The organism is Bacillus zhangzhouensis (assembly GCF_000715205.1).
Classification (GTDB): Bacteria; Bacillota; Bacilli; order Bacillales; family Bacillaceae; genus Bacillus; species Bacillus zhangzhouensis.
This window is the reverse complement of the sequence record NZ_JOTP01000001.1, coordinates 1-115,343: the sequence shown is the minus strand read 5'-3', so window position 1 is coordinate 115,343 and position 115,343 is coordinate 1. Positions and strand designations below refer to the sequence as shown.

At 42.5% G+C, this 115,343-nt stretch carries 120 protein-coding genes, 1 tRNA gene and 1 other RNA gene (1 of these 122 running past the window's edge); 24 read left to right on the top strand and 98 right to left on the bottom strand.

Going from position 1 to position 115,343, the window contains the following annotated elements; translation table 11 throughout:
* Together BA70_RS00605 and BA70_RS00600 are read left to right on the top strand one after the other, a co-directional pair.
* A protein-coding gene (locus tag BA70_RS00605) for a metal ABC transporter permease (RefSeq protein ID WP_034316802.1) crosses the window boundary here: on the top strand, positions 1-105 show its 3' portion. 768 nt of this gene lie to the left of the window's left edge; only the last 105 of its 873 coding nucleotides appear in the window; its start codon lies off the left edge, out of view; its stop codon occupies positions 103-105.
* A gap of 13 nt (positions 106-118) precedes the next feature.
* Positions 119-1,057 carry a metal ABC transporter substrate-binding protein gene (locus tag BA70_RS00600; protein WP_034316800.1) on the top strand — a complete coding sequence of 313 codons (939 nt, stop codon included), beginning with the start codon at positions 119-121 and terminating at the stop codon, positions 1,055-1,057.
* Between the two features lie 36 nt (positions 1,058-1,093).
* On the opposite strand, the gene BA70_RS00595 is transcribed toward BA70_RS00600, so the two are convergent.
* On the bottom strand, positions 1,094-1,642 hold the full coding sequence (locus BA70_RS00595; RefSeq protein ID WP_034316797.1) for a hypothetical protein: 549 nt from the start codon (positions 1,640-1,642) through the stop codon (positions 1,094-1,096).
* 88 nt (positions 1,643-1,730) lie between these two features.
* Here BA70_RS00595 and BA70_RS00590 point away from each other — a divergent pair, with 88 nt between their 5' ends.
* Positions 1,731-2,339 carry a TetR/AcrR family transcriptional regulator gene (locus BA70_RS00590; RefSeq protein ID WP_034316794.1) on the top strand — a complete coding sequence of 203 codons (609 nt, stop codon included), beginning with the start codon at positions 1,731-1,733 and terminating at the stop codon, positions 2,337-2,339.
* Positions 2,340-2,354: 15 nt separating this feature from the next.
* On the opposite strand, the gene BA70_RS00585 is transcribed toward BA70_RS00590, so the two are convergent.
* The 10 genes from BA70_RS00585 to BA70_RS00545 all read right to left on the bottom strand — a co-directional run bounded on the left by BA70_RS00585 (position 2,355) and on the right by BA70_RS00545 (position 13,505).
* Positions 2,355-3,287, bottom strand: a complete 933-nt coding sequence (locus BA70_RS00585) for a response regulator (RefSeq protein WP_034316791.1) — start codon at positions 3,285-3,287, stop codon at positions 2,355-2,357.
* Positions 3,284-4,600: a sensor histidine kinase gene (locus BA70_RS00580; protein WP_034316788.1), complete on the bottom strand. Its 1,317-nt coding sequence runs from the start codon at positions 4,598-4,600 to the stop codon at positions 3,284-3,286. The genes BA70_RS00585 and BA70_RS00580 overlap by 4 nt, the downstream gene beginning before the upstream one ends.
* A gap of 117 nt (positions 4,601-4,717) precedes the next feature.
* Positions 4,718-6,163, bottom strand: coding sequence for an aspartate ammonia-lyase (gene aspA, locus BA70_RS00575; protein WP_034316785.1), 1,446 nt, complete (start codon positions 6,161-6,163; stop codon positions 4,718-4,720).
* Between the two features lie 18 nt (positions 6,164-6,181).
* Positions 6,182-7,459 carry a cation:dicarboxylate symporter family transporter gene (locus tag BA70_RS00570; protein WP_003213370.1) on the bottom strand — a complete coding sequence of 426 codons (1,278 nt, stop codon included), beginning with the start codon at positions 7,457-7,459 and terminating at the stop codon, positions 6,182-6,184.
* A gap of 372 nt (positions 7,460-7,831) precedes the next feature.
* The gene (locus BA70_RS20770) at positions 7,832-7,966 is read right to left on the bottom strand and encodes a hypothetical protein (RefSeq protein ID WP_275574569.1); all 135 of its coding nucleotides are present in this window, start codon (positions 7,964-7,966) and stop codon (positions 7,832-7,834) included.
* Positions 7,963-10,398, bottom strand: coding sequence for a heavy metal translocating P-type ATPase (locus tag BA70_RS00565; RefSeq protein WP_034316782.1), 2,436 nt, complete (start codon positions 10,396-10,398; stop codon positions 7,963-7,965). The genes BA70_RS20770 and BA70_RS00565 overlap by 4 nt, the downstream gene beginning before the upstream one ends.
* An 81-nt stretch (positions 10,399-10,479) precedes the next feature.
* Entirely contained in the window at positions 10,480-10,686 is a 207-nt protein-coding gene (copZ, locus tag BA70_RS00560; protein WP_024423475.1) for a copper chaperone CopZ, read from the bottom strand.
* 84 nt (positions 10,687-10,770) lie between these two features.
* Positions 10,771-11,076: a metal-sensing transcriptional repressor gene (locus tag BA70_RS00555; RefSeq protein ID WP_034316779.1), complete on the bottom strand. Its 306-nt coding sequence runs from the start codon at positions 11,074-11,076 to the stop codon at positions 10,771-10,773.
* 106 nt (positions 11,077-11,182) lie between these two features.
* Positions 11,183-11,638 carry a DUF6376 family protein gene (locus tag BA70_RS00550; RefSeq protein ID WP_034316776.1) on the bottom strand — a complete coding sequence of 152 codons (456 nt, stop codon included), beginning with the start codon at positions 11,636-11,638 and terminating at the stop codon, positions 11,183-11,185.
* A gap of 256 nt (positions 11,639-11,894) precedes the next feature.
* Positions 11,895-13,505, bottom strand: coding sequence for a histidine kinase N-terminal 7TM domain-containing diguanylate cyclase (locus tag BA70_RS00545; RefSeq protein ID WP_034316773.1), 1,611 nt, complete (start codon positions 13,503-13,505; stop codon positions 11,895-11,897).
* Positions 13,506-13,745: 240 nt separating this feature from the next.
* Here BA70_RS00545 and BA70_RS00540 point away from each other — a divergent pair, with 240 nt between their 5' ends.
* Positions 13,746-13,985: a hypothetical protein gene (locus BA70_RS00540; RefSeq protein WP_034316770.1), complete on the top strand. Its 240-nt coding sequence runs from the start codon at positions 13,746-13,748 to the stop codon at positions 13,983-13,985.
* Positions 13,986-14,746: 761 nt separating this feature from the next.
* Here the strand turns inward: BA70_RS00540 and ssrA are convergent.
* From ssrA to BA70_RS00510, 7 genes are all read right to left on the bottom strand, one after another.
* Positions 14,747-15,109: a transfer-messenger RNA gene (ssrA, locus tag BA70_RS19205) on the bottom strand.
* Between the two features lie 179 nt (positions 15,110-15,288).
* Positions 15,289-15,759: an SsrA-binding protein SmpB gene (gene smpB, locus BA70_RS00535; RefSeq protein WP_034316768.1), complete on the bottom strand. Its 471-nt coding sequence runs from the start codon at positions 15,757-15,759 to the stop codon at positions 15,289-15,291.
* Between the two features lie 140 nt (positions 15,760-15,899).
* Complete coding sequence (rnr, locus tag BA70_RS00530) at positions 15,900-18,239, bottom strand: ribonuclease R (RefSeq protein WP_034316765.1); 2,340 nt, start codon at positions 18,237-18,239, stop codon at positions 15,900-15,902.
* A gap of 19 nt (positions 18,240-18,258) precedes the next feature.
* The gene (locus BA70_RS00525; protein ID WP_034316762.1) at positions 18,259-19,005 is read right to left on the bottom strand and encodes an alpha/beta hydrolase; all 747 of its coding nucleotides are present in this window, start codon (positions 19,003-19,005) and stop codon (positions 18,259-18,261) included.
* A 124-nt stretch (positions 19,006-19,129) separates the two neighbouring features.
* Positions 19,130-19,363, bottom strand: a complete 234-nt coding sequence (secG, locus tag BA70_RS00520) for a preprotein translocase subunit SecG (RefSeq protein ID WP_003212746.1) — start codon at positions 19,361-19,363, stop codon at positions 19,130-19,132.
* A gap of 185 nt (positions 19,364-19,548) precedes the next feature.
* Positions 19,549-19,839, bottom strand: a complete 291-nt coding sequence (locus BA70_RS00515; protein WP_003213714.1) for an AbrB/MazE/SpoVT family DNA-binding domain-containing protein — start codon at positions 19,837-19,839, stop codon at positions 19,549-19,551.
* Positions 19,840-19,876: 37 nt separating this feature from the next.
* Entirely contained in the window at positions 19,877-20,110 is a 234-nt protein-coding gene (locus tag BA70_RS00510; RefSeq protein WP_149865333.1) for a helix-turn-helix domain-containing protein, read from the bottom strand.
* 154 nt (positions 20,111-20,264) lie between these two features.
* Between BA70_RS00510 and BA70_RS00505 the strand changes: the two genes are divergently transcribed.
* The 3 genes from BA70_RS00505 (at position 20,265) to BA70_RS00495 (ending at position 21,603) form a co-directional block, all read left to right on the top strand.
* Positions 20,265-20,669 carry a helix-turn-helix domain-containing protein gene (locus BA70_RS00505; protein ID WP_034316758.1) on the top strand — a complete coding sequence of 135 codons (405 nt, stop codon included), beginning with the start codon at positions 20,265-20,267 and terminating at the stop codon, positions 20,667-20,669.
* 130 nt (positions 20,670-20,799) lie between these two features.
* Positions 20,800-21,201 carry a helix-turn-helix domain-containing protein gene (locus BA70_RS00500; RefSeq protein WP_034316756.1) on the top strand — a complete coding sequence of 134 codons (402 nt, stop codon included), beginning with the start codon at positions 20,800-20,802 and terminating at the stop codon, positions 21,199-21,201.
* Between the two features lie 81 nt (positions 21,202-21,282).
* The gene (locus tag BA70_RS00495) at positions 21,283-21,603 is read left to right on the top strand and encodes a winged helix-turn-helix transcriptional regulator (protein ID WP_034316754.1); all 321 of its coding nucleotides are present in this window, start codon (positions 21,283-21,285) and stop codon (positions 21,601-21,603) included.
* An 80-nt stretch (positions 21,604-21,683) separates the two neighbouring features.
* On the opposite strand, the gene BA70_RS00490 is transcribed toward BA70_RS00495, so the two are convergent.
* The 4 genes from BA70_RS00490 to BA70_RS00475 are packed head-to-tail and all read right to left on the bottom strand — an operon-like array spanning position 21,684 to position 25,140.
* Positions 21,684-22,373 (bottom strand): ABC transporter permease, encoded by a 690-nt coding sequence (locus BA70_RS00490; protein WP_034280931.1) that lies wholly within the window; start codon positions 22,371-22,373, stop codon positions 21,684-21,686.
* 21 nt (positions 22,374-22,394) lie between these two features.
* Positions 22,395-23,315: an osmoprotectant ABC transporter substrate-binding protein gene (locus BA70_RS00485; RefSeq protein ID WP_034316751.1), complete on the bottom strand. Its 921-nt coding sequence runs from the start codon at positions 23,313-23,315 to the stop codon at positions 22,395-22,397.
* A gap of 13 nt (positions 23,316-23,328) precedes the next feature.
* Positions 23,329-23,982, bottom strand: coding sequence for an ABC transporter permease (locus tag BA70_RS00480; protein ID WP_034316749.1), 654 nt, complete (start codon positions 23,980-23,982; stop codon positions 23,329-23,331).
* Between the two features lie 12 nt (positions 23,983-23,994).
* Positions 23,995-25,140 (bottom strand): betaine/proline/choline family ABC transporter ATP-binding protein, encoded by a 1,146-nt coding sequence (locus BA70_RS00475; RefSeq protein ID WP_034316747.1) that lies wholly within the window; start codon positions 25,138-25,140, stop codon positions 23,995-23,997.
* 269 nt (positions 25,141-25,409) lie between these two features.
* Here BA70_RS00475 and BA70_RS00470 point away from each other — a divergent pair, with 269 nt between their 5' ends.
* Positions 25,410-25,946 (top strand): GbsR/MarR family transcriptional regulator, encoded by a 537-nt coding sequence (locus BA70_RS00470; protein ID WP_034317436.1) that lies wholly within the window; start codon positions 25,410-25,412, stop codon positions 25,944-25,946.
* Between the two features lie 55 nt (positions 25,947-26,001).
* On the opposite strand, the gene BA70_RS00465 is transcribed toward BA70_RS00470, so the two are convergent.
* Positions 26,002-26,634 (bottom strand): MarC family protein, encoded by a 633-nt coding sequence (locus BA70_RS00465; protein ID WP_034316744.1) that lies wholly within the window; start codon positions 26,632-26,634, stop codon positions 26,002-26,004.
* Positions 26,635-26,753: 119 nt separating this feature from the next.
* Between BA70_RS00465 and BA70_RS00460 the strand changes: the two genes are divergently transcribed.
* Positions 26,754-27,221 (top strand): hypothetical protein, encoded by a 468-nt coding sequence (locus BA70_RS00460; RefSeq protein ID WP_034316741.1) that lies wholly within the window; start codon positions 26,754-26,756, stop codon positions 27,219-27,221.
* A gap of 15 nt (positions 27,222-27,236) precedes the next feature.
* The gene (locus BA70_RS00455) at positions 27,237-27,701 is read left to right on the top strand and encodes a GNAT family N-acetyltransferase (protein ID WP_034316739.1); all 465 of its coding nucleotides are present in this window, start codon (positions 27,237-27,239) and stop codon (positions 27,699-27,701) included.
* Positions 27,702-27,709: 8 nt separating this feature from the next.
* Here BA70_RS00455 and BA70_RS00450 read toward each other — a convergent pair whose 3' ends face one another.
* From BA70_RS00450 to BA70_RS00390, 13 genes are all read right to left on the bottom strand, one after another.
* The gene (locus BA70_RS00450) at positions 27,710-28,003 is read right to left on the bottom strand and encodes a hypothetical protein (RefSeq protein WP_034316736.1); all 294 of its coding nucleotides are present in this window, start codon (positions 28,001-28,003) and stop codon (positions 27,710-27,712) included.
* Positions 28,004-28,369 carry a zinc metalloprotease gene (locus BA70_RS00445; protein ID WP_034316734.1) on the bottom strand — a complete coding sequence of 122 codons (366 nt, stop codon included), beginning with the start codon at positions 28,367-28,369 and terminating at the stop codon, positions 28,004-28,006.
* On the bottom strand, positions 28,366-29,763 hold the full coding sequence (locus BA70_RS00440) for a hypothetical protein (protein WP_034316731.1): 1,398 nt from the start codon (positions 29,761-29,763) through the stop codon (positions 28,366-28,368). The genes BA70_RS00445 and BA70_RS00440 overlap by 4 nt, the downstream gene beginning before the upstream one ends.
* Positions 29,735-30,502, bottom strand: a complete 768-nt coding sequence (locus BA70_RS00435; RefSeq protein ID WP_034316728.1) for an ATP-binding cassette domain-containing protein — start codon at positions 30,500-30,502, stop codon at positions 29,735-29,737. The genes BA70_RS00440 and BA70_RS00435 overlap by 29 nt, the downstream gene beginning before the upstream one ends.
* Positions 30,503-30,561: 59 nt before the next feature.
* Positions 30,562-30,831: a hypothetical protein gene (locus BA70_RS00430; RefSeq protein ID WP_034316726.1), complete on the bottom strand. Its 270-nt coding sequence runs from the start codon at positions 30,829-30,831 to the stop codon at positions 30,562-30,564.
* A gap of 276 nt (positions 30,832-31,107) precedes the next feature.
* On the bottom strand, positions 31,108-32,400 hold the full coding sequence (eno, locus tag BA70_RS00425; RefSeq protein WP_003212752.1) for a phosphopyruvate hydratase: 1,293 nt from the start codon (positions 32,398-32,400) through the stop codon (positions 31,108-31,110).
* A gap of 30 nt (positions 32,401-32,430) precedes the next feature.
* Positions 32,431-33,966: a 2,3-bisphosphoglycerate-independent phosphoglycerate mutase gene (gpmI, locus tag BA70_RS00420; RefSeq protein ID WP_034316723.1), complete on the bottom strand. Its 1,536-nt coding sequence runs from the start codon at positions 33,964-33,966 to the stop codon at positions 32,431-32,433.
* Positions 33,959-34,720: a triose-phosphate isomerase gene (tpiA, locus tag BA70_RS00415; RefSeq protein ID WP_034316720.1), complete on the bottom strand. Its 762-nt coding sequence runs from the start codon at positions 34,718-34,720 to the stop codon at positions 33,959-33,961. The genes gpmI and tpiA overlap by 8 nt, the downstream gene beginning before the upstream one ends.
* A gap of 29 nt (positions 34,721-34,749) precedes the next feature.
* Positions 34,750-35,934 carry a phosphoglycerate kinase gene (locus BA70_RS00410; RefSeq protein ID WP_034316718.1) on the bottom strand — a complete coding sequence of 395 codons (1,185 nt, stop codon included), beginning with the start codon at positions 35,932-35,934 and terminating at the stop codon, positions 34,750-34,752.
* 213 nt (positions 35,935-36,147) lie between these two features.
* A complete protein-coding gene (gene gap / locus BA70_RS00405) occupies positions 36,148-37,155 on the bottom strand; it encodes a type I glyceraldehyde-3-phosphate dehydrogenase (RefSeq protein ID WP_034316716.1) in 1,008 nt (335 codons plus the stop codon).
* A 33-nt stretch (positions 37,156-37,188) separates the two neighbouring features.
* Positions 37,189-38,226, bottom strand: coding sequence for a sugar-binding transcriptional regulator (locus BA70_RS00400; RefSeq protein ID WP_034316713.1), 1,038 nt, complete (start codon positions 38,224-38,226; stop codon positions 37,189-37,191).
* A gap of 277 nt (positions 38,227-38,503) precedes the next feature.
* Positions 38,504-39,889: an amino acid permease gene (locus BA70_RS00395; protein ID WP_051691104.1), complete on the bottom strand. Its 1,386-nt coding sequence runs from the start codon at positions 39,887-39,889 to the stop codon at positions 38,504-38,506.
* Between the two features lie 137 nt (positions 39,890-40,026).
* The gene (locus BA70_RS00390) at positions 40,027-41,220 is read right to left on the bottom strand and encodes an ornithine--oxo-acid transaminase (RefSeq protein WP_034316706.1); all 1,194 of its coding nucleotides are present in this window, start codon (positions 41,218-41,220) and stop codon (positions 40,027-40,029) included.
* 209 nt (positions 41,221-41,429) lie between these two features.
* On the opposite strand from BA70_RS00390, the gene BA70_RS00385 reads away from it, so the two are divergent.
* On the top strand, positions 41,430-42,872 hold the full coding sequence (locus tag BA70_RS00385; RefSeq protein WP_078061610.1) for a sigma-54 interaction domain-containing protein: 1,443 nt from the start codon (positions 41,430-41,432) through the stop codon (positions 42,870-42,872).
* 27 nt (positions 42,873-42,899) lie between these two features.
* On the opposite strand, the gene BA70_RS00380 is transcribed toward BA70_RS00385, so the two are convergent.
* Positions 42,900-43,637: a FadR/GntR family transcriptional regulator gene (locus tag BA70_RS00380; protein ID WP_034316703.1), complete on the bottom strand. Its 738-nt coding sequence runs from the start codon at positions 43,635-43,637 to the stop codon at positions 42,900-42,902.
* A gap of 171 nt (positions 43,638-43,808) precedes the next feature.
* Entirely contained in the window at positions 43,809-45,107 is a 1,299-nt protein-coding gene (gene rpoN, locus BA70_RS00375; protein ID WP_034316700.1) for an RNA polymerase factor sigma-54, read from the bottom strand.
* 70 nt (positions 45,108-45,177) lie between these two features.
* On the opposite strand from rpoN, the gene yvfG reads away from it, so the two are divergent.
* Entirely contained in the window at positions 45,178-45,393 is a 216-nt protein-coding gene (yvfG, locus tag BA70_RS00370; protein ID WP_034316698.1) for a protein YvfG, read from the top strand.
* 24 nt (positions 45,394-45,417) lie between these two features.
* Here yvfG and BA70_RS00365 read toward each other — a convergent pair whose 3' ends face one another.
* From BA70_RS00365 to BA70_RS00275, 19 genes are all read right to left on the bottom strand, one after another.
* Positions 45,418-46,743: an MATE family efflux transporter gene (locus BA70_RS00365; RefSeq protein WP_034316695.1), complete on the bottom strand. Its 1,326-nt coding sequence runs from the start codon at positions 46,741-46,743 to the stop codon at positions 45,418-45,420.
* Positions 46,744-46,997: 254 nt separating this feature from the next.
* Positions 46,998-47,819 (bottom strand): ABC transporter ATP-binding protein, encoded by an 822-nt coding sequence (locus BA70_RS00360; RefSeq protein WP_034316692.1) that lies wholly within the window; start codon positions 47,817-47,819, stop codon positions 46,998-47,000.
* A gap of 13 nt (positions 47,820-47,832) precedes the next feature.
* Positions 47,833-48,648, bottom strand: coding sequence for an ABC transporter ATP-binding protein (locus BA70_RS00355; protein ID WP_193352336.1), 816 nt, complete (start codon positions 48,646-48,648; stop codon positions 47,833-47,835).
* 4 nt (positions 48,649-48,652) lie between these two features.
* Positions 48,653-49,486: a nickel ABC transporter permease subunit NikC gene (gene nikC, locus BA70_RS00350; RefSeq protein ID WP_034316689.1), complete on the bottom strand. Its 834-nt coding sequence runs from the start codon at positions 49,484-49,486 to the stop codon at positions 48,653-48,655.
* Positions 49,483-50,427, bottom strand: a complete 945-nt coding sequence (gene nikB / locus BA70_RS00345; protein WP_034316686.1) for a nickel ABC transporter permease subunit NikB — start codon at positions 50,425-50,427, stop codon at positions 49,483-49,485. Before nikB ends, nikC begins: the two co-directional genes overlap by 4 nt.
* An 18-nt stretch (positions 50,428-50,445) precedes the next feature.
* Positions 50,446-52,065 (bottom strand): nickel ABC transporter substrate-binding protein, encoded by a 1,620-nt coding sequence (gene nikA, locus BA70_RS00340; RefSeq protein WP_034316683.1) that lies wholly within the window; start codon positions 52,063-52,065, stop codon positions 50,446-50,448.
* A gap of 149 nt (positions 52,066-52,214) precedes the next feature.
* Complete coding sequence (locus tag BA70_RS00335; protein ID WP_034316680.1) at positions 52,215-53,393, bottom strand: DegT/DnrJ/EryC1/StrS family aminotransferase; 1,179 nt, start codon at positions 53,391-53,393, stop codon at positions 52,215-52,217.
* Positions 53,390-54,079 carry an acetyltransferase gene (locus BA70_RS00330; RefSeq protein WP_051691098.1) on the bottom strand — a complete coding sequence of 230 codons (690 nt, stop codon included), beginning with the start codon at positions 54,077-54,079 and terminating at the stop codon, positions 53,390-53,392. The genes BA70_RS00335 and BA70_RS00330 overlap by 4 nt, the downstream gene beginning before the upstream one ends.
* Positions 54,042-54,635, bottom strand: coding sequence for a sugar transferase (locus tag BA70_RS00325; RefSeq protein ID WP_078061608.1), 594 nt, complete (start codon positions 54,633-54,635; stop codon positions 54,042-54,044). The genes BA70_RS00330 and BA70_RS00325 overlap by 38 nt, the downstream gene beginning before the upstream one ends.
* A 20-nt stretch (positions 54,636-54,655) precedes the next feature.
* Positions 54,656-56,185, bottom strand: coding sequence for an MATE family efflux transporter (locus BA70_RS00320; protein WP_034316674.1), 1,530 nt, complete (start codon positions 56,183-56,185; stop codon positions 54,656-54,658).
* A 28-nt stretch (positions 56,186-56,213) separates the two neighbouring features.
* Positions 56,214-57,245 carry a polysaccharide pyruvyl transferase family protein gene (locus BA70_RS00315; RefSeq protein ID WP_420834664.1) on the bottom strand — a complete coding sequence of 344 codons (1,032 nt, stop codon included), beginning with the start codon at positions 57,243-57,245 and terminating at the stop codon, positions 56,214-56,216.
* Between the two features lie 2 nt (positions 57,246-57,247).
* A complete protein-coding gene (locus tag BA70_RS00310) occupies positions 57,248-58,270 on the bottom strand; it encodes a glycosyltransferase family 2 protein (RefSeq protein ID WP_034316668.1) in 1,023 nt (340 codons plus the stop codon).
* A 27-nt stretch (positions 58,271-58,297) separates the two neighbouring features.
* A complete protein-coding gene (locus BA70_RS00305) occupies positions 58,298-59,401 on the bottom strand; it encodes an EpsG family protein (RefSeq protein ID WP_034316665.1) in 1,104 nt (367 codons plus the stop codon).
* Between the two features lie 14 nt (positions 59,402-59,415).
* Positions 59,416-60,546, bottom strand: coding sequence for a glycosyltransferase family 1 protein (locus BA70_RS00300; RefSeq protein WP_034316662.1), 1,131 nt, complete (start codon positions 60,544-60,546; stop codon positions 59,416-59,418).
* On the bottom strand, positions 60,539-61,378 hold the full coding sequence (locus tag BA70_RS00295) for a glycosyltransferase EpsE (RefSeq protein ID WP_034316659.1): 840 nt from the start codon (positions 61,376-61,378) through the stop codon (positions 60,539-60,541). The genes BA70_RS00300 and BA70_RS00295 overlap by 8 nt, the downstream gene beginning before the upstream one ends.
* Positions 61,371-62,519 (bottom strand): glycosyltransferase family 4 protein, encoded by a 1,149-nt coding sequence (locus tag BA70_RS00290; RefSeq protein WP_034316656.1) that lies wholly within the window; start codon positions 62,517-62,519, stop codon positions 61,371-61,373. Before BA70_RS00290 ends, BA70_RS00295 begins: the two co-directional genes overlap by 8 nt.
* Positions 62,485-64,359, bottom strand: coding sequence for a polysaccharide biosynthesis protein (locus BA70_RS00285; protein WP_034317426.1), 1,875 nt, complete (start codon positions 64,357-64,359; stop codon positions 62,485-62,487). The genes BA70_RS00290 and BA70_RS00285 overlap by 35 nt, the downstream gene beginning before the upstream one ends.
* A 164-nt stretch (positions 64,360-64,523) precedes the next feature.
* Positions 64,524-65,207 (bottom strand): CpsD/CapB family tyrosine-protein kinase, encoded by a 684-nt coding sequence (locus BA70_RS00280; RefSeq protein WP_034316653.1) that lies wholly within the window; start codon positions 65,205-65,207, stop codon positions 64,524-64,526.
* Entirely contained in the window at positions 65,197-65,928 is a 732-nt protein-coding gene (locus BA70_RS00275) for a YveK family protein (protein WP_034316650.1), read from the bottom strand. The genes BA70_RS00280 and BA70_RS00275 overlap by 11 nt, the downstream gene beginning before the upstream one ends.
* 257 nt (positions 65,929-66,185) lie before the next feature.
* Between BA70_RS00275 and slrR the strand changes: the two genes are divergently transcribed.
* The gene (gene slrR, locus BA70_RS00270) at positions 66,186-66,656 is read left to right on the top strand and encodes an HTH-type transcriptional regulator SlrR (RefSeq protein WP_034316647.1); all 471 of its coding nucleotides are present in this window, start codon (positions 66,186-66,188) and stop codon (positions 66,654-66,656) included.
* A gap of 88 nt (positions 66,657-66,744) precedes the next feature.
* Here slrR and BA70_RS00265 read toward each other — a convergent pair whose 3' ends face one another.
* From BA70_RS00265 to BA70_RS00250, 4 genes are all read right to left on the bottom strand, one after another.
* The gene (locus BA70_RS00265) at positions 66,745-66,969 is read right to left on the bottom strand and encodes a phage holin (RefSeq protein WP_024423530.1); all 225 of its coding nucleotides are present in this window, start codon (positions 66,967-66,969) and stop codon (positions 66,745-66,747) included.
* A 144-nt stretch (positions 66,970-67,113) separates the two neighbouring features.
* On the bottom strand, positions 67,114-68,013 hold the full coding sequence (locus tag BA70_RS00260; protein WP_034317423.1) for an iron-hydroxamate ABC transporter substrate-binding protein: 900 nt from the start codon (positions 68,011-68,013) through the stop codon (positions 67,114-67,116).
* A gap of 18 nt (positions 68,014-68,031) precedes the next feature.
* Complete coding sequence (locus tag BA70_RS00255) at positions 68,032-69,033, bottom strand: FecCD family ABC transporter permease (protein ID WP_034316645.1); 1,002 nt, start codon at positions 69,031-69,033, stop codon at positions 68,032-68,034.
* Positions 69,030-70,058, bottom strand: coding sequence for a FecCD family ABC transporter permease (locus tag BA70_RS00250; RefSeq protein WP_189318058.1), 1,029 nt, complete (start codon positions 70,056-70,058; stop codon positions 69,030-69,032). Before BA70_RS00250 ends, BA70_RS00255 begins: the two co-directional genes overlap by 4 nt.
* Positions 70,059-70,395: 337 nt before the next feature.
* Here BA70_RS00250 and BA70_RS00245 point away from each other — a divergent pair, with 337 nt between their 5' ends.
* Complete coding sequence (locus BA70_RS00245) at positions 70,396-71,805, top strand: polysaccharide deacetylase family protein (protein ID WP_034316640.1); 1,410 nt, start codon at positions 70,396-70,398, stop codon at positions 71,803-71,805.
* Between the two features lie 16 nt (positions 71,806-71,821).
* Here BA70_RS00245 and abc-f read toward each other — a convergent pair whose 3' ends face one another.
* From abc-f to BA70_RS00225, 4 genes are all read right to left on the bottom strand, one after another.
* Positions 71,822-73,381: a ribosomal protection-like ABC-F family protein gene (abc-f, locus tag BA70_RS00240; protein WP_193352335.1), complete on the bottom strand. Its 1,560-nt coding sequence runs from the start codon at positions 73,379-73,381 to the stop codon at positions 71,822-71,824.
* Between the two features lie 394 nt (positions 73,382-73,775).
* Positions 73,776-74,942, bottom strand: a complete 1,167-nt coding sequence (locus tag BA70_RS00235) for a macrolide family glycosyltransferase (RefSeq protein ID WP_034316634.1) — start codon at positions 74,940-74,942, stop codon at positions 73,776-73,778.
* A 166-nt stretch (positions 74,943-75,108) separates the two neighbouring features.
* Positions 75,109-75,999, bottom strand: coding sequence for an ABC transporter substrate-binding protein (locus BA70_RS00230; protein ID WP_034317420.1), 891 nt, complete (start codon positions 75,997-75,999; stop codon positions 75,109-75,111).
* 658 nt (positions 76,000-76,657) lie between these two features.
* Positions 76,658-77,080 (bottom strand): STAS/SEC14 domain-containing protein, encoded by a 423-nt coding sequence (locus BA70_RS00225; protein WP_078061605.1) that lies wholly within the window; start codon positions 77,078-77,080, stop codon positions 76,658-76,660.
* A gap of 89 nt (positions 77,081-77,169) precedes the next feature.
* On the opposite strand from BA70_RS00225, the gene BA70_RS00220 reads away from it, so the two are divergent.
* Positions 77,170-77,448: a tyrosine-type recombinase/integrase gene (locus BA70_RS00220; protein ID WP_078061624.1), complete on the top strand. Its 279-nt coding sequence runs from the start codon at positions 77,170-77,172 to the stop codon at positions 77,446-77,448.
* Positions 77,449-77,559: 111 nt separating this feature from the next.
* Here the strand turns inward: BA70_RS00220 and BA70_RS00215 are convergent.
* Positions 77,560-77,635, bottom strand: a tRNA-Arg gene (locus BA70_RS00215).
* A 253-nt stretch (positions 77,636-77,888) separates the two neighbouring features.
* Here BA70_RS00215 and clpP point away from each other — a divergent pair.
* Entirely contained in the window at positions 77,889-78,485 is a 597-nt protein-coding gene (gene clpP / locus BA70_RS00210; RefSeq protein ID WP_003212962.1) for an ATP-dependent Clp endopeptidase proteolytic subunit ClpP, read from the top strand.
* A gap of 46 nt (positions 78,486-78,531) precedes the next feature.
* On the opposite strand, the gene BA70_RS00205 is transcribed toward clpP, so the two are convergent.
* Complete coding sequence (locus BA70_RS00205; RefSeq protein WP_034316626.1) at positions 78,532-79,110, bottom strand: LOG family protein; 579 nt, start codon at positions 79,108-79,110, stop codon at positions 78,532-78,534.
* Between the two features lie 136 nt (positions 79,111-79,246).
* Between BA70_RS00205 and BA70_RS00200 the strand changes: the two genes are divergently transcribed.
* Positions 79,247-79,588 (top strand): MazG nucleotide pyrophosphohydrolase domain-containing protein, encoded by a 342-nt coding sequence (locus BA70_RS00200; protein ID WP_034316625.1) that lies wholly within the window; start codon positions 79,247-79,249, stop codon positions 79,586-79,588.
* Between the two features lie 29 nt (positions 79,589-79,617).
* Here the strand turns inward: BA70_RS00200 and BA70_RS00195 are convergent, their stop codons facing one another.
* Complete coding sequence (locus BA70_RS00195; protein ID WP_034316624.1) at positions 79,618-81,240, bottom strand: SulP family inorganic anion transporter; 1,623 nt, start codon at positions 81,238-81,240, stop codon at positions 79,618-79,620.
* A 37-nt stretch (positions 81,241-81,277) separates the two neighbouring features.
* Positions 81,278-81,859 (bottom strand): beta-class carbonic anhydrase, encoded by a 582-nt coding sequence (locus tag BA70_RS00190; RefSeq protein ID WP_034317417.1) that lies wholly within the window; start codon positions 81,857-81,859, stop codon positions 81,278-81,280.
* A 562-nt stretch (positions 81,860-82,421) separates the two neighbouring features.
* Between BA70_RS00190 and BA70_RS00180 the strand changes: the two genes are divergently transcribed.
* Both BA70_RS00180 and BA70_RS00175 read left to right on the top strand, forming a co-directional pair.
* Complete coding sequence (locus tag BA70_RS00180; protein ID WP_149865332.1) at positions 82,422-83,402, top strand: 2-hydroxyacid dehydrogenase; 981 nt, start codon at positions 82,422-82,424, stop codon at positions 83,400-83,402.
* 185 nt (positions 83,403-83,587) lie between these two features.
* Complete coding sequence (locus BA70_RS00175) at positions 83,588-84,076, top strand: ribonuclease (RefSeq protein WP_034317411.1); 489 nt, start codon at positions 83,588-83,590, stop codon at positions 84,074-84,076.
* A gap of 49 nt (positions 84,077-84,125) precedes the next feature.
* Here BA70_RS00175 and BA70_RS00170 read toward each other — a convergent pair whose 3' ends face one another.
* From BA70_RS00170 to BA70_RS00090, 17 genes are all read right to left on the bottom strand, one after another.
* Positions 84,126-84,869 (bottom strand): arylamine N-acetyltransferase family protein, encoded by a 744-nt coding sequence (locus BA70_RS00170; protein WP_034316622.1) that lies wholly within the window; start codon positions 84,867-84,869, stop codon positions 84,126-84,128.
* Between the two features lie 39 nt (positions 84,870-84,908).
* Positions 84,909-85,166, bottom strand: coding sequence for an HPr family phosphocarrier protein (locus tag BA70_RS00165; protein ID WP_008348124.1), 258 nt, complete (start codon positions 85,164-85,166; stop codon positions 84,909-84,911).
* Between the two features lie 26 nt (positions 85,167-85,192).
* Positions 85,193-86,143, bottom strand: a complete 951-nt coding sequence (gene whiA, locus BA70_RS00160; RefSeq protein ID WP_034316620.1) for a DNA-binding protein WhiA — start codon at positions 86,141-86,143, stop codon at positions 85,193-85,195.
* 17 nt (positions 86,144-86,160) lie between these two features.
* Positions 86,161-87,120, bottom strand: coding sequence for a gluconeogenesis factor YvcK family protein (locus BA70_RS00155; RefSeq protein ID WP_034316618.1), 960 nt, complete (start codon positions 87,118-87,120; stop codon positions 86,161-86,163).
* Positions 87,121-88,008 (bottom strand): RNase adapter RapZ, encoded by an 888-nt coding sequence (gene rapZ, locus BA70_RS00150; protein WP_034317408.1) that lies wholly within the window; start codon positions 88,006-88,008, stop codon positions 87,121-87,123.
* Positions 88,009-88,047: 39 nt separating this feature from the next.
* The gene (locus tag BA70_RS00145; RefSeq protein ID WP_034316616.1) at positions 88,048-88,512 is read right to left on the bottom strand and encodes an 8-oxo-dGTP diphosphatase; all 465 of its coding nucleotides are present in this window, start codon (positions 88,510-88,512) and stop codon (positions 88,048-88,050) included.
* Between the two features lie 357 nt (positions 88,513-88,869).
* Positions 88,870-89,820 carry a thioredoxin-disulfide reductase gene (trxB, locus tag BA70_RS00140; RefSeq protein WP_034317405.1) on the bottom strand — a complete coding sequence of 317 codons (951 nt, stop codon included), beginning with the start codon at positions 89,818-89,820 and terminating at the stop codon, positions 88,870-88,872.
* Positions 89,821-90,054: 234 nt separating this feature from the next.
* The gene (locus BA70_RS00135) at positions 90,055-91,431 is read right to left on the bottom strand and encodes a C40 family peptidase (RefSeq protein ID WP_034316614.1); all 1,377 of its coding nucleotides are present in this window, start codon (positions 91,429-91,431) and stop codon (positions 90,055-90,057) included.
* Between the two features lie 362 nt (positions 91,432-91,793).
* On the bottom strand, positions 91,794-93,254 hold the full coding sequence (locus tag BA70_RS00130) for a tetratricopeptide repeat protein (protein ID WP_034316612.1): 1,461 nt from the start codon (positions 93,252-93,254) through the stop codon (positions 91,794-91,796).
* 130 nt (positions 93,255-93,384) lie between these two features.
* The gene (gene hisIE / locus BA70_RS00125; RefSeq protein ID WP_034316609.1) at positions 93,385-94,014 is read right to left on the bottom strand and encodes a bifunctional phosphoribosyl-AMP cyclohydrolase/phosphoribosyl-ATP diphosphatase HisIE; all 630 of its coding nucleotides are present in this window, start codon (positions 94,012-94,014) and stop codon (positions 93,385-93,387) included.
* A complete protein-coding gene (gene hisF / locus BA70_RS00120) occupies positions 94,011-94,769 on the bottom strand; it encodes an imidazole glycerol phosphate synthase subunit HisF (protein WP_034316606.1) in 759 nt (252 codons plus the stop codon). The genes hisIE and hisF overlap by 4 nt, the downstream gene beginning before the upstream one ends.
* The gene (gene hisA, locus BA70_RS00115) at positions 94,766-95,503 is read right to left on the bottom strand and encodes a 1-(5-phosphoribosyl)-5-[(5-phosphoribosylamino)methylideneamino]imidazole-4-carboxamide isomerase (RefSeq protein ID WP_034316604.1); all 738 of its coding nucleotides are present in this window, start codon (positions 95,501-95,503) and stop codon (positions 94,766-94,768) included. Before hisA ends, hisF begins: the two co-directional genes overlap by 4 nt.
* Positions 95,500-96,138, bottom strand: coding sequence for an imidazole glycerol phosphate synthase subunit HisH (gene hisH / locus BA70_RS00110; RefSeq protein ID WP_034316601.1), 639 nt, complete (start codon positions 96,136-96,138; stop codon positions 95,500-95,502). Before hisH ends, hisA begins: the two co-directional genes overlap by 4 nt.
* Entirely contained in the window at positions 96,138-96,722 is a 585-nt protein-coding gene (hisB, locus tag BA70_RS00105) for an imidazoleglycerol-phosphate dehydratase HisB (protein ID WP_034316598.1), read from the bottom strand. The genes hisH and hisB overlap by 1 nt, the downstream gene beginning before the upstream one ends.
* Positions 96,719-98,008, bottom strand: a complete 1,290-nt coding sequence (hisD, locus tag BA70_RS00100; protein WP_034316595.1) for a histidinol dehydrogenase — start codon at positions 98,006-98,008, stop codon at positions 96,719-96,721. The genes hisB and hisD overlap by 4 nt, the downstream gene beginning before the upstream one ends.
* Positions 98,005-98,652, bottom strand: a complete 648-nt coding sequence (gene hisG, locus BA70_RS00095; RefSeq protein ID WP_034316592.1) for an ATP phosphoribosyltransferase — start codon at positions 98,650-98,652, stop codon at positions 98,005-98,007. The genes hisD and hisG overlap by 4 nt, the downstream gene beginning before the upstream one ends.
* Positions 98,645-99,820 (bottom strand): ATP phosphoribosyltransferase regulatory subunit, encoded by a 1,176-nt coding sequence (locus BA70_RS00090; RefSeq protein WP_034316589.1) that lies wholly within the window; start codon positions 99,818-99,820, stop codon positions 98,645-98,647. Before BA70_RS00090 ends, hisG begins: the two co-directional genes overlap by 8 nt.
* A 233-nt stretch (positions 99,821-100,053) precedes the next feature.
* On the opposite strand from BA70_RS00090, the gene BA70_RS00085 reads away from it, so the two are divergent.
* Positions 100,054-100,848, top strand: coding sequence for a C39 family peptidase (locus tag BA70_RS00085; RefSeq protein ID WP_034316586.1), 795 nt, complete (start codon positions 100,054-100,056; stop codon positions 100,846-100,848).
* Between the two features lie 30 nt (positions 100,849-100,878).
* Here BA70_RS00085 and BA70_RS00080 read toward each other — a convergent pair whose 3' ends face one another.
* The 7 genes from BA70_RS00080 to hprK form a co-directional block, all read right to left on the bottom strand.
* Positions 100,879-101,520, bottom strand: a complete 642-nt coding sequence (locus tag BA70_RS00080) for an NAD(P)-dependent oxidoreductase (protein ID WP_034316583.1) — start codon at positions 101,518-101,520, stop codon at positions 100,879-100,881.
* 90 nt (positions 101,521-101,610) lie between these two features.
* Complete coding sequence (locus tag BA70_RS00075) at positions 101,611-102,039, bottom strand: Rrf2 family transcriptional regulator (protein ID WP_003213266.1); 429 nt, start codon at positions 102,037-102,039, stop codon at positions 101,611-101,613.
* 69 nt (positions 102,040-102,108) lie between these two features.
* A complete protein-coding gene (locus tag BA70_RS00070; protein ID WP_034316580.1) occupies positions 102,109-102,627 on the bottom strand; it encodes an acyltransferase in 519 nt (172 codons plus the stop codon).
* Position 102,628: 1 nt separating this feature from the next.
* Positions 102,629-103,279, bottom strand: coding sequence for a pyrophosphatase PpaX (gene ppaX, locus BA70_RS00065; RefSeq protein WP_034316577.1), 651 nt, complete (start codon positions 103,277-103,279; stop codon positions 102,629-102,631).
* Positions 103,276-104,220, bottom strand: coding sequence for a nucleoside recognition domain-containing protein (locus BA70_RS00060; RefSeq protein WP_034316574.1), 945 nt, complete (start codon positions 104,218-104,220; stop codon positions 103,276-103,278). Before BA70_RS00060 ends, ppaX begins: the two co-directional genes overlap by 4 nt.
* A gap of 19 nt (positions 104,221-104,239) precedes the next feature.
* Complete coding sequence (gene lgt, locus BA70_RS00055; protein WP_034316571.1) at positions 104,240-105,064, bottom strand: prolipoprotein diacylglyceryl transferase; 825 nt, start codon at positions 105,062-105,064, stop codon at positions 104,240-104,242.
* Between the two features lie 11 nt (positions 105,065-105,075).
* On the bottom strand, positions 105,076-106,008 hold the full coding sequence (gene hprK, locus BA70_RS00050) for an HPr(Ser) kinase/phosphatase (protein WP_003212943.1): 933 nt from the start codon (positions 106,006-106,008) through the stop codon (positions 105,076-105,078).
* Between the two features lie 177 nt (positions 106,009-106,185).
* Here hprK and nagA point away from each other — a divergent pair, with 177 nt between their 5' ends.
* From nagA to BA70_RS00035, 3 genes are read left to right on the top strand one after another with little or no spacing between them, the layout of a single operon-like run.
* Positions 106,186-107,376, top strand: a complete 1,191-nt coding sequence (gene nagA / locus BA70_RS00045; RefSeq protein ID WP_034316568.1) for an N-acetylglucosamine-6-phosphate deacetylase — start codon at positions 106,186-106,188, stop codon at positions 107,374-107,376.
* A complete protein-coding gene (gene nagB, locus BA70_RS00040; RefSeq protein ID WP_034316565.1) occupies positions 107,376-108,107 on the top strand; it encodes a glucosamine-6-phosphate deaminase in 732 nt (243 codons plus the stop codon). The genes nagA and nagB overlap by 1 nt, the downstream gene beginning before the upstream one ends.
* Positions 108,108-108,125: 18 nt before the next feature.
* Positions 108,126-108,851: a GntR family transcriptional regulator gene (locus tag BA70_RS00035; RefSeq protein ID WP_034316562.1), complete on the top strand. Its 726-nt coding sequence runs from the start codon at positions 108,126-108,128 to the stop codon at positions 108,849-108,851.
* A 30-nt stretch (positions 108,852-108,881) separates the two neighbouring features.
* Here the strand turns inward: BA70_RS00035 and BA70_RS00030 are convergent, their stop codons facing one another.
* The 5 genes from BA70_RS00030 to BA70_RS00010 form a co-directional block, all read right to left on the bottom strand.
* Positions 108,882-112,736 (bottom strand): lamin tail domain-containing metallophosphoesterase family protein, encoded by a 3,855-nt coding sequence (locus BA70_RS00030; RefSeq protein WP_034316553.1) that lies wholly within the window; start codon positions 112,734-112,736, stop codon positions 108,882-108,884.
* A 94-nt stretch (positions 112,737-112,830) separates the two neighbouring features.
* Positions 112,831-113,217, bottom strand: a complete 387-nt coding sequence (locus tag BA70_RS00025; protein ID WP_034316550.1) for a phage holin family protein — start codon at positions 113,215-113,217, stop codon at positions 112,831-112,833.
* Complete coding sequence (locus BA70_RS00020; protein ID WP_034316547.1) at positions 113,218-113,412, bottom strand: PspC domain-containing protein; 195 nt, start codon at positions 113,410-113,412, stop codon at positions 113,218-113,220.
* A gap of 6 nt (positions 113,413-113,418) precedes the next feature.
* Positions 113,419-114,510 carry a DUF4097 family beta strand repeat-containing protein gene (locus BA70_RS00015; protein WP_034316545.1) on the bottom strand — a complete coding sequence of 364 codons (1,092 nt, stop codon included), beginning with the start codon at positions 114,508-114,510 and terminating at the stop codon, positions 113,419-113,421.
* A gap of 11 nt (positions 114,511-114,521) precedes the next feature.
* Positions 114,522-114,857 (bottom strand): membrane protein, encoded by a 336-nt coding sequence (locus BA70_RS00010; protein ID WP_034316543.1) that lies wholly within the window; start codon positions 114,855-114,857, stop codon positions 114,522-114,524.
* A 197-nt stretch (positions 114,858-115,054) separates the two neighbouring features.
* Here BA70_RS00010 and BA70_RS00005 point away from each other — a divergent pair, with 197 nt between their 5' ends.
* Positions 115,055-115,285, top strand: coding sequence for a hypothetical protein (locus tag BA70_RS00005; protein WP_034316541.1), 231 nt, complete (start codon positions 115,055-115,057; stop codon positions 115,283-115,285).
* The last annotated feature ends 58 nt before the right edge of the window (positions 115,286-115,343 follow it).

Here is a 115,343-nt window from a genome sequence, read left to right as displayed (position 1 = left end):
TTATTCGGCAGTGCCTTTATCTTTTCACCAAAGCAAGGAATTTTATGGAGATCATTAAAATCAAAACAAAAACGAGCGCAGTTAAAAAAGGAAGCGTCTATGTAAAAGGAGGACCTATATGAAGAAGGTATTTGTAATCCGTTTGACCGCAGTATTCATTGCCCTTATGGTCATCGCAGGTTGTTCTACTCAACAAAATAATTCCGGCAAAGATGATGGCAAATTAAAAGTTGTCACGACCTACTCTATTCTTTATGACATCGTGAAGGAAGTAGGCGGCCAGCATGTCTCTATTCACAGCATTGTTCCCATCGGTACAGACCCACATGAATTTGACCCACTGCCAAAGGATGTTCAGCATACGACGGATGCAGACCTTATTCTCTATAATGGCTTAAACCTTGAAACAGGAAACGGCTGGTTTCAAAAGCTGCTTGAATCGAGCGGCAAGAACGGGAATGATGCACCTGTAGCCGAATTGAGTAAGGGCGTCAAAGTAAAGCATTTATCTTCAAAAGGGCTGGAAAGTCAGCAGGACCCCCACGCCTGGCTGAATGTTGAGAATGGCATTATTTATGCCCAAAACGCCCGGGATGCGCTCATTCAAGCGGACCCCGAACATAAAGAAGATTACGAAAAAAATGCAGACGCCTACATCAAGAAGCTTCAAGCTCTTCATCATGAAGCAAAAGACAAGTTTAATCAGCTGCCAAAAAACAAAAAGCTCCTTGTCACAAGTGAGGGGGCATTCAAGTATTTTGCAGATGCGTATGGACTGAAAGCGGGCTATATTTGGGAGATCAATACAGAAAACGAAGGAACACCTGGTCAAATGAAACGCATCATTCATTTTGTCAAAGATCATCAAGTTCCTGCTCTCTTTCTTGAAACAAGTGTAGATAAACGCAGCCTTGAAAGTCTTTCTGAAGAAACTGGGGTTCCGATTAAAGGAAAAGTATTCACGGACTCCATTGGAAAGAAAGGTGAAGATGGAGACAGCTACTATAAGATGATGAAATGGAATATTGACACCATTTACAAAGGGTTGTCATCATAAGAAAAGACAGGTGGAGTGAGTCCGCCTGTCTTTTTGTTAGCCTGCCATATTTTGTGGATGTTTTTTCGGCCAAATCACATAACTGATGCTAATGAGGAAATCAATGGCTAAAACCATCCCCCACACATTAGCGAGCTGCATCAGTGATTCTGTTCGTTCTGGTGCTTGGATGAGATAGGTGAGCCCAAATAGTAAACCGGCTCCGATGACCCAAGCAGCTAAATGCCTCGCCCAGCCAACCATTTCATACACAGACCTCTCCTTACCGTACTTTGGTTTTCCCTTTGGCTTCGGGCCTCCTGCAAATCGATAAGCAAACCGGGCATCTGCCCATTTCACCATTTGATGCCCAAAGGCCAGACTCACGCCAATATAAACAGCCGCAAGTCCGTGGATGACACTCGCCATCGCCCCTTGCCTCAAATCCATATAAGTAGCCGCAAGAAGGACCAGATCCAAAATCGGCGTACAGATCAGGAAAAAAGCTCCCCACTTTTTCTGTCTAAACACATAACGTAGCGTTAAACCCATTAGAATAAACAACCAAAAGCCAATCTCACATGCCACAATCAATAACCCAATCAAGATTCCCACACCCTTTTTAACACAATTGTATTAAATAAAATTTAACACAGTCGTATTAAAAAAACAATAGCTGTGCTAAAATCAATGTATGCCAAAAATCGTCGATCACCAAAAACAAAAACAAAAGGTCGCTCAAGCTGCGATGAGAGTAATTAAACAGGAGGGATTAGAGAACGCTTCTGTACGGAAAATAGCTGTTGAAGCTGGGATTTCTGCCGGCTCTATGCGGCATTATTTTGCCACACAGCAGGAGTTATTTCTATTCTCTATGAATCTGATTCAGGAAAGAGTCAAGGAGCGAATGGCAGGGCTTCCATTAAACGGTTCAACTAAAGAAAATGTCCTCACTTTATTGGAGCAAGTCCTTCCACTTGATGAAGAACGAAGATTTGAAATGGAGGTGTGGCAGGCTTTTACCATTAAATCATTCACTGAACCAGATTTACAGCCGCTCAACGCAGAAATGTATGACGAGCTTTTCCAAACGGTTCAATTTTGTTTAATGAAATTGAAAGAGGATAGGCTTCTGCTAGATCATATCGATCTTTTACTAGAAACTGAGCGGCTTTATGCGGTCGTCAATGGGCTTGCTTTGAATGGAATCTTGCAGCCTCACCGTCTACCGCCTCAGCTCATGCGCTCCGTGTTGCAGATGCACCTGCAATCCATCACAAAAAAAGACATGCCTCCGCAATAGGAGAGCGTGTCTTTTTTAATCTTCCATAAAAATACGCTTTGCTTCGTAGTAGAGCACCTGCACAAATTTCTTCACATTGATGCGGGTATGTTCTTCTCTCCCACTTGTCTCTTTTGTCAATTCACTCATTTTCTTTCGCACAATGGTGAAATCGAAAAATTTAGATGCATAGTTTTCAAACGTTGGATGGGAATAATCCGTTAACCCGAGTGATGCAATGTGTTTCAATGATTGGTTGATCGCACGCCTTACCCTTTGTTCCGCTGCCTTCGCTTCTCTTGCGATGTCTGCTGATGTGTAAGGCTCATTTAATTTATCCTCCGTGATCCCGGTGAAAATGACCTTCAAAGAAGGAAAGGAATCGTGCTGATCGACATGCAGCGCTAGATACTGATCAGTAAAGAGAATCATATCTAATAAATCTTTAGACCCCTTCTCGCCGACAATCCCAAGCTCCGCCAGTAAGAACTGACCTGCCTCTGCAAGACTTTTCCCCCGCTGCTTCGTCTTCGTTTGGCCTCGCTGCTGGAACTGCATCACCGATTTGAGTGAGTGCTGAATATTTTCAATCGAGTGCTCTAAATGAAGACGTTCAATCATGAGGTGGAGCACACTTAAGACTTCTACACGATTGATCGGCTTTGTCACATAATACTCGACACCAAGCGTATAGGCCTGTCCAATTAATTCCTTTGTTTCTACCTGTGAAAGCATTAAGTATTTCCCATGAAACTCATCCTTGATTGCTCGAATCGTTTCAAGCCCGTCCCTTTCCGGCATCAGAAGATCAATACATAAGATATCAATGTGCAAATCATTTAAGTAGCTGGCTGTTAATTCTGCGCCATCTTCTGCTTCTCCAGCCACAATGCCAAGTTCTTCATCTTCAATGAGCTGAGCCAGTGAAGAACGAACGGCTTCATCATCATCGACAATAAAAAATCTCATCTCCCAATCCCCTCTTTTCTACTGACTTGATCAACTGGTATCGTTAAAGTGAAAATCGTTTGTTTATTTGGGATACTCTTCATCTCAACACTTCCGCCAAGCTTCTCTGCTGTATACTTCACATAGGAAAGACCGATGCCGCTTGATGGATTCCCAGCCTGGTCGTATTTTAAAGTGAAGCCCGGTTTAAAAATAACATGATGGTTACGCTCTTTAATGCCAGGCCCGTTGTCGCTGATTTGAAAGATCACATCTTTCTCTACCCGTGAAATGGATAGTGACACCTCTCCATCGACTGGAATGGCTTCAACGGCATTGGATACTATGTTATTTAACAAAGATAGAATGGTATACACATGATAGGCGGGATGCTGCCCTTCTTCATCATAATGAAAGACGATGTTTTTTTTAAGTGATTCTGCGTAATTTTCATGGATACGAATCACAAGACCTGCAATATGGGCGGGACTTGCATACTCCTGAAATTTCTCCTCATGAATCAGCTTTGATAAAGCAGAAAAAATCCGCTGATTATCCTTTTTAATTTCATGCACCTCTCCTGCAATTTGCAGGGCTGTTTTTCCAAGCTTTTTCAAATCTAATGATTCCGCATCTTTTGCGTGGTGAAGGGATTGATACAATTGATAGGAAGTAGCTGTAATGTGCTCAGCGTGTGCAAGTGTCTTATGAAAGTATGTAGATTCCGTGTAAAGGTTCGAAAGCAGCATGAGCAGATGTTCCTTTTCTTTTTTCATTTGACGCTCTCTCGCCTGTTCTTCGTATAACCGAATCATTGTATAACAAGCCAACACGAAAAAGCTTCTAAAAATCGCTAAAACAAATAGTTGAAATAGCGTCCGCACCGTTAAAATTTCATCAATGGCTCCCCGAAGCGCAACCATCTCAACAACGCTCGCGCACAGTTCCATGATGATGCCTGTCGCCCCAATCAGCCAAGGTTTGTCACGGAAACGTCTGACCCGCAATAAATAAAAAAGCGTGCCATAGACCACATAGTAAAGCATGGAAGGAAACCTTAATGAAACCGCCTCTTCAAGCGGCAGGTGACCTGACACGGCTGTATCAAGCAGCACCCGAAATGCAAATACAGATCCCCCCGCGATGATTCCGCTTGCCCATGCCGGGAATTTTTTCATTTGAAGCAGGATAAAGAAAAAGACAACGGTTCCAAAGCTGACCCGAAAGCTGTCCTCAAACGGATAAAATTTTAACTCTCCACCAATCGGTGTAAGTACAATGAGCATGACAATTAAATAAGGCTCTGTATTCAGCCATTTTTTCAGTAGATTCAAATGCAGTCACATCCCTAATAATTGACGATAGTATACTATGTGAGCTTGAGAAAAACAAACAGCCCATGAAAAAGCGCACACCGGAACTTTGTCGGTGTGCGCTTATCATAATGCAGCTTAATCTTCTAAACGATCCTTTTCTAAAAGTGATGCGCCAGCAATACCTGGTTTTGTCATTTCAAAAGGATTTAAGATGACATCAAGCTCTTCCTCTGATAAAACATCATTTTGTAGACAAAGCTCACGTACAGATACGCCTGTAAGAATCGCTTCTCTGGCAATTCGTGCAGCAGCTTCATAACCAATGTGCGGATTGACCGCCGTCATGACACCAGCACTTTTTTCTACATATTCTTTTAATCTAGCTTCATCTGCTTTTAGGTCACGCAAGCAGTTGTCTACGAAGGACTCAAATACATTTTTCATGATGCTGAGAGATTGAAGCAAGTTGAACACAAGGACTGGTTCCATCACGTTCAGCTCAAGCTGACCAGCCTCTGATGCAAGACAGATTGTATGATCATTTCCGATGACTTGGAATGCCACTTGGTTCATGACCTCTGGCATCACTGGGTTGACTTTCCCTGGCATGATGGATGAACCTGGCTGTCTTGGCGGCAAATGAAGCTCACCAAAGCCTGCTCTTGGACCTGAAGCCATCAAACGAATATCATTAGCCATTTTGGACATATTCATCATACATACTTTTAACGCAGCAGATACTTCTGTATAAGCATCCGTATTTTGCGTTGCATCGACTAAGTCTTCAGCTCCAACTAATGGTAATCCACTGATATCAGATAGATAGCCGACAACTTGACGAATGTATTTAGGATCTGCATTCAGTCCAGTTCCGACTGCTGTTGCACCCATATTGACTTCATATAAATGCTGTCTAGACTGCTTGATACGTTTAATATCACGAGCGAGAACCTTTGCATAGGCACTAAACTCTTGCCCAAGTCTGATTGGAACAGCGTCCTGAAGATGCGTACGTCCCATTTTGATGACATGATCAAATTCCTGCGCTTTTTCAGTCATGACTTGATGCATGTTTTCCATCGTATAAAGTAACTTTTCAATCATATTCAATGTTGAAATATGAATCGCTGTTGGGAAAACGTCGTTTGTTGACTGCGACATGTTCACATGCGTGTTTGGACTTAGCTCAGTATAAGCGCCTTTTTCCTTTCCTAGTAGTTCAAGCGCTCTGTTTGCAATGACTTCATTGGCATTCATATTCATTGAAGTGCCAGCCCCGCCTTGAATTGGATCGACAATAAATTGGTTGTTCCATTTTCCTTCGATGACCTCATCTGCTGCTTGAACAATTTTTTCTCCAAGACCAGCATATAGTCGCTGTGTATCCATATTTGCAAGTGCGGCTGCCTTTTTGACAATCCCTAATGCTTTGATGAGTTCCTCATGAATACGGTAGCCTGTAATTGGAAAGTTCTCCACTGCACGTAATGTTTGAATTCCGTAATATGCTTGAGTGTCTACTTCCTTTTCACCTAGAAAGTCTCGTTCGATTCGAACTTGCTTATCCTGTAGCTTCGTCATTTGAAAAGATCTCCTTTTTTACGCTGCTTTTGTTTGTTGCTTTAATTCCTCAATATACTTTTTCGATTTCTCTTGATCAAATACTTTCTCCCACTTAGACATAACAATCGCTGCAAGTGAGTTACCAAATACGTTAACTGTTGTACGAACCATGTCAAGAATACGGTCGATCCCAACGATGAAGGCAAGTCCTTCAAGCGGAAGTCCCATTGCACCAAGTGTCGTGATGACAACAACGATAGATGCACCTGGTACACCAGCCATTCCTTTAGATGTCAGCATCAAGATTAATAGTAACGTAATTTGCTCATAGATGGAAAGTGGCATGCCGTACATTTGTGCAACAAATATGGCGGCAATGGATTGATAGATGGCACTTCCATCTAAGTTAAAGGTGTAGCCTGTTGGGATAACGAACGACGTGATCGCTTTCGGGCAGCCGAACTTCTCCATTTTATCCATTAGTCTAGGCAGTACAGCTTCTGAGCTTGCTGTTGAGAATGCAAGAATGATTTCTTCTTTTAGCACTCTAAATAGTGTAAAGACGCTTGTTCCAGCTAATTTAGCGATAATGCCAAGTACGACAATCACGAAGAATGCCATTGTGCCGTAAACGACAAGTACCAGTTTACCTAGCGGGAGAAGCGCTCCGACCCCGAATTTGATCACCGTCACACTGATGAGCGCGAATACACCAAATGGTGCAAACTTCATCACTTTATTGGTCACCCAGAACATGGCTTCGAGTATACCCTCAAAGAATCCTAACACTGGTTTTCCTTTGTCTCCTACTGCGGCAATTCCTAATCCGAATAAGACTGTAAAGAAGATCGTTGGTAATAGATCACCTTCTGCAATGGATTGGAACACGTTTGTTGGCACTAGATGCACAATCGTTTCAGAGAAACTTGCTTTTTCGGAAGAAGCTTTCGATGTCTCTTCATATTTAGAGATATCGCCTTTTTCCATGTTGCTCATGTCAATTCCTGTACCAGGATGGAAGACGTTTGCTGCAAGCAGTCCTACTGCTAATGCAATCGTTGTCACAATTTCGAAGTAAAGAATCGTTTTCCCACCGAGTCTTCCGATGGTTTTCATATCCCCCACACCAGCTACTGCTACAATCAACGCAGCAATAACAATTGGAAGAACGATCATTTTAATTAAATGGATGAATATATCGCCAATCGGCGTTAACACATTAATAACGGTTTCATTTTGATAAAACAGTGCTCCCACGATAACACCCAGAACAAGCGCAATGAGTATTTGAGAAGCTAACCCTAACTTTTTCATACGTGAACCCCCTTTTTTTGATAACGCTTTCTTTGTTGCTTAATCGCATCTTAACGATGAACCTACAAAAAACGACAAAAAGGAACAAAAAGAAGTGAATTTTTTATGAAAAATCTTTTAAAAGGTGGGTTTTTCCACAAAATTGTTAAAAAAAGACTTCGCTTTTGGGCGAAGTCTTAGACTATTGACAAAATGCTAAAATGATCTTTATTTTAGCATTTTGTCTTCTTTTCAGAGTGATGGAAAACCCTTGAAGTCTAGAAAGGGCGAGCACCAGCGCGGAGCGAATTGACATTCGTGAGCACTGGCGCGCAGACCTGACAAAGAATGCGAGGGTTTGTCTACACGCTGAAACTTCGCTTTTGTCGAAGTCTAATGATTTTGCATCTGTTCACTTGGCGTATCTTGATTTGCATAAAATTCATCATATATGGCATATCCAATGAGTACGAAAGTAACATAGATTAATGCACTCAATGTCCAAATCCATTTGACATTCAGCTTCATTCTGCCCCTCCCTCTCTTACAGGTTTCAACCGCTGCAATCTGAGCGCATTCAGCACAACCGACACGGAGCTAAAGGCCATTGCCGCTCCTGCAAGCCATGGGGCAAGGAATCCAAATGCGGCTACTGGTATCCCAATACAATTATAGGCAAGCGCCCAAAATAGATTTTGCTTAATATTTCTCATCGTTTTTTTGCTAAACGCAAGCGCATCTGCAATGGCATGGAGGTCTCCTGTCATGAGCGTGATATCTGCCGCTTCCATGGCAACGTCTGTACCTGTTCCAACCGCCATCCCAATATTCGCTGTCGCAAGGGCCGGGGCATCATTAATACCATCTCCGACCATGGCGACTTTCTTTCCTTGTTCTTGAAGCGCCGCGATGTGAGCAGCCTTCTCCTCAGGCAGAACTTCAGCGATGACATGATCAATGCCCGCCTGTTTCGCAATCGCCTCTGCTGTCATCTTGTTATCACCTGTCATCATGACAACGTGAATCCCTTGCTCTTTCAACCGGGCGATGGCTTGAAGAGAGGATGATTTGATCGTATCTGCCACCGCTACAATGCCGGCGACTTCGCCGTCAATAGCGACAAGCATAGCCGTTTTCCCTTGCTCCTCCAGCATTGTGACGGATGCTTCGACTTGATCATATGGGATATCATGTTTCTGTAATAGCTTCCGTGTCCCAATCAAAAGCCTGCGCCCTGCGGCCGTTGCTTCAATTCCATGACCTGGATCAGCTTGGAAGGCTTCAATCTCGACCGCTTCAAGACCTTGTTCCTTCATTCCGTCTGTGATGGCTCTAGCCAGCGGATGTTCCGACTGCTGTTCTGCCGACCCTACTAGCTGTAGCAGCGCATCTTCTGTCCAATTGGCATATGCCACCACATCTGTCAGACTCGGCTCCCCTTTTGTCACAGTTCCTGTTTTATCTAGAACCACCGTGTCCAGTGATTGGGTCACTTCTAAATGCTCTCCGCCTTTAAACAGAATGCCTGATTCAGCCGCACGGCCGCTACCCGCCATAATAGAGGTTGGTGTAGCAAGACCGAGTGCACAAGGACACGCAATGACGATGACCGCTATAAAGGTTTCAAGTGCTGAAGTCACATTCCCTGGATCAACAAAGAAAAACCATATAAGGAAGGTAAGCACAGCAATTCCTACAACAATGGGAACAAATATCCCTGATATTTGATCTGCCATTCTTTGAATCGGTGCTTTTGAACCCTGCGCTTGTTCTACGACTCGAATAATCTGTGACAGAGCCGTCTCTTTCCCGACTTTTGTCGCTTTCACTTTGATAAACCCATTTTTATTGATGGTTGCCCCAATGACCGCATCTCCTGCGGTTTTATCAACAGGCAGACTTTCTCCTGTAATCATGGATTCGTCTATTGCGGTTGTCCCCTCCATGATCTCTCCATCTACCGGCACTTTCTCACCCGGTTTGACAAACACAAGATCATCCACTTTCACATCAGAAATAGGAACAGTCATTTGTTTCCCATCTCGCTGGATGACAGCTTCTTTCGCTTGTAAGCCCATCAGCTTTTGAATCGCTTCTGATGATCTCCCTTTTGCTCTTGCTTCCATTAATTTTCCGAGCACAATTAACGTAATGAGTACAGCACTTGTTTCATAATAGAGTGCTGCCTCATGTGTGCCCTGAAACGCTGACTGAATGCTTTCATATAAACTATAGAAAAACGCAGCTGATGTCCCAAGTGCCACAAGGACATCCATATTGGCACTTTTATTTATTAAAGCCTTATACGCACCTACATAAAAGGGCCAGCCGACAATGAATTGAACGGGCGCTGCTAATGCCAGCTGAACCCATGGATTCATGAACGCTTCTGGCAGCCAAATAAAAGACGTGAAAGAAAAATGGCTGACCATTGCCCAAAGGAGGGGCAGTGACAAGATCATCGAGAATAAAAAGCGTGCCGTTTGCTTCTCTATCGCTGCTTGGCGATGATCTTTTTTCCCTTCCTCTGCTAGATCTTCAGCTGCTTCCATTAGTGAATACCCAATGGACTGAACGGCATCTTTTATATCGCTTGTAGACGTTTGTCCCGGATGATATGTGACCTGTAGTGTCTCAAGCGCAAAGTTCACAGATCCGTGATCGACACCGTCCAACCGGTTGATTTTTTTCTCGATTCGGTTTGCACAAGCCGCACAGGTCATTCCCTCTATATCAAACTCTGCTTGCTCCATCACCACATCGTAGCCAAGAGATTGAATTTTTTTCGTCAGATCATCTGGTGATAGTTGCTCCGTTTCATATACGATATGAGATGTTTCAAGTGCCAAATTCACATTGGCTTCATCCACACCTTCCAGCTTGTTCAAACCCTTTTCAATGCGTCCTGCACAGGCAGCACAGGTCATTCCTGTAATTTGAAAATCGATTTCCTTTTTCATTCATCTCACCTCTCCACATACTCCATGGGGGTATCTTTTTTTGAAAAAAATACGCGCTGTCACATGCAGCACGTATATCATTTATACGACATCATATCCCTGTTCTTCAATCACATCAGAGATTCGGTGTAACGTGACTTGATCAGGATGAAAAGAAACCTCCACCTGCCCCTTGTCTAAATGAACTTTCACAGATTCAACACCTGCTAATTCTCCTACATTTCCTTCGACTGCTTTCACGCAATGTCCGCAAGACATGCCCTGCACTTGAAGTGTTGCTTGTTCCACTTCTCATCGCCTCCATCAATCATTTTCTACACCTTACTATACCCTAGTAGGGTATCATTGTAAACATAAATGATGCTTTATTTGCTACGATTTTGTCAGTTTCGTAAAGACGTTCATCAATTCTTCAATGGCTTCATCCCCGTTGCCGCTCTTAATGGCATCCGCTACGCAGTGATGTGTATGCTTTTCCATCAATTGAAGACTGACCTTTTTTAATGCTGCATTGACAGCAGAAATTTGATTGACGACATCTATACAGTAACGATCATTTTCAATCATTTGCTGAATCCCACGTACTTGTCCTTCCACTCGTTTCAAGCGATTGATTAATTGATCTTTTTCCTTCTGGGCTCTAGGCGAAGCAATGTGTCTTTCTTCATGTTCTGTCATGTGATCACCTTTTTTCTATTATGACTTGTCTTTAATTAAATTAAAGCATATCTCCACCGGAAAAGGCAAAGATATGCTGAATGCCCGTCTAAGAGCAGTGTTTGTCCTAGTTTGTTAATTGTTCAATATCCTGTAGAAGGCTGACGGACTGCTGAAGCTGCTTGATCAACCCTTGCTGGTCCTCTAAAATGGCGGCAACATCGATATTGTCCGCTTTCAATTGCTGTAAATACGTTTGAATGTCCTCTGACAGCACCTTATTTTTTTCAATGATTTGTGCATGCAGATCTTCCGCTATTTTTGGAGCTGTTAGTTCATTAAAGTTTTGAATGTCGGCCTTCAATGATTCAAGCTGCTGCGTCAATTCTGCTTTTTTGGCGGCATTTTGTACAGCTTCTTCAGCTAGCTTTGGAAAGTCCTCCGTAAACTGCTGAATGTCAGTCACATAGTCATTTGCCTCTGTGACATATGTCGTCGTATCATTGACCTGGTCAAGCAAGCCGGAACATCCACTTAACACAAGCGTGCCGGAAAATAGGAAAGCCATCACATATTTTTTCAAAATCGATCATCCTTTCATCTATTGTGTTGAAAGCATTCATTTGTTCTGCTCCCCTATCACGCTGATGCAAAAGGACTTCAAAAAAAGCCAGACCTTTGCCTCATGTGTCATAGGCAAAGGTCTGGCTAACATGTTCATGCCGGAATGGCCGAGAAACAACGTGTGTTTCTGTAATGACGACCATACCGTAAAAGCTACTCCCCTTTAGGAAACCGTTCAAATGTTATGTTTATCATATCGAATGTCAGGACAACAGTCAATGAGAAGCTGGCGGCCGATCGTGCTCTTGATACAGCATATAGTCCGCTCCAGTTGACGCATAAATCCGGTTCCGTCCTTGACGTTTCGACATATACAACGCTTGGTCCGCTTCATATAGAAGAGTTTCTAATACATTGGGATCATAAGCTGTATGAGCAATTCCAAAGCTCGCTGTCACTCGCACTTTTTCCTCATCATTCTCAAAGAAACTCATCTCAAACGAATGTCTCATTCGCTCCGCGATATGACATGCCTCTTCAAATGAATGATGCGGCAGACAAATGGCAAACTCTTCTCCGCCGTATCGTCCGAATAAATCGTCCATCTGTAAATGCTGCTGACAAATGGTGACAACATGACGCAGCGCCTCGTCTCCAATATGATGTCCGTGCGTGTCATTAATTTGTTTAAAGAAATCAATATCAAACAGCATAACAGCCGTATCCTGCGCATCCTCTTCCAAGATCATCTGCGTTCGTTCGATGAAAGAAGAACGATTGAAGATATTCGTCAATCCATCGATATACGCACGACGCTCCAGCTCTTCCTGCAGCAAACGCTGCTCTGTTACATCACTGATCACAATTTGCCTGCCCTCGATCTCTCCTCTTCTATTAAATAGCGACGTAGCGGTCAAGTGATAATAGCTGGAATGATCTTTTTCCCTTTTCAACATTAAATCATATTGCGAATGATCCTGCGGAGAACGCAGCCACTGAATGAACGCTGACTCTTTGATGATTTCTGAGAAAACATCGTCGATTTTATAGCCAATTCCCTTCTTATTCGCAAGTGCCGGAATGATCGATGCAGCAGCGGGGTTGTAATCAATGAGTGTCCGATATCGATCTAAAATGAGAACCCCCTCAGACATATGCTCAAACACACGCTCCATCGCAATGGGAGAGAGCTTAAAGAGCTGGAACGACATAATCGCCCATAAGTAGAGCGCATTGGTTAAAAACATCACCACAGGGACCGGGTCAATATGAAGAGGTGTAACGCCTAACAAATAGATAAAAGATGTCGTGATTGGCAGTAACATCCCCACTAGCAAAATGAGGATCTGCTTTAAATATTCTTTTTTTGTGACACGTAAAAACCAAACCAGCATAAAAATAGCAAGCATCGAACAGCCAAATGTGCAGACCCCATGAATGATATACCAATAGCCAATCGTAAAATCAGCCAATAAAAATCCGTCTACTGTATTCATCGTGATGCTTCGGTAAAAGAGTGAATGAAAAGAGTTGGTGAATACCATTATGGTTGTGAGAAATGGAATCAGTAAGATGAGAAGCACGCGGCGCTTTGTGAAATATTGATGGAAACCCGTAAATTGCAGCACAATCATGAGGCTGAATGGTGCGATAAACGGAAGACCTATGTATTGAAAACAAACCCAGAACATGACTTCTTCAGGGGTACGCGCCAATAATTCAAACGTATGCCCAAAAATATAAATCGCAGTTGCTCCAGACATGTACATAAACAATTGACAGCCAATATAACGATGGCGATTTGCATGAGCAATGATTGATAATATCACGGACAGAATGCCAGAAACACTCATGATCACAATAAAATGTAAAACAATCGAATCCATGTAAACGCCCCAATTTCAGTTATTTAGAACTAGTCTCATCTTACTATATATGAGGAAGTCAAAAATGGGAAGGTGTGATTTTGATTTGGTTGGAGGTTTTTTGTAAAGTTTTGGTCGTTTTCCTTATGATGACGCCTCTTATTTTCAATACTTTTTACTCAATTTGACGGAGAAGCATGTTGTGACAGAAGAAATATCTGTACAATGTGGGGATCTATGAAGAGGAGGCTCAGAAGGAATATGACTTTTTTGATCATCATGGCAGGTTTGTTTATGCTGATTCTTTTGGAGAAGCCATTTGAGAAGAGAAGATCTGGGTTGATATTTTTGGTGAGTTATTTACTGCTGATTGCAGTTTATGTGATTCAAACAACGTTTGTGGAGCTTGTGTCGGATGGATTTTTGATGATGATTGCAGTGATTGTGGTGTGTCCTTTGTTTGTTAGGCTTTTACAGACTTCTTCGAGGAAAGGTATATGACAAATAAGCAAGCTTAGAGCTTGCTTATTTTCAAAAATCACTTATTAGTAAATAACTTATCAATTATGCTAATAGCAAAAAAACAAATAGGAAATGCAATAATAATATACAGAAAATTTTTAGGTACAAACATATTGTAATAATAAAAAAATACACTGATAAACAGAATCATAACAGCATACTTCATAATACTTTTCACAAAATTCCTCCTAATATATATCCACCCAACCATTATTAGGGCGTTTATCCCTCTTATCCAACTGTTTAGCAATTTGAGTTCCGATATCCAAATAATTCAGAGCAATCGCAACAGCAACACCAATCACAGCATTGAAAACTGCACCTACAAACCTAACAGTTACACCGACCTTTATACCTGATGATTTTTTCTTCTTAGCAGCTTGAATTTCTTTAACTCCAATCAGATATGTAATTCTTAATACCCAAAAACAAGTACACCATCAGAATTTTTCTCATATCCATATTTGAATAGCAATTTAGGAATATAAAAAAAGACGCTGAAAATAGCGTCTTTTTTATATTATAGAGTTTTTGAAAATGCTACATATTTAATAAAATCTAATGTCAAAAAGAGTGTTATTCACACATTCAGACATCCTTTGGTTCTAGCCAATTGTTTAGGACACTCAGAGATGTTGCAGAAACTCATAAATAAGAAATTTTCTAAAATGTTGCCAAAATGTTGCCAGTCCCGCACCAAGGGCTTTCAAACCCTTGATACGACTGCATTCTAAAAGTTTTGATGGAGACGGTGGGAGTCGAACCCACGTCCAGAGACATCGATTACTTAAGCGTCTACGAGCGTAGTCAACATATTTACGTATTCACTCATCCGCATGCCTGCTGACGGGCGCTTGGAGAGCTAGTCTGATGGATCTCTTCTTACGTCCTCAGACGGGAACGTAAGCGTAGCCTACTTCATTGGGCTCCTCACAGACACATAGGCGATGTCAGGAAGAGCTCGCTGCGCTTATTAGGCAGCTAGTGCTAAGTTTTGGTTAAAACTTTTAGTTTTGCCAGTTACATTTAGTGCGTGTTAACGAGATCGCCTCTCGGCTCGCAGCTCAAGCTCGAACCGCCCCTGTCGAATCCGTAACGTCCCCTTGTAAAAGGGATATACGGGATGGAAACGTTCAGCTTAACTGCTTCCGTATATAACTATTATAACAACCTCATCGCTTGAAACAACTGGTGGTTTCTGTAAAAAACACGATGATTGTTTACTGCATATCATATTGTAGCATAATGCTTCCGCTCACAGCAAGCAATCTGCCCCCCCGGACTAGAATTGCTTTTGTCGATCACGGAAGGCACGGTCGATTTCACGTTTTGCATCTTTTTTCTTCAGATCTTCACGTTTATCGTATTTCTTTTTCCCTTTACCGATTCCGATCAGCACTTTAGCAAAGCCATTCTTCAAATATAATTTAATAGGAACAAGTGAGTAGCCCTCTTCCTTTGTGGCACCAATCAATTTGCTGATTTGCTTGCGATGAAGCAGCAGCTTCCTTGTTCTAAGCGGGTCATGGTTATAACGGTTCCCCTGCTCGTATGGGCTCACGTGCATGTTGTGAAGAAACACTTCTCCTCGTTCGATTTTGGCGAAAGAATCTTTTAAATTCACTTTTCCTGCACGAATTGATTTGATTTCAGTTCCTTGTAACACAAGGCCGGCTTCAAATGTTTCTTCTATAAAATAGTCATGATTTGCTTTTTTGTTTTGGGAAACAACCTTTCCCTCTCCCTTTGGCATTGGCGTACACCCTCCTTTTGACACAAACACGATCCAAATCGTACGGATTATTTTATCAAACAATCCAGCTTTCGACAATGCTGACGCCATGTGGTCAAAAAGCAAATAGAGCGTGATGCCCTATTTGCTTTTTTAGCACGTTACTTTTTCTTTTTCCGCTTTTGTTTCGGTGCGTTATCAAATACGCGTTTTTTCTTTTTCTTCTTTTTTCGACCTGTGAACCAGTCGCCGCCTTTATCGTCTTTTGCCTTATCTCCAGACGCCTTCTGACCCACGCTCCCTTTTTTTCCTGGTGGATCTGTCCGTTTTTTGAACTTGAAATCTTTTGGCAATTTACGACGAGTGCCTTTCATCCCGACAATTTCAAAATCAATGGAATGCTCATCTTTATTAACATTCACCACTTTGACAGTGATTTCGTCACCGATGCGATATACATTTCCTGTCCGCTCACCGATCATGGCAAAATGCTGTTCATCAAAGCGATAGTAGTCGTCTGTCATGTAGCTGACATGGACGAGACCTTCTATCGTATTCGGCAGTTCAACGAATAGTCCAAAATTCGTGACGGAACTAATCATGCCATCAAATTCTTCGCCGATTTTATCAAGCATAAACTCTGCCTTTTTCAGGTCATCTGTTTCACGCTCTGCATCGACTGACCGGCGCTCCATCGTTGACGCATGATCTGCTATTTCTGGCAGCAGCTGTCCCCATTTTTCAAGGGTTGCTTCATCTGTCTTTTTCTGAATCAAATAGGTTCTGATCAGTCTATGCACGATTAAATCAGGATAACGGCGGATCGGTGATGTGAAGTGCGTATAGAATTCCGTTGATAACCCAAAATGCCCGATGCTTTCTGGATCATACTTTGCCTGTTTCATAGAACGAAGCATGACGGTTTGAATCACTACTTCTTCTGGCTGATCTCGAACGGCATCCAGCACACTTTGAAGTGCACGCGGGTGAATGTTCGTCGACGTTCCTTTCACAATGTAACCAAAAGTCGTGACAAACTCTAAAAAGCGCTGAAGCTTCTCAGGATTTGGTTCTTCGTGAATTCGGTAAATGAACGGTACATTCATCCAGTGGAAGTGCTCTGCGACCGTCTCGTTTGCGACAAGCATGAATTCTTCAATTAATTTCTCAGCGACTGAACGCTCTCGAATGATGACATCCTTTGCCGCTCCTTCATCATCAACAAGCACTTTCGCTTCCTTGAAGTCAAAGTCTACAGCCCCACGATCCATCCGCTTGTCACGAAGGATTTCTGCAAGCTTCTCCATCTCTTGGAACATCGGAACAAGCGGCTCGTATTTGTCTATGAGCTCTTCATCTTGGTCCACTAAAATCTTGTTCACATCTGAATACGTCATTCTCTCTGTCGTTTTGATCACACTTTGGAAAATTTCGTGTTTGACGACCTTCCCATCTCGATCAATGACCATTTCACAAGACAGTGTGAGACGATCGACCTTCGGATTTAATGAACAAATGCCGTTTGATAGACGATGTGGAATCATCGGAATCACGCGGTCTACAAGATACACACTCGTCCCGCGCTCATATGCTTCCTGATCAATCGGGGAATTTTCAGTGACATAATGGGAGACGTCTGCAATATGCACCCCTAGCTTATATTTACCATCATCCAGCTTTTGCACAGTGACTGCATCATCTAAGTCCTTCGCATCTGCACCGTCAATTGTCACAATTGTTTCGTTGCGCAGATCACGTCTACCTTCCAGATCTTTTTCATCGATTGTTTCGGGTGTGTCTACCGCCTGCTGGAGCGCCTCTTCTGGGAACTCACCTGGCAGGCCGTGTTTATGAATGATCGACAGAATATCAATACCTGGGTCATTTTTATGACCTAAAATTTCAGTCACTTCGCCCTCTGCACTCATTCTTCCTTCCGGATAGCTTGTCAGCGTCACAACGACCTTATGCCCTTCTACCGCTCCGTTTTTGGCGGATTTCGGGATAAAGATATCGTGTGTGATCTTTTTATCATCAGGAATGACAAAACCAAAGCTTTTTGTTTCTGTATAGGTACCGACAACCGACTGAATATTACGCTCCAGAATTCGGATGACTGTCCCTTCTTTTTTGGTGCCATTGGATTTATGGCTGACACGAACCATGACCGTATCACCATTCATCGCTGTTCCAAGCTCTGTTGGCGGAATGAAAATATCATCCTGTCCAAACTCTTCAGGTGTCACAAAGGCAAATCCTTTCGCATGAGCGGAAAGCTTTCCTTTCACCAAATTCATTTTTTCCGGTACACCGTAGCGATCACTGCGGGTACGGACGATAAGCCCCTGGTCCTCTAATATCACAAGTGCTTTAATGAGCTCTTTATAATCATCCGGATTTGTAATCTCCATCATGACTTCTAATTCTTGTACTGTTAATGGTTTGTACGCCTCTTCTTGCATAAACGCGAGTAATTCATCCATAAATTCTTCTTTTTGCACACTCTAACCCCCTATATATTTAAATTGACCAATCAAGTGATTCTAAGAATGCATATACATCCTGATGAACCTTCTCCCGCTCTTTATCAAGCGTGATGACATGGCCTGATTCTTCATACCATTTCAACTGTTTTTGATCTGTCTCTACTTCGTTATAAATGATATTTGCACTGTCTGTATTAATCATATGATCATGACGTGCCTGAACAACAAAAGTAGGTGAATAAATCATGTCAACATTGTTTCTTACATCTGCAATCAGCTCTTGCAGGCCCTTGAGCGTACCCATTGGTGTTTTCTTGAACTCTTCCATTTCCTGTTCAATTTGGTCCTCTGACTTACCCTCGAATTTTTTATAGTTACGGGCATAATCTAGTACACCCTGGTACATGACTTCTTCACTTTTTATGTACATAGGTGCACACATAGGTACAATTCCCTTTACAGGTACAGTGTAACCTAATTTCAATGAAAAAACTCCTCCGAGGGATAGTCCGCAAACAGCAATCTCCTCATAGCCCTCATCTTTTAAAAATTGATAGCCTTCTTCTACATCTTTCCACCAATCTATCGGACCTGTATGGACAAGCTCTTCTGGCGGCACACCGTGTCCTTTGTATTGAGGTGCATGGCATGTATAACCTCTTTCATTCAGGTAACGGCCAAGCATTCGAACATCTGCTGTATTCCCAGTAAAACCGTGAAGAAGAAGCACCGCCTTTTCTCCACCTTTAAACGTAAATGGTTTTGGTGTAACAACTTTCATGATGTGACTTCCTTTCCTTCTGTTATGGTTTATATTTTCCACTTGTATGTATGAAACAAACACAAAAGAGTGCTGATAATAAAAAAAGGTCTGAAAAAAGTTCAGACCTTCTGTTACTCGCGCCTTACACGCCTAAATATGCCAATGCAAGTGTTAAGATGAAGAACAGCACTGACAAAATAACCGTTAATCGGTGAAGAATCAAGTCAAGGCCTCTCGCTTTTTGCTTACCGAAAAGTTGCTCGGCTCCACCTGAAATAGCGCCTGACAGTCCAGCACTTTTACTTGATTGTAATAATACAACGATGATAAGTGCGATACTGACAATTACGAGTAATGTAATAACAAATGCGTGCATGAAAACACCTCCAGACAAACTGGTACACATAACTTTATTTTACATGAAAACAAGGTGCATGTCACGAAACATCAAAATAAAGATTTCCTATATATTGTCGACTTTATTTGTTATTTTGATTCAATTTCGTTCAAATGGGTTACATGCAGCATTTTTTATATGCGATTTTGAGTTAAAAAACCATTTTAACGAGTTGCTTCTTCTTTTAATAGCTGTTTTAATTCTACTAACAAACGTTCCGCCCCTTCAGGACTCAGCATCACTTTGCCATTTCCATAGCTTTTGTTGTATTTCGTTACTTGTCCAGTTAACAGGCAGCTCTTATCTGCATCATATTTTTTCAGCATGATGGTTTGATCTTCTATGAAAATTTCTAAAAGCTGCTCTTCTTTGATATTGAGTACCTTTCGCATTTCTGAAGGCAGCACAATTCTGCCAAGAGAATCAATGTGTCTGACCATCCCAGTTCTTTTCAAGGACATGACCTCCTTCATAATGATATGATGATTCCATTCATTGACTTTTGTCAACACCTTCATAGTAAAATAGATCTTCAAATTTTTTATCAAAGTAATGAATCATTTTGCCAATGACCAGCTGTCCTGGTTTCCTGTGACCATTTAATACCCTGCTGAGTGTGGCAGGAGAGATGCCAATTTCATCTGCGAGCTGATTTAAAGACATATCGTTTTCGATCATATACTGCATGACAAAAGCTCGCCTGATCTGAATCTTTTCGACCATCATTACAACCTCCTATAGGATCAATATGTACAGAATGTAGGGCTCTCACAACAAATAGATCCATTAACTTATGTCAACACTTTTGCGCCTCTGCTATTTCCTTTGGTCAATGATCATACTAAAATAAGTCATATACTGAAATGTGAGGTTCGATGTCATGAATCACTTTGGTGAACAATTACGCATTTTAAGAGAAAATAGAAACATGTCTGTCAATCAACTCGCCATGTATTCGGGTGTAAGCGCTGCTGGTATTTCTCGTATTGAAAATGGGAAGCGCGGTGTGCCCAAGCCTTTAACCATAAAAAAATTAGCACACGCCTTGAAGGTGCCTTATGAGGATTTAATGCTGCTTGCCGGTCATATTGAACAGGAAAAAGTTCATGAAATGAAACCTAAATATGAGTCCATGTTGAAAATCTATCAGACGGCGCTTCAAAAGGATGTAGAACATCTCCCCATTTTTGATGGAGACCAATGGGAAACGCTCACTGCACAAGACATCAGCCAGCTGAATGAATACTTTCTCACACTCATCAACCAAAAAAAGGCGAACAAATAGCGGGGCATAAACATAAGATACATCTACCATTAACTAATGTCAATATTTTCATGGTATACTTGTTGCCAATAGTCAACAAATCAGGTAAAATAGAATGACCTAATCTTTAACCATGTGAGGTTTTGAGTTGATGAACTTTGGTGCATATTTAAGAGCATTGCGTGAGAAAAAGAAGCTATCAGTGAACCAATTAGCCATGTATTCAGAGGTCAGCGCTGCCGGTATTTCTCGAATTGAAAACGGGAAACGCGGCATTCCGAAACCTCCTACGATTAAGAAACTAGCAGGTGCATTAAAGGTACCTTATGAGGAAATGATGCAGGCAGCTGGTTATATTGAAGAAGCATCTCCTGTCCATCTGATAAAGGAAGAGGAAATGGCTTTATCCAAAATGAAGGAAGCTGCAGAGCAATATGAACTTGGTGATCTCGAAATATTTGATGGAAACATATGGTCTACCCTTTCTAAAAAAGAAATAGAGGATCTAAACCGCTATCTGTTGTTTATGTTAAACAGCCGTTCATCATCATAAATGTTTTGATCATAGACAAGCTTTTTGCGCTGATTTATGACAGAATTACGGTATAATGGGATCAGATTGGAGTGAAGAAAGATGAATCAATCTGACATGTGCCCGCGGTTTGAAAAAGCAGTTGAGTTATTAAGTAAACGTTGGGTTGCACTGATTGTTTTTCAGCTTCTCTCAGGTCAGCAGCGCTTTAGTGAAATTGAGGCGGCTCTGACAAATTTAAGCGGAAGAGTATTATCTGAGAGATTAAAAGAGCTAGAGGCAGCAGGCATTGTAAAACGGGAGGTTTTTGCTGAAACACCCGTACGTATAGAGTATTCATTAACAGATATGGGACGTTCACTTGCACCCGTTTTTGAGGAAATTTCAAAGTGGTCCACTGAATGGATCACACTTGAATCATAAAATTTCTCCATGTGAGCCGCCTGATGATCATAAAACAACCTCCCATACAGATGTAAGGGAGGTTTTGTCTATTCAACCGTTTAAGCAGATGTGATGTTTTTTTCAGCTAACGCTTTTCTCTCTTTTTTCTTATTTGTTGGGCTTAAATAGCGTTCAAGCCAGCCCATGACAAGGTCGGCAATAATGGCCATGAGCGCAGTTGGAATAGCACCTGCTAAAATGATGGCTGTTCCGTTTGTGGCGTTTGATCCTCTGATGATGATATCACCAAGTCCTCCCGCACCAACGAATGTCCCAATCGCTGTAATGCCGATTGCGATGACCAGTGCGGTTCTTAAACCAGCCATAATCACCGATAAAGCAAGCGGTAATTCAACCATTCTCAGCACTTGCCATTTCGTCATGCCCATTGCTTTACCCGATTCTAAATAGGCGTGTTCAATGCTGACAATCCCTGTGTATGTGTTTCGGATGATAGGCAGAAGCGAATATAGAAAAAGTGATAGAATCACTGTATTTGCGCCAAGTCCTAATACAAGCATCAACACTGAAAGCATCGCTAACGCTGGTATGGTTTGAATGACATTTGTAATGGCGAACACCCAATTGCTCAGCTTGCGATAATGTGCCACAAAGATGCCTACTGGAATTCCGACAATCGCCGCAAACAACACCCCATACGCTGACATGAGAAAATGCCGATAAAATTCTTCTAACACATATGAACCGTTCTGCTGATAATACGTCCATAATTGCTGCAGTGTGTCCATCAGCCCTGACACCTCCCAATCTTACTCAAAGTAATTGTGTTTTTTCAGGAAATTCTTCGCAACGGTTGCTGGTTCTTGAAGCTCCCCGTCGACTTGATAGTTAAGCTCTTGCATTTGTTCTGTATCAATTTTTCCAATCAGCCTGTTGATCACCTTCTCCAGCCCTGGATTTTCTTTTAATACCTTCTCCGGGACAACTGGCGATGCATCATATGGCGGGAAGAATCGTTTGTCATCTTTTAAGATTTTGAGATTATAGGCTTTGATTCGTCCATCTGTTGAATAGGCAAGCACAATATCCATTTTTTCATTTTTCAATGCATCATAGACTAAACCAATTTGCATCGGGAATGTGTTTCCAAATTCGATTCCGTATGTTTTCACAAAACCTTCGTAGCCGTCGCCTTTCTTTTTGAGCCAAATATTATCGACACCGAAACGGTAATTTTTCGCATTCTTTTTCAAATCAGAGACCGTTTCTAAATTGTTTTCCTTTGCCATCTTTTGCGTCACGGCAAAGGCATACGTATTATCAAATCCATAGGAATCAAACCATTTGTAATCGTAGCGTTTTTTGAATTCTTTCTGGACGATGTCCATCGCACGCTTCGGATCTTTTTCCGCCTCCATTCCGAGCGTACTTGTCAAATCCGTGCCTGTATATCTTGTAGCAGAAATGTCGACATCACCATTTTCCATCGCCTTTTGCTGTACGGTATTGGAGCCAAGATTTTTTACAATGGTTGTCTTCTTATCTGTGTAATGCTCAATGATATCCCCAACCATATAGGCCATGATTTCTGATTCGGTAAAGTTTTGCGCGCCAATTCTCAGCGTGCCCCCTGAGGAGCTGGCTAGTCCAGGAAGTGAACAGCCACTAATCAATAGCAAGCAGCCAGCAAGCAGCGCACTGATCCATTTTGTTTTTCGATTCTTCTTCACATGAGCCAACTCCTTATGAAACTTCCTTCAATCCTTTTAAGCCGTCTGGTGTTACTTTTTTCTCAAGCCTCATCAATGTAAGATCGATGATGACCGCTAAAATGGTGACTGGAATGGCACCAGCAATAATGTATTCCGGCTGGTATAATTGAAGTCCAATTAAAATATAGTCACCAAGACCGCCTCCACCGATAAAAGCAGCAAGTGTTGTCCAGCCAATTAAGTAAATCGTTGACGTCCTAACACCCGCCATAATAATCGGCACGGCAAGCGGGAGTTCAACAAGACGAATTTGTTCCCATGTCGTCATGCCGATCCCTTTACCAGATTCAAGCAAGTTTTTGTTCACACCTTGAACTCCAGCATACGTATTTCTCAAAATAGGCAAAACGGAATAGAAAAATAGAGCAACGATCGCAGGTATTTTCCCTACCCCCAAAATAGGAATAAAAAATGCAAGAATCGCTAAACTAGGGAGTGTTTGAAAGATATTCACGACACCGATGACAAAACCTGCGCCTTTTTTCATTCGTGTGAGTATCACGCCTAAAGGAACGGCGACAATAATGCCTAGTACGACGGCAATTAAAGAAATATATAAATGCTCCCACATTTTTATGAGGAGTTCCCCACCATTTTTCTCTAGAAAATCGATGATTTGATCCATGTGTACACCTCCTTAGTTCATTTCAGTGACAGCCGGTGTATCTTCTCCCCAAATGGAGTCGTACACAACATCAACAAGACTTGCACGTGTCACAATGCCTTTTAAATGCCCCTCTGCATCCACAACCGGTACATATTTAATGCCGCGTATTAAAATCTTCCGGACGGTGTCTCTTAGAAGTGCGCCTTCCTGTACTGTATAGAACTCTGTATTTAAAATCTCACCAACGAAGGCTGCTTTTCTACGGTTCGCATCGATCGTTTCGATATCGATATAACCTTTTAACACATGATTTTCATCCACAACAAGCAAAGAATCGACCCGCTTTTCTCTCATGATGTAAATGGCATCAGTCAACGTTTGTTCGACTGTAATTGTCACTGGCGATGTGTTCATCATCTGTTCTACACGTTCCATGTTTGGATTTGATTGAAGCAGACGTTCTTTCCCGATGAACTCTTCTACGAACTCATTGGCAGGGTTACGCAAAATATCATCTGGCGTACCTACTTGGACAATCTCCCCATCTTTTAAAATCACAATTCGGTCAGCGAGTTTGATTGCTTCATCCATGTCATGTGTGACGAATACGATTGTTTTATTTAATGTTTTTTGTAGTTTCTTAAATTCTTCTTGCAGTGAATCTCGTGTAATTGGATCAAGTGCACCAAATGGTTCATCCATGAGGATAAGAGGGGGTTCCGCTGCTAGTGCGCGAAGAACGCCAATTCGCTGCTGCTGTCCTCCACTTAGTTCATGCGGGTAACGTTCTAGATACTCCGGCCCCATGTCGACTAGCTTGAGCAGTTCTCGCGCTCGTTCTTTTCGTTTTTCTTCCGGCCATTTTAATAGCTTCGGAACAAGTGAAATGTTTTGTGCGATGGTCATATGAGGGAAAAGTCCAATTTGCTGAATCACATAACCAATTTCTCTTCTTAATTGGACAGGGTCCTTCTTCATAATGTTTTGTCCCTCGATCAGAATGTTTCCTGAGGAAGGTTCAATGAGTCGATTGATCATCTTCATCGTTGTCGTTTTGCCACAGCCACTCGGTCCAATAAAACAAACAAATTCTCCTTTTGCTATTTCTAAATCAACATGTTTGACAGCTTTCTTTCCGCCTCTATACGTCTTAGATACATTCTCTAGTTTCAGCAAATGAGACACCTCCAATTAGTCGGATATATATTTTCAGAAAATTTACACCTTATTAATTATAGTGCAAACTTTATAAAATAAAAAGTTTACGATATGTTTGTATTGCATAACATTTATTAAAAATTTTCAGTTAACGGGCTGATATGTAGAGATCCCTCCTTTTTCCTTCAAATTACTAGCAAATACTCAATATTTATTGTTTTCATTAACAAACAGGTATATGATATATTGTGTTACAAATTGTCAGTCATGAAGGGATGAAGCGGGGAGTGGACAAGCTAGCGTTAGGCGCCATTCAAAAAGCACAGGATCATTATATTGAAAAAGCTGCCGAGAACATGAATGCCTTTGGTCTTTCTTCTACAGTGGGTAGAGTGCTTGGTATCATTCACATGAACCGTAAACCAATGACACTGGGAGAGCTATCAGAGGCGACCGGTATGAGCAAAACGAGAATGAGTCAAGTCGTTCGAGAGATGCTCGATTTGAATATTGCAGAAAAGGTTTATGAAAAAGGGATACGTAAAGATCTGTATGACGTTGAACAAGATCACTACCAGACGTTTATTTCATTGTTTTCAGCCAATTGGTCACGAGTTGTCAGCAAAAATCGCAAGGCACATAAAAAAACGTGCAAGGAATTGCTGGAGCTGCTTGAACAGGATGATTTACCGGAAGAGACAGAGGATAAAATCAATCTGCTTCTTTCAGAAATTAAGGAAAGTCTTGATTACTATGATTGGATTAGCCGCTTAATTGAATTCTTCGAAAGTGAAGAAGTGTTTAAGCATGTGCCAAAACCTTAAAAAAAGCTGTTTTATTTTACATCATTGTAGAAAAAAACAGCTTTTTTATATACACTTATGACATAAACATTGGAAACATCCCTTTTAAGCCTGCGCCAATCATCTCTACCGCCACTACAGCAAGAATCAAACCCATCAATCGCGTCACGACGTTCATCTCTGTTTTCCCCATTTTTCGCATAATGAAACTTGAATAATGAAAGGCATAATACGTCATGGCAAGAACGATCACAATACCCAAAAGGATCGCAAGAATATGAAGCCCTGCCTCACTTCCTGGGGTTAAACTCATCACTGTGGCGATTGTACCGGGGCCTGCAATGATTGGGATCGCGAGCGGAGTAACGGAGACATCTGCCTTCTCTATGCTTTCTGCCTTTTCGTCCGAATGAGGGTTTTGAACATGTGACTCTTTTGCATTCAGTAAATTGTAAGCGATACCAAAAATAAAAATACCTCCGGCGATGCGAAGTGCATGAATATCGATCCCAAACAACTTGAAAATGTTCCTGCCTGCCAGTAGAAAGGCAACCAAAATAATAAAAGATACAACAATGGCTTTTTTGGCCGTTTGAGAGCGTTCTTTTTCTGTATAGCCTTCTGTTAAGGTGATGAAAAGAGGCACGTTTCCAATTGGGTTCGACACTGCAAATAGCGACACAACGACATGAATCATAAAGGAAATCAACAGACACCCTCCTTTTTTTCATAGTGTCTGCCAAACTGATGTGAATATTCCCTTGATATGTTAAAACCTGATTGGCTGTAACCGATGTTAATAGAGGTTTAGAGAAAGGGGAATAACACATGAAGAAAACAATCACCATCATCCTTCTGTCTGTCGCTATTTTAGGCGCAGCTGGCTGGATTGTTTGGCAGCAGCAGACCATCACCGTAGCAGAAGAAAAACATCAGCAAGAAACCAAAACGAACGATCAGCAGCTAGTGAAGTTAAAGTCAGAAGGAACAGATATGAAGCATGAAATCGATGATCAAAAAAAGAAATTGTCCACAGTCACAAAAAAGCTGAAGGAAAAACAGAAGGCCTATCAAAAAGAAGTCAAACAGCGAAAAGCTCTTGAGGTAGAAATCAATCAGCTTCAAAAAGAGCTAGCAGCAGCGAAAGCAACTGCTCAAGCGAATAAGCAGTCAGCTTCTCAAACGACGAGAACACCTAAAGTCAAAAAAGACCCGAATGTCACACATCATCCGCCCTCTCAGTGGGTGCAGGATCAATACGATTGGGGTGTCAAACAAGGGTATATTAAGGAATAGAGAGGATGACATGAAGTGATACAGATTCAGCCATTGTCTCGTCACCAATCTTTACCTATGGATCTTTTACTATTAGCTGACCCTTCAAAGGAAAAGATTCTTGCCTATGTACAATCCGGCTCTTGTTATGTCGCCTTTCATGAACAGGACATGATCGGTGTCTATGTTCTTTCATCACGATCTCAGCACACGGTTGAGATTATGAATGTCGCTGTGAAGGAGTCATGGCAAGGAAAGGGAATTGGGAAACAGCTGATTCATCATGCCATTGCTGAAGCCAAAGCGGCCGGTTTTCACACGGTTGAAATCGGCACAGGAAACTCTAGCATTCACCAGCTGGCACTTTATCAAAAATGTGGCTTTCGCCTAACATCCATTGATCACGATTTCTTTCTTAAGCATTATGATGAACCGATCTATGAAAATGGTATTCAGTGTATGGATATGGTGCGGCTTTCGCTCGCTTTTCAAGCAGACTGATTTCTTGTTCAGCCTGCTTTTTTATGATCTGCGCTTTTTACGACATGAATCACATATTGAATCAAAAAATAGAGTACAGCGCCAGCTAGAAAGCAGACCGCGCATCCAAAAAGGGTCGCCTCTGAGCTGAATTGATACTTTTCGATTTTCATGATATAAAATGGCATGCCAAACACAGTCGGACTTGATTCAACATGATTAACCTCTAGCAGCAGTAAAAATACTGGGGTCATAAACACAGCGAATACATACAGCATCGCGAGCGTTAAGCCACTAGAAAAAGAATGAAATACTTTGATCATCTATTTCTCTCCTTTCATCTCTTTTAAGCTGGCAGTCACATTTTTCCCGTCTGGGCAAGATGGATGCAGCATCACAGTGTTCAGTAAAGAAAAAAGCAGCAATGGATGACTAAAAGGATGCTTCCACATGAAAAAAAGCACACCCGAGCAGATCACAGGAAACAATGGACCTGCAAGTGCCACCATCAGATTGAAGCTCGGCCGGGCAAATTTTTCATGGACGACCGACATGTGCTTCCAATCTACCATCACCACAAAATCAAAAAGTGGTCTATTGTCGATTTTGTTACACACCATGACCATTAGCATGTGACCGAGTTCATGAACGAGCACAACCGCTATCAAACTAATCAAAAGCTCCATCATCGCAACACTGGCCTCTTTAACATGACAGCATATATACAGCTGAAGAATGCGAGCGATCCAATCAGATAGGCCAATGCGAGAAGATGGAAATCTGCTGAAAGCCACTCTAATAAAAGCATATCTATAAAGCTGAATACAGCAATCATCATCAGGATCACAAACAGCTTATTAAACTCATTGATTTTCACGACAAACCCTACACATGCAGCCATCACTGTGATCAATAAAATAGACAAACTCGCCAGACCATGACCTTCACTTTCAATACCTGTCACCAAATAAGCTAGCCCAATATACACAAAGTATGTCAGCAAATTAATTGCGTAATAAAATAACATTCTCGACGATAAATAAGTGCCCTTAGATGTATCGAACATAAAGATGGCTCGCTGATTCAAATGATATTCCCTGCCGATCATCAGCGGAAGCATCACCAATATCTCCTTTAGCGCAAACTGCACAATAAAGGCATAAAGCCAGCCAGTTTCTGCCGGAGAAAAAACAAATGGCAGCCCCACCGTCATGCAAACAAGAAATAGAAACAAAATGCCCTGTTCTTTAAAAACAGCTGATCGGCTAAAATAAACAAACTCCTGCCGCAAATGAGTCAAAAATGAAGAATGCGTTCTGATTTTCTGGTAAGAAAACGACTTCACTTCTACTTTCAGCTGCAAAAACATCCGATTGACATAACAAGCCGCCAAGCCCTTCAGCCATAGCCATCCCGCACATAGTAAGATCACAAGAAACACGAGATAGACAGACGGCCATACGTGGATGATCTCAACCGCTTTCTGAAAAAGAAGAAACACCAAAACGTTGAGCGTCAAAAACCCGATCGTTTGCAGCAGCAAATGCTCTTTTGTTTTTGATACGACATGACTCACACCTATTCGAACCATCATCCAAGAAGCAAGGGCATACAGAGCCAATACACAGCATGTGATTGATACAATCATGACCCAATAGATGGACAGTGTCACGCCGCTAATGAGAAGCCCTAATACGATTGGTAAAAAAAGCAGGCCAAGCATGATAAAACAAAACAGCATCGGAAGAGCATATACACAAATGACAAAAGACACACTCTGCATCGCACTGTTCAGAAAAAAGAATTGATATTCCTGACGCTTCATTTTATTGCGGGAAAAGACAATGCCTGCACTCAAAAGTAAGAGTGACATTTTGATACACTGGAGGTATAAAGCAGTTTGCTCGCTATCCTCTGTCTGCATGAAAAAGCGCAGGCTCATAACGACGTACATGGCATACATCAGCAAGAAAAAAGCGGCTGCTGTGAGAAGCTGTAAAGGATACTTTTTACCGAGCTGCTTTCCTTTCGTTGCCAGCATACCCCATTCTATTTTATGAAGAACGTGTCGTGTCCAAATCATTGAGTAACCTCTCCACCTGCATATAGTAATCTCGATTCACTTCTTTATAAATGTCCTCAAGTGCCTGATGAGGAAATGTCTGACTTGTTTCTTGACGAGACATATCCAGCTTTATGTCACCATTTCTTAAGATCATGAGGTGATCATACAATGTCTCACCAAAGCTCAAATGATGGGTTGAAATGAGGATACCAGCACCTTGATCTCTCAGCTTCATGAGCACCTTTCTTAAGATGATCATCATATCTGGATCAAGTCCATTCGTTGGCTCGTCGAACACATAATAATCACAAGGCCTGAGGAGCTGTGAAATGATCTGAGTTTTCTTTTGATTGCCATGGGACAGCTGAGCGATTGGCTGATCCATATACGGACTCAGCTCAAAAAGATCGATGAATGTCTCTTCTCGCGCGACATCTTGCTCATTTGGCAGCTGAAGTAAATGAAAATATTCTCTCGGCGTTAAATAATCGAACAAAGCATGGTCGTCAGGAATATAGGAAACATGTTTTTTTAAAAGGGATATATGAGCGGAGGAATGGAAGTTCATCTGTTCACCATTTAAGGATACGTGCCCTGTAAATGGCGTCAGCCCAAACATGGATTGGATCATCGTTGTTTTTCCCGCACCATTATGCCCCAAAAGAAGCATCATACGTCCTTTCTCCACATTCATCTGAATATTGCGGAGAGAGAAGGTGCGGCTATACGTTTTTTCTTTTAATTGTAATGTCAGCATCATGTCCCTCCGTTTGTTTCAGATAGAACAGATGACATTGCATCTGTTCTCATCATCTGTTAGAAACCGCATTTGATTTTAATGTACATGCCTAAAAACTTAAACTCTCCTAAAAATTTAGAGCCTTTTCCAAATGTTCTGCATGCCCAAATCAATGCTGCAACTGTCACAATGCCTAAAATAGCGGCAAGGACATAAATCCAAAATGCATTTTTCTGTACGTTCTTAGAAGTCAGAATTCGTTGCTTCCTTTCATCATAGGCCGCCAATAGATGAAGTACATACATATACACACCTACTGGAAAACGAAGGCTAAAAGGATTCAGCATCTCATCACCCCCTAATATATGTAAAATGATACCATCCCCTGACAGAAAGCATAAGTTCATTTCAGCTCATATTTTTAGTAGAGTTTTCATGATCTATTTCTTATAAATTGGGGTCCTCCTGACTTCATCTCTGACAGAAGGATGATTTTTTACAAAAATAGGATGTGACAAATGAAACAAAGCTGACTAGAAGAAGCCAGCTTGTGATCTGCATCAACATAAAAAAACGCTGCGGCCCGCTCTCATGAAAGAGGGGCACGCAGCGCGTTGCTGACATTATTTATTCAAGTTATAGAATGTTGCAATGCCGTGGTATTGTGCTGTTTCAGCCAATTGATCTTCGATGCGAAGTAATTGGTTGTATTTCGCCACACGGTCCGTACGAGACGGAGCACCTGTTTTGATTTGTCCAGCGTTGGTTGCAACTGCGATGTCCGCAATTGTGCTGTCTTCTGTTTCACCAGAACGGTGAGAGATCACAGCTGTGTATCCTGCGCGTTTTGCCATTTCGATTGCATCAAATGTTTCAGTCAATGTACCGATTTGGTTTACTTTGATTAGGATTGAGTTACCGACACCATTTTTGATACCTTCAGAAAGCTTCTTCGTATTTGTTACGAATAAGTCGTCTCCTACTAGCTGAACCTTGCTGCCAAGGCGCTCAGTTAATAGTTTATGACCTTCCCAGTCATTTTCATCAAGGCCGTCTTCGATTGAGATGATTGGGTATTTCGAAACCATATCTTCATACCAGTCAACCATTTCAGCAGATGTTTTTACAACACCTTCGCCTGATAAATGATATTTACCGTCTTCTTTGTTATAGAACTCAGAAGATGCAGCATCCATTGCAAGTTTCACTTCTTCACCTGGTTTGAAGCCAGCTTTTTCAATCGCTTCTACGATTGTTTGAAGTGCTTCTTCGTTAGAACCAAGGTTTGGAGCGAATCCACCTTCGTCACCTACAGCTGTGTTTAAGCCTTTTGCGCTTAAAACAGATTTCAGGCTATGGAAGATTTGTGCGCCCATACGAAGTGCTTCACGGAAGTTCGGCGCACCTACAGGCATAATCATGAATTCTTGAATGTCTACGTTGTTATCCGCATGCTCTCCGCCATTGACGATGTTCATCATTGGCACTGGAAGCGTTTTGGAGTTGAATCCACCAAGGTATTGGTAAAGTGGAATTTGTAAGAAATCAGCAGCCGCACGTGCTACAGCAATAGATACGCCAAGGATTGCGTTTGCGCCTAATTTCCCTTTGTTTTCTGTTCCATCAAGTTCGATTAACATTTTGTCAATCGCTACTTGTTCTGTTACATCAAAGCCTAAAAGCTCTGGTGCAATGATTTCGTTTACGTTGTTTACAGCTGTCAGAACACCTTTTCCAAGGTAACGGTCTTTATCTCCGTCACGTAGTTCTACTGCTTCATATTCACCAGTAGAAGCACCACTTGGAACTAATGCACGGCCAAAGCCGCCAGATTCTGTGTAAACTTCTACTTCAACTGTTGGATTACCGCGAGAGTCTAATACTTCGCGTGCATATACGTCAACAATGTATGGCATCGTTATTTCTCTCCTTTTGAATCAATTTTGTTATTTTTGAATCAATGATGTTCCTGTCATCTCTTTTGGTTTTTCAAGACCAAGTAAGTCTAAAAGCGTTGGAGATAGATCGGCTAAAATGCCGCCTTCTCTAAGTGTCGCACCTTTTTTCGTCACGATTACTGGAACAGGGTTTGTCGTATGTGCAGTATGTGGCTTTCCTTCTTCGGTAATTAGCACGTCTGCGTTACCGTGGTCTGCCGTGATGATGGCATGTCCGCCTTTAGCTAGGATTGCGTCGACTACAGCTCCTAAGCACTCATCTACTGCTTCAATGGCTTTAATTGTTGGCTCGAGCATTCCTGAATGTCCAACCATATCCGGGTTAGCAAAGTTCAGAATGATCGCATCATGCTTGTCGGCATTGATGTCTTCAACAAGTGCATCCTTTACCTCATAAGCGCTCATTTCCGGCTTTAGGTCATAGGTTGCCACATTTGGTGATTTGATCAAGATGCGGTCTTCACCAGGAAATTCTTCTTCACGTCCACCACTCATAAAGAACGTGACATGAGGATATTTCTCTGTTTCAGCAATTCGCAGCTGTTTCAATCCATTTTGAGAAATTACTTCTCCTACTGTGTTATCCAAATTCACTGGTTTGAAGGCCACATAGCCATCAACCGTTTCACTGAAGTGTGTGAAGCAGACGAAGTGTAAATGCTTCGGATGTGCTTCTCCGCGGTCAAATGAGCGGAAATCTTCATTTGTGAATGTGTTCGAAATTTGGATTGCACGGTCTGGACGGAAGTTATAGAAAATCACAGAGTCGCCGTCGTTTACTTTTGCAACAGGTTCACCATTTTCTCTTGTTATGACAGATGGAATAACGAATTCATCGTAGATTCCATTTTCATATGAGTCATCAACGACATCATAAATGTTTTGATAACTTGGGCCTTCACCATACGCCATCGCGCGATAAGCTTTTTCCACACGATCCCAGCGTTTGTCACGGTCCATTGAGTAGTAGCGTCCAGAAAGTGTTGCAATTTCACCGACACCAATTTCTTTGATTTGTTCTTCAAGCTGTTTTAAGTACACTTTGGCTGTCTTCTGACCAACATCACGTCCGTCCAAGAAGCCATGAATGTATACTTTTGTTAAGCCTTCTTTTTTCGCTAGTTTCAGCAGTGCAAATAGATGCTGGATGTGACTGTGCACTCCGCCATCTGACAATAGACCAAATAAGTGAAGGGCCTTGTCATTCTCTTTTGCATATGTCATTGCCTCTAGGAACGTTTCATTTTTCTCAAATTCCCCATCACGAATGGCAACATTCACTCTTGTTAAGCTTTGATACACAATGCGTCCTGCACCGATGTTCAAATGCCCAACTTCAGAGTTCCCCATTTGACCTTGCGGGAGACCTACTGCCTCACCTGAAGCCGTTAAGGTTTGATGCGGGAATTCGTTCCAGTAGCGGTCAAAGTTCGGTTTCTTCGCTTGTGCAACAGCGTTTCCGACTGTTTCGCCTCTTAAACCGAACCCGTCTAAGATGATTAATGCAGCTGGTTTCTTACTCATATTGACCTTCCTCCAATAATTGAACGAAAGACTGAGGTTCTAGGCTTGCGCCACCTACCAAAGCACCGTCAATATCGGATTCTGCCATATATTCTTTAATATTCGCCGGCTTCACGCTTCCGCCATATTGAATGCGAAGGCTGTCTGCCGCTTCTTGACCAAATTCACTTGCAACGGTTTGGCGGATGTGTGCACAAACATCGTTTGCATCTTTCGCTGTAGAAGATTTCCCTGTACCGATGGCCCAAATTGGCTCATACGCAATCACAGATTCAGCCACTTGCTGCTTCGTTAAACCAGCTAGTGCTTTCTTCACTTGATCAGCGACAAGTTCATTTGTTTTGCCGGCTTCACGCTCTTCAAGCGTTTCACCTACACAGATAATTGGCACGATGCCATGCTTGAATGCTGCATGTGCTTTTTTGTTCACTGTTTCATCTGTTTCAGCGAAGAATTCGCGGCGCTCTGAATGTCCAATCACTGAGTAGCCGATGCCAAGGTCTTTTAGAGCAGCAGGGCTGATTTCACCAGTGAATGCACCGTTTTCTTTAAAGTGCATATTTTGCGCACCAATTTTCAGGTCTGTTCCGTTTGAAAGGCTGTTTAGCTTTTCTAGGAAAAGTGCTGGCGCACAGACAATGGATTCCACTTTGTCAGGAGATGGAATAGATGATTTCACTTCTTCAACGAAGCTAACCGCTTCGCCAAGTGTTTTGTTCATTTTCCAGTTCCCAGCTATAATTGGTTTTCTCATGATTGACACTTCCTTATAGCAGTTTTGTCTTATTTATCGTTTAATGCAGTAACACCTGGAAGTTCTTTGCCTTCCATGAACTCAAGTGAAGCGCCGCCGCCTGTCGAAATATGGCTCATCTGATCGGCAAGACCAAATTTCTCAACAGCTGCTGCTGAATCTCCACCGCCAATGACAGAATATGTATCTTTTGCTTCTGCCAGTGCTTCTGCAATTGCTTTTGTTCCTTCGGCGAATGCATCGATTTCAAATACACCCATTGGTCCGTTCCAGACAACAAGTTTGCTGTTTTTAATGACGTCAGCATACTTGTCTCTTGTCTCTGTCCCAATATCAAGTGCTTCTAGATCACTTGGAATTTCAGAGATTGGCACAATACTTGTATTCGCATCATTTGAAAAGTCGTCGGCTACTAGAACATCTGTTGGAATCAGGAAGTTCACGCCTTTTTCTTTTGCACGGTCCATAAAGGATTTCGCTAAATCTACTTTGTCTTCTTCTAATAGCGATTTCCCTACTTCGTGGCCGAGTGCTTTCACAAATGTATAAGCAAGTCCACCACCGATGATCAGGTTGTCCACTTTATCAAGAAGACTTTCAATAACACCGATTTTATCCTTTACTTTTGCGCCACCGATAATCGCTGTAAATGGGCGATCAGGGTTGGAAACTGCCTTTCCTAAAACCTCAAGCTCTTTTTGCATGAGGAAGCCCGAAACAGCCGGAAGATATGCTGCAATACCAGCTGTCGATGCATGTGCACGGTGTGCAGCACCAAATGCATCATTGACATACACATCCGCTAAATCAGCAAACGCTTTTGATAATTCAGGATCGTTCTTTTCTTCACCAGGATAGAAACGAACGTTTTCAAGCACTAGCACGTCTCCTTCTTTTAAGTCAGAGGTTTGCTTTTTCACGTTTTCGCCGTAAGCTTCATCCGCTTTTTTCACTTCTTGTCCAAGAAGCTCTTGCAGACGCTTAGCCACAGGAGTCAAACGTAGTTCTTCAGTAACTTGACCCTTCGGACGACCCAAATGACTAGCTAGCAGTACCTTTGCGCCTTGTCCTGTTAAATACTCAATCGTTGGTAATGCTGCGCGAATACGAGTATCATCCGTCACTTTTCCGTCTTTCATTGGAACGTTAAAATCTACGCGGCAGAACACAACTTTACCTTTTACGTCAATGTCTTTTACTGATTTTTTATTCATGCTCGTCAGGAGATCCTCCTTTATTCTGGTTTCCTTACGCATTGGACAAGTCTCTCTTTATCCTTTTCCCATTTTGCCCTCATCAAAACGAGAAATCGTGCAGAACGGATAAAAGCAGAGAAAAAGGGAAAGGGATGCTTCCCCTTCCCTTGTCCGTCTTCATTATATCGTGTCTCTAGGAAAGAACCAAGTGAGTTCCTTCAGCGTGAGAAATTAAAGACCTTGTTTTGCAATGTAAGCTGCAAGGTCAACTACGCGGTGAGAATATCCACTCTCGTTATCGTACCAAGAGATGACTTTCACCATGCTGCCTTCCATGACCATTGTAGAAAGAGCATCAATTGTAGAAGAGTTTGCATTACCATTGTAGTCACCAGATACTAATGGCTCTTCGCTGTAGCCAAGGATTCCGTTAAGTTCTCCTTCAGCCGCTTCTTTAAGTGCTGCATTTACGTCTTCAACTGTTACATCTTGGTTTAATTCAGCAACAAGATCAACTAAAGAAACGTTAGGTGTTGGAACACGCATTGCGCCACCGTTCAATTTACCTTTTAGTTCAGGCAATACAAGTGAAACGGCTTTCGCAGCACCTGTAGAAGTTGGGATGATGTTTTCCGCAGCTGCACGAGCACGACGATAGTCTTTGTGCGGAAGATCAAGAATTTGCTGGTCATTTGTGTATGAGTGAACAGTTGTCATCATACCGCGTTTGATACCAAATTTATCGTTAAGTACTTTTGCAAATGGAGCTAAGCAGTTAGTCGTACAAGATGCATTAGAGATAACATCGTGGCTAGCTGCATCATATTTGTCTTCGTTTACACCCATAACGATTGTGATATCTTCTTCGTTAGCAGGAGCAGAGATGATGACTTTTTTAGCGCCAGCTTCTAAGTGTTTTGCAGCGTCTGCACGTTTAGTGAAGAACCCAGTAGATTCAACAACGATTTCTACGCCTTGTTTACCCCAGCTTAATTTTGCAGGGTCACGCTCAGCTGATACTTCGATTGTTTTACCGTTCACTACTAAGTTTGTACCGTCTACAGAAACCTTTGCATCTAGTTTTCCGTGAACAGAGTCATATTGTAAAAGGTGTGCAAGCATGTTAGCGTCTGTTAGATCGTTAACCGCTACTACCTCAACTTCAGGATTGTTTAATGCTGCACGAAATACGTTACGTCCAATACGTCCAAATCCGTTAATACCGACTTTTACTGCCATGATGTTTCCTCCTTTTATAGGTAACAGAATGTTTTATATTGAGGGATCAATTGACTCCCTTAATAACTCTTTTGCGGCTCCTTCGTCTGTGACAAGAACCGTTCGGCGGGGTTTTTTGAAATAAGCTTCAATGGCCCCTGCCTTTGATGATCCACCTGCAACAGCAATGATATGTGGAATGTTTTCTAGATCATCTAGCTGCATGCCGACGGAGTGAACTTTGTGTACGACCTCACCATCACGATTAAAGTAATAGCCAAAGGCCTCGGTCACTGCGTCATGCTCATCAATCTTTTTTAAATCATCAGCTGGTGTGTTTCGTCTCATCGCCATTGTTTTTGCTTCACCGATTCCATGAATGAGCATCGTAGATGATTTAATCGTTTGAAGCACTTCTTTGACTGATGGCTCTTCGATAATTGAAGAGTAAGCACCTTCTGATAGCTGTCCTGGAACAAACAGCAGCTTGTAAGTACCGGAAGCTTTTTCAGCCATGTGGGCACAAATGGTGTTTGCCTGATTTTTCACATTTTCCCCAAGACCGCCTCTCGCAGGGACAAACATCATGTCGCGATTTTTGGTATCAGGGGTCATCATTTCGGCAACGGCTTCCATCGTCGTTCCGCCAGTGACGGCGACGATATTATTTCCAGTAAACCTTTTTTTCATACATTGGACAGCAGCTCTTCCCATTTCTTGCTTCACCCACGGGGATTCATCACTGTTACCAGAAACGATGATCACTTCTTCTAGGCCTAACTTCCTCATTAATGTATTTTCCAAATAGGTTAAACCTAAAACGTCCTTCATCATTCCTTCTAGCATGTCTAGCAAAGCATGACCTTCACTTGTCAGCATCATACCGCTCGTTTTGACATCCAGCAGGTTTTGTTCTTTTAAGAACTGAACTTCAGCCCTTAAGATGCGCTCACTGAGTCCAAGACTCGTCGCAAGACTTCTGCGGCCAATTGGTTCAGCTAACCTGATGTACTGCAAAATGTCGTAGCGTTTTTGCATCACTATGAGAAGATCTGGCAATAATTTTTTTTGAGCTTCCAATAAACGATTCATGGCTAACGACCCTTTCTTTTCACGTTGGACTCAAAACGTCCCACTGTGACAAAAAACGTCCCGCCACAGCCAAAAAAAATCAATCCCTGCTTTCTTTAATTATTTTAACAGGATCATCTTGCATTTTCAACTCTTACAAACACATTTAGACAAAAAATAGACACATTTTCACCGATAACCTGCTTGTCATCAAGGTTCTTACAATGAAAATATTTATTTTTCTCCTATATATAATGAATTTGTCATTGAAAAGGTGCAGGCTGATGCATCAGCCTGCTTATGTTTTAGATATCGACCCTTCCTCTTCGGCCAACCGTTTCGCATCTTCCTTCGGTTTGATTTTGAGATAATAAATGATGTAGCAGGCGGCCATGAACGGAATACCGCAATAAAGACCAATTCGCTGATCCTCAATAAAGAATAAACTGATGAGGACGATGCCAAATGCGATAAAGCCTGCCAATGGCACAAATGGATATAGTGGTGTACGGAAGACGAGATCCTTTACATCTCCGCCCTCTTTTGTGAAGTGTCTTCTAAAGAAATACTGAGATAAACAAATCGACATCCAGACAACCACAAGGACCATACCAGAAATCGATATAAGCCAAACATAGACCGTTTTTGGTGCCACAACACTTGTGAGCAGAGATAGAGCCGATACCCCCATTGTTACCAATAGTGCGTTGATCGGAATTTTACGCTTGGACAACCTTTTCGTAAAGGCAGGGCCTTTTCCATCTTTAGAAAGCGCCCAAAGCATACGTGATGATGCGTATAATCCAGAGTTCGCTACAGATAAGACGGCTGTGATGATAATAAAATTCATGATGTCTGCGGCGTATGGTATGCCGACCTTGTCCAGCACAACAACAAACGGGCTATCAATAGAACCTGCTGTCTGCCAAGGAAGAAGTGCGGCAAGAACCGCAATGGATAAGACGAAAAAGACCATCGTTCTCCAAATAATATTCCGTATGGATCGAGGCAATGTTTTTTCAGGGCTTTCACTCTCTCCTGCTGCGATCCCTACAAGCTCTGTTCCTTGAAAGGAGAAATTGACCGTGACCATGGTTAATAAAATAGCAAAAACACCATTAGGAAAAAGTCCGCCATGATCCGTCAAATGACGAAATAGAGGGGCTGGTTCTCCATCTTTTAGATGAATCATTCCGAAAATTGCGCCAAATCCAATGATAATGAACAATAAGATGGCAGCGACCTTGATGGCCGAAAACCAAAACTCCGTTTCAGCGAAGCTGCGTGCTGAGATGGCATTAATGGCAAATAAAATCACACTAAATGCAAGGCACCAAAGCCAAACAGGGATATCTGGGAACCACCTTTGGAGTAAAATACCTGCCGACGTAAACTCAAGTCCAATCGTACACGCCCAACTAAACCAATAAAGCCAGCCGATCATAAAGCCTGTGGACGGACCAATATATTTCGTCGCATACTCTTGAAAGGAACCGGCTGTTGGCATTGCCACTGCTAATTCACCGAGACACAGCATCACCAAATACATTAATAGTCCGCCAATGATAAACGAAAGAATGGCTCCCCCGGGCCCTGCCTGGTGGATAATGAGTCCTGACCCAAGGAAAAGACCTGTACCAATGACGCCGCCTAAGGCAATCATAAAGAGATGTCTGCTTTTCATGGAACGCTCTAGTTCATTATGCTGATCTTGCTTCAAATCCGCTTCCCCACTTTCACTCTTCTATTCATCATCCTTTGACAAAATTCGCCGCTCGTTGAAAGAGAAAGGGAGAATTTGAAGGCTTCTCCCTTTTACATTTATGCTTGAAATAATGCTTCAATATGACCGATCGCCCAGTCTAAATCTTCTTTTGAAATGGTAAGCGGCGGTGCAAATCGGATGACTGTCTCATGGGTTTCTTTACATAACAGTCCTGCTTGTTTGAGCTTCTCACAATAGGGTCTAGCTGCCTCTGTCAGCTCCATACCAATAAATAACCCGCGTCCGCGTACTTCCTGAATGACAGGGCTTTGAATGCGTGACAGTTTGTCTTTTAAGTATTCGCCAAGCTCCATGGAACGCTCTGCAAGCTTCTCGTCGATTAAGACATCCAGTGCAGCAAGCGACACCGCACATGCAAGAGGATTTCCACCAAAGGTAGACCCATGAGACCCGGGGTTAAATACGCCTAAAATATCGCGGTTTGCCACCACACATGAGATTGGGAATACGCCGCCTCCTAATGCTTTGCCGAGGATCAGCATGTCAGGCTCAATTTCCTCCCAGTCGCAGGCAAACATCTTGCCTGTCCGCGCTAATCCCACTTGAATTTCATCTGCAATGAATAATACATTTTCCTTTTCACATAGCGCCTTCGCTTCTTTCAAGAAGCCATCTGGCGGCATGACAATGCCCGCTTCCCCTTGAATCGGCTCAATGAGAAAAGCCGCTGTTTGTGGCGTAATGGCTTCACGTAACGCCTCAATATCTCCGTAAGAAATCAGCTTGATCCCCGGAAGCATCGGCCCGAAACCTCTTTGATATTCTGCTTCAGAAGAAAGAGACACAGCCGTCATCGTTCGGCCATGAAAATTTCCGACACAAGCTATGATTTCCGCACGATTCTCTTCGATTCCTTTGACGTCATATCCCCAGCGTCTCGCTGCTTTTACAGCCGTCTCCACAGCCTCCGCTCCTGTATTCATCGGCAGTGCCATGTCTTTATTTGTTAGTTTGCAAATTTTCTCATACCAAGGACCAAGCTGATCATTATGAAAGGCTCTCGAGGTGAGCGTCACGCGGTCTGCCTGTTTTTTGAGCGCATCAATAATGCGGGGATGGCGATGTCCTTGGTTCACTGCGGAATAAGCACTCAGCATATCCATGTATCGATTGCCTTCAGGGTCAGTCACCCAAACTCCCTCAGCCTCTGAAATGACAATTGGCAGCGGATGGTAGTTTGCCGCACCGTATTGCTCTGTTTGTTGAATCAATTCATTTGTCTGTGTCATTGTATGATCCTCCTTCTATAAGCTTGCTTCTTTTCACTCGGTTCATCTTCACTCATATGTTATGCAAGGATCGTGCCAACTTTCTGATCGCTTCATCATTAGGTTTGATCAGATTTCTCACGCAAAATATTTTTGCATATGCCGAATTTTTTAGAGGAAACCGCAAAATTTTTCATGTAAAATGGAGTTAAGGTCTGGAGGTGGCGCAAGTGAAAAAAGATCATCATGCCGCAAAGCTGGAAAATGAGATTGATCTGTATAAACAAATGCTCGATTTAATTGATGTCGGGGTTCACGCCATTGACGAGAATGGCAATACTGTTGTTTATAATAAAAAAATGATGGAAATTGAATCTTTGAAACGCTCTGATGTCCTCCATAAAAATGTACTCGACTTCTTCGCCTTTCAAGACGAGATGCACAGTACACTTGTCCAAGCGCTGCGTATCGGAAAACAAACCGTTCATGCAAAACAGACGTATCATAATTACAACGGAAAAGAAATCACAACGATTAACCATACATATCCGCTCGTTCGAGACGGTCTCATTCAAGGAGCGGTTGAAATTTCGAATGATGTGACCAAGCTGGAACGGCTGATTCACCACAATATGAAGAAAAAAGGTAACACACGCTTTACATTTGATTCAATCATTGGAAAAAGCCCTGTATTTTCAGAAGTGATTGAGCATGCGAAGCGAGCTACACGCACCTCTTCCTATGTGCTCATAGTTGGTGAAACAGGGACAGGAAAAGAACTCTTTGCTCAAAGCATTCATAACGGCAGCAGCCGTTCATCTGGACCATTTATTACCCAGAATTGTGCGGCACTGCCTGATAACCTCATTGAAAGCCTGCTTTTCGGTACGCAAAAAGGTGCTTTTACAGGTGCAACGGATCAGCCCGGTTTATTCGAACAGGCACAGGGAGGGACACTGCTTTTAGATGAGATCAATTCCTTAAATCCTGCTCTTCAAGCGAAACTACTGCGCGTATTGCAGGAGAAAAGTGTGAGAAGGTTAGGCAGCACAAAAGAAATCGCCGTTGATGTAAGAGTCATTGCTAATATGAATGAGGACCCTGTAGATGCGATCGCAGGTGGACGCATGCGAAAAGATTTATTTTATCGATTAGGCATCGTCACCTTATTTATCCCGCCACTTTCTGAGCGAAAAGAAGACATTCCTACGTTTGTCAGTCATTTTATTCAAAAATATAATGAGCTGTTTCAAATGAATGTGAAGGCGGCTGACGAAGAGGTGCTTGCCCTTTTTCAAGCCTATGATTGGCCAGGCAATGTAAGAGAGCTGGAGCATGTGATTGAGGCGGGGATGAATATGATGATGGATGAAGCTTACTTAAGCTTGCATCACCTTCCCTATCATTTCCGGTTCAAGCATGGGGAAGGTCGTCCTGCTGCACAATTGCAGGCGAATCCATTGCAAAAAACAGCGGCAGCTGACACATTTGTCTACACAAGTCCAGAACATACGACTGATTTTCAAACCCAAATGGAGCAATTTGAAAAACAATACATCGTCCATTACTTAGAAAAAATGGACGACAATATTTCACAGACTGCAAAGATTTTGGGCATGAGCAGGCAAAGTCTGCAATATCGAATGAAAAAGCTACATATTTCTCGTCAATAATAGAGCTGTGCCCTCATTCGGCACAGCTTACTCTGTATCTGACTGTCCTACCGTTTTTTGCAGTACATCACTCAGCAGTCTTTCTACATTTTTCAAATGTGTGAGCATCGCTCTCTCCGCTTCCTCTGGCTGCTTGGCAACGACAGCTTGATAAATTTGTTCATGTTCGTTGTAAAGCTGCCGAATCGAGGCTTTCCTTGAAAACAACACCACTTTTCTCGTTTCACGCATCGTTTCTACTAACAATGCTGAGACCTGATTCATTAATGCCTTTAGTAAATCATTCTGCGAGGCTTTGGCTAAGGCTAGATGGAATGTGAGGTCTGCCTCTTCACCAATTTCTTCATGCGCTTCTGCCAGCTTCATTTGTTCGAGAGCATCACGCAGGTGATGGAGGTCATCGTCTGTTCGAAGCAGCGCCGCCTTTTTGACAACACCCGTTTCAATGATTGACCTTACTTCAAGGAGCTGCACTACATCATGCTGCTTCATCAAAAATGCGGGAGATAAACTAAATGTGAGTTGATCAGGATCGAACTGCTTCACATAGGTGCCTTCCCCTTGCTTCATTTCTATTAATCCGATCGCTTTCAGAGCGGATAGCGCCTCTCTCACAGCAGAACGGCTGACTTGAAAGTTTTCAGAGAGCGCTTGAACCGAATCTAATTTCTCCCCAGGAAGAAGCTCACCTGTACGAATGGATTCAACTAATGCATCCGCAATTTCTTCATATATTTTTTTTGGTTTGATTTGTTTATATTTCAATTGGTCTCACCTCATCACTGTTGTCAATCCTTATCGGCTCATGCCCTATATATACTTTACCCCAAAATTTCCGATCACACGTCTCCCCTCCTCAATTTTCAAGAAATCTTCGGGCTGCCTTCCTCTCAGCAAAAAAGGAGCACATGCCATTTTTCTAGCATGTGCTCCTTTTTAATCATAGCGTTTCCGCAGCGTGGATGACGGAAGATTCATTTGTTCACGATATTTGGCAATGGTTCTGCGCGAGACGCGGATGCCGAAGGTTTGCTGAAGCTGAGTCATGATTTGCTGATCCGAATACGGTTTTTTCTTATTTTCCGTCTGGATCAGCTCTGCGATGTGCGTCTTGACTGTGTAGCTGGACGCCTCTTCTAGCGAATGTCCTTCTAGTTTTGCTTGGAAAAATTGCTTCATTTCCATTAAACCATAAGGGGTTTGCACCATTTTCCCTTTTACAGTCCGGCTGACTGTCGACTCATGTACTTGCAATATATCTGCTATCCGCTTCATCGTAAGCGGTTTCATTTTATGTTTGCCTGTAAGGAAAAAATCAGTCTGATGTAAGATAATCTCACGAACGACATGGGTCATCGTTTGTTTTCTCTGCTTCAACGCTTGAACAAGCCAATTGTACTGCTGCTCTTTTTCCTTTAAATACGCATATGCTTCATGCCGCTTTTGGTCTTGAATCATAGCGAAATATCCTTCATTCATCTCTACGTCAGGAAAAGCACGCTGATTCAGCTCAAATGTGATGTGATCCTGCATCACAGTGATATACACATCGGGCTCTATATACACATGCTGTTCTTCGGATGAGAAATGAAGGCCAGGTCTTGGTTCAAGCAGTGAGACCTCATCTTGTATCGCTTGAAGTGTTTTCATTGAAATGCCTGTTTTCGCCGCAATCTCTTTCCAAGCCTTCCTTGCAAAAAGAAAAAAATGCTCTTCGATGATCAATTCAGCTTCATACCAGCGCTCCCTTTTTCTTCTGAGCTGAAGCAGGATGCACTCTTGCAATGATCTTGCGCCAATACCGGCAGGCTCTAATGATTGAAGCTGATGAAGAACGGCTTCTACTTCTTCCGCTGAAACGTCTAAAACAGCGGCCATTGCATCAACCGGTTCATTTAAATAGCCATTTGAATCAATGGACTCAATCATAAAGTGAAAGATTCTTTGATGCTTTTCATTTAAGGTGAAATCGATTGCCTGTCTTTTCAAAACCATTTGCAGGCTTTCTTTTTGATGCGTACGATACGGCTCTGTCATTCGATCTTGTGATCTTTTATGATAAACTGGTTGATAGCTGTCCGTGTCTTTCCGCTCAATCAGAGGGTTCTCAAGCGCTAACTGGTCAAGATACTCGCCCAGCTCTGCGCAATTCAATTGCAGCAGTGTAATGGCCTGCCTGAGTTCTTGTGTGAGCACCTGCTTTAATACCTGTTCTTGTTGCAGTTTAAGGCTCATTGTCTCCCCTCCCTCTCATCATTTTACATGAAGATTGACGGACCGTATATACGAAATAGGAGTGATTTCCATGTCTGAACTTTTTTCCGTTCCATACTTTGTCGACAACTTGAAACAGCATATCGCCATGAATCAAAATGAAGACAAGGTTCATGCAATGAATGCATACTATCGCTCAGTGGTTTCTACACTTGTTCAGGACCAGCTCACCAAAAATGCTGTCGTATTGAAGCGAATTCAGCATCTTGATGAAGCCTATCAAAAGGTGAAAAAAGAAAACAAATGAATGCACGAAAAGGAGCACCCTTTGTCACGATTGCAAAGGGTGTTTGTCATGTATGAACAATTTCTGATCCAGCTTTGATTTGTACATCATCAAAAAGCCAGACCGTCCTATCGTATAGATGATAAAGGCAAACCATAGTCCATGATTGTGCCAAATCGGCGTGACCGCTGCTTGGACAACCACAAACAAAATCATCGCAAAAAGCATCGAATTTCTGACAGGGGCAATTTCTGTCGCACCTGTAAATACACCATAAATCACCAGTCCAAAACAAGCAGCAAATGGATAAAGAACAAGCCAATCTGCATAACGCAATGTGACGTCAAGCAGCTGAGGGAGATTCGTAAACAAGCTCAAAATCGGCTCTTTTAATAGAAAATAACTCGCCGCAATAACACATGCCATGACAAGTGCCCACTGCCTCGATAGGGTCAATGTTTTTTCATAAAGAGTCCGGTCATTTGCACCAACTGATCTGCCAACAAGAATGCTGGACGCATTGGCAAAACCATCGAACAAATAAGCCATGATGTAGTGTATTTGAAATAAGATCGCGTTAGCCGCAAGCAGCTCTGTTCCAAAAGAAGCACCTTTTGCAGTGAACATGTTAATGACCACAAGCAGACAGATCGTCCGAATAAACAAATCTTTATTGACATGAAACATTTTCTGCACTGCCTGAGTGTCCATGATCTTCTTAACAGAAGGCATCCTGAACCCGTTTGACGAATGCTTCATGATGATCCATGCCCCTAGCACAAAAGCGGTTAATTCAGAAATCAATGTCGCAGCCGCAACCCCTTTCACTGCAAAGGAAAACACATGAACAAGCAGAAATGCGAGAGCCATATTCATGACATTGATCAAAATTTGTAAAGAAAGGGCTTCTTTCATTTTTGCCATCCCCATCAGCCAGCCCAGTATCACATAATTCATCAAGGTAAAAGGAGCACCCCAAATGCGAATATGAAAATAGTCTGCGGCAAATTGACGGACATCAGCAGCGGGAGAGATCACTAGAAAAGCGGATTGAATAATGGGCCATTGGAGAGCAATAAAACAAAGCCCGACCATGATGGCGATCAAAAAAGGCCTTAGAAAAGCAAGAACGCCCTGCTCCTCGTTCTGTGCTCCATTGGCCTGGGCGGCAAAGGCTGATGTACTCACCCGCAAAAAACCAAATAGCCAATATAATGTACTGAAAATGAGACTGCCGACTGCGACGCCTCCAATATAAGCGGGATTGGCGAGCTGACCGACAACTGCTGTATCGACAGCTCCGAGCAATGGAGTGGTCATCGTTGAAATTGTTAAAGGAATGGCCAAAGCTAAATACGCTCGATGATTCACGATGCCACCTGCCTTTCATGAAAAATAGCCTCTCCTAAAAGAGGCGTTGATCGTTGACAAAGGGCTAAAATGATCTTTATTTTAGCCCTTTGTCTTCTTTTCAGCGTGATTGAAAACCTTTGAAGTCTAGGAAGGACGAGCACCGGAGCGGAGCGAATTTGACATTCGTGAGCACCGGAGCGCAGGACTGACATCGAATGCGAGGGTTTGTCTACACGCTGAACCTCTCCTAAAAGAGGCGTTGATTGAATGAATCAAATGGAACGAACCGGTCTGCCAATCGTTCGTGACAAAGGATGGTCTGCGAGCATCGCATCTCTCATTTTCACGACAGCTTCCTTTTCTGATAAAAAGAAATCATCCTTTGATTGAAATTGGGCGACAAGCTCTCCTTGATCAAGGATCGCCAATTGATCACTCAATTGATAGGCTGCTGTCATATCATGTGTAATAAATAAGTAAGCCAGCCCTAACTCTTTCTTTAATTCTACTAATAAATCTAAAATGACAGCCTGTGTGACCATATCTAAGCTGCTGACGGATTCATCGAGCACAATAAGCTTCGGCTGTAGCAATAATGCTCTTGCGATGTTGATCCTTTGCAGCTGGCCGCCACTGAATTGATGCGGATACTTAGACAAATCCTTTTCACTGAGCCCTACTCTTTCCAGCCAGTGGATCAGCACTTTATTGCGTTCATTACGGGTCATTGTTTCATAGTTTTCAAGCGGCTCAGATAAAATTTGTTCGACTGTCCACCTTGGATTCACTGCCGAATATGAATCTTGAAACACCGCTTGCACATGCCTGCGAAAGTGTTTACGTGTTCGTTGATCTGCACGATATACATCCTGACCTTCAAAAAGAACCTGACCGGCACTCGGCTTCTCTAGTCCAAGTATGATGTTGCCAAGTGTACTTTTCCCTGCGCCGCTTTGCCCTAATAACCCAAGACAAGTACCTTCTTCAATGGTCAAATGGACGCTTTTCAGGACAGGAGCTGCTCCTTTTTTTCTCATAAGAAACGATCGGCTAGTGTATGCATGACTGACTGCTTTCACTTCTAATAAATGCAAGGGCCTTCTCACCTCAAATCGGGCATACAGCTGGAATGGATGGACGAGCTGCTAATAGTTTCTTTGTATAATCATGCTTTGGATTTTCAAAAAGCGCAAGAACCTCTGCCTTTTCAACCATTTCTCCTTGTCTCATGACCACAACCTGATCTGCCATTTCTGCAATGACACCAAGATCATGGGTAATCAGCAAAATGGCCGTTCCATAGTCATGACGAATTTGGTTCAGATGCTGGAGCACCAGCTTCTGATTGTGTACATCTAAAGCGGTTGTTGGTTCATCTGCGATGATGAGAGGCGGATGCATACAGGCAGCCATGGCAATCATGACACGCTGCAGCATGCCGCCGCTTAATTCAAAGGGATACTTGTTTAACAGTTGGTCTGGTTGAGGCAGATTCATTTGCTTTAAGGCATCGATCGCCTGCGCCCGCGCCTGCCTTTTACTGACAGATGTATGCCGGCGAATGGTTTCTATCAGCTGATGACCGATCGTCCATACCGGCGTAAAACTGTTCATTGGATTTTGCATAATATACGAGATCTCTTTGCCCCGAATGGATCGCATATTCTTTTCACTCACACCGATCAATTCTCGCCCCTGTAATGTGATACTGCCAGTGACTTCAGTTGTTTTCCGGTCGAGCATATTTAAGATCGACATACTTGTCACCGTTTTCCCGCAGCCGCTTTCGCCAATTAATCCAACGATTTGACCGCGCCCTACTTCAAACGCTACTTCCTGAATGAGAGGGGTTGTCCCTTGAGACGTTTTCGTATGCACATGCAGGTTCTCTATTTGTAAAATGGACTCTTCCAAATTGCTCATTCCTTTAAACACGACGTTTGATGCCATATTTTTCTGAAAGGGCTTCTCCTAGTAAATTAAATAGAACCACCACAGCCATGATCACAAGACCTGGGTAAAGCATCAACTGAGGATTTGTTTGAATGTACGACTTCCCTTCATGGATCATCGCTCCCCATTCAGGCATAGGAGGCTGAACCCCCAAGCCGAGAAAAGACATCGCAGAAATGTCCATAATCGCCCAGCCCATTTCGAGTGTGCCAATCACTGCTAAAGGCGGCAGAACATTTGGAATCATATGCTTTCTCATGATGTTCCAGTGTGAAGTTCCACTGATCTTCGCAGCTGCAATAAAATTCTGTTCTTTTAAACTGAGCACCATCCCTCGGAAGACGCGGGCGTAATACACCCATTGCACAAGCATCAAGGCAAGCACTACTTGAGATAGCCCCGGGCCAAAAATACCCACTAGCCCAAGGATCAGCACCAAGTTCGGGAAAGCCATGACCCCGTCGCAGATTCTCATTAAGACGTGATCAATCCAGCCCCCTTTATAACCAGCAAACAAGCCAACGATTAATCCAATCAATAAAGAAGAGAGAAAGATTAATAACGCACAGCCTAGTGAAATGCGCGCACCATATAGAATACGAGATAAATTGCATCTTCCTAATTGATCCGTTCCAAGAGGATACTCCCACGAAGAGCCCTTTAGCTTCATGGCAAGATTGACAGCCGCCGGATCATGTGGAGCAATCCATGGTGCACATACTGTCACAATCAGCAGGAGACCGAGCAGCAAAACGCAGATCGAGATCATCTTTTGATGATAGAAGAAATGTTGTACTTTTGTCATCATTGCTGGCGGCCTTCCTTTCTAGAAATACGAGGGTCAATGATCAGCTGAAGCAAGTCAACAATCAAACTGCTCAAGATAAAGATACATGCTGCCATCAACACATAGAATTGAATGACCGGCAAATCCCGGTTAAAGATCGCTTCAATAAAAAAACGCCCAAACCCAGGCCATGAAAAAACCGCCTCTACAATAATGGTTCCTGTCAGCAATTTGCCAAGGTTCACACCAAGTCCTGTCAGCATCGGCGAAATCGCGATTCTAAATACATGCTTGAACATGATCGACTGTTCCTTTAATCCTCTGATTCTCGCATATTGAACGAAAGGCTCTTGAAGCGCCTCACTCACACTTGACCGTAGTAATCTCGTATACATCGCAATTAAAGGCACTGCCAGTGTGATTGATGGCAGGACGAGATGCTCCCATGTCCCGACACCTTCAACCGGTAAGAGATCGAGTTTCACGGAAAAAAAGAAGATGAGCAAATACCCCAAGACAAATGTCGGGATAGATGCTCCTAAGAAAGAAATGAGCCGGCTCACATGATCAACGACGCCATTTTTTCTCATGCCGCTGAAAAAGCCTAGCGGAATGCTGACACAAATCGCGAGCAGCAGACTGGTGAACGCCAATTGAATGGTCGCCGGTATCCTATAGATGACCTCATCAAGCACAGGCTGATTCGACATATACGATCGGCCAAAATCAAGGTGAATGACTTTTTCAATGGTATGAAGATACTGCATATAAAACGGTTCATCTAAGCCGAATTCACTTCGTTTTTGCGCTAATATTTCATCATTGGGCTGGATATGAGCCGCTGCTAAATATGCCTCAGCCGGATCAACTGGCGAAAGGTGAATCATACCAGTTGTGAAAAGTGTGGCTAATAGAAATACAGGGATGATTGAGAGCATTCGTTTGATGATATAGCGGCCCATTTCCTTACCTTCCTTCTGTTACTTGAGTTTGATGCCTGTGAAAGGATGTTCATCTCGATTCGCAGGGAACTCAAAGTCCTTCACATCTTTTTGATAAACGGCTGTCTTTTTAAAATAAGAGATTGGCACAATCGCCCCTTGATCCTGCAAAGAAGATAAGACTGACGAATAAAGTGCTTTGCGTTTGTTTTCATTTGTTGTTGATGGAATTTCATTCATTTCTTTGATCAGCTTTTCCTTATTTGGATATGCTGAGATGGCTTCTTTGAAGCCAAAACCATCTGATGAGACGACGTTCATAAATGTATGCGGATCATACGGCGCTCCGTAGTTGCTAAAGAAGTTCATATCAAATTTATTGGCTTTAAATCGTTGAACCTGTGTCGCAAGCTCTACGCCTTCAAGTTTGACGCCAACGCCAATGGCTTTCCACTCTGCCTGCAGCGTCTCGGCCATCGCTTTTTGAATCGATTCTGCTGAATCATACATCATACTAAATTCAAGCGCTTTTCCATCTTTTTCACGAACGGATTTCCCTTTTGGAAGTGTCCAGCCCGCTTCGTCTAGCAATGCTTTAGCTTTGTCCACATCATATTGGAAAGACTTCACCTTAATATTGGACGTATAGGGCATGTTGGTCGGCAAAATGTGATCTGCTTCATCTTCTAAGCCAGAGGTTACACCTTCTACCATTGATTTCTTATTGAAGGCATACTGAAGGGCGTGACGCACTTTCTCATCTGAAAGCTGATCCACTTTTGTATTCATCACAAGCTGTCTCGTTGCAACAGGCTCTGACATGTTCGTTTCATACTTGCCGCTTGCCTCTAGTTGTTTGTAAGCATCAAGGCTAATGGTTCCTTCTCCATAAAGTAAATCCACATCGCCTTTTTCAAATGCCATCACTCTCGTTTCAGCATCTGGGATGACCTTCACCTTGATTTCCTTGACCTTTGGTTTCTCTCCCCAATAATGATCATTTCGTTCGAAAATCGCATAGTCATCTTTTTTATACGTTTTTAATACCCAAGGGCCTGTGCCTACTGGTTTTTCAATTCCTTTTGACGTATCTCCGTTTTTAGGAAAACCTGCTTCGCCTAAGAAACGAACCGGACGGACGACTGCTAATTCTTGAACAGTTGGATAATAAGGCGCTGTTAATGTGAGTTTAAACGTATTTTTGTCCACAGCTTCTGTTTTTTTGATTTTCTTAATGACACCTAACCAGCTATGTAAATCTTTGTTTTTTAAAATCGTATCAAAGTTCTTTTTGACAATGCCCGCGTTAAAATCAGAGCCATCTGAGAATGTCACTCCGTCTCTTAAATGGAATGTATACACCTTGCCATCCTTTGAAACATCCCATGACTTCGCTAATTCAGGTTTCATTTTTCCATTCTTTTGATAGCTGACCAATGGCTCATAAATCATCGATTGTGCAAACAATTGTGATGGATTGTAGATGTGCGGATTCATTTCGCCAATATCTCTTGGCCAAGCCATTGTGATCATGTCAGGATGATCCTTCTTTCCACCCGTTCCATTGTTTGCTTGAGAGCAGCCTACTAATAAAAAGATGAGTAGGAAAGTAAATACGATATTTATTTTAATTTTCGGAATATTTTTCCAAATAGACATATGTTGCTCCTCCTAATTGATGCTGATAATCATTTTCATTTTAAGGAGGAAGTACACCGTTGTCAATATCATATTTGAAACGAAATGACAATATATTTTCCTTTATATTCCATAAGTTGAGGAATTTGATAAAAAGAGAGGCAGGCTGCTTATGAACGAGCAGCCTGTGAAGAGGTGAATGTTTTTTCTCGCAGGACGTCATGTAGTGTGTCAATGATACGATCCTGTTCTGTATCTGTCATGCTTGTTCCAGATGGGAGACAAAGACCCGTCTCAAATAATAACTCAGATTCAGGTGTCCCTTTAGCAGCTGTATAAAATGGATAATCGCGAAAGAGCGGCTGCTGGTGAAGCGGCTTCCATACACGCCGTGCTTCGATCTGTTCTTTTTCTAACGCAGCCATGATGTCTACTGGCGAAATCTGCGCATTATGATCAATGGTCAATGTCGTTAGCCAGCGGTTGGACTTGGTTCCTTGATATTCTGGCATAAAATGAAGACCTTCTACTTCGGATAAAGCGTCCTGATAACGCTGGAAAATGCGGCGCTTTTGTTCAACTCGCTCGTCCAATACATCCATTTGGGCAATCCCTACACCTGCTAGCAGATTGCTCATGCGATAGTTGTATCCCATCTCTTGATGCTCGTAGTGCATGGCACGTTCTCTTGCCTGTGAAGCGAGGAAGCGGCAGTGTTCGATCGCCTCTTCATCATCACTCACAAGCATTCCGCCTCCAGAAGTTGTAATGATTTTATTTCCATTAAACGAATAGACGCCAAACCTGCCTATTGAGCCGCTTTTTCTACCTTTATACAGAGCGCCTAACGATTCAGCCGCATCTTCAATGATCGGCACATCATACGCTTCACACAACGCCACGATGTCGTCCATTTTCGCGCTTTGTCCGTATAAATGAACGACAATGACCGCGCGGGGTTTTTGCCCAAGACGTTTTGCTTCGACAAAGGCTTTCTCTAAAGCAAGCGGGCACATATTCCATGTCTCCCTTTCAGAATCAATAAAAATGGGCGTCGCTTGTTCATATAAAATAGGATTTGCACTTGCAACAAATGTGAGGGTGGAGCAAAAAACAACGTCCCCCTTTTGAACGCCAATGAGCTTTAAGGCGAGGTGAATCGCTGCTGTCCCTGAAGATAAAGCCGCTCCTCTCTTCACCCCTGCATAGTCTGCGACCACTTGCTCAAATTCATTGACAAGAGGTCCTAGCGGCGCAATCCAATTGCTCTTAAAGGCTTCCTCTATTTTCATATACTCCTTTCCGCTCATATGAGGAGGAGATAAGTAGATTCGTTTTCTTTCTTTCATGATTTCCCACCTTCTCTCCGATCTTTGATCTCAATTGCAGGAACTCCTACAGCAACCTTCTGATCCTGTATATCTCTGGTCACGGCCGCTCCTGCACCAATGACTGTCCAGCTTCCAATAGATGTACCGGGTGTCACAACGGCACCTGCTCCAATATGGGCACCCTCACGCGCGGAAACACAGCCTGTAAGGACTGCTCCTGGTGAGAGGTGTACAAACGATTCGAGTAAGCAATCGTGCTCTACGATAGACCCTGTGTTGATAATCGCATGTTCACCGACGACTGCATCTGCTTGCACAACAGCCCTTGCCATCACCACAGTTCCCCTACCGATGACAGCTGTTGGACTAATCACCGCCTCTGGATGAATGAGTGTGGCAAACGCCATGTTTTCAAACGGCAAACGTTCCTTTACCATCTGTCTGATCTCATTTTGTCCAATGGCAATTAGCCATTTCGTATGAGGCATTTTCTCTCTCAACTGCTGACTCATGGAGATCGGTCCATACAGAATGCCGCTCTGAGTGACTGTCTCTTCAAATTGATCATCTAATACGGCACACAATGAGTAATCAGGATGCGCAAAAACCAAGTCCTGAATGACTTTGCTATGCCCGCCAGCCCCAATAACACCAATGGTTTGTTGATTACATATCGGTTCCTTTGAATTTTTCAGCTGTGGCATGATGCGGCTGCTGCACCCCCTCTGTTTTGATGACCTTCAGCAAGGTCATCCATAAAATTTTCATATCAAGCCAAAGCGATTGATGCTCGACATACCAGAGGTCATAAGTGAATTTCTCCTCCCAGGAAAGCGTGTTTCTTCCGTTCACCTGTGCCCACCCAGTGATGCCAGGCTTCACAAGATGACGCCTTGCTTGCTGCTCTGTATACATTGGTAAATACTCCATCAAAAGAGGTCTTGGCCCAACGAGACTGAGCTCTCCTTTTAGCACATTGACTAGCTGCGGCAATTCATCGAGACTGAGCTTGCGAATCAAAGCGCCGGTTTTTGTTAATCGAAGATGATCTGGTAGCAGCACGCCCTGTTCGTCGCGTTCATCGGTCATTGTCCGAAATTTATATAGCATAAAAGGCTGGCCATATAGACCGGGTCGTTCCTGTCGAAACACCACAGGCGCACCAATTTTCCATCTAATGAGTCCATAGACGAGAAGAAAAAGAAGGCTGCCTGCGATAAGCAGAATCAGTGCCACGATCACATCTATCATTCTTTTCATCATTGCATCTCCTTTTCACACTAGCGGGAGACCGCTCGTTCAGCGGCAGCTTGTTTTACCTTACGCACCAGCTGCATCCGCTCTTGTTTTGTTCCTGCAAATTGATACAAGTAGCCCATGTAGACAATGAAACAAAGTCCACCAATACAAAATAGCTCCCACCATGAGGTCACGTCATATACAAACTGAATTCCTGCGCAGACGCCCCAAATCAATAGAGCTCCCACTAGCGGAACCAATGTATGTTTGTAAAAGATTGTGCGTTTCTGTTTCGTAATCTTGGACGTATAAAATGGGAGAAACACGATATTTTTGATCAATAAAACAATGGCACCTGCTGATGCAATGCCATATAAACCAAGCTGAAGCATATGGGTCAATCCATAGGCTAAAAGCACATTAGAAGCGCCTAATATCAGCGTGGCAACTGCTGGTACTTTCAATCGATTAAAGGCAGTCGGCACATATGTCAGTGGTAAAAACATCAACGTCAAACATAAATAAGCAGCATGAATCATAAGAAGCCATTTCAGCTCCTCAAAGGCTGGTCCAAGCCATAGAAGCATAAGCGGGCCGGCGAGACCTCCTAGGAGTGCGGCTGGGAACGCAACAAATAAACCACTCCACTTCATAGCGCTGGCGGCATATTGAACGAGTCCCTGCTTGTCCTGATTCGAATAGAATCTCGTAATCGTTGGCGCAAACACAACCGCAAGTGTACCTGCAAGCGTACGCAATAATAATGGGAATTGTAAAATGGCGGCATACTGGCCAGTCGCTTCCGCACCCATCAGCAAGTTGGTCATCAATAAATCAATTTGTAAAAACAACAAAATCCCCATCTGCTCAAATGAATGCCATACCCCTGATCGAACAAGAGTGAGACTAGAAGAGAAAGAGACATGCCGCCACTTAAACGAAAACCAAGGAATGAGTTTCTTAAAATAATAGATGCCGACCCCCATAGCCGCTAAGCTCCCAATGACGGCCGCAAGCGGTATATGCCAAATGGTTGGTGTTGTCAATGTAAATAACAGCACAATGACAAGCGCCCTGCAAAACATCTGAATGGCCTGACCAGCACTAGATACATATAACTTGTTCGCATAAAACGGCGCAGCCCCAATGCCGGACATGACGAAATTGAGCATAAATAAAAGACCCCCTAAAATAAAGGCGATCTGTGTGTCTTTGACGAGATGAACAGGCACATGTAGCCAATTAACCATCTGCTGAGACAATACAATGCAAAGCAAAAAGAGACTGATTGATAAAAAAATCGAACTCACGAAATAGGAGGCGAGATAGCGCTGCGCCTTTTCCATCTCTCCCTTATGAGCCGCCACAGAAAAAAAACGCACAACAACAGCACTTAATGAAGCCGTAATGACTGATAAATAGTTGATCATATTTTGCGTAAGTTGAATTAAGCCAAATGCTTCTACACCAAGCGTATGAACAATGTAAGGCGTTAAACAAACAGACATGAGCATCATCAAGACAAACGTCATTAAGTTCGCACTGACATTATAAAGAAACGCACGATTCATTGTGTTTTCACGCGGCGTCTAACGATCTTCATCCAGCTTCCTCTCCCTTTTGACCGCTTGTTTTCATAAGCTGAAGCATCGCCTCTTTCACAGCTGCCTCATTTGGTTCTTTTAAAAGGGTTAAAAATGGAAGATGCGACACCCATTCATACCCTTCCATCACCTTATGATCAAACGATCTGAGGACAACACATGGTGTATGTGTAATCGCACAAAAGATCATGCCATGTAAACGGTCTGTCACGACGACTTGTGCTTGCCTTAACTCGGTCCACAAGGCTGATAATTCCGCTAAGCGGGTGGTTCGATCGACTCGTTTGCCAATTGTCGTCGTAATGAAACCGACTTGATCATACGTCTCTTTGACATGCTGCTGAAGTTGCTGCCGCTCCTTTTGGGCGAGATACGCTTCCTTATCCTCACGAAGACAAAGCAGTACCCCTTCACGCTTTTGATCCTTTGATGACTCGTCTAATGTCAGCACCATATCAGGCTGTTTCCACACATCTTTATCAGGAAAATGATGTTTCATCCATTCATAGGTTGTTTGATCTCTTGCCATAAGGAGCAGTCTTGGGTGATGTTTATACGTTCGAATAGCACGACGTTCTTCTCTTTTCCCTCTTTTTGTTTTGGTGAAATGAACAGTAGCGGGCAGCTGAATCACGGGATAGGACTTGAAGGTGTTCATGATAAATTGCCTTGTCCATTCTTCGTATCGGTATAAATCCCCCATATTGCCCCCACCGATGATACAGACGATGTCTTCCGGGTGCCGCATTCGCTTTAGCGGGCGTGCGAGGCGATACATCTCTTTCATGTCCACTTCTATGATTTCATAGGCTGGAAAGTGCTTCTTTAAAAAACAATAGCTCGCATAGGCAATGGCATGGTCCCCCAAATTATCATGCGCTGGCAGCAGCGTGAGAATGATTTTTTTCTGATGGCTCATCTCTGGTAGCTTGTGGCGGCTCAGCCTATATTCAAGCGGATATTTGACCTTTAAGAGCAGCCACTCTGCGGCGTGTGCCTTCAATTGCTGCAATGTCAATCTTTTCACCCCTATTTCCTTGTTTGATATTCGATCCATTTTTGATAACTTGAAGTGGCGGCAGAGAGCGGATAAACCCACTGACACCTTGCAAGAAATAGAATCATTCGCTTCCGCATGGTGAGCTTGGATGGTTCCACTTGTTTGACTGCACGCTGAAAGGTCTCGTGTGTCACCATTTCCCTCATGTGATCAAGCTTTTCTTGAAAAGAGAGTGAATTCTGGCTCTTCCATTCATTGAGCATACAGTGAAGCGTATGATTGACCATAAAAAAATCTAAGGCCTTCTCATACTGAGGCAGTTCATCATGCTCTTTTAAAAACAAGCGCTGCGCTTCATAAAAGGTCAGACCATGCTGAAAATACTGCTTTTGGTATCGCTGCACAATCGATGACAGATGAACCCGGTAATAATATAGAGGCTCATGAACAAAGGCAATGACACGTGATAAAGAAAAACAACGCAGCGTCACATGCTGATCTTCAATGTTCTCAAGCTCACCCCGCAACGGAAAACGGATGTGGTGTTCTTCGATAAAAGCACGCCGATACAGCTTATTCCATGAAAATCCAGTGATATCTCCATGTAATAGTGCTTCTATTAAACTCGTTTTATCGGTTGATCGATGGGCTAAAAGAGTCGTCGGTATTGTTCGTTTTGACTGTTCAAATTGAATCCAATACTCACTTACAACAAGATCTGCCCCGGTTATTTCGGCTTTTTTATACAAGGCTTCACAGTAATGAGGAGCAAGAATATCATCTGAATCAACAAAGGCGAGATACGTCCCTTTTGCTTCTTCTATGCCCCGGTTTCTCACAGCCCCTAACCCTTGATTGGTTTGATGAATCACCCGAAAACGCTCATCACGCTCAGCAAACACTTCAAGCAATGCTCCGCTGTGATCTGTAGATCCATCATTGACGAGAATGACCTCTATATCTGAAAAGCTTTGATCTGCAATCGATTGAAGGCATTGCTCCACATATTGACTCGTATTGTAGACTGCGACCAATAGACTGATAGCTGGCATTACAGCATGCCCCACCTTTCTTCAAATCTACTTTGTGAAAATCGTTCTATACGGTAAAACAGAAGAATCGAACGGCATCAGCATGATGCTGTACAAAATATAGCAAACAGCAATCCCTACATACATAAAAACATTAGACCGCTGATCAAAAATACGTGTGAAATATGGCAGTAAAATGAGCTGATATAAACCAAAATAAATATGAAATCTTGCATAAATGACATCCTTTGTTGCAAGAATGCCAAACAAGAAACCAAGCAAGCAAAAATTCACAACGTAATCACTTTCAGGTGTCAGCTCACGAAGTCGTTTTCGATAAAAGAAAGCAAGCAGAAGAGGCAGAATCAATACACCGATTTTTGTCACATTCATTCCATTCGTATTCGTTGTAAGCCATTCCTCATAATGACCATAAGAACTCCCCTGAAGCATCACCACAAACACGGAGATAAAACGGTCATAAAGAGCAGTTAAGCCTAAGAAAATCATGCATAAGACAAGCATCATCCATGACCAAGCCTTTGTTCTCACGATAAAATATACTGGAATCATGATGAGAGCCGATGAATGAAACAACGAACTCACAAGGACGAGCGGAAAATACAATTTCCATTCACCATTGATAACGAGCCGGATGGCATAAAAAAGAACCGCAGCCACCATATACTGACGCATCCCATTAAATGAAGCATAATAATGAAAGGTGCCGAGAAAAAGCAGCATACTGAGCTCAAAGGGCCGCCCATATCGCACCAGCGTCTTGATAATAAAAAAATAGGTGATGACCCCGACCGAGATATACATCATTTGCGGCTCATGTGATAGTTGATTGAGCATCCATAAAATGAACGTAAACCCCGGATCGGTTGCGACTTTGTCCACACCGAATCCAAATATATGCCAAGGCTTTTCATAGTTGATGGAGAACTCATACATCTGTCCATAGGTCACAAAATCGGTTCCCACTTTGTACCGAATACCAGCTACAATACAAAGAAATAAAAACGGAAAAAACACCAGAAGCTTGTTAGGCCGCCATCCGCTTTGAATGGTATCATCACGCCTGCCATAAAATGCAGCAAAGCTCGACCATAAATAGACCATGATCATGTTCACCAAATATACCGCCATCTGCCAATCCTTCCTTACAATCCATATACATTCATCACACGTGTGATATTCTGTTTCACATCAAATCCTCTTTGCTCAAGCTGAGAGGTAATGGTCTCTTGAAGAGGAGGTTCTGCATGATATGCTTCAAGAACAGCCTTCATCCATTCATGCGCTGAATCCCGCAGTGACTTCCGTTTAACGAGCCCGCAGCCTAGATCAACCTCCTCTGTAATATGATCTGAAATCACACAAGGTAAGCCAGATGCCTGTGCTTCCACTAATACAAGCGGAAGGCCTTCAAACAAGGAGGGCATCACAAACACATCAAATGCTTTCATATACTGCGGAACCTCAGACACGACACCCGTAAAGACAATGTCCTCCATTAATCCTGCTTTTTTCGTATACGATTCTACCACTTGTCTCAGTGGTCCATCTCCTACGAGGACAAGCTGAAATGAGACCCCCTGCTTCTTTAAAGTCTGTGCCAGTTCAATGAAAAAAACATGGTTTTTTTGCTCATGAAATCGCCCAATATGACCAATGACCAGCTTCTTTTCGTGAAGATGAAGCTGCTTTTTCATCTCCACCTTTTCTTCTGGCTCAGGCTGAAAGAAAAGGTTCAAATCAATCCCATTTGGCAAAACCTCAACTCGTCCATTTTTCATTTTTTTCTGCCCGAATAAAAAAACACCGGCATCTTCGCCGCATGCGACTAGCTGTGTAGAAAAGGCAAAGATCAGCTGACGAAACCCTTTGAGCATCAAGTGGTCAAGCCAGGTTGGCGACTGTTTCCAAGCCGTATTATGTGAATGACAAATGCGCACCTTAACGCCCGCCAGTTTAGCAGCAAGTGCGGAAAAACCTGTTTGAAAATCCGTATGTGCATGCACTGCCTGATAAGGTCCATTTCGCTTCATTGTCTTTGTCAGTGTTTTCACAAAAACCAAAGGAGAGGACGCACCAATACTTGGGACGTAAAAGATGCGTCCCCCAAGCCGACGAATTTCCTCATCATAATCACAGACGTCCTGTCGGTGGGTAATGAAATCAAATTGAAGGACATTTCTGTCGAGTGCACGATAGATGTTCATGATCATCGTTTCTGCTCCGCCGCGGTTCATCCCGCCCACAATATGGAGTACACGCTTTGGCTCACTCATCTCGGATCGTCCTCCTTTTCAGCATAGACGCCTCCAGCTTCCGCTGGTGATAAAGCCTCATGATCTTCGGTGACAAACAGGCGCGGGCCACCGGCTTGAGAGCAAATAGATAATCAAACGGCGACAACTTTAATAGCCAGCATGCTTTTAAAACGAGCCACGCATTATCCATGGAATATCTGAACTTCCGGCGCTGAAAAGCCGCTTCATCCTCTCTCACAAGGTATAACGGTTCTTGCAAGTTAAAGCCTTTCCTTCCAGCAGCAAAAAAGCGAATCCACAGATCGATATCTTCCATACGCCTTGTTGTTTTCACAGAGCGATATCCATTTAAATCCTTATATGCAGAAGCTCTCATCATAATAGTTCCGTGACAAAAAGGAGTGCCTCTTGCCAGCACCTTTCGATTAGGCTCTGAGACAAGTGCACGCACGCCCTTCGTTCCAGACTCATCAAAAACCGTCATCGCCGTACCGACCACATCATATTCAGGATGTGTTTCGAGGAAATAAACCTGTTTTTCTAAACGTGTCGACACCGACAGATCATCACCATCCTGTCTGGCGATCAATTCTCCACTCGCTTCAGCTAGACAGTGATTCAGACTGGCGGCAAGTCTTTCATTGTGTGTATTTCGGATGAGACGAATTCTTTCAGGTTCATGCTTTGTATAAGGGAGCACTTTCTCATAGGTGCCATCTGTTGATGCGTCATCACATATGATGAGCTCCCAGTTTTTATAGGTTTGATGAAGAATGGATTCAATGCTTTCTTCTACTGTCTCTTGGCAATTGTAGACGCCCATGATGATAGACACCTTCGGCTTACGCATGCTGCATCACCTTCTCTGCATGACCCATATAGGCCGTATAAATCTCTTCCATGGCACTCGCCGTCTGCTCCTGTGCAAATGCATGAGCCATGGAACGCCCCGCTTTTCCCATGAGGTGCAGCTGTTCCTTTTTGTGATAAAGCTGCTGCAAATAATCTGCTAAACCATTCACATCTTGTGGTTTGATTAAAAAGCCGTTCACTCCATGTTTGACAAGCTCACAGTGTCCTCTATTTTCAGTTGCAATGACCGGTTTCTCAGCAGACATCGCTTCAAGAAGGTTCATGCCGAGCCCTTCTCTCAGACTGGTTGACACACATACATCACTCACATGCATCCATTCCTCGATTTGTTTGCAAAAACCAGCAAAGTGGACATGCTGCTCAAGATTCAACTGGCGTACCAGCTTTTCATAGAACGGCCTACTTGCCCCTTCTCCGGCAAACACGATCTTCACATTCGGTATTTTCCTCTTCAACTGTGCACATGCTTTGATGAGCATCCTTTGATTTTTATTGGCGTTCAATTCGCCAGCACACAGCACGATAAAATCTTGTGGGGTAAAGCCATAGGTTGTGCGAAGGCGCTTCTTTTCTTTGTCATCGACAGGTGCAAACCGCTTCATATCCACACCCATACCTGGAACATAATGCACAGATGCCCGCTCTTTTGATAGACGATCCGCTCTTTCATAATCTTCTCCATTAATGGTGATAAGAGCATCTGTATATCGAATGAACCATCTCTCAATTGGATAATAAAGCAGCCAGTTTTGAAGCGGCGCCCCTTTCCAAAAGTGAAACCCATGTGCGGTGTAAAGAACCTTTGTCCCTTTTTTGCGCGTGCTTTTGGCTGCAAGCCTGCCAATGACACTTCCCATCGGTGTGTGACAATGGATCAAGTCGTAATGCTCTTTCTCTAGCAGCTTCTTCAGCTCCACATACGCAAGCCGGTTGCGTAAATGAAAAGGGGAGCGCTGAATCGGAATGAAATGAGCTTGATCCACATGCGGCAGCTCCAGCTGACCATTTGCCGCTGTGTGCACTTCCCATCCTTGTTCCTGAAACCACCGAAAATACGGAAGGTGGAATGCCTTAAAATGATAATCAACCGTTGCGCAAAACAAGACTTTTTTCTTCATTGGCAAGCGTCTCCTCCTCTCTTTTCATCTGTTCAGACAACAAATCATGCGACTCAATGGCAGCAAATAACGCTTGTCTCATTTGCTCGTCACTCATCATGTCAAATTCATGGATAAAGCGGTTCAGCACATATGGATCACCATCCAACGCATGACCGATATGAATTTTCGGAAAAATTTGCTCCTGTGCTTTTTCATGCTGGTTGAGTAACTCCTCGTACATTTTCTCTCCGGGTCGAATGCCCGTGAAGGTAATCGGAATCTGGTCTGTGGTGTAGCCTGAGAGGTGAATGAGGTTTTCTGCGAGGTCGACAATTTTCACTGGCTCCCCCATATCTAAAACAAAGATCTGTCTTCCTTCTGCAAGTGCGCCTGCCTGAATGACAAGCCTTGATGCTTCTGGGATGGTCATAAAATATCTTGTCATGGCTGGATGCGTGACCGTCACCGGTCCACCTTTTTCGATTTGTTTTTTAAAGATTGGTATGACGCTCCCCCTGCTTCCGAGTACATTCCCAAATCGAACGGCCACAAACTTCGTCTCACTGCTTGCCCCCATTTGCATGATCAGCATTTCAGCAAACCGCTTTGTGGCTCCCATCACATTGGCAGGGTTGACCGCTTTGTCAGATGAAATGAGGACGAAGGTTTCGATTCCGTGCTCATGTGCGGCTTCTGCGACATTTTTTGTCCCGATAATATTGTTTTTCACCGCTTCTTTTGGACTAATCTCCATGAGCGGGACATGCTTATGTGCGGCAGCATGATAAATCATATCCGGCTGAAAATGACCAACGATTTCACTCATTTTCTGTTTATCTTGAATATCCGCAATTTGTGGATAGAGACTGATGCTGCCCTCATATAATCCTTTCAGCTCTAGTAAAATAGAATGAATGCTAAATTCTCCATGTCCCACAAGCACAATCGCTTGAGGGGCAAACACACAAATTTGACGACAGATTTCTGACCCAATGGACCCGCCTGCCCCTGTCACCATGATCGTTTTTCCCTTTAAGTGAACAGATAGACGACTTGTATCTAATTGAATCGGCTCTCTTCCTAGTAAATCCTCTGGCTGTACATCCCGTAATTGATTCAGCGCATGGGTTCCTTTTAAAATCTGCTCCATTTCCGGCATAATCTGTGTTTTGACGCCAGTCGCTACACATTCCTTATACAGCCCTTTTAAGGTGTGGCTGCTTTTGGAAGGAATAGCGATGATGATCTTTTGAATATCCATCATCACGACTGCTGTTTGAATATGTTCTTTTCCCCCAAGGACGGGCAGACCCATGATTTCAAGCTTATGCTTCGTCTTGTCATCATCGATGAAGGCGACTGGCTCAATATGTACATCACTCGACTGCTGAAGCTGACGAACAATAATGGTCCCGGCTGATCCAGCACCAATGATTAATGCCCGCTCCTTCTCTACCTGCAGCCGCTTTGTGCCATCATGAAATAGTCTAGAGGCCATACGAGATGACCCGATGAACAAGACATGGAAAAGCCAAACGATGAATAAAAATCGAAATGGCCATGTCTGCACGAAAAAGTACAGCATCGTCATTGAAAATAAAAAAGAACACACAAAGGTCTTCATTAAAGAAAATAGCTCTCTCACCCCTGTATATGCCCATACTTGCTTGTACACATGAAAAATGTAGGCAAATACATGGTGCCCAATGAGCAGACTAAGCGAAGAAATGACAAGCATTTCAAATGTATATACGGTTAACGCCGCCTCTTGGACAAATTGAAAGCCAAAGAAGACGGCAATTAAGATGAGATATGAATCTAGTGCCACGATGATTGATAATCTTTGGGCGTAAGTCAACGCTCCTCCCCCTTTTTCAACATCACTATTCTTACGTAAAATGGGCATCAAACCCGTCCTCACACCCCACTATTGATGACGAGCATCTAAGGCACCGGTTATGCCCACAGCAGGATCGAGTGCCTCCGTTGTTAAAGATTAGGAGACATCACCTATCAATCTTTTTAATACATATACAGCCTGCCCTTTTTTTCTTTCTTTCCATTGAGCATAGCGCCAAGCAGTTTGCCTGTTGTTCCTTCTAATACTTCTTTTGACTTCTTTACGGCGGCAATCTTTGTTTTGCCGCTTAATACAACGAGAATGCTTCCATCCGTACGGTTCGCCAGGATCTTAGCATCAGCAACAGGCAGAAGCGGTGCAGAATCAACGATCACCATGTCATATTGCTGTTCAATCTCATAAAATAGCTGCTTCATCACAGAAGAGGAGAGCAGCTCTGCTGGATTCGGCGGAATGGTTCCACTCGGAAGCAGCTCTAAATGCTCAATCGGTGTAGGTAAAATGGCTTCCTCCAAGCTGCAGTTATTTAATAGCACGTTGGTTAAACCTGTGTGGTGACTCAGGTCAAAATATTCATGAACAGCTGGCTTTCGCAAATCAGCATCCATAAGCAGGACCCGCTTTTTCTGTTGTGCAAAAACAGCTGCTAAGTTTGCAGCCGTAAATGATTTCCCTTCCTTTGGCAAGGAGGATGTCACCAATATGGACTTCAACCTTGTTTGGATCGATGTGAATTCGATGTTCGTTCGGATCGTACGGAATTGTTCCGCAATGACAGAATGAGGATTTAATACAGAAATACAGGATAAATCTCTCTTTTCTCTTTTCTTCCTCTTAAAGATCAATGTTCTGTCCTCCCGTTATGACGGACTGCTTGTCTTTTTTTGCCCTCCTGTCTGCTTGCATCTGATAGACACTGCCGAGCGACGGCAATCCGATCTCTTCTCTTATTTGATGTGTTCGTTTTACAGTATCATCGAGTAAATTCATTAAGAAAATGAGTGTCATTCCCCCTAATAAAGAGGCGCCTAGTGCCAGAACGATATGTACGAATTTCCTTGAATTCATGAGAATCGTGTTGGACAGCTTAGCTTCAGACAAAACATTAATGCGATCCATATTCATGGTTTTTTTGATTTCTTCTTGCAGCACCTCTGTTGCGGTATTCGCAATCGCTACTGCCTTCGCGCGATCCTCATCTTGTACAGAAATATTTATGACCTCAGACTCATTTTCTGTACTTGTGGCAATTTTGTGTTTTAATCCTTCAGCTGATTCTGTGAGATTGAGGGTTTCTTTTACTTTTTCAGTGACGATCGGACTTTTTAATAGGACTTGAAAAGTACGTGTATATTGAAGGTTCATTTGAATATCGTTTAAATTCGCTTGTGCGTCATTGCTGCGTTTATGAACAAGAATTTGAGTGGTTGCCTGATATACAGGAGTCGAGACATAGAACTGATAGTAGGCTGAAATGCCCGTTACGATCAGGACAATCAGGATCAGAAGGGCCATTTTCTCTTTAATGACAGAAAACAGCTGCTTAAAACCTATATTCTCATTCATAGATACCTCCCGAGTTCATCACAAAAAGGTTATATATGGTTTCTTTTTGTTAATGATTGGATTATAAAAGATAATACCCGCAAAGAAAAATGTCATAATAGGTCTTATAGTTCTTTTTAAAGAACGAAATCGTTCGTTTTCTTTTGTTTGCTTCCTGTTTCTTACGTTTTTGAATTTTATAAAGAACAATTTATTTCTTATAATGAACGAAAAGCTCGCAGAACTATTCGCCAGGGAGAAGGGAGATCATTTATCGAATGATAGGCAAGGTGATACGCATTTACCGAAAGAGGAAAGGATACTCGATTCAGCAGCTGGCTGAAGATGCCCATGTTTCTAAGTCGTATTTGAGTAAAATTGAGCGTGGTGTCCACCGGAATCCATCTGTCCAGTTTTTAAAAAAGATATCCTCTTCACTAGAGATTGACTTACAAGAGCTGTTTGATGCAGAGACGATGATGTTTCATTACTCTGAGGGGGGTGAACAGGAATGGCGGGAGCATATAGTCAATGCCGTCCAATCCGGCATGCCTAAAGAAGGGTTATATCAGCTGCTCCAAACCTACCGAAAGGAGCAGGAAGAAAAGACGTTACATGTCACCCATAGAAAGCTGACCGATTCGAATATGTCAGAGTGGAAGCATCTTATGAGTGAAGCGAAAGCTATTGGCTTAAGCATTGAGGAAGTGAAAGCATTCCTCACCAACATGAGAGAACGCCGGTCGTAAGCCTTTCAGGAAGAATCAAATTGCGGGGAGAGGCGTTCGACGCTTCGATGAAACAGAGCCTTTTATCATGAAAAGGCTCTGTTTTCTCTTATTCTTCTTTTTTTGTTCGTGCTTTTTTCGTAATATCATTGTTTTTCCAATAGGCCCATAGTGATGTAATCCCGAGAAAAGCTAACGTGATGAATTGCTGAACGCCTTCTTCATCAATAGGAATTGGGCTTTTTCCCGCAGCGGTTAGAGCACTGTTAACAAGCGCCAATAAAAGCAACACAAGCCTTGCAATCGTACCTGCACTAATTTTTTGAACCTCCAACTGTATACCCTCCCTTTCCCCTTCATGTGGGCGATACTGCTCGTTCCCTCTCATATGTATGCAACAAGCGAATGAATAGAAGAACGAATCAAAAAAAGAGACATCATTCCTATGTGCGGAATGATGCCTTGATTCATGTGCTTTTTATTTAGAAAACATCTCTTTTGCTTCATCCAATGCCATTTTATTGCCTAGTGCTGAGTAATCGAGCCATGGCTGATCAGCAATAGGATAGACTTGGTTTTTCTTCACGGCTTTTAGGCCTTTCCAGATCGGTGTCTGTTCTAACTGTTTGAATGCCTGTTGCGCTTTATCATCACGGTTAACGACGACAAAAATAGCATCTGCATCATAGTCAGGAAGAACCTCTTGAGAAATCACTTCGAATGGCCGTTTGCTATCCAGCTTTTTCACACCATCAACAGGTGTCAGCCCTAGATCATCGTATAAAATAGGACCCATTGGACGCTTCATGCTAAATACTCGAAGCTCCTTTGCAGTCACACGGATCGCCATTACTTTTCCGTTTCCAATCTTATGTTGGATGAGCGATTTCACTTCTTTTGCTTCTTGATTGTACTCCTTGATATATTGATCGGCTTCTTTTTCTTTATTGACGAGCTTACCGATTTTTTTCAAATGATCCCGCCACGTGCCGTCATTTAAATTAAACACTTCGGTTTTGGCGATTTTCTTGTATTTCGATAAGTCTTGTCCAGCTAGTTCTTCATCGACATAAATGACATCTGGTTTTAAAGCAAGCAGTGACTCCATATCTGGATCTGCTGCAATGCCTAGCTTCTTCGTATGACTCAGCTGCTTTTTCGCATGTGGAAGGAAATCTTTTAAGTCTCCCCCTACGACAGAGCCAGCGGGCTTGATACCAAGTGCCAATAAGTCATTTGTTAAATGAATAGACAAGGAAGCAATCTTAGGTGTTCCATGATCATTTTGATTTGTCGTATTTTTTGTTTCCTGTTGTCCGCAAGCGGTAAGAATCAAGAAACAGATCGTTAAACCAAACACAAGTAATTTTTTCATGATGGGTTCCTCTTTCATTTTTTATTTCGTTTTTGTCAATAAATAGAGAAAATAAGGGGCTCCGATAAAGGCCACAACCACACCCGCCGGTATGGCATTTGGGGCAAATATGGAACGTCCGATTGTATCGGCACTGACCAAAATCAACATGCCAAGCAGCGCACTAACCGGTAAAAAATACTGATGCAGTGACCCGACAAGCCGCCTAGCCAAATGCGGGGCGACGAGGCCAATAAAGCCAATTCCGCCTGTCATCGAGACACTTGCACTAGCGAGGCCAACAGCTAAGGTAAGCAAAAAGAGGCGTTTACGCTGGACACGTACACCTAAACTTGAGGCGACAGCATCTCCTAACGTCAATGCATTAAGTGTGCTTGCCTGCATCAGCGTAAGCGGCACAAGGCATACAATCCAAGGCAGAAGCGCTAACACATGAATCCAGTCTCTTCCCCATACATTGCCCACAAGCCATCTTGAAGCAAACGTGTATGTATCTTCATCCAGCTTCAATGACAAATATAAAGTCAATGCACTAAACCCCGCAGCAACCGCGATTCCTACTAGAATCAGCCGGATGGGAACAAGCCCTTCATGCCGGTCATATGCAAGGAGCACGATGACTGCTGCCGCGAGCAGTCCACCACCAAATGTAAAGAGCGGAATAAGAAGAGACGGATTGCCTTCAAGTGCGTGGAAATACGTCACAAAAATAATTAAGCCAAATGCTGCCCCTGCATTCAGTCCAATAATCCCAGGATCGGCCAGTGGATTGCGAGATAAACTCTGCAAAATGCCACCTGCGATGCCAAGACCAATTCCCGCTAGAATCGTCACCACAATTCGCGGGAGACGATAATCAAACAGCACCGTTACACTTTGGAAATCTCCAAAACCAAATAAGGTTTTGACGACAACGATGGGACTGAGTTTCAGCGTGCCGGTATTTAAACTATACAGCACCACAGCAGCACTCAGACAAAGTAAGGCGACTGTCACGACAAGAGCACGCTGTTTCTCCTTCATGACAGGTTCCTCCCTTCTTTTCTGGCAATGTATAAGAAGAAAGGAACACCGACAAGTGCCACCATCACACCAATGGCAAGCTCTCTTGGCGGATTCACTGTGCGGCTGGCAAGATCCGCAAAGACAAGCAGCATAGCCCCTAAAATCGCTGACATCGGAATGACGAAACGATAGTTTACACCAACCAGCTTTCGTGCAATATGCGGGATAACGAGCCCAACAAACCCAATGGACCCAACTGCTGATACAGAAACCCCTGCTAATAGGACAGCAGCTGCCATTCCTAGTATTCGCACTTGTCGTGTTTTCACACCTAAATTCGCCGCTACATCTTCACCGAGCGATAGTAACGACAGTGAACGACCTAATAACATCGCCCATACGATCACAATCAGAATGACCGGGGCGAGAATCGTCAGTTGCGGCCATTTCACACCAGCCACACCGCCTGCATACCAAAAAGCCAGATCCTGACTCAGATCAAAATAAATGGCGATTCCAGAGCTGAGCGCATGAAGCAATGCGGCGACAACTGCTCCTGCAACGGTCAGGCGCAGCGGTGTCAATACACCACCAGCCGCCCCAATCGCAAAGATTAGCAGCGTACTCAGTACAGCACCGATAAAAGAAAGGAACATGAGTGCTGAATAAGGCATGCCTGGGAAAAAAGCAAAACAGAGAGCGACAACAAACATCGCACCGCCATTAATGCCCAAAATCCCCGCATCTGCCAGCGGGTTTCTTGTGATGCCCTGCATGAGAGCGCCCGCTACAGCAAAGGCCGCTCCAACAAGTGCTGCCCCTAGAACACGCGGAAGTCTTAATTCATGGATGATCTGCTGCTCTGTGACATCTGACTGATAGTCAAATACAGCTGTCCAAACCGTTTGCAGAGACAATGTTTTTGCACCGTAAGAAACAGCAAAAAACATAGCAGTAAGCAAACCAATGACTGCGAGAAAAAATATCAAAAAGAACAGAATATGTGATGATCGTTTTTGTTGAGGTGTTCGCTTATCCTGCAAAATCGGTGTCATCCTTTTCTTCATTAAAAGTCGGTTTGAAAATGAGAATCATAATCATCAAAATTATAGCCGCCAGCCTCTGAAAAATCAATGTACGCCCCTTTTTTTAATTATTAAAGGTATGAATGAGACACAACGAGATGGGATGATTCTTTTCCTACACTTATTTTCGCTCTGAAAGACCTATCATTTTTTCCGATAGTTTAATAGGAAAATAGTTGACATTCCGCATGAAAATCACCTAAAATTACAAAAGTAAGTCAAATGTTATAAAAATATTACAAACAGATGTCAAACTGATAAAGAATGACCCGTCATGAGAGGAGATTTGAAAGTTGTGTCAGTAAAGGGAACATGGAGTATCATCCTATTTGCGCTTGCGATCATCATTGGAGCAGTTGTTTTCTTTCAAAATCAACAAGCAAGCGGTACAGAGAAGAAGAATGTGAAGCAGGATACGAACTATAAAAATGTCGAAATTGTCACTCTCGTAAATGACGGGAAATTTATGAGATATGCAGTCAACTATCCTCTTTTCCACCAAAAAGAGCTAGATGACAAGATTCAAAGCTATGCCAATTCAGCATTAGAGCATTTCAAAAAGACATTCAGTGAAGCAAAGGATATTGATGAAAATAAACGCTTTGAACTGAATATTGATTATGATATGGTGCATTATGCGAAGCAATCCGTTGCCATTCACTTTACAACCTATACCTATACAGGTCAGCAAAGTGGGACCACTAATCATCTCACGATCAACTTTGATTTTCAGAAAAAAAACTTTCTTGACACAAAAGATTTATTTCTGCCTAAAACCAATTATTTAAAGAAATTATCCTATATTACATACACGGAGCTTCGAAAGGACAAAACCTTGTCTAAGGATCAACCTCTCCTTCAGAAAGGAACAGCCCCTACTGCTCAAAACTTTAGTCAATTTGCCTTGAAAGAGAAATATGTAGAGTTTTATTTCCCAGCTTCTCAAGTAGCCGCAGAGGATCTTGGTTCGCAAACGCTCGCGATCAAAAAGACTTTGCTGAAAGATATATTGAAGCCAGAATATATGAATAAAACCAAAAATAAAAATGAAATCAAAGAACCGCCCCCAAAAAGAAAAGCGGTGAAGCTGCCGCAAAAATCAAAGCTTGATCCGAACAAAAAAGCCATCGCACTCACATTTGATGATGGTCCAAATCCAGCGACAACGACAAAAATCTTAGATGCGCTGAAGGTAAATAAAGGACACGCCACCTTTTTCGTATTAGGCAGCAGGGTCCAGTACTATCCTGGAATGCTTGCCGACATTCTAAAAGGCGGAAATGAGATCGGAAACCATTCTTACAACCATCCTTTATTAACAAGACTGCCTCTCAAGCAAGCGGTGAAACAGGTAGAGGACACGCAGCAACTGATTGAGAAAGCTAGCGGTTATACACCTACGCACTTTAGACCGCCATATGGAGGAACAAATCAAGACATCAATCAAGCGGTTGATATGAAAGTATCTTTGTGGGATGTGGATCCTGAGGATTGGAAAATTCGCAATAGCCAGCAGATCACAAGCCACGTTCTCTCACATGCAGCAGATGGCAGAACCGTATTAATGCACGATATTTATGACAGCTCAGCTCGGGCAGCAGTGAAGATCATACATGAGCTCACCAAACAAGGCTACCAGCTGGTCACAGTCAGTGAACTAGAACAATTAAAAAAGGAACGAATTGAACAAACCCCTGTGCAGTAAACACAGGGGTTTCTTTTTAAGACTCCAAAGACTTCTTTCTTTTCAATAATGCTTGAAATGTCTCTTCCAGCTCCTGAGAAGGCTCAATACTTAAACGGCTGAGCACTTCAGACAACTGCATATCAATTAACAGAAGCTCCTCTTCTCTCTTTGTAACAGATGGTTTTTCTTCCTTTTGCCTATACTCTTCATATGTGCCATCAAACCCTTCAATGCGTTCTTCGTGAACATGCAGAATACGAGTGGCGACTTTTTCAATGAGCCTGCGGTCGTGGGAAACAAATACAACTGTACCTGGGTAATCCTTTAATAGTCCTTCTAGCGCTTCAACTGCCGCCAGATCTAAAAAGTTCGTCGGTTCATCCAGCATGAGGACATTGGCATCACTGACGAGCAATGACGCAAGCATGGTCTTCACCCGTTCTCCCCCGCTTAACACGCTAGCAAGCTTATACACATCATCTCCCCGAAACCCAAGTCTCGCTAAAACCGTCCGAACCACTGTCTCATCTTGAACGGCCTCTTTCAGCACATTTTGTAAAATCGATTCATCTACCTTCAGTTCTGAAAGATCCTGACTAAAATAATCTAATTTGACTGCTTCTGAACGAGAAACACCGGGATGTCCATTCACAAGCATTCTGAGAAATGTCGTTTTGCCGCTCCCGTTCTTTCCAATGATGGCGACTTTGTCTCCGCCTCTCACTTCCACATTCGCCTGCTTCCAAAGCATTTTATCGCCCGCCTTGCCATCTACATTTTTCACTCGCAGAATGGTACGGCTTGCTACTTCCTTCATCGTATGCTGAGTCATTTGAATGGGCTGGACGTCCTTTACTCTTTCCACCTTTTCTAATTTCTCCATTCTTGTTTCAATGGATTTGGCTGTTTTTTGCAGCTTTTTTTGCTTATTTGCATAGTAAGGCTTTGCAATTTTAGGCCCTGAGGATTTCAGCTTTTGGGATGGTTTTGTGGCTTTGTCCGCTTTTTTCTTTTTCTTTTCCAGCGCATGCTCTAACTGTTTTTTCTTTTGTGTATAAGCCTCGTACGCTTCCACCTGCTGACGATGCGCCAGCTCTTTTTGCTGTGAAAAATGCGTGTAGTTGCCTTTGTATTGCTTGAGCACCCCATTATCCAGCTCCCAAATCTCCGTACATAACGCATCTAAAAAAGCACGATCATGTGAAACGACAATGAGGGCACCTTGATAATCACGCAGCTTCTCCTCTAGCCACTCAATGTGCTCTGTATCTAAATGAGTCGTCGGTTCATCTGCTAATAAAAGGGCAGACGGACGGCTTAAGGCCCTTTCAATATAGGTCTGGGTCATCTCTCCACCACTCTGTCTGCCATCAGCTGTTTTCAGCTGCGGAAGCAGCGTACAGGTCGTTGTGGCAGCAAACGTTCCACTGTCTGGTTTTTCTTGACCTGCCAGCACATGCAATAAAGTCGTTTTCCCACTGCCATTTGCCCCCACTAGACCAATGCGATCACCTTGATGGATAGCAAGCTCCTCAATATCAAATAACAACCGATCCTTTCGAAATACCTTTAACTGATTGGCTTTCAGTAACATCCAATCCTCTCCTTTCGTATCAGGAGACATGAAAAAGCCTCCCATTCTCAGAATAGGAGGCAAAATGGTGTACAAAAATAAGCGTATTGATACAGAATGACGTGCCGTTCGTTACCTGAACACACACATCCTACGTATCAATCACCTCATTCTTTGATTCCCAAGCTGTACCATCCTATTCCGAAGCTAAAAAATGAAAACGTAGCAAACATGGCAAATCAGTCGTTTGCTCACTGCCTTCGTTTTTTCATTTTGCTTACAGGTCATAGGATTAGTACTTCATTGCATTGGGTCACCCTTCCGTCGTTTGTTACGTATACGATAAAAGATTGGTTATTTTTTGTCAAGTGGGAGTCCTATTTGAATAGATCAGACGCCTTTGAAAAACTTTCATCTATTGAGTCTGTTTCGCTTGCATAAATTGATCAATCACACGTAATGCTTTTTCTGTTCCTCCTGCTGTTTGGAAGCTTTTTTCAATTTTTTCGATCCCATCACGATACGTGTTACTTTCCAGAACAGTCTCCACGGTTTCTCTTAGCTGCTTTGCCGTCAGCTGATCTTTATCAAGTGCGCGGGCAGCAGATAATTCCGTCAGCCTTTGTGCCACCATCGGCTGATCTTTGTCGACCGGAATGACGACCATCGGAACGTGATAATGAATGCCTTCATTGACACTGTTCATGCCGCCGTGGGTCACAAACACATCTGTCAGTTCGAGCACTTCAAGCTGCGGTACATAAGGCTCAATCAGAAAATGAGAAGGTGCCTCTTTTAAGAGAGACCTATCCACTTTTTCACCTGTTGCGAGGACCACTTTTCCATCAAAGTCTGCAAAGGCATCAATACACAGATTAAAAAATGCTTCTGTATCCCCAAGAACTGTACCCATCGAAATAAAGACGACTTTTTCTTGCTCAAGTGCTTCAAGCGGGAATTGGTGCTGATCTGCTCGTTTTAGAAAGCTCGGCCCGATGAAGACATACGAATCATTTAATGCATCGACAGACGGCTGAAAATATTCGCTTGTATACACCATATTCAGTTCTCCGCGGTTTTTCATGAATTGCATTAAACGTGTTGGCTGTACCCCAAAACGTTCATTTATTTTTTCTAACAAATGAGCGGCCTTTTCATCCTTTCGATATAGCGGTGTATCAAAATGCGCCTCTTGCAGCACAAAAGATGGGTTGGACCCGATGCTCGGAATGTGCAAGTAATCTCGAACAAGCTCCCCTGCTCCAAACATATCGAAGTAGACCAAATCAAATGAATGCTGCTGAGAAAGTGTCTCCACCACCTCTAAAATATCGTATGACGTTTGCAGCATGGCATGAAAGAATGGCTGCATGGAATCTAAATCGCTTTCTTCCACACTTAATGTGCGAATATAGTCTGGATGTATATGTACGTGAGCGCCTAAGCGTTTGATTCGTTCCTGATAATGTTCAGTTGTGACCGCATGAACTTCATCACCTCGATCCGTCATTGCTTTTATGATCCCTAACATGGGGTTCACATGTCCTTCAGCTGGGAACGTAATCAATAAAATCTTCGCCACAAGAAATCCCTCCTCATTGTCAATTCTCTTCCATGTTAATCATAGACAGCCATCAGGCTCAATCAATACGCCTGAAAAGGGAAGAAATGAGTCTTATGACTAGTATTTTGTGAGAATAGAAGAAAAAAAGACAAAGCCTCCTAATGAGCGCTTTGTCTTTTTGACATTATGATTTGAGCAGCATTTTTTTGAATGCAGCAGACTGTTTTTCAACCGAGATCGGATCTGCATAGATAAATTCATTGATCGAGTAGTGCAGGACATGCCCTTGTTTCACCGCTTGATTCTTCTTCCATACACCGCTGTTCGTGATATCAAGGTTTGGCGCTTTTCCATCCTTTGTTGGGACAAGTAAATAGTCACCAGTATACTGATTCATTTCTTCTAATGAAATGCCGAGATAACCTTCTTTCGGAAGTGCTTTTTCTGCCTTCTCAGGCAAGCTGAATCCGTAGCCTTGATAGATGACTTCCCCTCCGCGGCCAAAGTCTGTACCAAATAAGTATACTTGCTTTGGCTGGACATCCATAATGGAGAACGTCTTGTCAGCTCCAATTTTCGCTTTCACCTCTTCCCCATCTTTCTTTAACTGCTGATCCATTTCTTGTATTTGTTTTTTGGCTAACGCTTCTTTTCCAAGAATCTTTCCGATTTCAATATGCATCTCTTTGAAGCTGTGTTCACTTGTCGTAAATGTGATCGTTTTTGCAATCTTTTTATATTTTTCAACCTGTGCGTTTTGTGAATAAGCAATAATCAAATCAGGCTTCAGCTTTGCAATCGCCTCCACATTTTCGATAGGCACCCGCTTCACACCTGTTTCATCTAAAAAGGATGATTTAGGATACACATCCGTCATCCCAACAGGTGTCACACCAAGCTTTTTGAAGTTTCCAAGCTGCGCCGTTAACACAACAATACGCTTCGGCTTGGCAGGAATGGTGATCTTTTCACCCGTTTCGGTTGTATATGTACGTGTATTTGCTGCTTGCTCTTTATTCTCTTTCTGCCCGCATGCCACTAAAAATAATGCCAGCAGACTGATCAACCATATCATTTTTTTCACTTGCGAAACCACCTTTAATTGAGAATGATTATTAATTATAGCATAAATAGGCAATCTTAGATGAAAAGTTTTAGAATTGATGATTGATATGATTCAACACAAAAAAATCCCAAACGGAGAGGTGGTGAACAAGGTCAAGAACGCGCTCGGAGAACATATAATAGATTTAAGGAAATGCTGATTTATCAACATTTCCTAATTACTTCGTGCAAAAAACTTAGAGCACTTACAGCTTTCTTCTCTTTTATCGCACACAGTTAAGTTACTTTTCCCACTACTCTATTAACAAGTTATCTGCATGTGTATAAGAAATAATTTCGCGTTCATTTTTTTTGTCCAAGCATCTTCATCGTGAGAATAATCACTTATAGCTCTTGATCCATAATTTATAAATTTATCTTTAACCTTCATTTTTTTCAAAGGCTCTTTTCTGAAATATTGTTGCTATTAGAAAGCCTGTGATATAACAGACCCAGAACATTCGTTTGCAGGGAACTGACTCACTTAGAATTGCACAAGCAATTGGACAAGAATCTGCGAAGAAAAACAATGGTGTTGGAAGCTTGTAAACAAGTGAATTTTATGACAACAGCAACATTACGGGCATAAAAAAACCAGTTGATTGAGAGCAACTGGTTCAATAAAGGTTTTATATTGGATATTCATTCAACCAAATAAATGCTTGTTCATAATTATCAAAAAATTTTACAGATTCTTTTGTATTGGATTGTTGTAAATAATTCATTATCTCCCCTTCTTCAAGGAGAAACGCAATTGCCTTGCTTTGATTCAAAATGGTTTCATTGAAGAACTTATCTTTCCATGCTTTTTGAACAGAAAAATGATCTGGCGTGTATCCTTTTCTATCCACCAACAATTTGTATTTTCGCCCCTCGGAAATGAATTGCTGACAAACCTGCTCGAACTCATAAAACCATTCATTAACATCATCTGTTTTAATCTTGCCAATTAAATGGGTAATAATTAAATCTCCTGAAACTGTTGTGCTGATATTCTGTGTACTCAACTTGGAATCATCTCCCTTAGTTACAATTATGCGTATAAATCTCATAAAATCAATAAGGATAAATTTCTTACGCTATAAAGCAACATTATTTGCGAAAAAAGCCTTTTCAAAACAAAAAGGCATCCAATTATAGAATGCCTTTCGGTCAGTTTCACTTATTCAATTCGTCCCATGGTACGCCATCTGATCTAAGACACACCCATGCCAGCATACTTCTTTACAAGAAAATATCTATTTATTATGTTTTAGAAAGACTAGGACATGCTAGCTTTGACACAACACTTAGATATTATGCTCATGTGGTGAAGGAGCTTAGAGAAGAAGAAAATAAAAACACTTTTGATTTGTTTCAAAAAAAGTTATTACTTGAAAGTGCAGCGAGTGAAAAATTTGTGCAAAACGAAATGAAATAATATCGTTTACTCACGTAAATCCAATCACATAAAAAACAAAAAAACACTTTATTTCAAAGGGTTTTCAGCTTTTCCACAAATTATAAATCGAATTCTATCGGATACTCAAGACGCGCTCGGAGGGATTCGAACCCCCGGCAGACGTGGTACCGGAAACCACCGCTCTATCCAACTGAGCTACGAGCGCACGATATGTTTTTTGAACGTCAGCATATCAAATTATAAGGGAAATGCTGCAAGAAAGCAATAATGAATCATCAGACCTGCCAATGTATTTTCTTCTTTCAAATACATATACTCATATGATGGTTTGAAGTGCAAAAACTTTGGGGAAAATGGATAGAGGGATTTGATTTTAGGTCAGCGTTTTGTTTGACCTTTATTGACCAAAAATGTATCATTGAGTTACATACTTACCTAAAAGGTGAAGGAGGAACATTATGAATTTAATACCTACAGTCATTGAACAAACAAATCGTGGGGAAAGAGCTTACGACATCTATTCTCGTCTTTTAAAAGACCGTATTATCATGCTTGGTTCTGCGATCGATGACAATGTTGCCAACTCCATCGTGTCACAGCTGCTTTTCTTAGAAGCTGAAGATCCAGAGAAAGATATCTCTATCTACATTAACAGCCCTGGCGGTTCTATCACAGCTGGTATGGCCATTTACGATACGATGCAATTTATTAAACCAAAGGTATCAACTATTTGTATTGGTATGGCTGCATCAATGGGTGCGTTCCTGCTTGCTGCTGGTGAAAAAGGTAAGCGTTATGCCCTTCCAAACAGTGAAGTGATGATTCATCAACCACTAGGCGGTGCCCAAGGTCAAGCGACAGAAATTGAAATTGCGGCAAAACGAATCCTTTCTTTACGCGATAAACTGAACCAAGTACTTGCTGAACGTACTGGTCAGCCAATTGAAGTGATTGAGCGCGATACAGATCGTGACAACTTCAAAACAGCAGAAGAAGCTCTTCAATACGGACTCATTGACAAAGTCTTGACACGTAATGCAGAAGAACAAAAATAATGACAAAACAAACCGTCTGCTCCTTTGAACAGACGGTTTTTTGTTATTAAGACAGCTCCGTCCATTTCTGCTGAAGAGTTGGTGTTTGATAAGATGCCATCTGTGAAATCAATTCTTCCGGCTCTGCGGAAGAATGCAATAATTGAAGATGCGATTCATTCGAAAAACCTTCCTGTACACTGAACTTCACCATGTCAATGAGCGGCTTGAAATAGTCATTCACTTGATACAATCCGATTGGCTTTTGGTGAATCCCAATTTGTGCCCAGCATAACACCTCAAATAATTCTTCATATGTACCAAAGCCGCCTGGCATGGCAATAAATCCATCGGCCAGCTCGCTCATTTTCGCTTTTCGTTCATGCATCCCTTTTACTTCTATTAATTCTGTTAGCTCTTGATGCACAACCTCTCCTCTAAAAAGCCCTTTTGGCATGACCCCAATGACTTGCCCGCCATTTTTCAATACCTCATCTGCAATGGCTCCCATTAGTCCAATTCGTGAGCCGCCGTATATTAGACGGATTCCTTGCTCTGCCATATAAGCACCTAGCTCGACAGCCTTTTGTTTGTAGATGTCATTCACACCTGGATTCGAACCAGCAAACACACAAATCGTTTTCATCAAAACAGCTCCATCTCTCTCTATGATTTCTTCACTCACTCATTCTACTATAATTAATTGTAAAGAAACAGCCGATTCATCTATATATAGTGTAAAATGAAAAAATGAACACCATATAAGGAGCTGTATAAAGAAAATGCAAACAACTGAGATAGAGAAGTGGATCAAGGAGTTTTACGAAATGAGAAATTGGACAAAATACGGGCCGTTTATTCGGTTAGGCTTCCTTATGGAAGAAACGGGAGAACTCGCTCGTGCGGTTAGAGCCGTAGAAATTGGGCGTGATCGGCCTGATGAAAAAATACAAGAAACACTAGAGTTAAAGAAAGACCTTATCGAAGAAATGGGTGATGTGTTAGCGAATCTACTCGTTTTAGCTGATCTTTATGATGTGACATTAGAAGAGGTTTTCGCCTCTCATCAACAGAAACTCACAAAACGTTTTTCTACTGAGATAGAACAGGCAAAAAGCACGTGACCAAACTGTCACGTGCTTTTTTTATCCCCTTATAGATGCTGTGGTGAAATATCATCCGTTCGTTCAAAGAAATGCTGCTTTCCAATATGATGGAAAAGGCCAGTACGATGCAAAAGTTCCTTTGGCTGTGATTGAAGTCCGACAATCATCAGTTTTCCGTTATGATGCTTTAAACGATTGGAGATATTCATCAGGACCGCTTCTGCTGATGTATCCATATAATTGACTTTATTCATGAGCAGGATGAGCGTTTTCGGCTTTGTCTGGACATGATCCAAAATCGAATTTTCCAATGAATCTGTTGTACCGAAGAACAGTGGTCCCTCAATGGAATACATACTAATTCCTTTCTGATCGGCGTGTTTTTCTAAAGTGGCTGCCGTTTCTATTTGGGGAACCGCAACATTTGCATGAATGTTGGTCGTCTGGCTCATTTTTTTGATAAAGGCGATAAATGCTAAAATGAGACCTGCGGTGACCCCAATAATCAAATCACCTATGACCGTTAAGAGGAAGGTCACGACAAGTACAAGTGAATCCGCATTTCTCACTTTCACAATATTCATAAACTCTTTTTTCTCACTCATATTCCAAGCAACAAACATTAAAATTGGTGCCATGGCAGCAAGTGGAATCATGGATGCATATGGCGCAAATAGCATTAAGATGAGCAATACAACGACGCCATGCACAACACCTGAAATCGGACTTGCTCCGCCATTTTTGATGTTCGTTGCCGTACGTGCAATCGCTCCAGTTGCTGGAATCCCTCCGAAGAGCGGTGCCGCCATATTGGCGATTCCTTGCCCGACAAGCTCCTTGTTGCTGTCATGCTTAGAGCCTTTCATATGATCGGCGACCATTGCTGACAAGATCGACTCCACGCCGCCTAACAGCGCAATGACAATTGCTGGAGGCAGCAGGTATATCATTTTTTCAATCGTTAATTCAGGAAAAGCGAAGCTTGGCAGCTGGCGAGGGATTTCGCCATATGCAGAGCCAATTGTTTCAACTTGTCCTTGAAAAAAGAGAACGGCTACAAATGTTGAAACGAGTAGACCTAATAGAGCACCAGGTATTTTGGGAATGTATTTTTGCGCCACCAAAATCACGATGAGCCCGATGACGGCTGTGATGATAGCGAGACTATTTGTGGTACCGAGATGGACCACGATTTCTCTCATATTGAGGAAAAAGCTTTCATGCTTTTCAACACCCTTTAATCCGAGGAAGTTGGCAATCTGCCCTGAAAAAATAATGACAGCAATGCCAGCAGTAAAGCCGATGATAACCGGACGAGGAATAAATTTCATGAGCTTCCCTAGTTTGAATATTCCGAACAATACAAGCATACAGCCTGCCATAAAACCGGCAATGAGCAAGTTTTCAATACCGTACTGGCTGACAATTCCGAATAAAATCGGAACAAACGCCCCGGTCGGCCCGCCGATCTGATACTTTGAACCACCGAACAATGAAATCAAAATGCCTGCAACGATGACTGTGTATAATCCATATTCTGGTCCGACACCAGATGCAATGGCAAATGCCATGCCTAAAGGAATTGCCACAACGCCCACGACAAGCCCAGCGATTAAATCACGTCTAAACTTTGATGTATCATAACCTTCAAATCTTCCATAAAAACGCATGGTATGTGTTGGCCTCCTTCAAGTATGTGTAGATGATTTAGGTATACTGTGGATCGATCTGTTTGTCTTTTACAACGACATCTAGCTTTCCTGTTGCTGGATGAATCACCAGTCCATGAACAGCCACATCATTTGGCATAAGCGGATGTTCCTTGACTAATTTCACGCTTTGGGACACGCTCTCTTCAACCGAATCAAAGCCTGTCAGCCAGCCCTTTAAATCAACCCCTGAGTTTTTCACAATGCTCAAACATTTCTCTTCGATTCCGCGTGCTTTGGCCTTTTCAAGTAAAGGATCTGCCGCAAGACCTGCCATTCCGCATTCATGATGTCCCACAATGCACACTTCCTCTGCTTTCAGCTCATAAATGGCTAGTAAAATACTCCGCATGACACTGCCAAATGGATGTGTGACGATGGCTCCTGCATTTTTAATGATCTTCGCATCACCGTTACGAAGCCCCATGGATTGGGGTAATAATTCCAACAGGCGTGTATCCATACAAGTTAATATAACCAATTTCTTCTCAGGAAATTTTCCCGCCTTGAAAGGCTCATACTGTCTCTCTTTCACAAAATCTGCATTGTGCTGAAGAATCTGTTCTAATGTTGATCCCATCTTGCCATCTCCCATCTTTTTTTAAGCTGTAACGCCTTGCCTGTCCTCCTTTTCCCTTGTGTGCTCTCAAGCATAGAGAAGAAAAATGATAGAAAAAAAAGAAAAAAATGAGAAAACGATGAGAAAAAATGTAAGCATTTTCTCTATTTTGCCCTTTATTCCGCTTCAGCACATGGGATATGCGGCTTTTGCTTTCAAATAATGGCTCTCATTTCAACAAAAGACGATGAAAAGGTTTAGTAGAAAATGGACGTCCCGTTTAATACACTTCAAATATAATAAATTTTCTATCAAAAAGCCTCGATCTATTTTCCAGTTTGTCAGATTATCTCTCAAAACATCCGGCATTTTTCTATGCCACATCTACTAATTACTCGTTTTTCTACATAATAAAAAGACGTCAGATGGCTGATGAATTTAGTCTTTCACTAAAAAAACGTCTTCTTTCCCATTATTTCAGTATATTAAATATTGAGTAGCTCATATTCAAACGTGTACTGCCAAAATGGTTGCTTTATAATAAAAGGAGAAAGATGACCAACCATTTGAAAGGAGCGAGTTGATGATAAAGCCACATATTTTTGTCGCCAAACCCTTACCTGCCTCTTTTGAGGAGATGCTAAAGGAACATTGTACATACGAGGTGTGGCAATCCAAGGACCCCATTCCAAGAGATATTTTATTTGAGAAGCTACAACATGCTGATGGCCTTTTGACGTCTGGAACGAAAATCGATCAGGAGCTATTAGATCACGCACCAAAACTCAAGGTGGTGAGCAATAACTCTGTCGGCTATGACAACTTTGATATAAAAGCCATGAAACAAAGAGGGGTGCTCGGCACGCACACTCCTTATACACTTGATCATACCGTCGCTGATCTTGCCTTTTCGCTCATTCTCTCCTCTGCGAGAAGAATTGCTGAGCTTGATCGTTTTATCCGCGAGGGGAAATGGACGAAATTTGTACAGGAAGAAGATATATTTGGCATCGATGTTCATCATCAAACGCTCGGCATTATTGGCATGGGCCGTATAGGGGAGCAAGTAGCCAAACGGGCAGCACTTGGTTTTGATATGAACGTCCTCTATCATAACCGGAGTCGGAATGAAAAGGCTGAATCGACGTATGGCGCTGTGTATTGCGCACTTGATGACCTGCTGAAGCAAGCCGATATCATTGTCTTGATCACACCGCTAACCGAAGAAACGTATCATATGATGGGAGAACGAGAATTTAAGTTAATGAAGCAGACAGCTTTATTCGTGAACATCTCCCGCGGAAAAACAGTGGATGAGCAAAGTCTGATTCAAGCGCTTCAGGAGGGATGGATCAAAGGGGCAGGTCTTGATGTGTATGAGCAAGAACCGCTTCAAGAAGATCATCCATTCAAGGAGATGAACCAGGTTACTCTTGCCCCTCACATCGGTTCAGCTACTGAAACAACAAGAGATCTCATGCTCAAACGAGCCATTCATAATGTGATTCATGGAATTGATGGAAAGGCCCCTGTTGATGTTGTGAAGGAGCTTGCCACAACTTAATGGGAAAAGGCGCAGGGAACTGCGTCTTTTTATTTATTTCATCAGAATGGATTCGGGAAAAAAGCCTCATTTTAGCAAAGATCCTGATTCTTTACATTTCCTTCATGTTCGGGTGCTATAATATGGGGTAGACAAGCAACAAGAGGACAGCATCCGATTTCCTTTATAGGAGGATGAAGATGAAGATGAAAAAAATAAGTTCGATTTTTACTATGTTCGCTCTGATCGCTGCTATTCTGTTTTCTGGATTTATCCCGCAGCAAGCTCAAGCAGAAACACCTCTTACACCAACAACCACGAATGAAGCGGCTTCCATTCAACTTGCACCAGATTTGCGAACCCTTGCCGTCATTAATACGTTTGATGGAGTGGCAGACTATTTAATTCGCTACAAGCGACTACCTGATAATTACATCACAAAATCACAAGCAAGTGCTCTTGGATGGGTTGCATCGAAGGGAAATCTAGCGGAGGTTGCGCCAGGCAAAAGCATCGGTGGAGATGTTTTCTCTAACCGGGAGGGACGTCTTCCTTCAGCCAGCGGCCGAACATGGCGTGAGGCAGATATCAACTACGTCTCCGGCTTCCGTAATGCTGACCGCCTCGTGTATTCAAGTGACTGGCTCATCTACAAAACAACAGACCACTATGCGACATTTACACGTATTCGTTAATCAATGAAAAAGACAGCCCTAGGTCAAACGGGCTGTCTTTTGATGTTGTTCACGGTATAAGGGTTTTCACGTAATCCTCAAAAGGCTGCGGGAGCGGCTTTTTCGACACTTCTTCTTGTTCATGTGTGGTGACATGATCCTCCGTGACGACCACACGTCCTGTTGGCGTCAGCTTTGAAGCAAGCGGTCTTTTGTTAAAAGGGGATGCTTCATTTTCATAAATCTCCTGCCTCATTTGGACCAAAGTGTGCTCATCGACTTCTTTTAATGTAAAAGCATAGCCTGTTTCAGCACCTTCTCCCCTATCTAATTGGAGCAAGTGTGTCCCTTTTTCGGTTTCCTCTGCTTTGACGCGAAAATGAATAGACGATGCTTCCACCCATTCTCCTGTAAAGGGTACAGGCTGAAGTGGTAAATTGGCTCCGAAACCTGCATCAATGAGGAAGCGTTCGTTTTGATGTTTCAGGACTATGGCTACATGCGTGCCATCAATTGCCCACGTGTCCGCTTCATTGTTATACACTGTCCCTTGAACGAGCTGTACAGCGAGTCCTGCCTCTTTTAACACATAAGATAAGAGAGGATTGAGATCATAACAAAGACCTCCTCTCTTTCCTTCAAGAAGATGCTGCTTCAACCCTTCTTGATCCAAGTCGTAGGATTGTTTGTTCAGCACAGATCTGTTTTCGAATGGAAACGTATACGCCATCTTTTTTAATAAAGCAGGCAAGTGATCAAAGGTGATGGACTTGCCTTCGTATCCGATCTTCTGTAAAAAGGCTGATTGAATCATCCACATTCCCTCCTAAAAAAACTGAGCCTATGAAGAGACTCAGTTTTCTTGATTGATAAAATCCGTTAACGCATCAATGGCTTCCTGTTCATCTGCACCATCTGCAATCAGTTTGACAGTGACCCCAGAGCTGATCGCAAGACTCATGAGACCCATAATGCTCTTCGCATTGACCTTCTTTCCATCTTTCTCTAGAAAAATATCAGCACCAAAGCGATTGGCTTCTTGTACGAACAAAGCAGCTGGACGTGCCTGTAAACCTGTTTTCAGCTGGATTGTGACCGTTTTTTCCACCATATGATCTGCCTCCCTTTTTTATTTCCCTATTTAAGTGTAACAGCTTGTCCGTTTCGTAATTGTTCTGCAATTTGATCTAGCTTTCTTAAGCGGTGGTTAATGCCTGATTTGCTGATTTTGCCGCTTTCCACCATTTCGCCAAGTTCCTTTAGCGTGACTTCTTGATAGTCGATTCGAAGTTTCGCAATTTCACGCAGTTTATCCGGCAGGGCATCAAGTCCAATTTTTTCATCAATGAATTGAATGTTTTCGACTTGACGCAGTGATGCACCGATCGTTTTATTCAAGTTTGCTGTTTCACAATTGACGAGCCGGTTCACGGAATTCCTCATATCTCGGACAATTCGCACGTCTTCAAAACGAAGCAATGAGTTATGAGCACCCACAACACTTAAGAATTCCGTAATTTTCTCCGCTTCCTTCATGTATGTGATATACCCTTTTTTGCGTTCAAGAGTTTTACTGTTGAGATGGAATTGATTCATCAGCTCACAAAGGGCATCGTTATGTTCTTTATATAGTGAAAAAATCTCAAGGTGATAGGAAGACGTTTCTGGGTTATTCACAGAGCCACCTGCTAAAAAAGCACCTCTCATATAGGAACGCTTGCAGCATCTTTTCTTCACAAGTTCTTCTGAAATATTGCGCTCAAATACAAATTGTTCACCTAATATTTTCAAATCCTCTAAAATGGTTTTCGCTCGTTCTACCAGTCTGACAATATACACATTATTCTTTTTTAATCTCATTTTCTTACGTACGAGCAGCTCGACTGTCACATCATATTTCTTTTTGAGCAGCGTATAAATACGTCTTGCAATGGCTGCGTTCTCTGTCTGTATATCTAAAATCAATTTTCGATTTGAGAAAGATAATGAACCGTTCATACGGATGAGGGCAGAAAGCTCTGCTTTTGAGCAGCAGTCCTTCACGTCCAGATTAGTCAGCTCTTTTTTTGTTTCGGATGCAAATGACATCCTTGCCACCCCCATTCCTATTTTTTCTGATGCAGCAGGTCGACGAGCAGTGAGGCTACTTTGAGCGTGTCGTGACGAATCACATGTTGGTCATATGTAATGATTTCTCCTGGAATGACTTCCAGTCCCATTGCTTTGAGTACATCGGTGTCGAACTGTACAGGCTGCGCCTGTTCTTCTGCATATTTTGCTTTGATTTCTTCTGGAATTTCTTTATTGTTCACAAAAATGATATCAATGAACGGTCGATCCATATGATCGTTTAATGCCTGCACATGATCAGCCGCACTATAGGAAAGCGTTTCCCCCGGCTGCGTCATGACATTGCAAATATACACTTTTTTCGCCTTAGAACGAATCACTTCTTCTCCAATGTGCGGTACAAGCAAGTTCGGCAAAATGCTCGTATACAAGCTGCCAGGCCCAATGACGATCAAATCAGCTTCACGGATGACTTGAATGGACTCTTGGAGCGGCTCAATCGTATTTGGTGTGAGAAACACTCGTTTAATCTTTTTCCCATAGGTAGGGATTTTTGATTCTCCTGTCACCACTTGCCCATTTTCTAATTCTGCATGGAGAACAACACTTGAATTCGCTGCTGGCAATACTTTTCCTCTCACATTTAAGACCTTGCTCATTTCTGTGACGGCATGAAAAAAATCACCGGTTATATTTGTCATAGCCGCAAGAATGAGGTTGCCGAGAGAGTGGCCTGTTAAGTCATTTCCTTTGTTAAAACGGTGCTGAAATAAATCTTCTACAAGCGGTTCAACATCAGAAAGTGCCGCCAATACATTTCGAATATCGCCTGGAGGCGGAATATTCAAATCATGACGCAATCTGCCTGAGCTGCCCCCATCATCAGCAACCGTTACAATGGCGGTAATATCCACTGGCTTTGTTTTTAGCCCTCTGAGCAAAACAGATAAGCCAGTACCGCCGCCAAGAATGACAACCTTTGGTAGTGTCGTCATCTATTTTCTACTTCTCTTTTCAATGTCCCGGTGAGTGACATGTGTATAGTAATCGTTTTTAAAATACTCCGATAAATAGTTCGCTAGCGTCACAGATCGATGCTGGCCGCCTGTACAGCCAATGGCGATCACAAGCTGGCTTTTCCCTTCTCGTTTATAGGACGGAAGCATAAAGCTGAGAAGATCGATTAATTTCTCTGTGAATCTTTGCGTTTCACTCCATTTCATCACATAGGAGCGGACTTCTTCATCGTTTCCAGTCTGTGGACGCATGCTCTCAATATAGTAAGGGTTTGGTAGAAATCTCACGTCAAATACAAGATCAGCATCAATCGGTAGACCATATTTAAAGCCAAATGACATCACATTCACTGTAAACACTTGCCCTTGATTGGTGGCAAAGTGTGTGACAATTTTTTCTCTAAGCTGTTTTGGTTTCAGATCCGATGTATCTAATATCATTTGAGATCGGCCTTTTAACTCCTCTAACAGCTCGCGCTCCATTGCAATACCTTCGAGCGGCAGTCCTGTTGTCGCAAGGGGATGCGAACGTCTCGTTTCTTTGTATCTCGAGACAAGCACCTTATCATTTGCATCTAAAAACAGAATCCTTGGTGTGATCCAGCTGATATCATTCATTTCATCTAAGGCAGCAACTAAGCTATCAAAGAATTCGCGTCCGCGCAAATCCATCACAAGGGCAACCTTGCTCATTTTTGAATTCGATTCCTTCATGAGCTCTAGAAACTTCGGTAAAAGTGATGGCGGTAAGTTATCTACACAGAAGTAACCTAAGTCTTCAAAGCTTTGAATGACAACGGTTTTCCCCGCACCTGACATTCCTGTAATAATCACAAGCTGAATATCATCTTGTTTGTGCGTATTCATGCCTGCTCCCTCTCCTTCTTTATGAAAACGGTTCATGTATTAGTCTCCTTGAGGATCTAACCGATAAGCAATCAGCTCAAAATCTGGTGTATACGTAAAAGTACCATGGAGAAGTCCTTTTCCCTTTAGCATGAAGTCAAGAATATGTGAGTCTCCAGGAGCCATCGGCAAACTAGGCACATCCTGTACGTCATGCCATTTTAAAATGCCTTCCTCTGACTCTGTCACGTTTTTCCCGGTAAATGAATCTGCCATAAAGGTGAACATCATCCACTCTTGAACGATTTGATCGCCTTCTTTTATGATAAAGGTAAAAACACCTTTTAGCTGCGGATTTAAAATATAAATGCCAGTTTCTTCTCTATATTCTCGAATGACTGAATCCTTGACCGATTCTCCGCTTTCCATTTTGCCGCCAGGCGCTACCCACCAGCCGCGTCTTGGCTTTTGTAGCAAGAGAACTTGATCTTCGTGATGCAGCACACAATTGGTTACTCGTTGCATCAGCTGTCACCTACTCTTATATGTCTTTTTCTTATTATACAGGTTCATCCTGACTCCCACAATGAACATGCCCGTTCTTCACCGAAAACAGACAGGTTTTCGTGTGAATGATGTGACGTCCAATTTCTCTACTCTTTATTTTACAACATTTAACGGTTCCCCATGCGTCATTTGTGAACATCTCGTGAATTTCTGATTTTATGCAAAAAAAAGGACACGGATTCACATCCGTGCCAAACATGTATTCCTTATAAAAGGGGGTCAATTACTAGTTTTATCATAACGGATAATTATTTCACCCGTGTTACATTCCAGTTAAAAGCCCGTGACGCTATATTAAGGATTTACGACAGCCGTTTATTTCGTGGCTTTTAGCTTTTCGGCAAGCTCTTCTACATAATGCTGTGCGCTCTGTGCTGCAATACTTCCGTCACCTGTTGCTGTGACAATTTGACGAAGTGTTTTTTCACGAATGTCACCCGCTGCGAAAATGCCTTCAACTCTTGTTTCCATTCTTTCGTTTGTCTCAATATAGCCTTCTTTATTTGTAATTCCTAGGTTTTCAAATGGTTTAGAGAGTGGCAGCATACCGATATAGATAAAGACGCCGTCTGTTTTGAAGTCTTCTTCTTCACCTGTCACGGTATCAATGAATGTCACACTGCCAACTTTTCCGTTTTCTTCATTGATCTGTTTTACGGTTTTATTCCACATGAAGTCGATTTTTTCATTATCAAAGGCACGTGCTTGTAAGATGCTTTGGGCACGAAGTTTGTCGCGTCTATGGACAATCGTTACTTTTGATGCAAAGCGTGTAAGATAAACACCCTCTTCTACAGCAGAGTCTCCGCCGCCAATCACCACAAGCTCTTTGTTTTTAAAGAAGGCACCATCACATACTGCACAGTATGATACACCACGGCCGCCAAGTTCTTTTTCACCTGGTGCACCGATTTTTTTGTATTCAGCACCTGCCGCAATGATGACAGATCGTCCTTTGTATTCTTTTGAACCGGCTTTGACGATTTTGTACTCTTCACCGTCCACAATTTCTTTAATATCGCCATATGCATACTCAGCACCGAATTTCTTCGCATGCTCAAACATTTTATTTGAAAGTTCCGGCCCTAAAATGCTTTCAAAGCCAGGATAGTTCTCAACATCTTCCGTATTTGCCATTTGTCCGCCTGGAATTCCTCTTTCAATCATCAGTGTTGAAAGATTTCCCCGTGATGTATAAACAGCGGCTGTCATTCCGGCAGGTCCCGCTCCAATGATGATCGTATCGTAGATTTTTTCTTCTGACACAACTGTCACTCCCTCTTCAATTGCTGCAAGCATTTCCTATTAGAATGCCCTTGGGTGATGCTTCCATTCATGACAGAAAGCATCCTTTCCATTGTTAGCTTTTATTCCTTACCCATATCCTATTAAATCTGCGGGGAATAAGCGAATCATTTGCTCATATCTTCAAAAAAAGAAAAAGCTTCCTTAAACTGCTGTTTAAGGAAGCCTGTTTACGGTTATATAGTAACTAATGATTTATTCAACGACTCTTCTTACAACACCTTTGAAATATCTTTTCCAATAAGAGTTATTCATTGAATCAATCGAAACACCATGAGAGCTGTTATCGTTCAAGAATGTACCGTTTCCTAAGTAAATACCAACGTGGCCATTTACTTTGTACGTATCAAAGAACACAAGGTCTCCGCGTTTCATGTCAGATGCACTTACAGCTCTTCCTTTACCTACAAGCGTATCTGTTGTTGTACCGCCAACTGGTCCAAGGTTGATGCCTGCTGATGCAAATGCCCAGCGAACGAATGAAGAACAGTCAAAACGACGTGCGTTAATATCGGCTTGTGATCTGCCGCCGCCCCATTTATATGGAGATTGTCCTACAATGGTAGAACCTGTGCTGATCGCACCTTCGATTCCGCCTACGTTATTGCTGACAGGTGATCCACCGCCAGAAGATGGCTTCTTGCTTGGTGAACTGCTGTTGTTGTTATTATTTGAAGATCCACTGTTATTTGAAGAAGAACCGCTGTCGTTATTAGAGCTGTTGTCTTCTGCTTGAACAGCTGATTGACGCTGCTGTTGTCTTTGTGCTTTTTCTTCTTTTGCTTGTTGAGCAGCTTCTCTTGCTTCTTTTTCAGCTTGTTTTTGAGCAGCGATTGTTGCGTCTTTTTCAGATGCAATGCTGTTTGCCTCAGTGTTTAACTCGCTGATTTGAGAAGAAGCACTTCCTTTTTGCTTTTTCACTTGCTTAAATAGCTTGTCTTTCTCATCAAGCTGTTTATTTAAGTCTGTTTGAAGTGTTTCAAGCTTTGCAAGCGTCTTTTGAACATCTTCAAGCTTTGTGTTTAATTCGTTTTCAGACTTTTGTAATTCCGCTTTGTCTCTTTCTTGTTCTTTAATGATTTCGCTGTCTGCGTTGATTAATGTAGATACAGCACCTGCACGACTGATGAAATCGCTAAAGCTTTTTGCTCCTAGTAATACATCTATGTATTTCGTAGAACCACCGCTTTCTTGAAGCGCACGTACACGCTTTTTCAAGAATTTGTTTCTATCTTCAATACGTTTTTCAGTATCAGCAATGTCTTTTTTCAGTGCGTTGATTTCTTTTTTTGTTTGTTCATTTTCTTTTTGTTTTTCTTCAATTTGATCACTTGTTTTTAAAGCTTTTTCGTCAATTTCTTTTAGCTTTAGCGCAAGTGCCTCTTGTTTTGCTTCAAGCTTTGAAAGCTCTTCTTTTTTCTTTTGAAGGTTCTTGTTTACCTCAGATTGCTTGCTATCTAGTTCTTGTTTCTTTTGTTCAAAGTTCTGTGCGTTTGCTTCATGAGTAAATGGGATAAATAAACCGCTCGCTCCAATGACCGAAGCTAAACCGAAAGTAATAAACTTTTTCACGAATAGTTCCTCCTTTGACAATTTCCAAGCGACATGAGAAAGCAGCAAATTCTCTGCGACCAATCTGTGCTCTCTATGTCTTTCTTCCTGATTTATCAGTCAGATGTTGACCAGATTGTTTCTATCACTAGGTGTTTCATTATGTATAGTAAAATATCTAAATATATGTCTTTGTTTTAATCCACGATTTTCATTATACATGAGACATCGACAAAATGAGCTAATATTTTTATTACATTTATGTTTCAAAAACATGTCGTGATTGTCATACTTCGCCAAATCCTTGCAAATCCCACCTTTTTATCCAAGAAAAAAGCATGACCGTTTGGGTCATGCTGCTATTCTCTGAATCTATTTACCTATTAGTCCATGAACGTACAAATGACATCCTCGTATTTAGACAATGTCTGAACGCTGATCTGAAAAGAGGACGCTACCTCTTTTTTACTGACGGTTGATTCTTCTTGTTCATTCATCCATAGATAATAAGAAGCTGCTGCCCATGCAGGCGCATTTTTCTTATCTACACCAGAAGCACGTGCCTGCTGAATAATATGGAATAACCAAAAATATGGCATATGGTTATCAGGCTGCGCGGCTTCTTCCAAAGCGGATGCCGCCTGTTTTGCGAAGAGTGCATCTTCTGAAAATGAACGTTCTTCCATTTGATCTTCATATAAAAGCAGCTCAATGAATTGCTGTTCAAAGGCTGTTTTCGCTGCGCGGGCATCAAGGACAGATTGCAGAACATCACGTTCACCTTTTTGTTTACTGACATAGTACGCAGTTAGCCGTTCCTCAATTGAGACCATTGGTTCAGTCTCCTCTGGTTTATCCTGCCATGGCTTGATTTCATCTGCATCTATATCTTGTTCTACCATCTTATCCCAAACGGTTTGCGCCAGCGTTTTGTGGCCCGTTTGATAGGCTGCACTGGCAAGCCAGTATAAAAATGTACTATCTCCCTGAAAGCCTGTTTTATATAAAGAATAAAGCCATTTAAAGGCCCATTCAAATTCTCCAACGAGGGCAAATGTCGCACCAAGCTTATAACGCTGTTCACTTAATATTGGATACACGTGCGTTAATTGCTTCGCTAACACGTTGACCTTCTCTTCTTCTTTTTCATAATGATAGAAGACAAGCTGGTTGCAAAGGGCATGCAGATTACCGGGATTTTCATGAAGGACCCGGTTCAACATCTCTTTCGCCTGATGGATTTGACCAGAATAAAAATAGGCCAAAGCGAGATTATTATACGCTGACCAAAATTCTGGATACTCAACAATCATCTGTTCTAGCATCTCAATGGCTTCGTCAAGCCTGCCGCTCTCTAACAAATAATTTGCTTGATCCTGCTTCACAATCAGGTCATCCTGATCATAAGGAAAATCTTCGTCCTCTTCGTCACTCATATCGAGCAGGTCGAGAAGATCATCATTTTCATCCGCAAATTCCCCATCCTCTTCCAAAGCGGCATAAGCAGTAGCTGACTTATAGGCCTCTTGAAACAGTCCGAGATTGGCATAATTATTTGCTTTAAAATAGTGACACTCTGACATGTTTTCATCGACGTGTTCGAGGATGAAATCAAGCAGTTCATTTGATTGTTGGTAATGACCCATTTCAGTATAAATAATAGCAAGCTGTGACAGCATGTCTACATTTTCAGGCTCAAGTACGATGGCCCTCTGTATCAGCTTAACTGCCCTTGATAGATTTCTTTCTCTATATGCTTTCAGACCTTTATGAAAAAAGTAATGCCCATCTTGGAATAGCTGGACGACTTGTGTGTGATTATTTTGAGAAGTGTATTTGCTCACCGATACCCTCCATTTCGAACAGTGTACCGTGTGTAGTATAACATACTTCACGAGTCGTCACATAGAACAAAAGGAAAGGAAGGATTTGTTTTTCATACAAAAGCAAAAAGCCAGGGGTGTCCCCAGCTTTTCATTCACCTTGATGACGCTTTTTCAATACCTTTAATACATCATCAAGCGGCAGTTGCTGCTCACGTAATAATACAAGAAGGTGATACAGGAGGTCGGCTGTTTCCCATTTCAACTCTTCCTGATCACGGTTTTTCGCTGCGATGATGACCTCGGAAGCTTCTTCCCCCACTTTTTTCAGGATTTTATCGACCCCTTTTTCAAATAGATAGGTTGTATAAGCTCCTTCTGGCATTTCTGCCTGACGCTTTGCAATGACCTGTTCAAGTTCATTTAAAATGGCAAAGCGGTCCCGTTCTTCGCTTTGGGGCTTCACACCTTCTTCCGAAAAACAGCTATAGCTGCCAGTATGGCATGCTGGGCCACTTGGTGTCACGAGTACAAGCAGAGCGTCCTTATCACAGTCGTAGCGAATGGAATGGACTTGCTGGGTATGTCCAGATGTGGCGCCTTTGTGCCAAAGCTCGTTTCGCGAACGGCTAAAAAACCATGTTTCGCCTGTTTCCAACGTTTTTTCATAGGATTCTTGATTCATATACGCCAGCGTCAGTACTTCCTTACTCTGAGCATCCTGTACAATCGCAGGAATCAGGCCTGCCTCATTAAAGGTTAATTCGTTTGCCTGTTTCATCTGACCTTCACCCCGTGTTCTCTCAAGTATGTCTTCACCTCTTGAATTGAGGTCTCTTTATAATGGAATATGGAGGCTGCTAATGCTGCATCAGCTTCTCCTTTTGTAAAAGCCTCCAGCATATGCTGGGCATTGCCCGCACCTCCAGAGGCAATGACTGGCACTGTGACTGCTTCTGACACAAGCTTCGTCAGACGGTGATCAAAGCCTGTTTTCTCACCATCGGCATCCATGCTTGTCAGCAAGATCTCCCCTGCTCCTCTCAGCACGGCTTCTTTCGCCCAGTCGCTTACTTCTATTTCCGTTTTACGGCGTCCTCCGTGGGTATAGACCATGTATGCTTTTTTCTCTTCATCGTATTTCGCATCGATCGCGACGACGATGCATTGAGAACCAAAAAAATCGGCTCCTTCTGAAATCAGCTCTGGTCTTAAAACAGCCGCTGTGTTCACCGACACTTTGTCTGCACCCGCTCTTAATATACGCTTCATGTCATCAAGGTGGTTAATCCCGCCGCCCACCGTAAACGGTATGGCAAGAGTGGACGCTACTTGCTTGACCACATCCACCATCGTTTTTCGTCCTTCATGAGAGGCTGAAATATCGAGAAAGACAAGTTCATCCGCGCCTTCCTCATCATAGATCTGCGCTAATTCTACAGGATCACCAGCATCCTTTAATCCTAGAAATTGTACACCTTTGACAACACGTCCTTCCTTCACGTCGAGACATGGGATGATACGTTTTGTCATCATATGCTGTCCAGCCCTTCAAACGCTTCTGCTAGAGTAAACTGCTTCGTGTAAAGCGCCTTGCCAATGATCGCACCAGAAACACCGGCATGCTTTTGCACTGACAGCTTTTGAATATCAGCGACAGCACTGACTCCACCTGAGGCGATGACTTGTTTACCGGTCGCTTCCGCTAATCGGACCGTACTTTCCACATTGGGACCAGAGAGCATGCCATCCATTTGAATATCGGTGAAAATAAAGACTTCTGCGCCTTCCTTTGCCAGTTCCTTACCGAGTTCCTCTGCCTTCACTTTCGACGTTTCAAGCCAGCCCTCAGTCGATACAAAGCCATTTCGTGCATCAATGCCAATCGCTATTTTCTCACCATATTGTGCAAGCATTTTTTTCACAAAAGCCGGGTTAGAAACAGCAGAGCTGCCAAGGATGACTCTAGATACGCCATTGCTCAAATAAAATGCAACGTCTTCTTCTGTCCGAATGCCGCCGCCTATTTGTACATTCACGTCTAAGGAGGAAGCAATCGCCAGCACATGCTCATGATTGACGCGCTTTCCAGCTTTTGCACCATCTAGATCAACGAGATGAATCCAATTCGCTCCTTCACTTGCAAACCGCGCGGCCATATCTAGCGGTGAATCTCCATAAATGGTTTCTTGATCATAGTCTCCTTGCACAAGTCGTACACATTTGCCATTTCTCATATCAATCGCTGGATACAGTGTAAATTCACTCATTTGCTCACCCTCTGTTCGTTTGCTAATCGAATAAACTGCTTCAGCAGTGCCATTCCCGTTGTGCTGCTTTTTTCAGGATGAAACTGTGCCCCAAGCACATTCCCCTTTCCAACAACTGCTGGTACTTGTACGCCATAGACCGCACTTGCCAATTGCTCTTCTGGATTCATGTCACTCACATAATAAGAGTGAACAAAGTACGCAAATCCTTCCGGCACACCGTCAAATAATGGGGACGGCTGATGAAATGTGAGCTCATTCCAGCCCATATGAGGCACCTTCAGCCTTTGTCCGTCCTGATCACGGTCCTTTAAAAGAACGACACGTCCTTTTAACAAGCCCAACCCTTTTGTTTTCCCTGCCTCTTCACTTTCTTCAAACAACAGCTGCATGCCAAGGCAAATGCCAAATAACAGCTTTCCTTCCTGCACGACTTGGTGGATAAACGCCTCTAGCCCTGTCTGTCTTAGCAGCCGCATCGCATCACGAAACGACCCCACCCCCGGCAAAATATAAGCATCTGCCTTTTTGAGCTCCTCCACTTCAGAGGAAACGATATAAGGGGCGCCAGCTCGTTCCAGCGCTTTTGATACACTAAACAAATTTCCCATTCCATAATCAATGACTCCGATCATTAGAGCATCCCCTTTGTCGAAGGAATCCCTTTCACACGTGGATCAATGGTTGTTGCTTCATCTAAGGCACGTGCCATCGCTTTAAAGATTGCTTCAATCATATGGTGAGTATTGGTTCCGTAGTGAACGATCACATGAAGGTTCATACGAGCTTCAAGGGCAAATTTCCAAAGAAACTCATGCACCAGCTCTGTATCAAAGGTTCCGACCTTTTGACTTGGGAAGGCCGCTCTCATTTCCAAATGAGGACGGTTGCTTAAGTCCACTACTACCTGGGCAAGCGTTTCATCCATCGGAACAAAGCTAGAGCCATACCGTTTGATTCCTTTTTTATCACCTAACGCTTCCTTAAACATTTGCCCAAGCACGATGCCGATATCTTCTGTTGTGTGGTGATCATCAACATCCGTATCTCCTTTCGCATCTACGGTCAAATTAAAGTGTCCATGCTTCGTAAATAAATCAAGCATGTGGGTCATAAAAGGGACGTCTGTCTGAATATCCGCTTTTCCTTCTCCATCAATCTCTAATGCTAACGAAATGTTCGTTTCATTTGTTTGTCTCGCAGTTTCCGCCTGTCTCATTTTGATTCCTCCCGCTTTCTCGCTTCAATGGACCTTGCATGCGCTTCAAGCCCTTCTAACCTTGCAAAAGCCGCAATGCTTTCCCTATGTGTCTCAAAGGCTTCTTGACTATATGAAATAATGCTCGTTTTCTTTTGGAAATCGGTCACACCAAGTGGGCTGGAGAATCGCGCTGTTCCGTTTGTTGGCAGCACGTGATTCGGTCCTGCGAAATAATCTCCCACCGGCTCTGGACTATAACGTCCTAAGAAAATCGCCCCTGCATGCTTGATTTGACCAAGAAATGATTCTGGATACGCTGTCAGCACTTCTAAGTGCTCTGGCGCTAATTGGTTCACGACGTCTACTGCACGGTCAATTGATTCTGTCACGTAAATACGGCCATGATCTTGTATGGATTGTGCTGCGATTGATTTTCTTGGCAAAGTATCCAGCTGTGCTTGCACCTCAGCCTGCACTTTTTCAGCAAGTGTCTTAGACGGTGTCACCAAAATACTGGATGCTAACGCATCATGCTCTGCCTGCGAAAGCAAATCGGCCGCCACCTCATGTGCAAGTGCCGTTTCGTCTGCTAGGACAGCAATTTCACTTGGACCCGCAATCATATCGATATCAACCTGACCAAATACTTCTCGCTTTGCAAGTGCTACATAAATGTTTCCTGGACCTGTGATTTTATCAACAGGCTGGATGTTGTCAGTTCCATATGCAAGAGCCGCAATCGCCTGCGCACCGCCCATTTTATACATTTCTGAAATACCCAATTCCTTCGCGGCAACCAGTACAGCGTCAGACAGACAGCCATCTTTCCCTGGTGGTGTTACAAGAACAATTCGTTCAACGCCAGCGACAAGTGCCGGAATCACATTCATTAAAACCGATGAAGGGTAGGCGGCTGTTCCACCGGGGACATACACACCGACCGCATCGAGCGGCGTCACCTTTTGTCCGAGCATTGAGCCGTCCTGCTGGTGATAAAACCAAGAGGATGTCAGCTGACGCTCGTGGTATGTTCGAATATGACGGATAGCCGTTTGGATAATCTGAATCATCTCCGGCTCCAATCGTTCGTAGGCTTTTGCGATTTCATCTTCCGTGACAAGCGGATCTTCAACGAACACACCATCAAATTGCTTCGTAAAAGATCGTACGGCTTCATCACCATTTTTTCTCACTTCCTGAATAATACGCTGAACAATCTGACGCTGCTCTTCCGTTCCTGTATCTAAAGACCGCTTGAGTGAGAGAGTGTCTGTCTCACCTTCTTGTATGTAGGTGATGTTCATGATGATTCCTCCCCTTCTCCTTCAATGATTCTGGCAAGACGCTGCGCCATTTCATCAATGACAGCATCCTTCATTCGGTAGCTCACAGGATTGACAATAAAGCGTGACGTAATATCACAAATATGCTCAGTTTCGACAAGTCCATTTTCCTTTAGCGTTTGACCTGTGGAGACAATGTCAACAATTCGATCGGCGAGTCCGATGAGCGGTGCTAACTCAATGGAACCATTCAGTTTAATGATCTCCACCTGCTCACCTTGTTCTCTAAAATAGGACGATGCTACATTTGGGTACTTTGTTGCCACACGCGGTGCAACACCGCCCCAGTTGGCTCCCGGTAATCCGGCAACGGCTAAATGACATTTGCTGATGTTTAAATCGAGCACTTCGTATACATCACGAGCTTCTTCGAGCATGACATCCTTCCCTGCAATACCAACATCCGCCACACCGTGCTCTACGTAGGTCGTCACATCCATTGGCTTGGCTAAGATAAAGCGGAGGTTTTCTTCCGGTACATCAATGATTAATTTTCTTGAATCCTCGAATTCCTCCGGCAACTGATACCCCGCCTGCCTTAGCAACCCTGCGGCTTCTTCAAATATCCGGCCCTTTGGCATCGCCATCGTCAACACTTTACCCATTTTGCTCTTCCTTTCTAGCGCCGATAAAATAAGTCACTTGCTCAAATGCCTTGGTCATCGCGTCAATATTCTCAATACCCGCTAAGTCTTGCAGGACCATTTTTTTGCCTTTTGAACGCTCTTTTTCTGCAAAAGCAAATGCTTCTAGTCTTTGTTCTTTACTGAAAATCACAGCCTCCTGCGGCTCATTCATTTCTTTTACATCGAGTGCTTCAAGAAGGCGGTCTAATCGAAGACCGAACCCTGTAGCTGGTGCAGGTGCATCAAAATGAGCAAGTAATTGATCATATCTACCGCCACTTCCAATGACAGACCCAACATGATCTGCAAATACTTCAAACAAAATGCCCGTGTAATAGCTCATATGACTCACCATGCTTAAGTCTAAACGGATATATTCTGTACAGCCGTAATCTTCAAGTGTCTCCCAAAGTGCCTTTAACTCAGCGAGCACCTCTTTTCCCTCTTGTGAAACCACGATTTCATCTGCCCGCTCTGTGACTTCCTTACCGCCGCGTAAATCTAAAAGCTGTAACAACCTCATTTTATCGATGGAGGAAAGCGGTAATTGCTTCACATGCTGCCGGTATCCAACATAATTCTTTTCATATAAAAATCGCCGAAGGACGTTTGCACGCTCTGTATTTCCCAGTACATCTACAAATAACGTCTCTGCTAAAGCGACATGCCCGATCGCTATCTTGAATGATTGGAGCCCGGCATTTTTTAACGCAAACACGACAAGCGCGATGACTTCAGCATCTGCACTAATTGAACCATCACCAATCAATTCAATTCCGATCTGCTCAAATTCAGATGGTCTTCCGCCTTCTCTTTCCTGAGCCCGGAACACATTGGCTGCATAACCAACCCGAAGTGGATACGCCTGCTCATGAAGCTTTGAAGCCGCCACTCTCGCAATCGGTCCCGTCATATCAGGTCTCAGCACAAGGGTTTGACCATTTTGATCAAGGAGCTTAAATAGCTGTGTATCTGTAATCGCCGATTGAACACCGACTGTATCGTAAAATTCAAGCGTTGGTGTCTCCATCAAACGGTAACCCCAACCATTTATGACCTCTGTTAATGAATGTCTCACTTTTTTCTTCGTCTCATACAATCCTGGCAATGAATCCCGCATACCATATGGTTTCTCAAACATAAACATGTTCTTCCGCACCTCCAACATATTAAAACGAAAAATTCCGAATCCTTTAGTTCGCTAATATGATAATATGCTAACAAAATAAAGCGATTAAATCAATCATTTTTATTTTCTCTCGATTTTCATTAAAAATTTGTGGAATTATTACATTCAAGTGACACCTGAACCTTTTCTACATGTTCAATGAAGGAACGTGCTATAATACTTAAAAATATTGAATAACACAGGAGATTACAGTGAAGCTCATCCAGACAATAACCTTAACTTTGTTGTGCGCATGTCTTGTTTATTTCGGCTTTATTTATGTTTCACAAATCGACCAAGTCAAAAAAACAGCTTCGCCACACGAAGCAGCAAAAGAAAAAGAAAACGATACTGCACTTGCGGCAGAAGAGACACGTTCAACGAAAAAAACGGATGCCACACACAAGTCTTTAAAAGGAAGCAAAAAAGCCATGGATGTCATCCTCTATAATCAAATGGATGCACCAAAGCTTTATAACGGCTGCGAAGTCACAAGCTTAGCGATGCTGCTTCATTACAGCGGCTATGAGCGAGTGACAAAAAACACATTGGCAAATGAAATCAAGCGCGTTCCACTAAATTATGAGAATGGCTTAAAAGGAGACCCACATGATGGGTTTGTAGGCGATATGGAGAATGGACCAGGTCTTGGAGTATACCATGAACCGATTTATCAACTTGCGAAAAAATACGCGGGTGATCAAGTCGTCGACTTAACTGGAAAGCCTGTCAAAAAGGCTATCTACCAATCACTTGAAAAGGGCTACCCTGTATGGGTGATTACGACATCTACCTTTGACAAAACAAATAACATCGAAACATGGAATACGCCGAATGGCAAAATAGATGTGAGCTTTAATGTGCATAGCGTTGTCGTCACAGGCTATGACAAGGAGCACGTCTACTTGAATAACCCTTACGGACAAAAAAATCAGAAAGTCGATCGTGATCGGTTTGAAGATTCTTGGGAACAGATGGGCAATCAGGCGATTATCATTAAAGCATAAAACCCCGCACACAGCGGGGTTTTTTTCTTCTTATTCTGCTTCAGATACAACTGTAAAACGTTCTCCAACATGGGCAGCCTGCTCAAGTTCATCAACAAGCGCAATGGCGTAGTCGGCATAGCTCACATAGCTGTCACCTTTTGAATTGACAATAAGATGATCCTTTCCTTTCACATAAGAACCTGAACGTTTGCCTTCTGGATCAAAGAATGCAGCTGGACTGAGGAATGTCCATTTTAATCCTTCGGTCTTTTGAAGATCCATTAGGTTTTCTCCTTGCTGTGAAGCAGTGGCGATGTATTCTTTTGGAAACTCTGGAGTGTCAACAAGTCTTGTTGTTTTGGCCTCATCTACAAATAGACTGCCTGCTCCGCCCACAACGATTAAACGAGTCTCAGGCGCCTCTTTTAGAATATCAATCAGTTTTTTTCCTGCTTCTACATGAAGGTGCTCTTTTCCAGCAGGTGCGCCAAATGCATTCACAATGACATCAAAGCCTTTGATGTCTTCTGCTTGCAAGTGAAACACGTCCTTTTCAAGAACAGCTAGTGATGAATCTGTCACCTTTTGTGCATCTCGGACGATTGCCGTCACTTCATGTCCTCTTGATTGAACCTCTTTTAAAATTTCTTGTCCTGCTTTACCTGTTGCGCCAATGATTCCAATTTTCATGTTAACTCCTCCTACAATATGGTTTTATGTTGATAATAAAGAAAGATGTAACTGATTCAGTTACAACAGAGGTAAAAAAAATTGAATAGATCATCCAATTTTTTTGATTAACACCTGCGTTAGTTCACTTAATTTGATCTCAGCAAGCACTTGCTCCATCGCACTTTGGGCGCGGCACAAAATCAATTCGAGTACCGCTTGAATATTTGCACCGATCGGACAGTCAGGATTTGGGCTTTCATGGATTTGAAACAATTCCCCCTCATCCACGACTTCCACCGCTTTATACACATCGAGCAGTGTGATGTCGTCTTCACTGCGGTTCAACTGAGAACCACCTTTGCCAAGACTTGTTGAAATGAGGCCTGCTTTTTTTAATTTACTCATAATGCGGCGGATGACCACTGGGTTTGTATTCACACTTCCTGCGATATCCTCCGATGTCTGTAATGATCCTTTTTCAAGTGATAGCAAGGCCAGAATATGGACAGCGACAGTAAATCTGCTGCTGATTTTCATGTTTTCTCACCTCTGTTGTAATCATTATAGTTACACCAAGTCAGAATGTCAACAAAAAAGTCTGCCGGGCTACTCAGCAGACGTAGATTGACGTGCTTCCATTTGTTCTTTCGTATAAATCATGCGCATTGGATTTCCTCCAACAAAGGAGCCTGCCGGAACATCCTTATGAACAAGTGTACCCGCCGATACGATTGCACCATCACCAATCGTCACTCCAGGCAGAATGGTTGAATTTGCTCCAATTAAGACTTCATCACCAATATAGACTTCCCCAAGTCTGTACTCTTTAATCAAATACTCATGGGACAAGATCGTCGTGTTATAGCCGACCACACTATTTCGACCGACAGTGATTTTCTCAGGAAACATCAAATCAACCATGACCATTAAGGCAAACGCCGTATCCTCGCCGACTTTCATACGAAGGAAAGTCCGATAAATCCAGTTTTTCATTCCCATAAAGGGCGTGTACCTTGCCAATTGAATAAAGATAAAGTTTTTCACAACTTTGAGAAAGGGGACCGTCCGATAGACTTGTCTAAGCGAATTGACCCCTTTTACAGGATAACGATCTGTTTTTCTCAACTTAATCAGCTCCAACAATCGCCAAAAGATCACTCATTTTCTTCAGCATGAAATCAGGGCGATGCTTTAAAAGGGCCTCTTCTCCCTTAATAGACCAAGCGACACCTGCCGTTTTTGTCCCTGCTGCTTGACCAGACAAAATGTCGTGATAATTATCGCCGACCATGACCGCTTCATGTGGATCACTACCAAGCTTGGATAATGCCAGCTGGACAGGTTCCGGATGCGGCTTCTCGTTTTGTACATCATCAAGTGTGACAATAACTTCAAAGAACGGCTCTAAACCTGTCAGCTTCAATCCCATTAAAACGGTATCACGTATCTTCGTTGTGACAATGCCGAGCTTAAATCCTTGATCCTGCAGCACTTTCAATGTATCTATAACCGTCTCATACTCAGTCACAAGCAAATCATGCTGTTCATGATTAAACGTTCGATACATCTGAATCATGTCATCCGTCAAGTCTGGGTCCATCGCAGAAAATGTATCAAACAATGAGGGACCAATGAAATGAAGGATATCCTCACGGCTGTACTGACCAGGGTAATAATGATCCAGCGTATGCTGAAATGAAGCTATAATTAATTCATTTGTATTGATTAACGTGCCATCTAAATCAAAGAGCACTGTGTTGATCGTTAATTCGTTCATATGGCTTCCTTTCTAACAGCTGCATGTTCACGCTTTCGCCAAATATAGCTAATGGCAGCTGTCAATAAAATTGCAGAAATCAGGCGGATGACAAGAAGCGGCCATACTGGAATGCCAAGTGGAATAAAAATCAGGGTATCTTCAACCACCGCATGACAAGCAACAAGGAAAATGAAGGCAAGGGTTAAATCTTTTTTACTCACGCCGTCTTCTTCCACTGCCTTCATCATCACTCCTGCTCCATAAGCTAGACCAATGGTTAATCCAGCTACCATCGTCATAGGCGTATTTTCTTTCATTCCAAGCATTCTAGTAAAAGGAGACAGCCACTTAGACAAAGTATGCAGCCACCCCAAATCTCTCATGAATTGAATGATGATCATGAGAGGGATGACAATACAAGCCAGCTGGAGCACACCGAGAACGGCTTTCTGTAAGGCAAGGAGAACGATCATGTACCAGCTTGAAGGCACATCAGCCGTTTGAGCCGCCGTAAGCAAGCCATATTGCGCAGTTTCTTGGCCGCCCTGCCAAACGAGATGAATGACTATAGCTGAAACAACGGCAAGACTGATTCTGACTAACAAAATCACAGACACCCTCAGTCCAACCTTTGCCGCCACTGTCGATTCAATCATCAGGTTATGACAAAAGGATAGCATCACCGCTAAAATGAACACTTCCTTCACAGGAAGCTCTAATGTCAAGATAGCGGCAATACCCGCATACAAGTTCAGCATATTACCTAATACAAGCGGAATCGCCGCTTCTCCTGAAAGACCAAACAACCCCATAAATGGCCGTATGAATTGTATGATCCAATCCATAACAGGCGTATGCTGCAAGATACTGACGAGAATGGTAACTGGAAAGATGACTTTTCCAAGTGTCCAAGTTGTCGATAGCCCTGCTTTTAAGCCGTTTTTCCATGTCTCCCCCATCTTCACTGATCCCTCCTGCTTAATTCGATGAGTTGTTCTCTTTATACGGAATAGATGCGTAGCCTTTGATTCTTCTATAGGCAATCAGCAGAACAGCCACTACAAATATCGCAATCGAAATCATCTGTGCAATTCGAAGATGCTCTGTCAGCATTAAGCTGTCCGTTCTCATTCCTTCAATGAAGAAACGACCAATTGAATACCAAATTAAATAAGACAAGAAAATTTCGCCTCTACGGAGCGATGCTCTGCGTAATAAAATCAAAATCACAACGCCGGCAAGATTCCATAAGGATTCGTATAAAAACGTTGGGTGATAATAGGTACCATCAATATACATTTGATTAATCATAAACTCAGGCAGATGCAAATTTTCTAAAAAGGCTCTTGAGACAGCCTCACCATGAGCTTCCTGATTAATGAAGTTGCCCCAACGCCCGATAGCCTGCCCTAGTAAAATACTAGGTGCTGCCACATCGGCGATTTTCCAAAAGGATACCTTTCTCACTTTTGTAAATACAATGGCTGTCAGCACAGCACCTATCAGCCCGCCATGTATTGCAATTCCGCCATTCCAAATCTTAATGATTTCATTTGGATGCTGCTGATAATAGTCCCATTCAAAGGACACATAATAAATTCGTGCACAAATAATGGCTATTGGAATCGCAAATAAGATTAAGTCAATAAACATATCTTTATTGATTCCTCTTTTTTCACACTCTCTCAGTGCGAGCCAGAGTCCAAGCAAGGCTCCGACCCCTATAATGACACCATACCAATGAACCGATATAGGTCCGAGCTGAAAAGCAATCGGATCAATTGGTTGAATTGCTTCGTTCATATAGACAACTCCTATTCATCCTGGCCATTGTCTTCAATGACATCGGCAAGTTTACTTGTAAATTGTTCCGCTGCATTATGCCCCATTCGTTTCAATCTGAAGTTCATCGCAGCCACCTCAATAATGACCGCTAAATTTCGTCCTGGACGTACAGGGATGGTCAGCTTCGGTACATCTGTATCAATGATCCGCATTTTCTCTTCTTCAAGCCCTAAACGATCATACTGTTTGCCTTGTTCCCAAAGCTCAAGGTTCATCACAATCGTAATTCTCTTATAGCTTCTGACGGCGCCTGCACCAAATAAGGTCATCACGTTAATAATGCCTAAGCCCCGAATTTCCAGGAGGTGTTCAATCAGCTCTGGTGCGCTCCCAACTAACGTATCCTGATCCTCTTGACGGATTTCCACGCAATCGTCCGCGACCAGTCTGTGTCCCCTCTTCACTAGTTCTAAGGCTGTTTCACTTTTTCCTACTCCGCTTTTCCCAATTAACAAAACACCTACACCATATACATCTACGAGCACGCCATGAATAGCGGTCGTTGGTGCAAGCTTACTTTCTAAAAAGTTGGTTAATCGACTCGAAAGTCTTGTCGTTTTTAAACTTGATCGTAATACCGGCACCCCATTTTCATTTGATGCTTCAATTAATTCCTTCGGCACTTCACGATCTCGGGACAAAATAATAGCAGGGGTAATATCTGTACAAAGAGACATCATTCTCTGCTTTCGTTCACGTTCTGGGAGTTGTTCAAAAAAGGAAAGCTCTGTTTTCCCTAAAAGTTGAACTCTTTCTTTTGGGTAATATGTAAAATATCCAGCCATTTCAATACCTGGTCTGGAAAGATCACTGATTGTAATGGGACGATTAATCCCTTCTTCCCCACTTACCAGTTCAAGATGAAATTGTTCCATTATGTCCTTCGTACGAACTTTCGGCACGCTTCTTCCTCCTTTTATCACAGGCGTTTCAGAAATACAGCTCTATTTTATCACTTTCAATGATGAACCCAAAACAGTATTTTATCCTGACCCTGTCTTCCCTCCTTAACTGGTATAGACTACTATACTTAAAAAGGGTAAACTAAAGATAAAGATAACGAATAAGGGGGCACAACCATGAGCAGCTCTTTATTGCTCTCCAATATTCATATTGTGACAAAGACACAGATCATTAAACATGGGTTTGTCGGTTTACGCGATGGCAAGATTGACTATATTTCAACATCACAACCGACAGAAAATTATGAAAAAGTATATATTTCCCGGGAAAACTTTTATTTACTTCCCGGAATGATCGATATTCACATCCATGGCGGCTATGGTGCAGACATGATGGATGCGACACCAGAAGCCATGAATACACTTGCTGACAACTTACCGTCAGAAGGAACGACAAGCTTTTTAGCGACAACCATTACACAAAACCATGAAGAGATTGAGCAAGCACTTAAAAATGTCGCTCATTGGAAACAGTATAATGAGGAACAAGCAGGAAGTCAGGCACAATGTTTAGGTATCCACCTCGAAGGTCCATTTATTTCTAAAAATAAAGCAGGTGCACAACCTGCTCAATGGATTAAACAGCCTGATCTCCCGCTTTTTGAGAAATGGTTACATGCATCTGAACAGCTCATTCAAGTTGTCACGTTTGCACCTGAGGAAGACCATGAATTTGCTTTTCTTTCCCTGTTGCAAAAAAAGAACATCATCCCTTCTATTGGACATACGAATGCTCATCATGACATGATTGAATTAGCAGCAAAGCATGGTGCTCGCCATGTGACGCACCTTTATAATGCAATGAGTTCGTTTCAGCATCGTGAGCCAAACGCTGTAGGTGCTGCTCTTACAAACGAGAACCTTCATATTGAGCTGATCACAGATGGCATTCATTCACATCCTCTTTCTATAAAGCTTGCGTATCAGGCAAAAGGAAGTGATCGTTTGATGATGATCACAGACTCAATGCGTGCAAAAGGTCTAGGGGATGGAACATACGAGTTTGGCGGTCAGACTGTTACCGTCAGTAGTGAAAAGGCATTGCTGGCCGATGGTACACTTGCAGGATCAATTTTACGAATGAAAGATGGCGTCAAACGGATGCGACAGATCACACATTGTGAGTGGACCGAGATTGCTAAGATGACCTCAACCAATGCAGCTACTCAGCTAGGGCTTGATCATCAGCTCGGTTCTATTGAAGTTGGAAAACTGGCAGACTTGGTCATTTGGGACCAATCTGGCGAACTGATGATGACGATCTGCCGCGGGCAAATCGTCTTTGAAAAAAAGGAGGCCAACCACTGATGAACATCATCGAATTTGAAAATAAAGATCAATTAGGAAAAGAAGCAGCTGCCCTCATTGCGCGCACAATCGCATCTAAACCAGATGCAGTGCTCGGCCTAGCAACTGGTGGTACGCCTATCGATACCTACAAAGAATTAATTCAACTGCATCAAGCGAAGGAGAAGGAATTGTCTTTCAAACAAACAAGAACAGTCAATTTGGATGAGTACGCAGGACTTCATCCCGATCATAAAAACAGTTATATGACCTACATGAAACGTCATTTATTTGATCATATTGATCTCCCTCAGGATCAGTATTTCCTGCCAAATGGCGCTGCATCTAATTTGGAAGAAGAATGCTTAAGATATGATCAGCTCATTCAAAATGTAGGAGGCATCGACCTTCAGCTTCTTGGAATCGGACAAAATGGACATATTGGTTTTAACGAACCAGGTACCTCTTTCGACTCAAAGACTCATGTTGTTCAATTAGATGAAAACACCCGTCAAGCAAATGCAAGATACTTTTCTTCTATTGATGAGGTACCTACACATGCCATCACAATGGGAATTGCGAGCATTCTTTCAAGCAAAAAAATTCTCCTTCTTGCATCAGGAAAATCAAAAGCGAAAGTGATACAATATTTAGAACAGACGGAGATTCACCCAGACTTCCCTGCATCTGCCCTGAAACTTCATCAGGATGTGACGATTTTCATTGATCGAGAAGCTGGTTCACTACGCTAAACACGAGAGGGTTTTCACATGTTTATTGATAAGCAGTCACCTATTCCGATGTACCATCAGATTATGGAGAATTTAAAAAAGCAGATTGAGGATGGAACATTAGCACCTGATACACTCATTCCTTCTGAAAGAGAATATGCTGAACGCTTTGGTATTAGTCGAATGACTGTCAGACAAGCTTTATCGAACCTTGTGAACGAAGGATATTTGTATCGCCAAAAAGGAAAAGGCACCTTTGTTAGCCGAAAAAAGTTTGAACAACCGCTTCAAGGCTTAACAGGCTTTACAGAAGATATGCGCCAACGGGGGCTCAAAGCTTCAAGCCATCTGATTGATTTCAAAAAAACCGCATGTCCTGAGCACTTGCTACCAGTCTTACAACTTTCAAATAACGATGCTGTATATGAACTAAAACGAATACGTCTTGCAAATGATGAGCCAATGGCGATTGAAACGAGCTATATGCCCGAAACATTTGCAGGAGATTTAACAAAGGAACATTTAACTGGCTCTTTATATGAATATATGGAAAATCACACTGGTCTTGCAATTGCCCATGCAAAACAGGAACTTGAAGCCAATGTTGCTTCAGTGGAAGAAGCTCACGTGCTGTCTATTTCAACCGGCTCGCCTGTGCTATCAATTGCAAGAACAACTTATTTTCAAAACGACCTTCCATTCGAGTATGTTCTTTCCGTTTATAGAGGGGATCGTTACAAGTTCATTCATACAATGGAAAGATAAACTGTGCTCCTACATCGAAGCACAGTTTTTTTATTTCCGAAGAAATATTGTTTCGTCATCATTTTTTGTATGAATTTTCCATATAGGTGAGACAGCTTTCCCTTGAAAACGATCTTTTGCAACAGTATACCAATAGTAGTCTTGATTTGGCTTTAAGCCTTTCCACTCAAAGCTTGCTTTTTTGCCGCTTTTTACACCTCGTGCTTCTCCTAGAAGGACGTTTGTATATACATTAAGTTCAAAATAATTGGTTTTGACGGATTTCATTTTCGGCGTCAAATCCACATCAATTGAAAACTCATCCTGATCTCCATACGTTTTAGGATCATAGAAATGCTCTTGATTCATGTAAGGTGAGTATGTTGTAAAATGAAGTTGATTTTTTTCTTGATCCGCTGTAATCAACCTCATAAATCCTTGACCGCCCTCAGGACCTGACTGATAATCAGCAAGTATTTGATATACTTTCCGGTCCACTTTGCCATCATGATCATCATCAAGTTCATCTACTTTCCTGCTCGCTCCGTGGTAGTGGCCGCTAAATACTGCCACAATATTCGGATGACGTTTCACCACTTGGTGGAAGATGAGGTCGCCTATCGAACTTCGGTTGCCACTCACTAACAAATACTCGTGAAAGTTTAAAATGACGATACGATCTGGATGCTCAGAAATCACACGGTTTAACCAATCGATTTCATTTTGCTTAATCCCCCATCCCATGTACACCATCATATAATCATTACCACCGGCAGAGATGAGATCATAATGACCTCGATTGTTTTGATAGGATTCACCATAGTAAGGTTTTTCTGCAAAGCGTTTCGCTCCGAAATATCTTCCATATTCCGCATAAAAACCGTCCTTGTGTCTGACATCATGATTTCCTGCTAAGACACCATATGGGATATGATGATCGTCTAACACACGCATAAATGTATCGGCACGATTCCATTGCTTACCCTTTGAATCATCCACAATATCGCCAGTATGGAACACATATTGAATGTTTAACTTATCTCTTTGATCTCTGATCCATTCGACCATTTGTTTAAAGATATGAGGATAGCTCTTTGCATAATATTGTGTGTCAGACATCCATACCATCTTATATGGCTTTTGCGCTTTGCGGATTTCATCCTGCACAAGTAAATCAAACGTTTGATTCTTCATGTACTGTCTGACCGACAGCAGTCCTTTAAGGTAAAATTCTTTTTGATCCTTTGCAAAGTGATGAGTGATTTTATCCCACTTTTCCTGCTGATGATTCCATGCGTACATTGTCACCTTTCTTCCTGACAATGAACTTCCTTTCCACACAGCTTCTACGACATCCTTTTCACGTACATGATGATGCACCTTGATTTGAAAACGATGATAGGGAAAGCGCTGTAAATCCTTCGTTTCGACTGCCTTACCATCAGCAAATGCAATGCGATTCCTTTCTTGATCAGAAAAGCTCATTTCCCCCGTTTGGTTAAAACTCTTTGGCGGTTCAGTCTCAGCTGCATATTTAAAAATCTTCATTGATGGATGCAGCGATGTATATTGGTAGGCACGATAAAATGAATAATCTAACTTATCATTTGTTGGGTCCTTGGTTAACACGGTTTGCTTAGACGATTCCACTTTTGTCTTATCTGACACTCGTTCTGGTATCTCAGGGTGTTCATGTACCGTCTTGAATTCTTTTTTCAAAGTAGACATGTTTCCTGCGGCATCTTTTGCTTTGATCGTAAACGTGTGCTCCCCAGGGTCTAATTCACTAGAGGACGTCTGATAAGGCAAAGAAACTGGTTTACCATCTAAAAATGCCTTCATGTCCTCTATGTCACTCCAACGATCCGTTACCTTTGCCTTTAACGTAAAGGCTCCTTTATATTGTTCATTTGCTTGTATGTTGGTCTTGATTTTCGGACCTGTGTTATCGACTTTCACACGTACAGATGCATGCTCGTCTGCGGTTTTGGCCTCAATAAAATGCGTTCCTTCTTTCAGCCTTCTTGTATCCCACTGAATATAGGTTGACACATAAGCCTCTTTTGGTATTTCAAATTGAAAGGTTCTTACCTTTTTGGCGTTACCACCATCTCCCATCTTCCATTCTTTTTGCGGCTTGGAATTCACTGGAGCAATTTGAGTTCCATTCGATAAAATCATCCTGACATTTTTCAATTCAAAATCATCGTGATTCTCCCCAGGCAACCGGTCAACCGGAGAAGACTTCGTTCCAGCATGAATAGAAATCGTTTGTGGACCTGTCTGATTCATCTCTGCTTCTGGTATTGGCATTGTATAGGTACGATACACTTTTGTCGAATCATCAAAAATAGAAAGTAAGTGCTTACCTATGGACACACCATTTTTAAAATATAAATTTGTCCCTTTGACATCAAATGCAATATATGGATCTGCTTCAAGGGCAGAAAATGCTTGTCGACTTCGCTTTCCATCTATCATCAATTGGATGTTTTTTTTCTGATCAGATGTTGCCTTTAATGAGAATATACCTGAAACCGTATCTCCCTCTTCTACATTGAATCGCAGACCGTGGGCTTTGCTGACCTGCTCTACATCAATCGTTTTCTTCATCGTCATTGCTTGATTTTCGCCGTCTGACCCTTCAAGCTGATATTCCAACTGTTCTTTACCAATCAGCTCTGGCGAATAGATAATATGATGAAATAGCCGGTCATTATGATCTTTTTGAAGCAGAATCTCTTTAAAATCATCCTTCCGATTCGTTCGATAACGCAGCTTGACGGTTTTGACGAACTGATCATCCTGTACATCTGCTTTAATCTCTATACTTTCAGTTGGTTTTACCGGCTTCTTGTCCGTCATATCTTCAATGACAGGTTTATGAATATCTTGAGAAATTTCTTTTTTTTCAGATGGAATTTGTGCTTTTATCACTTGTCCTGGTGTTGGCTCTTCCTCAATTTTTGAGATCAGCTTCATTTGCGGCGTACCATCCATCGGATACTTGAACAGTAAGGATTTATGCTCGCTAAACCATGATGGCTTTAAACGAAATACTGCTGAAGAAATCTCCTCACCTATATTTGTTGTGATCGAGACAAGACGAGATTTGGAATTGGACAGCCCTTTGCTCTCGATCACTGATAGATGCTCTCCCTCTTTTAATTGGCTTTTGTACATACCATTAAAGTCCGCTACTGTTAAATGCTCCTGCCCTTTTTTTCTTAACCAGAAAACATAAGGCTTTCCAGGTGAAATGGTGACTGGGTTTGTATGAAATGAATAAACATCATCCATCTCGGTGCCTTGTGCAGGATTGCGGTAGCGCAGCTGATAATGTTGAAAAGAGATAGGAGCATGTGTCGTGTTATAAACTTCTATAAATTCAAATGCATCTTTGCCTTTTCGGTTTTTTGAATTGACGACAATCTCCGTGATGAGTAAATCTGGAATATGTGAGAGATCCTCTTCAAATCCGTTTAAGTGAACAGATTGTTCCGCCGTTTTGATCACAGATTTCTGCGTAAGGAACTCTGCATAGTAATGAACCGTTGAATTCCATAATTGATCTGGGGGAATTTTTGCTGTGAATTCTGGCTTCATTCCAGGTAACCGTTCCATTGGAATCAATCGGTACCCCAGTTCATCACTTTGTTTATAGTACAAGTTTGCAGACAAAATTTGTTCTGACTGACTAATAGATACCCGAAACTGAAGATCACGGCTTTTTCCTTGAACTGGACGAACGGCCACGTGAAATTGGTCAAAAATAAACGGTGAAAAAGGCTTGTCCGGTATATTCACTTGCGTTTGAATGAAGGGCCCTGCTGAAGCAGGCTGATTAAAACAAAAAAGAATGATAAAAAAACATAAAAGCGCTATTTGTCTGCTCACGTTCACCATCGTGCACCACCTCCCTTCGGATATTGTGTCTCCTGAAGGTGGTTTTTATGACAGATGGAACCGGCAAACGATACAATTTTGCACAAAAAAACCGTTAGCTTTTTTTCGCTAACGGCTCCACGATTCCTTTTTGTATCAGTAGATGGAAAATGGATAAAATGACAGCCATCCAAATGGCCGTTCCAAACCCATCGATGTTAAAACTATCGCCCATAAAGCTCGATGTCATCATCAGTGTGATGGCATTAATGACAAATAAGAACAATCCTAGTGAGAGTATAGTCACTGGCAACGTTAAAATGATCAAAAAGGGCTTCACTAAAATATTGAGCAAGGACAAAATGATACTTGCCACAATGGCTGCGCCAAATCCTTCAATATACACGCTTCCGAGCCCTGGCAGAATGCCCGAATCAAAATATCCAGCAATAACGATTAAAAGTAATGCATTTACTAAAATACTGACAATATATCTAAGCATTTAGTTAGTGCCTTCTTCCGGAACAACAAAATACCAAATGAAGTAAACCAGGAAGATTGGCATAAATGCTGTCATAAATCCGATAATCACCGTTAAAATGCGAAGCAGGGATGCATCAACTTTTAAGTATTCGGCAAGTCCACCAACAACACCCGCTATTTTTTTATCTGTTGCTGAACGATAAAGCTTCTTCATGTAGAATCACTCCTTGTCTGATTGGTGCTTTACTTGTATTGAACCTGTTTTTGTTTCTGCAAAAATGGATATACTGTGCACTGCCTGTTGATTGGCTTTGATCATTTTTTCTTTTTGTAACGTTTCATTTTTCTCTTTAACCATATCTGCATCAAGCAAATCGTGAGTGATAGACCCGAGATTGCTTTTCAGCTCAGCGGTCACTGCACATGCACGCGGGATCTGAACGTCCACACTGCCTGTCGTGGTCTTGGCATAGATCGAACGGCATTTCTCATCCGACAGCTGGACAGCAATGTTCCCGTTAAAGCTCTGGGCATCAATTGATTCACTTTTCCCACGCAGGTCAATGAGCCCATTGATGGTTTCTACTTCAATCATACCACACTCGTGATCAGCCAGTTTAATTTGTCCGTTTGCTGTTTCAATTCCGACTTTTTCTGCCTGTAACGAGGCAAAAGAGACAACGCCATTTGTGGTTTTCGCAGCAAGTTCTTTTGTCATTAGCTTTTCCCCGCGAATCGGTCCATTAAACAGCTTGACCTTGATCTTATCGTATTGGATACGCGGTACGTATAAAGTGACATTGACTTTCATCGTCTTTTTTTCGGTCCGAATAAAAAATTTATCGCCTTCAAGCCCGCAGTCCAATTGATTGAGAAATTGCTGTCTTGCCTGCTCTCCATCCTCTGCGCGGTAGATTTTCGCATGGCACTCTGCTCGAATATCTCTATCGTCCCAAGGCATCACATTGAGACTGCCGTTAGCCAATTGAATATCTAAATGAGAGAGTGAAGCATCTTTGAACTGAAAAATGTGATCAACATCGACTGACTGTCCAAAGTTCAAATCAAGATCCACGTCTTTTACCTTTTTCACCGCAGAATCTAACCAGCCAAACAGCTTTGCACCAAGATTCTCGGTGGCGTTTTCTTTACTTTCTGCTCCAGCTTTTTCTTCATGAAAGGTATGATCAGCTGTAGACTTCTCTAATGATACAGGCTGACTTTCTTCTAGCTTTTCTAAAAGCGTAATCGCTTCTTTTGCTGATAATGTCCCGTCTTCTACTAATTTTAAAATTCGTTCTTTTTCATTCATACAAAGCCCTCCTACGATTTGATAGATTGAAGTACTTTAATACCTTGAATGATATTCCAAATAACAGAGATCAAAAAGCCAATCGCTACTAAAAAGGACAAAATAAACATCGTCATGACTGGAATGAGAGAGTCACTCGCCTGCGTCGCAAGTAAAAATGGGATAGACCCAAAAACCAAAATAATGCCCGTTGCAATTGGTAGCAGATGTGACCAAAATGCCCTCATCGCATGCCGTTTCGTTTCCTTTTGGTCTACTACAAAATATGCCACAATCGGTAAGATAAACGGCATAAAAAATACACTAAAATAACAAATAGATGCAATGATCGACTGATCTCTATTCATATATATTCGCTCCTTCATGACGAAAATTCCTTTCTAACTCATACGTTAATTGCGTATAAAAAGTTTCAAAATCATTCGATTTACATATGACCTTAGACACAAATTATTTCTTTTTCCCCCTAAGTGTAGATTCTTCACGGATTACCCTTTAAAATATGTTGAAAAGATGGTGATTATCATTATAGGGGGTAATTATTTTGACAGATCATCATAATTCTCACCACACGGCCCAAACGCTTTTAGACCTTATACAGAAACAGAAAAGCATGAACAGCGATATGATCAAGGAGCTGGAGACAATTCATCCGTCTCATCCGAAATATGGTGATATCCGTTATTTAAAAGTACTGCTCGACAGCAGCAGCACCCATATCTTGAAGGATTTAACGCACCTCAGTAATTTAATGCCGAAGGAAGATGCGCAATAAAAGGAAAACCCCTCGATAAAGAGGGGCACGTATGTCGAGAAAATTTAGATTTTTTTTT

What these genes read in the sequence shown, in the direction of transcription:
- BA70_RS00395 (WP_051691104.1), bottom strand. Translation starts at nt 39,889, where the DNA reads ATGAAAAGCAGACATCTCTTTATGATTGCCTTAGGCGGCGTCATTGGT.
- hisG (WP_034316592.1), bottom strand. Translation starts at nt 98,652, where the DNA reads ATGGGTAAAGTGTTGACGATGGCGATGCCAAAGGGCCGGATATTTGAA.
- BA70_RS00310 (WP_034316668.1), bottom strand. Translation starts at nt 58,270, where the DNA reads ATGCCAGCTATCAGTCTATTGGTCGCAGTCTACAATACGAGTCAATAT.
- BA70_RS00445 (WP_034316734.1), bottom strand. Translation starts at nt 28,369, where the DNA reads ATGATGGAGCTTTTGATTAGTTTGATAGCGGTTGTGCTCGTTCATGAA.
- BA70_RS00205 (WP_034316626.1), bottom strand. Translation starts at nt 79,110, where the DNA reads ATGAAAACGATTTGTGTGTTTGCTGGTTCGAATCCAGGTGTGAATGAC.
- aspA (WP_034316785.1), bottom strand. Translation starts at nt 6,163, where the DNA reads ATGACGAAGCTACAGGATAAGCAAGTTCGAATCGAACGAGACTTTCTA.
- BA70_RS00275 (WP_034316650.1), bottom strand. Translation starts at nt 65,928, where the DNA reads ATGAATGAGAATATAGGTTTTAAGCAGCTGTTTTCTGTCATTAAAGAG.
- gpmI (WP_034316723.1), bottom strand. Translation starts at nt 33,966, where the DNA reads ATGAGTAAGAAACCAGCTGCATTAATCATCTTAGACGGGTTCGGTTTA.
- nikC (WP_034316689.1), bottom strand. Translation starts at nt 49,486, where the DNA reads ATGATGACAAAAGTACAACATTTCTTCTATCATCAAAAGATGATCTCG.
- BA70_RS00490 (WP_034280931.1), bottom strand. Translation starts at nt 22,373, where the DNA reads ATGGACACACTGCAGCAATTATGGACGTATTATCAGCAGAACGGTTCA.
- BA70_RS00035 (WP_034316562.1), top strand. Translation starts at nt 108,126, where the DNA reads ATGTTTATTGATAAGCAGTCACCTATTCCGATGTACCATCAGATTATG.
- hisD (WP_034316595.1), bottom strand. Translation starts at nt 98,008, where the DNA reads ATGAACATCACCTACATACAAGAAGGTGAGACAGACACTCTCTCACTC.
- BA70_RS00555 (WP_034316779.1), bottom strand. Translation starts at nt 11,076, where the DNA reads ATGACAGAACATGAAGAAAGACACATTGCTTCGCCTAGAGCCCAGAAG.
- BA70_RS00590 (WP_034316794.1), top strand. Translation starts at nt 1,731, where the DNA reads ATGCCAAAAATCGTCGATCACCAAAAACAAAAACAAAAGGTCGCTCAA.
- hisB (WP_034316598.1), bottom strand. Translation starts at nt 96,722, where the DNA reads ATGAGACAGGCGGAAACTGCGAGACAAACAAATGAAACGAACATTTCG.
- BA70_RS00200 (WP_034316625.1), top strand. Translation starts at nt 79,247, where the DNA reads ATGCAAACAACTGAGATAGAGAAGTGGATCAAGGAGTTTTACGAAATG.
- BA70_RS00505 (WP_034316758.1), top strand. Translation starts at nt 20,265, where the DNA reads ATGAATCACTTTGGTGAACAATTACGCATTTTAAGAGAAAATAGAAAC.
- BA70_RS00320 (WP_034316674.1), bottom strand. Translation starts at nt 56,185, where the DNA reads ATGAATCGTGCGTTTCTTTATAATGTCAGTGCGAACTTAATGACGTTT.
- BA70_RS00440 (WP_034316731.1), bottom strand. Translation starts at nt 29,763, where the DNA reads ATGATTTGGACACGACACGTTCTTCATAAAATAGAATGGGGTATGCTG.
- BA70_RS00180 (WP_149865332.1), top strand. Translation starts at nt 82,422, where the DNA reads ATGATAAAGCCACATATTTTTGTCGCCAAACCCTTACCTGCCTCTTTT.
- BA70_RS00165 (WP_008348124.1), bottom strand. Translation starts at nt 85,166, where the DNA reads ATGGTGGAAAAAACGGTCACAATCCAGCTGAAAACAGGTTTACAGGCA.
- BA70_RS00295 (WP_034316659.1), bottom strand. Translation starts at nt 61,378, where the DNA reads ATGCGTAAGCCGAAGGTGTCTATCATCATGGGCGTCTACAATTGCCAA.
- BA70_RS00305 (WP_034316665.1), bottom strand. Translation starts at nt 59,401, where the DNA reads ATGGCGGTATATTTGGTGAACATGATCATGGTCTATTTATGGTCGAGC.
- BA70_RS00335 (WP_034316680.1), bottom strand. Translation starts at nt 53,393, where the DNA reads ATGAAAGAAAGAAAACGAATCTACTTATCTCCTCCTCATATGAGCGGA.
- BA70_RS00545 (WP_034316773.1), bottom strand. Translation starts at nt 13,505, where the DNA reads ATGGATTCGATTGTTTTACATTTTATTGTGATCATGAGTGTTTCTGGC.
- BA70_RS00585 (WP_034316791.1), bottom strand. Translation starts at nt 3,287, where the DNA reads ATGAGATTTTTTATTGTCGATGATGATGAAGCCGTTCGTTCTTCACTG.
- nikB (WP_034316686.1), bottom strand. Translation starts at nt 50,427, where the DNA reads ATGGGCCGCTATATCATCAAACGAATGCTCTCAATCATCCCTGTATTT.
- BA70_RS00390 (WP_034316706.1), bottom strand. Translation starts at nt 41,220, where the DNA reads ATGACACAGACAAATGAATTGATTCAACAAACAGAGCAATACGGTGCG.
- ppaX (WP_034316577.1), bottom strand. Translation starts at nt 103,279, where the DNA reads ATGAACGAATTAACGATCAACACAGTGCTCTTTGATTTAGATGGCACG.
- hisH (WP_034316601.1), bottom strand. Translation starts at nt 96,138, where the DNA reads ATGATCGGAGTCATTGATTATGGAATGGGAAATTTGTTTAGTGTATCA.
- clpP (WP_003212962.1), top strand. Translation starts at nt 77,889, where the DNA reads ATGAATTTAATACCTACAGTCATTGAACAAACAAATCGTGGGGAAAGA.
- BA70_RS00400 (WP_034316713.1), bottom strand. Translation starts at nt 38,226, where the DNA reads ATGAATCGTTTATTGGAAGCTCAAAAAAAATTATTGCCAGATCTTCTC.
- BA70_RS00300 (WP_034316662.1), bottom strand. Translation starts at nt 60,546, where the DNA reads ATGAGTGAGCCAAAGCGTGTACTCCATATTGTGGGCGGGATGAACCGC.
- BA70_RS00075 (WP_003213266.1), bottom strand. Translation starts at nt 102,039, where the DNA reads ATGAAAATCAGCAGCAGATTTACTGTCGCTGTCCATATTCTGGCCTTG.
- tpiA (WP_034316720.1), bottom strand. Translation starts at nt 34,720, where the DNA reads ATGAGAAAACCAATTATAGCTGGGAACTGGAAAATGAACAAAACACTT.
- BA70_RS00495 (WP_034316754.1), top strand. Translation starts at nt 21,283, where the DNA reads ATGAATCAATCTGACATGTGCCCGCGGTTTGAAAAAGCAGTTGAGTTA.
- BA70_RS00565 (WP_034316782.1), bottom strand. Translation starts at nt 10,398, where the DNA reads ATGAAAAAGGAAATCGATTTTCAAATTACAGGAATGACCTGTGCTGCC.
- hisA (WP_034316604.1), bottom strand. Translation starts at nt 95,503, where the DNA reads ATGAGTGAATTTACACTGTATCCAGCGATTGATATGAGAAATGGCAAA.
- BA70_RS00220 (WP_078061624.1), top strand. Translation starts at nt 77,170, where the DNA reads ATGCCTTTCGGTCAGTTTCACTTATTCAATTCGTCCCATGGTACGCCA.
- rapZ (WP_034317408.1), bottom strand. Translation starts at nt 88,008, where the DNA reads ATGAATACGCACAAACAAGATGATATTCAGCTTGTGATTATTACAGGA.
- nikA (WP_034316683.1), bottom strand. Translation starts at nt 52,065, where the DNA reads ATGTCTATTTGGAAAAATATTCCGAAAATTAAAATAAATATCGTATTT.
- BA70_RS00330 (WP_051691098.1), bottom strand. Translation starts at nt 54,079, where the DNA reads ATGCCACAGCTGAAAAATTCAAAGGAACCGATATGTAATCAACAAACC.
- BA70_RS00195 (WP_034316624.1), bottom strand. Translation starts at nt 81,240, where the DNA reads ATGCGTTTTTATGGAAGATTTGAAGGTTATGATACATCAAAGTTTAGA.
- BA70_RS00430 (WP_034316726.1), bottom strand. Translation starts at nt 30,831, where the DNA reads ATGCTGAATCCTTTTAGCCTTCGTTTTCCAGTAGGTGTGTATATGTAT.
- smpB (WP_034316768.1), bottom strand. Translation starts at nt 15,759, where the DNA reads ATGCCAAAGGGAGAGGGAAAGGTTGTTTCCCAAAACAAAAAAGCAAAT.
- BA70_RS00510 (WP_149865333.1), bottom strand. Translation starts at nt 20,110, where the DNA reads ATGATGGTCGAAAAGATTCAGATCAGGCGAGCTTTTGTCATGCAGTAT.
- BA70_RS00540 (WP_034316770.1), top strand. Translation starts at nt 13,746, where the DNA reads ATGACTTTTTTGATCATCATGGCAGGTTTGTTTATGCTGATTCTTTTG.
- nagA (WP_034316568.1), top strand. Translation starts at nt 106,186, where the DNA reads ATGAGCAGCTCTTTATTGCTCTCCAATATTCATATTGTGACAAAGACA.
- BA70_RS00600 (WP_034316800.1), top strand. Translation starts at nt 119, where the DNA reads ATGAAGAAGGTATTTGTAATCCGTTTGACCGCAGTATTCATTGCCCTT.
- BA70_RS00570 (WP_003213370.1), bottom strand. Translation starts at nt 7,459, where the DNA reads ATGAAAAAGTTAGGGTTAGCTTCTCAAATACTCATTGCGCTTGTTCTG.
- lgt (WP_034316571.1), bottom strand. Translation starts at nt 105,064, where the DNA reads ATGAACGAAGCAATTCAACCAATTGATCCGATTGCTTTTCAGCTCGGA.
- BA70_RS00230 (WP_034317420.1), bottom strand. Translation starts at nt 75,999, where the DNA reads ATGATATGGTTGATCAGTCTGCTGGCATTATTTTTAGTGGCATGCGGG.
- BA70_RS00145 (WP_034316616.1), bottom strand. Translation starts at nt 88,512, where the DNA reads ATGCAACGAGTAACCAATTGTGTGCTGCATCACGAAGATCAAGTTCTC.
- BA70_RS00325 (WP_078061608.1), bottom strand. Translation starts at nt 54,635, where the DNA reads ATGAAAAGAATGATAGATGTGATCGTGGCACTGATTCTGCTTATCGCA.
- BA70_RS00450 (WP_034316736.1), bottom strand. Translation starts at nt 28,003, where the DNA reads ATGATCAAAGTATTTCATTCTTTTTCTAGTGGCTTAACGCTCGCGATG.
- BA70_RS00460 (WP_034316741.1), top strand. Translation starts at nt 26,754, where the DNA reads ATGAAGAAAACAATCACCATCATCCTTCTGTCTGTCGCTATTTTAGGC.
- BA70_RS00500 (WP_034316756.1), top strand. Translation starts at nt 20,800, where the DNA reads ATGAACTTTGGTGCATATTTAAGAGCATTGCGTGAGAAAAAGAAGCTA.
- BA70_RS00170 (WP_034316622.1), bottom strand. Translation starts at nt 84,869, where the DNA reads ATGATTCAATCAGCCTTTTTACAGAAGATCGGATACGAAGGCAAGTCC.
- rpoN (WP_034316700.1), bottom strand. Translation starts at nt 45,107, where the DNA reads ATGAGCCTTAAACTGCAACAAGAACAGGTATTAAAGCAGGTGCTCACA.
- BA70_RS00030 (WP_034316553.1), bottom strand. Translation starts at nt 112,736, where the DNA reads ATGGTGAACGTGAGCAGACAAATAGCGCTTTTATGTTTTTTTATCATT.
- yvfG (WP_034316698.1), top strand. Translation starts at nt 45,178, where the DNA reads ATGTCTGAACTTTTTTCCGTTCCATACTTTGTCGACAACTTGAAACAG.
- eno (WP_003212752.1), bottom strand. Translation starts at nt 32,400, where the DNA reads ATGCCATACATTGTTGACGTATATGCACGCGAAGTATTAGACTCTCGC.
- BA70_RS00355 (WP_193352336.1), bottom strand. Translation starts at nt 48,648, where the DNA reads ATGAGCAATTTGGAAGAGTCCATTTTACAAATAGAGAACCTGCATGTG.
- BA70_RS00255 (WP_034316645.1), bottom strand. Translation starts at nt 69,033, where the DNA reads ATGAAGGAGAAACAGCGTGCTCTTGTCGTGACAGTCGCCTTACTTTGT.
- BA70_RS00225 (WP_078061605.1), bottom strand. Translation starts at nt 77,080, where the DNA reads ATGAGATTTATACGCATAATTGTAACTAAGGGAGATGATTCCAAGTTG.
- BA70_RS00010 (WP_034316543.1), bottom strand. Translation starts at nt 114,857, where the DNA reads ATGAATAGAGATCAGTCGATCATTGCATCTATTTGTTATTTTAGTGTA.
- BA70_RS00025 (WP_034316550.1), bottom strand. Translation starts at nt 113,217, where the DNA reads ATGCTTAGATATATTGTCAGTATTTTAGTAAATGCATTACTTTTAATC.
- abc-f (WP_193352335.1), bottom strand. Translation starts at nt 73,381, where the DNA reads ATGTTACTGAAAGCCAATCAGTTAAAGGTATTTCGAAAGGATCGGTTG.
- nagB (WP_034316565.1), top strand. Translation starts at nt 107,376, where the DNA reads ATGAACATCATCGAATTTGAAAATAAAGATCAATTAGGAAAAGAAGCA.
- BA70_RS00480 (WP_034316749.1), bottom strand. Translation starts at nt 23,982, where the DNA reads ATGGATCAAATCATCGATTTTCTAGAGAAAAATGGTGGGGAACTCCTC.
- secG (WP_003212746.1), bottom strand. Translation starts at nt 19,363, where the DNA reads ATGCACGCATTTGTTATTACATTACTCGTAATTGTCAGTATCGCACTT.
- hisIE (WP_034316609.1), bottom strand. Translation starts at nt 94,014, where the DNA reads ATGAAACAGGCAAACGAATTAACCTTTAATGAGGCAGGCCTGATTCCT.
- BA70_RS00525 (WP_034316762.1), bottom strand. Translation starts at nt 19,005, where the DNA reads ATGAAAGTTGTTACACCAAAACCATTTACGTTTAAAGGTGGAGAAAAG.
- BA70_RS00290 (WP_034316656.1), bottom strand. Translation starts at nt 62,519, where the DNA reads ATGAAGAAAAAAGTCTTGTTTTGCGCAACGGTTGATTATCATTTTAAG.
- BA70_RS00175 (WP_034317411.1), top strand. Translation starts at nt 83,588, where the DNA reads ATGAAAAAAATAAGTTCGATTTTTACTATGTTCGCTCTGATCGCTGCT.
- BA70_RS00080 (WP_034316583.1), bottom strand. Translation starts at nt 101,520, where the DNA reads ATGAAAATTGGAATCATTGGCGCAACAGGTAAAGCAGGACAAGAAATT.
- BA70_RS00090 (WP_034316589.1), bottom strand. Translation starts at nt 99,820, where the DNA reads ATGTTTATGTTTGAGAAACCATATGGTATGCGGGATTCATTGCCAGGA.
- BA70_RS00435 (WP_034316728.1), bottom strand. Translation starts at nt 30,502, where the DNA reads ATGCTGACATTACAATTAAAAGAAAAAACGTATAGCCGCACCTTCTCT.
- slrR (WP_034316647.1), top strand. Translation starts at nt 66,186, where the DNA reads ATGATAGGCAAGGTGATACGCATTTACCGAAAGAGGAAAGGATACTCG.
- BA70_RS00410 (WP_034316718.1), bottom strand. Translation starts at nt 35,934, where the DNA reads ATGAATAAAAAATCAGTAAAAGACATTGACGTAAAAGGTAAAGTTGTG.
- gap (WP_034316716.1), bottom strand. Translation starts at nt 37,155, where the DNA reads ATGGCAGTAAAAGTCGGTATTAACGGATTTGGACGTATTGGACGTAAC.
- hisF (WP_034316606.1), bottom strand. Translation starts at nt 94,769, where the DNA reads ATGATGACAAAACGTATCATCCCATGTCTCGACGTGAAGGAAGGACGT.
- BA70_RS00190 (WP_034317417.1), bottom strand. Translation starts at nt 81,859, where the DNA reads ATGGGATCAACATTAGAACAGATTCTTCAGCACAATGCAGATTTTGTG.
- whiA (WP_034316620.1), bottom strand. Translation starts at nt 86,143, where the DNA reads ATGTCATTTGCATCCGAAACAAAAAAAGAGCTGACTAATCTGGACGTG.
- BA70_RS00155 (WP_034316618.1), bottom strand. Translation starts at nt 87,120, where the DNA reads ATGACGACACTACCAAAGGTTGTCATTCTTGGCGGCGGTACTGGCTTA.
- BA70_RS00020 (WP_034316547.1), bottom strand. Translation starts at nt 113,412, where the DNA reads ATGAAGAAGCTTTATCGTTCAGCAACAGATAAAAAAATAGCGGGTGTT.
- BA70_RS00015 (WP_034316545.1), bottom strand. Translation starts at nt 114,510, where the DNA reads ATGAATGAAAAAGAACGAATTTTAAAATTAGTAGAAGACGGGACATTA.
- BA70_RS20770 (WP_275574569.1), bottom strand. Translation starts at nt 7,966, where the DNA reads ATGAAGCTGAATGTCAAATGGATTTGGACATTGAGTGCATTAATCTAT.
- BA70_RS00060 (WP_034316574.1), bottom strand. Translation starts at nt 104,220, where the DNA reads ATGGGGGAGACATGGAAAAACGGCTTAAAAGCAGGGCTATCGACAACT.